Here is a 115,343-nt window from a genome sequence, read left to right on the forward strand (position 1 = left end):
CTTTGTACTCACCCTCTCGGGCTTTCCTCCGGGCGCTTCCCTTCGGTCTTGCGTTTCCGACTCTATCAGACCTTTTCTCGATCCGATTTCCTCGGTGCTTTCCAGGTTCCCGCTCTCGCGTTTCCCTTTCCGGCGGTTCCGACTCTATCAGATCCTTTCGGCCCTGATTCCCAGTCAGCGGGGTTTGTCTTCGCGGTTGTTGGGCCGTTCCGACGTCTCAAACCTTAGCGGATTCTCCCGGCCACTCATAATCGAGGTGCTGGAGCTGAATTCACGCATGCGGGCATGCCCGACTTCAGTCCCGTTGGGAGACCGTGCCAGTGGTTTGCTCTGTCGCCCGAGTGGCGGTGAATTCCACTACGGAGCCGTCTCGGCCCGAGGCAACTTGCTTATAATACGGACCTTCCTTGCGGGCGTCAAGCTTCTGCCCCAGGGGGGTTTGGACCGTGGAGCGCGCAGGTCACGCCAGGGACTTGCCGCTGCTGACAGCCAGCTCATCGGTCCGAACCGGCACGGCACGCGGCCCGCCGTACTCAGGCAACGCCGAGGAAGCGCAGTACGGCGAGCTCCCGGCGGTGGTCCGCGTCCGCCTCCGGCGGGTCGAGCTTGGCGAAGACCTCGCGATCTCGCGGGGTGAGCCGGTCCAGCGGATCGCTGTGGCGACACACCAGCAGCTGGGAGACCACCCGCGTGCCAGATTCGCGTCAGTCCGCTCAGGTTGGCTCAGGCGTTGGGACGCTTGCCGTGATTGGCCTTCTTCTTCTTACGGGCGCGTCGCTTGTTCCCTCGCTTGGCCATGGCGCATATCTCCTCAATTCGGGACTTCATATGACTTCGCCAGTCTAGATTCGGCCCGGAGTGTCCGCATCAGCGGTGCTGCGGGACGGGTGTCCGATCCCGGAACCCCGAGCGGCTTTGGCTGTGCACCGCTCTCAGTCCGTGGCGCCGGCCTTCCTGTCACGTGAAGGCCAGCGCCGTACTGGCCGAGCTTCCAGGCCGCCAGGCGGGCGATCGAGGCCGGCGCGCTGTTGGAGGCGCTGGTGGAGGTGTAGTCACCGAGCACCGCGATGCCCGCGGCCTCCCGGTTCCAGCCGTACGTGTGGGCGCCGAGCACCGGCAGGCCGACCCCGCCCTTGCGGCCCTCGAAGATGGTGCCGCACTTGTCGGCGAGGAAGTTGTAGCCGATGTCCTTCCAGCCCTCGATCTGCACGTGGTGCGCGTAGATGCTCCGGACGACGGACGCCGAGTCGGCGCAGGAGTAGTCGTTGGCCCCGTCGGTGTGGTGGACGAACACGGCCTTGACGTCCGCTTTGTACTCGGGCGCGGCGGGGCTGATCGACTCGTCGGCACCCCAGTCGGCGCGCGAGGTGATCGGCGGCCCGTCCGGCCAGCCGAACGGTGCCCGCCGGCGTGGGTCGGCGGGCACCGTCGGCTGCACGTGGGGCTTCAGCGCCTGTCGGCGACGATGCGGTTCAGCGGGGTGTCGAGAGCGAAGAGCCCGGCATGCCGCGACAGCCGAGCCCCGGCCGGTGGTGCCGGGCCGCGCCCGCCGGGGAACGGCTCAGTGCTTGTTGACCGCCGAGGCCCAGTCGAGGTTCACGCCCATGTCGGAGTACATCTTCGTGTAGCCGACGTAGCAGTTGAACTTCTCGACCTTGCCGTTGTGCAGGTACCAGAAGTCGGCGGTCGGTGCGTCGACCTTCGCGCCCGTCGGCTTGACGGTGCCCGCCGGCGTCTGCAGCGGCCCCTCGAACGTGCCCTGGATCGACAGCTCGATGCTGACCACGTCGCCGTTCACGGTGATGCGCTTGAGGTCACGGTGAACATCGGGGAAGAGGTTGGCCATGTAGGGCAGAACGTCACCAAGCGCCTTACCCCGGTAGGACTGGCCCGCGACCACGTCGTTGAAGACGCCGTCCTTGGCGAAGCTGTTGACGAAGGCGTCCACGTCCATGCTGCCGCCCTCCGCCACGTGGTACGCGTTCAGCACGACCGCGAGATTGGCTATCTCGTGCCGGGTCAGGTGGCGGTTCGTGAGCGGCAGCGCCGACAGTTCGCGAGGACTCAGGGCCGCGTGGGCCTCCGAACTGCCAGCGGTGTGGACGTGTGCGCTGCTGACGGCAGGGCTTGCGGCCTGTGTCGGTGCGGCGGCAATGGCGAGACCAGCCAGGCTCGTGACCGCGGCCGTGGTGATGATCGTCTTCCATCCGAGCGACTTCATGTCGTGTGCCTCCGTGCTGGGTCTCGGGATCCGAGAACCGTCGAAATGGGTTCGCGCCGAGTGCGGCGCTTTTCAAATCAAACGCTCGCTTGACTATATGGACGGTGCTGCAAACACGTCAAGCGAATGATTGATTCATGTACTGGGCGGGTGTCGCGCTACGAGGGCGGGCGTCGGCCCGGCGTTCTGCGGTCCCCGGTGAACCGGTTGGCGGGCGATCGGCTGCTTGACAGCAAAATCAAGCAGCTGTTTGAATTCTGTTCATGGCGACAGAACGGACAGATCAACGCCGCGAGGCCGGCCAGCGGACGCGGGACGGCCTGCTGGTCGCCGCACAGGAGTTGCTCGCGCGAAGCGGCCAGGAGGGTGTGACCCTCCGAGAGATCACGGATCGCGCGGGAGCCAACGTCTCCGCGGTGAGCTACCACTTCGGGTCGCTGAAGGCGCTGTGCGATTCGGCGATCGAGAACGCGCTGGAGCGGTATCTGGACGCGCAGATCGACGAGGTCGCTTCGCTCGACGCCGCATCCAGCGTCGAGGATCTCGCCGCGGCGTTCGCCGGGCCGATGACGCGTGCACTGACGGCCGGCGGACGGGATCTGGCGGTCATGCGGACGGTGGCTCGCGTCGGGATCGACCCCCCTGAGGGCTGGGGCCGGCTGACAGCGAAGTTCCAGCAGTCCCGGCGGGACATCGTCCGGCAGCTCTCGGCGAAGATTCCCGGAGTCGACGAGCGGGAGTGGGACTTCCGCATCCGGTGTGCGGCCGGCCTGCTGAACTGGCTCGTGTTGGCGCCCATAGGTACCGAACTGGCCGCCGAGCCCCCTGAGCAGATCGAGCGGTGGCTGGTCACCGTGTTGGCCGGGGCGTTCCGCGGCTCCCCGAACGTCGGCTGAACCGGGCTGACACCGCCGGCCCGGACGTGAGATTCGGGAGAATGTGGCACGCCGTCGAGGTGTGCATTCGCGACGACGCCGCTCGGTGGACATGCGAGCCGAGGTCACCCGTGACCGGGAGGGGGCTACCCGGTTGCCGCCGACTCCGTGCTACGGCGCCGTGCCCGCGGTGTGCCCTTGAGAGCGGTGGCGCAGGAGGCGTGTGGTGACCGACGGAGAGATCAGGGCGTCGCCCGTGCGGGCGGCCCGGACGGCCTCGACGAGCAGCACGGGCCCGGCGTCCTTGAGGATGAAGCCGACCGCCCCCGCGCGCAGGGCGCCGTAGACGAATTCGTCGAGGTCGAAGGTGGTGACGATGACCACCCGGAGCGGGTCGGCGACGTCGGGTCCGGCAAGGGCCCGGGTGACCTCGATGCCGTCGAGGGGAGGCATCCGGATGTCGACCAGGCAGACCTCGGGCCGCAGTCGGCGGGCCAGGGCGACGGCGTCGGCGCCGTCGGCCGCCTCGCCGACCACGGTGATGTCGGGCTGGTCCTCGAGGATGAGGCGCAGGCCCCCGCGGATCATCGCCTGGTCGTCGGCGATCAGTACGTTGATGGTCAACGGCTGCCTCCGGGAGGTACGGGGAGGGTGGCCGAGACCGACCAGCCGCTGCCGGGCCGGGGGCCGGCGTGGAGGGTGCCGCCGAGGGCTTCGATGCGCTCACGCATCCCGATGAGGCCGTACCCGCCGCCCAGCCTGGGCCGGGCGGCACCGGGCGGTGCGTCGTCGGTGATCTCCACCTTGATGATCCGCGGCCTGACGATGATCGGCCGGCACGGTGACGTCGACGGGCTGACGATCCCGGGTGGGCCATGGGTGGTGTCGGCCGGCCCGCTGCTCGACACCGACGGCAGGGCGGTCGGCCACACGTCGTGGTACCAGAACTGCCTGGCCAAGTCGCTGGACGAGATGCCGGTCTGCCTCGCCGAGGGCGACATCCATGTCCGGGTGACGTTGCAACCGGCCGAGCGCTACTGGAGTTTCCAGTGGACCGAAACCGGCGTCTTCGCAGGTCTGGCCGCCGCCCTGGCGTCCCTGTGCTTCCGGCGCGTCCGGGGCCGGTTCGCCTGATCGGCGCCGTTGTTTTCCAGCGACTTGATCCGCCGGACAGGCCCTGGTTCCGGCGGCCGCCCACCTCGGTGCGCGGCCGCCCTTCTTCTACGACTACGACGGTGACAACGGCCTCAGCCGATGGCGTACGCCCGGTACACCGTCTCCACCGAGCGGTCCCCGGCGGAGTCGGTCACCTCGGAGCGCAGGGCGACGGCACCGGAGGCCGGGTTGTGGACCGACGCCTGCCAGGTCGAGCCGGAGTGCTTGACGGTCGCCGCCTTCCAGGTCTTGCCGCCGTCGGCGGACGACCAGACCCGGACGGACTTGGCGGTCACCTTGGTGAACTTCAGGTCGGGGCCCTGGGCGCCGCGCCCGGCACTCACGTCGACCGTCGTGGTGCTGTTCGGTGCGGCCTGGTTGTGGCTGTTGAGCCCGGTGGGCAGGAAGCGGGTCAGGAAGACGGGCGCGACCATCGACTTGGCCGGGTCGGCCTTGAAGTACCAGTCGAGGGTGGCGCGCGACGACAGCATGCCGGCGGGGAAGGTGATGCCCGGACGGTAGCGATGGGCGTCGACGGTCAGGCGGTACCGGCCGGCCGAACGGATACGGGCGGAGAACTCGTCGTCACTGTTGCCCCAGTTGGTCAGGGTCTTCTTCTTGATGGTGGTGCGCCCCTTGGACAGCACCACCGTCTCCTTGGTCGGGTCGGCCCCGCTGGTGCCGACGTCGGGGTCGCCGATCAGGGCTTCCGGAATGAAGCTGACGGACTTCCGCTCGACCATCGGCAGGTAGTGCAGCGGACTCCACACGGCCCGGCCGAAGGACTGGGTGACACTCTGCCCCGCCTTCAGCGTCCTGAGCTTCGGGAAACCGCCGCCGACGTCGTCGCCGTTGCTCGCGAAGATGTCGTCGCGCGGCTGCCAGGTCCCTGGAGTCACGTGGACGGCGGCGCCGTACGGTGCGTTGTCGTCGCGGACCTCGGCCATGAGGTCGGTCGTGCAGTCGTCGACCTTCGGCCGCGCCTGGAGAGCGGTGTCGTTCTGACGGGCCATCTGCGTGCCGCCGCGTACCGAGAAGCGCATCGTCGCCAGCTTCGACCGCTTGAACGACCCACCGGGCGCGGCCGGGATGCCTGTGGTGTTCTTCACGGCGACGTAGCTGTCGTCGCCCGACCACTGTGCCAGGTACCCGAACTGCAGCAGCCTGGAGGAGTTCGGGATGGCGTAGAGGGATCCCTCGTCGTTCCAGCCGTTCACGCTGAAGGCGTCGGGCATGTCGCTGACGGCGGCGGCGCACACCTGCGCACTGATCCGCGGCGGGGCGGTCACGTCGGCGGGCGTGTCGAGCGACACCTTGACGGCCTTGCCCTTGCGCGCGTCGAGCGTCACCGACTTGCGGCCCGACACCTGTACGACCTGCGCGCCGATGGTGTCGGTGCCCAGACCGTTCGTCGCGCTCTCGTAGATGTCGGTCATCGCTATGTAGCGCCCCGACGGCAGGCTGATCCGCTTGCCGGACTTGACGCTGTACGTCTCACCGGACGGTACGGCGACGACGGTGACCGTCGTCGAGACCTTGCCGCCGTGCCGTCCCAGCGTGGTGACGGCCAGTGAGCTCGACGCCGCCTGCGCGGAAGCGGCGGAGGCGACGGAAGCGACCAGCGGTACCAGCGCGGCCACACCTACGAAAGCGAGCGATCTTCGTCGCACCATCTTCAACTCCCCCTCAAAACCCCGAAGTCGGCCAATCCTAGCCATGTCAAGGACATGGCAGATCAAGGCGAGGGGGTGCGCCTGATCAAGCTGTGACAAAGAAAGATCTCGCGTTCTCCGCTCTCACTCGGTGGTGTGAACTTCCTCCCGTATACCCGCAGTGGCGTGCAATGCGGTGTTTTTGGGATGTTGTGTCCGGCCTAGACTCCGCGCTCATGTCGCTATGGCTGCTCAACCACTTCAGCACCTTCACGCTGGCCGTCGTCACCGTCGGCGGAGCTGTTCTCCTGGCCGTTGCCGGCAGTGTGCTGATGCGCCGCAGGTACCCGTCGCTGGCCCGCGGAGAGCACAACGACATGGTCGGTGTGACGCTGGGGATGTTCGGCGCCATCTACGGCATCATCCTCGCCTTCGTGATCGTCACCCTGTGGACGCAGCTGGAGAGCACCCAGACCATCGTTGCTTCCGAGGCCACCGACGCGGCGCTCATCACCCGTGACGCCGCCGCGTTCCCGGCGTCGGTGCGTGCCCGTCTCGACTCCGCTCTGAGTGGCTACGTCCACGCGGTCGTCGAGGACCAGTGGCCCCGGATGCGCGCGGGGCACCCCAGCTACGGGGCCACGGAAGCCCATCTCCAGGCCGCCTTCCACGCGCTCCAGACGTACGACCCGAAAAGCGAGCGGGAGCAGGTCTTCTACCAGCAGGCCGTCGGCCACCTCGACGACGTCGCCTCCCAGCGTCGCGCACGCATCACCATGGCACGGCAGGAACTTCCCGTGCTGCTGCAGGCTTTGGCCTTCGGCGGCGCCCTTGTCCTGGTCCCGCTCACGTTCCTCTACGGCATGCGCAAACTGAGGGTCCAGATTCTGTTCGTCGCCTCGGTCGCCGGGCTCGTCGGCTTCAGCCTGCTCCTGGTCTTCGTCCTGGACCGCCCCTTCGCCGGCGACCTCAGCGTCAGCCCCGCCCCTTACCGAGAAGGAGCCCTTGCCCGGTACTGGACCCGTTGAGCGGGCGGCCGGCCCGCGCCGGTCAGGTGGTGAGTCCTGCGTCGCGAGCCAGGAGGGCGGCTTGGACGCGGTTGGTGACTTCGAGCGCGGTCAGGATGCGGCTGACATGGGCCTTGACAGTGCTTTCACGCATGACGAGGTGGGTGGCGATGTCGGCGTTGGTGTCGCCTCGGGCGAGGAGGGCGAGTACGTCGCGTTCGCGGGGGGTGAGCCGGTCGAGCCGGGCCCGGGCTTCCGTGGCCTTGGGCTGGTTGGTCGCGTGGTAACGGTCGATCAGACGACGGGCAGCGGCGGGGTGGAGCATCGCCGAGCCGGCGGCGACCAGGTGGACGGCGCGGAGGATCTCGGCCGGGTCGGTGTCCTTGAGCAGGAACCCGTCGGCTCCGGCGGCGAGGGCGCTGTAGACGTACTGGTCGAGGTCGAAGGTGGTCAGGGTGATCACCTTCGGCGGGTGGGGAAGGGCCCGCAGCCGGGTGGTGGCGGTGATGCCGTCCATGCGGGGCATGCGCACGTCGACGAGGGCGACATCGATGCGGTGCGCGGTGGCCTGTTCGACGGCCGGCCCGACTCCTCAGGACACGCCGAGGAAACGCAGTACGGCGAGCACCCGGCGGTGGTCCGCGTCCGCCTTCGGCAGGTCGAGCTTGGCGAAGATGCTGTTGATGTGTTTCGCCACCGCGCTCTCGCTGACCACGAGTTGTCCGGCTATTCCGGCGTTGGACCGGCCGCCCGCCATCAACTCCAGGACCTCGCGTTCCCGAGGGGTGAGCCGGTCCAGCGGATCGCTGTGGCGGCGCACCAGCAGCTGGGAGACCACCTGCGGGTCCAGTGCGGTGCCGCCCGCTGCCACCCGCCGCAGCGCTTCGGTGAACTCCTCCACGTCCGCGACCCGTTGCTTGAGCAGATAGCCGATCCCCGACGTGTGGGCGGACAGCAGATCGGCCGCGTACCGCTCCTCCACGTACTGCGAGAGGAGCAGGACCGCCGTCCTCGGCCACTGCTGCTTGACGACCAGGGCGGCCCGCACCCCCTCGTCCGTGAAACCGGGAGGCATACGGACGTCCACCACCGCGATGTCCGGCCGGTGCTCCTCCACCACCGACAACAGCGTCTCGGCGTCACCTGCTTCGGCGACCACCTCGAACCCGGCCATCTCCAGGACCTTGACCACGCCGATCCGGAGCAGCACGGAATCCTCGGCGATCACGGCACGCACGGCAGCTCCACGGTCATCATGGTCGGCCCCCCGACGGGACTGTCGACCGACAGGGTGCCATCCACCGATGCGACCCGCTTGGCCAGCCCCGCCAGCCCCGTGCCACCGGTGGGGTCGGCGCCGCCCACGCCGTCGTCGCTGACGACGACCAGCAGGGTCGACCCGAAACGCTCCACGATGACCTCGGCCATGGACGCCTCGGCGTGCTTCACCACGTTCGTCAGCGCTTCGGAGACGACGAAGTAGGCGACGGCCTCGATCGTGGGCGACGGCCGCGACGGCAGGTCCACCTTCACCCGTACCGGAACAGGGGCCCTGGCCGCGGCACCCGAGATCGCGGCGTCGAGGCCGCGGTCCTCCAGAACGGCCGGGTGCAGCCCGCGCACCAGACCGCTCAGCTCCTCTATCGCCTCCTTCGCCTCCCGGTGCGCCTCGTCGAGCACGCGGCGGGCGTCCTCAGGCAGGTCGCCGAGCGTTGCCCTGGCCAGTCCGAGGTTGACCGCCAGGGAGACCAGCCGCTGCTGGGCGCCGTCGTGCAGGTCCCGCTCGATGCGCCGCCGTTCGGCGTCCACGGCGTCCACCAGGCCCGCCCTGCTCTCGGTCAGGTCGTCGACCCGGCGCGCCAGCTGCTCCTCACGGCTGGGCCCGAGCAGGACGGTCGCGACGCGCGTGTCGAGCCGGGTAAGGGCGCCGGACAGCCACGCCGCCGCGTAGAGCAGAGCGATGCCGGCAGCGGTGACGTAGGCCGCCCAGGTGGCGTACCCGGGGTGATCGACGCGCCAGTCGAGGGGCACCAGCCAGAGCCACGCGTAGACCGAGACGGCCGCGCCTGCCGCGGCCCACATCAGGAGGACGAGGGCCGCCGCGAGGGCCAGGAGCGGCCCGTCCAGCAGGTGGTACGTGAGCTGCCTCCGTCCGGCCGGGGTCCGCAGCCACTCGGGCGGCCCGGGACGCCGCCCCGCGTAGGGCGAGGGGATGTCCACGCCGAGCCGGGTACGGAAGCGGCCGTGCTGCGCACGTCGCCGGCCGGCGTCCGCTTCAGGCCTGCCGTGTTCGCTGAACGCGCCGTGTGCTCCGGCGGCGGCTCTACGCCCGGCAGCCGTTGACCGTGGCGGCGAGGCCGTCCAGGGCGTCCTTGGTGTCGCCCGGGGCAGCTGTGGAGCCGTTCTCGATGAAGGAGAAGATCTTCCAGCGCCCGTCCTTGGCCTTCGTCAGTCCGCTGAGCCCGATGGCGCCGGTGAGGGTGCCCGTCTTGGCCTTGACCTTTCCGACGGCACACCGTGAGTCCGCGGTGTCGAAGCGGCCGAATTCGGGCCCGAGGGTGCTGCCCGCCTCGCCCGCCACGGGCAGTCCGTCCACGACGTACTTCAGGGTCTTGCTGTGGCGCGGGTCGGCGGCCACGTCGAGGATGTCGGCGAGGGTCCGCGCCGGGATGCGGTTGGCGCGCGAGAGACCGCTGCCGTCGTGGATCACGAAGTTGTGCAGGGACACGCCGTAGTGGGTGAGCACCTCACGTACGACCGCGGTGCCGCCCGCGAAGGTGGCCGGGCGGCCGGCGGCGAGCGCGGTCGTCCTCAGCAGTGTCTCGGCGATATCGTTGTCGCTCGCCTTGAGCATGTGCTTCACGATGGCGGACAACTTGCCGGACTGATGTTGGGCCACGGGAACGTCTCCGGTGCCGGCGGCGCCGCGGGTGACCTCCTCGGTGACGGTGACGCCCTGTCCGGTGAGGAGCTGCGCGAAGGACTGTCCGGCGTCCAGGGCGGTGTCCGTGACATGGTGGCCGTCCACCACCAGGGCCCGCACCGGGGCCACGGTGTCCGGGTAGTAGCCGCTGGTCCAGCCGCTGGCGGGCGTGGGGTCGGGGAAGAGGCTGTCGTCGACCCGGACCTTCACCGAGGTGAGACCCGCGTTGTGCAGTCCCGCGACCGCCGTCTTGGCGAGCGCGGCGAGGTCGTCGGTGGTCAGGGTGCGATCCCCGCCCCCTATCAGGGTGAGGGTGCCGTCACCGTAGACGACCTTCGTGGTGAACCGGTGGTCGGGACCGAGGACCGTCAACGCGGCGGTGGCGGTGGCGAGTTTGGTGTTGGACGCGGGCATCAGAGCGGTGGACGCGTCGTGACCCCAGACGGTCTTGCCCGAGTCGGCGTCGATGACGACACCGCTGAGCGTGCTGCCCAGCCGGGTGTCCCGAGCGCGCGTGTTCAGGTTCTTCGCGATCTTCTGCTCGGCGGAGTCGAGTGCGGCGGTCTTGGCCACGGGCTTGCCCGCGGCGAACGCCGACGGGGCGGCCAGGATCGTCCCGGCGACGGGGGCCGTCAGTGCGACAAGTGCCGCTCGGCGGAGCGACGGACTGGGCGTTCTGGTCTTGCGGTGCCGTCCGCTCGCACGGGTGGCGGAGAGAGATCTGGGCATGCGAGAGCCTCTGTACGCGGTGCGGGAACGGGGACGTCTGCTGCGAATCTTGAAAACGACAGTAACGATCAGGTTTTAGTTTGTGATGGCTGTTCGGCAAAGAAACCACCCAGGATTTCTGTCAGGGCCATGAAAGATGGCACTACCCCCTGTCCGGCCGGCAAGGCCCGCGCGACTTCTAGCCGGAGGCCAGTTTCCGCAGCACCAAGGAGGAGACCGGCGTGGGCAGGGCCCGCAGCGTGCGGACCAACGCCGCTGTGGGCCACGGGAAGTAGGCCTGCGCCGGTTCCTTCTCCAGGGCTCGTACGACGTACCGGGCCGCCCGCTCCTGGCTGATCTGGAAGGGCTTGGGCAGGCCGTCCCCGCCGATGCGTTCGGTGGCGACGAATCCTGGGTGGATGCTGGTGAACCGGACGCCCTGGGGGGCCAGTTCGACGCGCGCGGTGTCGATGAGGGTGCGTGCGGCCGCCTTCGCCGCCGAGTACGGTCCCTGACGTGGGATGCCCATCAGCCCCGCCAGGGAATTGGTGTGGGCGATCAGGCCTCCGCCGGACTGACCGCGCATCTGCTTGATCAGCGGGACCAGGTAGTTGACCACCACGTCGTAGTTCAGCGCCATGATCCGTGAGACGTCCGCGACGCTCACCTGGTCCATGGACATGTCCGGTCCCTGACCGGCGTTGAGGAGCGCGACGTCGACGGAGCCGTACTCCGTGACGGCGGCCGCCACCACGTCGGCGGCCGCCTGCGCGTTCAGGGCATCCGCCGGGATGGCGAGGCAGACGCTGCCCGCGGCTCGTATCTCCTCGGCCACGGCGGCGAGTTCGGCGGCGCGACGTGCCGTGATGACGAACCGGTTGGCGCCGTGGGCGAGTCGGCGTGCCACCTCCGCGCCGATACCCGACGAGGCACCGACGATCAGAACCGTCCGGTCGGTGATGCGTGCCATGGTGCCCCTTCGCTCGGAGAACGGGTGCTCACAGGAAGCGTGGATCCCGGCCGCGGTCAGTGCGTCATGATGTGCGGCCCGGCCACCAGGCAGAGGACTCCCACGATCCCGAAGTAGATCCGCATGGTGGTGAGGCTCCTCCAGGGCGTGCCGTACGAGGTGCGCCGCCTGACCACCACGCAGGCCCAGTCCCAGACCCACACGTCGACACCGCGGTAGCCGCAGGCCACCGCCGTGAAGGCGCCGCCCGCGAACAGTGCGAGCACCCCACGAAAGATCAACGCCGCTTCCTTCCCGACCCCACGACCGGCGTCGCACCGCGGCATTGTTGCAGGAGACGCCGCCGGCGAGTGGGCGCCCTCGTGTCGAGGGCGCCCCTTGTGAGGGGGAGTCAGGCCGGCGTCCTGACCGCCGCGCCCGTCCGGGCCGGCTCCTGTACGACGCGGCGGGGCCGGGTCGGCATCCCGAGCATCGGGTTGGCGACGCCCCAGGCCGCGCCCTTGCAGACCAGCTCCTTGTAGACGGCGGCGAACCGTCCGGTCAGGGCCGCCCGCACGGCGCGGTCGTCGGCGGTGACGTACTGGATCAGGCCTTCCCTGCGGCCCAACGAGATGCACTGGTTGAAGTAGCGGATCGGCACCTTCGGGAGCTTTCCGCCGGTCAGGCGTGCCGCGATGGCGTCGGCGGCCTGCCAGGCCATGGGGGTGCCCGTGGCGCAGGACATGCGGAGCGGCTTGTCGCCGGGGCCCATCGCCATGGCCGCGTCGCCGATGGCGTACACGTCCGGGTGCGAAACCGAGCGCATGGTCCGGTCGACCACGATCTGGCCGGTGCCGGTGACTTCCAGGGTGGTCGCCCTCGCGATCGGGTGGACGGCGAAGCCGGTGGTCCACACGGTGACCGCGGCGGGAATCGTCGCGCCTTCGGCGGTGGTGACGCGGTCCGTCCCGACGCCGGTGACGTCGGCGTGCTCGTGCACGGTGATGCCGAGCTTGTCGACGACCTTCCGCAGGTGCCTGCGGCCCTTGGGCGAGAGCCAGTCGCCGAGGCCGCCGCGGGCGGTGAGCGCGACGTCGAGGTCCGGGCGGGCCTCGGCGATCTCGGTCGCGGCCTCCAGGCCGGTGAGGCCGCCGCCGACCACGAGGACGGGCTGCCCGGCGTCCAGGCGGGCCAGGCGTTCGCGCAGCCGCAGCGCTCCGGGGCGACCGGCGATCTGGTGGGCGTGCTCGGCGGTGCCGGGGACGCCCTGGTCGTTCCAGCCGCTGCCGAGGGCGTACACGAGGGTGTCGTACTCCACCGCTTCCCCGGCGCCGTTCGCATCGAGGACGGGGACCGTCCTGCGGTCGACGTCCACCGCGGTGACCTTCGCGAGCTTCAGTTCGACGCCGGTGCCCTCGAACATCTCGCTGAACGGCCGGGGTTTGAGGTCCTGGCCGGCCGCGAGCTGGTGCATCCGGACGCGCTCGACGAAGTCGGGCTCGGCGTTGACGAGAGTGATGGCGACGTCTTCGCGGCGCAGCCGCCTGGCGAGGCGCCCGGCGGCGATCGCTCCGGTGTATCCGGCCCCGAGGACGACGATGCGGTGCTGCATGTCCTTACTCCTGTCTTCGAGCTCTTCAGCGGATTCGCCCCTTGAACCGGGCAGCCCGCCGTTTCCTGACAGGAATGAGGTGTGAAGCAGCTCACACCGGAGCCACATCGGGGTCACATCGGGGTCAGAAGGCCTTGAGCAGGGGTTCGCCGTGGTCGGTGGCCGCCCATCGCCGGGTCGCGCGTTCGAGCTTGTCGGGGTTGACCTGGTTGCGGAACGCGGCGATGCCCTCGGCGGTGATCTCCAGGCACATGACGCCGATGACCCGGCCGTCGACGACCGCCACGACGGCGTGGTCGCCGTTGGCGGTCGTGACGTGGAGCTCGGGCGAGCCGCCGGTCAGGTCGCGCTTGGCCTTGCCCGGTTTGAACAGGCCCCGCATGAACTTCGCGACCGCGAGGGCGCCTTCGACCGCCCTGGCGCGGGCCGGGATCTTCCCGCCGCCGTCGCCGATCGAGACGGCGTCCTGGGTGAGCAGCCGTACGAGCGGCTCGGTCCGGCCGCTGGTGGCGGCCGCCAGGAACTCGTCGATGATCCGCCGGGCGGCGGCCTCGTCGACCTCGCTCCGGGCCTTGCCGTCCGCGACGTGCCGCTTCGCCCGATGGAAGGTCTGCTGGCTGGCGGCCTCGGTGATGTCGAGGATCTCGGCGATCTCCCGGTGCGGATAGTCGAAGGCCTCCCGCAGCACGTACACCGCACGCTCGCCCGGCGAGAGGCGCTCCAGCAGGACCAGGACCGCGTACGAGACCGACTCGCGCTGCTCGGCGGTGTCGGCCGGGCCGAGCATCGGGTCCCCGGCGAGCAGTGGCTCGGGGAGCCACTGGCCTACATAGGTCTCACGCCGCGCGCGTGCCGAGGTGAGCTGGTTGAGGCACAGGTTGGTGAGCACCTTCGTCAGCCACGCCTCGGGGACCTCGATGTGGTCCACCTCGGCGGCCTGCCAGCGCAGGAACGTTTCCTGCACGGCGTCCTCGGCCTCGCTCGCGGAGCCGAGGAGGCGATAGGCGATGGCCTCCAGACGGGGTCTGGAGGCTTCGAACCGGTCCACCTCGTCCAGGGTCAGGGCCATGGCCCTGATCCTAGGGCCTGCCCTGACCCGCGCGGCTCCCGACGGCCGCAAGGTTCATGATGCGGTGCCGGTGACCGAGAGGACGCCGCCGGTCTTCACGTCGTCGTAGAACCACTTGGCGTCGGCCTGGTCCAGAGCGATCCAGCCCCCGCTGGTGTCGTACTTGCCGATGCCCTTCACGTTGTAGGCGAAGGCCGTGCCGACGTAGACCGGCTCGTTGCCGGCGTCGCGCAGTTCGACCGCGTACGAGATCACCGCGTTGTAACGGGTCCCGTTGGTCTGGTTGGTCACGGTCAGAGTGGTTTTACCGGGCTTCTTGTACACGGTCATCGGCCCCCTGAGCGTGGGGTTCTTGTCGAAGCCCGAGCCCATCGGCATGACCTTGCCCCCGACGGTCAGGGTGCGCCGGCCGCGGTCGATAGTGCCGACGACGAGCACGGGCGTGGCAGTGGGCGACGGGACGGCGGAGGTGGTGGGGGAAGGGGAGGGGGAAGGGTGGGCAGAGACCGCGGGTGGGGCAGCCGGAACCTGACGCTGTTTCCCGTCCCCCGCGAGGTCCAGGTTCCACGCGAAGGCCACCAGGGCGAGGGCCGCCGCACCCGCGCCCAGCATGCCTGCCACGCGGCGGCGCGCCCGGCGCACGGCACGGCGGCGGATCTCGGCACCGCCGACGACCGCAGGAGTCTCGTGCTCCGCGGCGAACTCACGGAGCGCGGAGGAGAGTTCATCAGACACGGCCGTCCTCCTTCCGAGCCGCCCCGCCCGCTGCCTCGTCCACGGCCAGATGCTTCGCAAGCGCCGCCCGCCCCCGGGACAACCTGGCCTTGACCGTCCCCACCGGCGCACCCGTCTCGGAGGCTACCTGCTCGACGCTCAGGTCACACAGATGGTGCAGGACGATCGCCATCCGCTGAGCCTTGGGCAGTTGGCGCAGCGCGGCGACAAGTGCCGTGCGGTCGGGGCCGGGTCCCGGCGTGGACTCGGGCGGCGGCGTACGGCGCACCAGTTCCAGCCAGCGCCTGGCCCGGCGCCAGCGGCTGACCGCCAACCGCATGGCCACCGTGCGTATCCACGCCTCGGGCGCCTCGTCCGCGAGGAAGTCCTTGCGCCGGTTCCAGGCCCGTACGAACGCTTCCTGGACCACGTCCTGCGCCTCACCGTGGTCCCCGGTGAACGCGGAGAGCTGGCCGGTCAAGCGGGGAAACGTGGCCGTGTAGAAAGCGTCGAACTCGTCCTCGGTCATGCCCCCACCGGAGTCTTGGAATTCCCGTGCAACCTGGCCGCCCCCGCCGTGCGTACAGGTCCCGTAGGTCGCGTACATCGAAGCACAACCCACGGGAAAGACGATGAACACGAGTTCCAGGATCCACCGGCCCGCTCGTCCAGCGCCGTGAAAGCCCGCCCCCCGCACCCGCAGCCGTACCGGAGGACCGCCGAAGTGCCGCACCGCCACGACGACTTCGCCGCCTACGCGCATGCGGGCTGGCCCCGGCTGCTCACCACCGCGCAGCTGCTCTGCGGCGACCCCCGCGAGGCGACGGAACTGGTGCGGAACACGCTGGTGGACGTGTGTGCGCGGTGGCGGCGGATACCTCGGGACGACGTGGACTTCTATGTACGGCGGTCCCTCGTCAGGGGTCATCTGCGCCGGGCGCGCCGGGCGCGCCGCCGGAAAGCCCTGCCCCAGGAGGCGTTGGGGGCCCTGTCCGCACGGCAGCGGGTGGTGCTCGTGATGCTGCACCGGGACGGCCTGAGCGATGTGGAGATCGCCCAGATGCTCGGTTGCTCGGTCGGCGCGGTCAGGAGCCATGCCCAGCGTGGACTGGCGGTCTGCGGGGGCGGCACCGAGCGGCTTCGCGGGCTCTTCGCCGCTGCCGTCGAGGGCGCCGAAGGCGCCCCGGGCGTCGTCCCGTCCGCCGTGCCGCTCGGGACCATCGAACGGCGGGGCCGGGCCCTGCGCCGCCGCCGGACCGGCGCGGTCGCGGTCGCCTGCGCGCTGCTGCTCGCCCCGTCGGCCGTCTTCGCGGCCGGCCGGATCGGGGGCACCGGCGGTGCGGACGGGCCGGGCGCCAGGGTGGCCGACGTGGCGTCGAGCTCCGTACGGATCGTCACGCCCGGCGAGCGGGTGGAGGTCGTGCGGGGTGTGCAGGTCTGGCTGACCGCCGACGGCAAGCACTGGTCGACGCCACTGAGGTCCAACCAGTTCCGCGGCCTGTCCGAGGACACCGCCGAGGACACCGCCGAGGACACCGACGACGACGGCGCCGGCAGCGGCGCCGGGAGCGGGAAGCCGGGTGTCTCGGCGCAGGTGGAGCCGGTGAACAGCACGTACTTCCTGTCGGGCATCTACCACGGCCTGTCCACCGACCCGAGTCGTGTCGAGGCCGCCGTCGGCGGCACCAGGGTCACCGGCACGGTCCTCACGCTGGCCGGCAGCCCGGGCTGGGGCGTCTGGTACGCGCGGGCACCGCTGTCGGTGACGGAGCTGAAGGCGAGCCTCGTCGAGGGCGGTCCGACCGTCACGGTGTACGACGCGGCCGGCAAGGCCGTCGCGCGGTCCGGCGCCGGTGGGTGAAGCGCCCGATGCCCACGAATCGCCCTCCGCTCGCGGCGCCCGGCTCCTCCGAAAGGCCTCCCGTGCACGAATCACCCACGGCTCAGGACATGCCCGCTCAGGACATGTCCGCTCAGGACATGTCTGCTCAGGACATGTCTGCTCAGGACATGTCTGCTGAGGAGACGTCTGCTGAGGAAACGTTCGCTCAGGAAACGTCCGCCCCTCAGGACGAGTCGCCCGTCACGAACCGGCCGCATCCGAGTCGGCGGGCGCGGCGTTCGAAGCGCGCGGCGGGCTCGCACCGCGCCCGCCTGCACATCCCGCTGCGTCTCCGTCTCCGCCGCACCCGGGGCCGTCGGCTGCGCCGGCTGATCATCGCCTTCCTGGTGCTGATCGCGACGCTGTGCACGGCGGCGGTCGTCGCGTACCAGCTGACGGACATCCCCGAGCCGCACCCGGAGACCGTCACGCAAAGCACGGTCTTCACCGACGCCAAGGGCTCCTATCTGGGCCGGCGCGGTCCCGTCGACCGCCAGGAGGTGCCTCTGTCGCAGGTCCCGCGGTACGTCCAGGACGCGGTGATCGCGGCCGAGAACCGCACCTTCCGCACGGACAGCGGGGTCTCGCCGCGCGCCATCGCCCGCGCGGTGCTGGCCTCGCTGACCGGCGGCGAGCGGCAGGGCGGGTCCACCATCACCCAGCAGTACGTGAAGAACGCGCTGCTGAGCCCGGAGCAGTCGTTGTCGCGCAAGGCACGCGAGGCGCTGATCGCGATCAAACTCGATCGCACCCGCTCCAAGGACGAGATCCTGGAGGGCTATCTCAATACGGTGTACTTCGGCCGGGGCTCCGCCGGCATCCAGGCCGCCGCGCGCAACTACTTCGGCGTGGACACCCGGAACCTGACCGTCTCCCAGGGCGCGGCGCTGGCCTCGATCGTCAACATCCCCTCGTACTACGAGAAGGCGGGCTCCGACCCGAAGGTGACCGCGAAGCTCAGGGACCGCTGGGAGTGGGTGCTCGACGCCATGGCGGCGAGCGGCAGCATCACGGCGAAGCAGCGCGCCGAGGCCGCCTTCCCGCCGTTCCGCTTCTATCCGCCGGGCACGACCGAGGGACAGCGGCAGTACATGATCGACGTGGCCGCGAAGGAGGCCGCCGACCGGCTCGGTATCGCCGAGGACCAGTTGGCGCGCGGCGGCTACACCGTGCAGACCACCTTCGACCTGGCGCTCCAGGACGCCACCACCGAGTCGGTGAAGGACCTCAAGGGCCGCAAGGGCACCCGGCTGCACACCGCCGTCGTGGCGATCGAGCCCGGCGACGGAGCGGTGCGGCTGCTGTACGGGGGGTCGGACTACGCCCGCCAGCCGTTCAACGACGCGGTGGACGGCGCGGTGGAGGCGGGGACGGCGCTGGATCCCTTCGACAAGGTCCGCTTCGGCGCCTCGCTGACCGCGCTGCGGAGGACCGCGGCGCCCACTCCGCTGAAGCTGGCCTCGGCGTACGCGACCGTGGCGGCGAACGGTGTGTACGCGGCCCCGTACACGGTCACGAAGATCACCCGTGGCGGGCGGACGGTCTACACCGCGCGCCCCGACACACGACGCGCGCTGGACGAGAAGGATGCGTCGGCGGTGAACGCGGCCATGTACGCATGGCCGGTCCCCGGGGCCACCGTCGCCCCGAGCGCTTCGCGGGCCTTCACGGCCGGGGCGGGCGGCGGGATCACCCGCCGGACCGTGTGGTCCACGGAGCTGGACTCCCGGCTCGCCCTGACGGTCGTCCTCTTCGCCGACCGGCCCGGAGAGAAGAAGAACACGACCGTGCCCGCTCAGCTGCCGAACAGGCCGGCGCCGACCGAGACCGCGGAGGAGACCGCGGCGCAGATCTGGCGGCTGGCCACCGCGGAAGCGAAGGAGTCCCCCACACCGGTGCCCGCGGCCGAAGCGGGCGAGGCCGCTCGTCCCCGGACCCGGGTCCCGCGGCGTTGAGGCGAGCGTGCCGGCCATGACGTGATCCGCCCATGACGTGATCCGCCCCCGGTGCGCGGCTGAGGAGCCGTGCCCCGGGGGCGGATGGCGGTGGAGTGAGGCGGTCAGTTCACGGTGATCTTCACCGAGGAGCTGTGCGCGGCGGCGAAGCCGGTCGTCGCCGTGGTGAGCAGCCGGTAGGTGAAGGTGCCCCTGGTCTTCTCGGCGACGGTGAAGGTGACTTGGCCCGTGCTGGACTGGGCCTTGGAGGCGACGGTCGTCCAGGCACCGCTGCGGTACACCTGCAGCTTCACCGTGGCGCCGGTCTCCTGCGAGGAGACGCTGCCGCTGAACTTGACCGTGGCGCCGCGCTTGACCGTGGTGGCGGACGCCTTCAGGGTCACCTTCGGCGACACCGACACCTTGAGGGCGGCCGAGACGGGTTTGGTCCCGGCGGCGGCGACCAGGCGCAGGCTCTCGTTCCGGGCCGGCTTGGTGGCCAGCGCGATCAGGCCGCTGCCGTCCGTCGAGCCGGTGGCCACCGTCTTCCAGGTGGTGGTGCCGGCCGGGCGGGCCTGGAGCGAGACCGAACGGAACGGCAGCGGCCTGTCGGTGCCGGTGGACAGCAGGCCGGACACCTTCACGGACTTGCCGAGCACCACGCTGCCCGGGGCGGTCGCGGTCAGCTTGTCCGCGGTCACGACCGCCTGGACGGAGGCCGTGCCGACCGCCCCCGTGCTGTCGGTGACCGTCACCGTGACGGTGTGCGTGCCGACCTTCCAGGCCGAGGTGTCGAGGCCGTCGCCCCAGCTGGTGCTCGTGTAGTGGCCCTCGCTCCGCAGCTGGAGCGGGGAGAACGGGTTGTCGCCGTCGGCGTAGGAGCGCACGGTCGTGCCGTCGGCCGTGACCTCCTCCTTGGTCAGCCACACCTCGTTGGGGTAGGACCGGTTCCAGCCGTACGGCACAGCGGCCGTCCACTCGATGTCCATCGAGTCCGCGCCGCCGTAGGCGAGCCGCGGAGAGACCGTGGTGGCGGTCACGGTCGGGCCGGGGGTGGCCGTGACCGAAATCGACATCGGGGCCGAGCGGTAGCCGTCCTTGTCGACGGCGACGGCCTGGACGTACGGGCGGTAGGCCATGACCGAATAGGTGCTGGTGTAGGTGTACGGAGCAGTGTCGTCCGTCGCGCGGGGCTTGTTGTTCTTCGTGAACAGGGCCGTCTCGTAGAAGTCGACGTGGTCGATCGCGGAGCCGCCGGTCGCCGGCTGGGCGTCCACCGTGTAGGTGGTGGCCCCCCATACGAGGGCGTGCGCCTGCGGGGAGGTGAACACCGCGGACGGGTTGGCGACGGTGAGGCCGACGGTGCCGCTGACGGTCTGGGCCGTGGCCCCGGAGCCGGTGTCGTCCGGGGTTTCGGTGACCGTGACGTCCAGGGTGTTCCGGCCGTCCGGCAGGTTCCGCGTGTCCAGCTTGAAGTAGCCCGCGCCGGCGGAGCCGACCGTCACCGAGCGGTAGCTGCCCGATCCGTCGCGCGTGGTGTACGCCGCCTTGCCCGTACCGGCCTCGAAGTGGAAGCCGGCGTCGGCCACCAGCGCGAAGCGGACGAGGACATCGCCGCGGTAGGCGCCCGCGGCGTCCTGGGTCTCCTGGGCACCGGTGACCGAATCCGGCTGTTCGGCGACGCTCACGTCCCCGACCGCACCGGTGCCGGCGGGGTTGTCGTCGGCCAGGGCGATGCCCGCCGCGGAGGCGGAGCAGAACAGGACCACGCCCAAGGCGGTGGCCGCACGCAGGGAAGACCGCACGGTGGCGACTCCGTAGGAAGAGGGAGCGGATTCAGCCACTCCGGATCACTGAGGAAGCCACACCGTACATACGTTCCCTGAGCCCATGGATACCGGGGCCCGTGCCATGCCCGCCGGGCGGATTCAGTTCCCGGGCGTTGCCCGGTCGGAGAGCCGCCGCCATGGTCAACGGCACTTGTGGTGGTGGCACCTGTAGCGGGTTTCCGGGGCGTCCGTGCTGGTCGTCCTTCTGCGGTGCTTGTCGCCCTGCCCGTCCTGGTGCTCGGACCGGGTCGGCGAGGGCGAGGGAGCGCCGGGCTCGTCGGCGCCGTGGCCGAGGGGGGCGGGCGTGGGGAAGGGGATGTCGGGCAGGCCGGTGAGGGCGCCGCCCATGTACCGGGTCCAGATCTCGGTGGGGATGTCACCGCCGAACACCTTCTGCAGCCCGCCGACGCCCACCAGGGACTGGAGCTGCGGGTGCTTCGGGTCCTCTTTGAAGAGGACGACGGAGGTGGAGAGTTGCCGGGTGTAACCGATGAACCAGGCCGACCGGAAGTCGTCGGTGGTTCCGGTCTTGCCCGCCGCGGTCCTGCCGAGAGCCTGGGCCTTGGTGCCGGTGCCCCGGACGATGACGCCCCGCAGGACGTCGGTCACGTTGTCGGCGACCGCCGCCGGCAGGGCCTGTACGGGGGCGGGGGCGGTGAAGCCGGGCAGTGCCCTGCCATTGTGGGTCACCTTGGTCACCGAGTACGGGTCGGCCTGCATACCGGAGGCGGCGAAGGTCGCGTACACCCCCGCCATGCGGATGGCGCTCGGCGTGGAGGTGCCGATGTAGAAGCCGGCGCTGGAGGCGGCGAGGCTTGTCGGGCGCAGGCCGAGGGTTTTCGCCGTCGCCGCCACGTTCTCGTAGCCGACGTCCTCTCCGAGCTGCACGTACGGCGTGTTGACCGACTGCTCCATCGCCTCGCGCAGAGGGATGCGACCCCAGCGCTGGGGGGTGTCGTTGTGCTGGTGGAGGAGGCCGGTGGGGTCCTTGTCGTCGGTGACGTAGTTGCCCTGCTGGTCCTTGATCTTGATGCCGTCGTCACCGTTGAACTTGCTGGCCGGGGTGATCGGCTGCGGGGCCTTGCCGGGTTGCAGTACGGCTCCGTGCTGGAGCGCGGCGGCGAGGACGACGGGTTTGAAGGTCGATCCCACCGGGACGCCGGAGGTGTCGGCATTGTCGGAGTAGTGGGCGTGCTCGAAGCCGGGGCCGCCGTAGACGGCGAGGATCCTGCCGGTGCCCGGATCCACCGAGGCGGCTCCCACCTGGACGTCACGGTCGGCCGACCGGTGGGCGGGGTCGAGGCGTTGCTTGCGTACCGCGGCGACGGCCTTGGCCAGTTCCGCCGTCCTCTTCCGGTCGAAGGTGGTGTGGATCTGGTAGCCGCCCCTGCTCAGACTGCTGTCGGTGATGGTCCGGTCGTGCGCCTCGGCATACGACCTGGCGAGCTGGACCAGGTAGCCGGTCTCGCCCGTGAACCCCGTTCCCGGGGTCCATTTCCTGGGCGCCGGGAATCCGGCGGCCGCGTACCGTGCCCGCTGCCCGGGCGTCAGCTTGCCGGTCGCCACCATCCGGTCGAGCACCCAGGACCAGCGTGCTTTCGCCTTCGCCCTGGCCGCGGGATCGGAGTCCGCGTACTGGAAGAGGCTCGGCTCGTTGACCGCCGCGGCCAGGAAGGCTCCCCGGCTCGCGTCGAGCTTCTCCACCGGAAGGTCGTAGTACATGCGGGCCGCGGCCTGGATGCCGTTGGCCTGACGGCCGAAGTAGCAGGTGTTCAGGTATCCCTGGAGGATCTGCTCCTTGGTCATGGAGGCGCCGATCTTGGTGGAGATCAGCAGTTCCCTGAACTTGCGTGAGACCGTCTGCGACTGGTCCAGGTAGGTGTTCTTGACGAACTGCTGGGTGATCGTCGACCCGGACTGCACGGAGCCGCCCTCGGCCATGTCGACGACGGCGCGGAGGATTCCCTGCGGGTCGATGCCCGGGTCGGTGTAGAAGGAGGCGTTCTCCGCGGCGATGAAGTCCCACCGCACATCGGCGGGCACCTGCGAGAGCGTCACGTTCTGCCGGTTGACGCTGCCGTCGGTCGCCAGGACCGTGCCGTCCGACCAGTAGTAGACGTTGTTCTGCAGCAGCGTCCGCGGATTGGGGTCCGGAATGGTGACCGTGGCGTAGGCATAGCCGACGGCCGCCGCCGTGCCGCCGAAGAAGAGCAGGAAGAACGCCAGCAGCTGGCGCACCGACGGCAGCCAGCGGCGCGGGCCCGTCCGGCCTCGGCGCGGGTAGTCGATCCAACGTTTCTGCTGTGGCGCCCTTCTCCGGGCGCGGCGTGACAGGTCCTGTCGGGGGGCCTCGTCACGACGTACGGCCCGGCGGCCCGTGGTCCGGTCGCTCCCGGCACGCGTGCCGCCGACGGAGCGCTGCGGCGGTCGGCGCCGGTGTCCGCTCATGGGCTGTGCTCACTGTCCTCTCAGTACCGCTGCGGTGCTTCGTACGGTCCGGGCTGCCGGAGACCCGGATGGGGCGGGGGCTGTGGACGGCCGTCGTACGGTGCCGGCTGGTAACGGGGGTCGTACGGTGCCGGCCGGTGGAGCGGGTCGTACGGCGCCTGCTGCGGATAGCCGTCGTACCGAACCGGCTCCGGAATGCCGTCGTACGGCGCCGATTGCGGAAAGCCGGGGTCCTGCGGAGGCAGGTCGTCACCGGGCGCCTCCGCGCCCACCGGGACCTGGAGGCTGCCGTACCGCTCCATGCGCTGCCATCTCAGCCGGGAGCCCGACACGGCGGTGAAGACGGACTGGATCACCACCAGGTACATCAGCTGCCGGTAGACGAACTGCTGCAGCGGCAGGCTCCACAGCGGGCCGGGCCGCTCTCCGTCCAGGCGGAACGCGTACACGCCCATCATGAGTTGCAGCAGCAGGAAGGCCAGCCACAGCCCGACGATCCGGACCGGGTCGAGGAAGAGCAGCCCGTACAGGGCGAAGATGTCCACGACGGGTGCGAGCAGCGGCAGCAGTACCTGGAAGAGCAGCAGATAGCCCAGGCCCCGGCGGCCCAGTTTTCCGGCCGCACCCCGCTGCACCAGCGCGCCGCGGTGCTTCCACATCGCCTGCAGGGTGCCGTAGCACCAGCGGTACCGCTGGCGCCACAGGGCGTTCAGTGACGCGGGGGCCTCCGTCCAGGCCTTCGCGCCCTCCTCGTACACCACACGCCAGCCGACGCGGCACAGCGCCATGGTGAGGTCGGTGTCCTCGGCGAGGGTGACGTCACTGACGCCGCCGAGGTCCAGCAGCGCCCGGCGGCGGAACGCGCCGACCGCTCCGGGGACGGTCGGCATGCATTCGGCGAGATCGAACAGGCGGCGGTCGAGGTTGAACCCGACCACGTACTCGATGTGCTGCCAGCGGCCGAGGAGGCCGCCGCGATTGACGACCTTCGCGTTGCCCGAGACGGCGCCCACCCGGGGGTCGGCGAAGGGCTGCACGATCGTGCGGACGGTGTCGGGTTCGAAGACCGTGTCGCCGTCGACCATGACCACCAGGTCGTAGGTGGCGGCGGCGAGTCCGGTGTTGAGGGCGGCGGGCTTGCCCGCGTTCCGCTGCCGGATCACCCGCACCGGCAGGCCAAGCGACTCCACCAGGTCGGCGGTGCCGTCGGTCGAACCGTCGTCCACCACGATGATCTCCACCGGATGGTCCGAGGCGAGCAGTGAGCGTACGGCCGCCTCGATCCCGGCGCTCTCGTTGTACGCGGGCACGATGACACTGACCGGTTCGGTCACCGGCGGCCCCCAGGACGGGCCCCGGTGGCTCGTCCGCAGCCGCCGGTGCCGGTGGGCCGCGACCAGCACGACGGCCGCGCGCAGCACGCTGACCGCTCCGGCCGCGTACATCAACAGCTCCAGCAGCCACACGACCCGGTCGCCGACCTGCAGCACGTTGATGAGGGCCATCCCCTGCAGCCGGTCGCCCAGCCCGGCGGGCTGGACGGGGCCGGCCATGCCGACCGAGGCGCCGACCGTCGCGAACCGGAAGCCGTGTGCCTTGAGCCGCGGGATCAGGGCGCTCAGCGCGGCGACGGTCTGCGACCGGTCACCGCCGGCGTCGTGCATCAGCAGGATCTGCCCGGCGTGGCCGTGGGGTGTCGCGTTCGCGAGGATGCGCTCCACACCGGGACGCTGCCAGTCCTGGGCGTCCTGGGTGGAGAGCACCGTGACGTAGCCCGCCGCGTCGGCCTGCTTCAGGACGGACCAGTCGGCGTCGTCCAGCGCGTCGTTCTTCGAGGAGTACGGCGGCCTCAGCAGTGCGGTCGTGACCCCGGCGGCGCCGGCCACCGCCAGCTGCGTCTCCCGCAGCTCCAGTGAACGCTGCCATGGGGCGAGGCGGGCCAGGTCGGGATGGGTGAAGGTGTGGATGCCGATCTGGTGGCCCTCGGCCACGATCCGGCGGACCAGTTCCGGGTGGTCCACGACCTGGGTTCCGACGACGAAGAAGGTCGCGTGCACATGGTCGCGGCGCAGCACGTCCAGGATGCGCGGCGTCCAGACGGGGTCAGGGCCGTCGTCGAAGGTGAGGGCGATGGTGCGGGCCTTCACCTGGGCGGTGTGGGGGGAGCTGGAGGCGTTCGCGATCACCGGGCCGCCCTGGGTCACCCGGCTGGGCACCGCCTGGTTCGGGCCACGGGCATCGGTCACGGCGTCCGATGTGATTCCGAACATGTGGTGGGTGTAACCCTGCAGCAGGAGGGCGGTCGACAGGGTCACCACGAGCACGCTCAGCAGCAGCCAGTGGGCGCGGGGTGTGATCTGGCGGGTGCGGCTGAGCAGGCGAGCAGGGACGTTGCGGCGTCGGCGATCGGTCACGTCGGGGCCTTGGATCACTTCACGGGCTTGTGGGACGAGCCGAGGGCGCGCCCCTTGGAGCCGGGGGTGGCGGTCGAGGTCGGGGAGGTGGTCCTGGTGGGCGCGGCGGTGGGCCCGGACGTGGCCGCGGGGGCGGTGGCGGCTGCCGTCCGGGCGGTGGGGACCGTGGGGCCGGGGGTCTGCCGGGACGCGGGGCGGGAGTTCTTCTGTCCCGCGGTCGCGCTCCCTGCGGAGTGGCCGGTGCCGGACGAGGAGTCGGGTGCGGTCGCCCGGGACGTGGTCGGGTGCGCGGAGTCCGGCTGCGGCACGAACGGAGAGCTGACGGTGGGGCCGCCCAGCACGGCGCTGATCAGCAGGGCGACGTAGCCGCCGGCGGGGATCAGCAGCAGCCGGGCGGCGCGGAGCACGCGGCGCTGGCGTCGCCCCGAGGAATCGACGAAGACCGGCCGCACCGACGCACTCGCCGGTGTGTCCGGTCCCGCTACGGGAAGGCCGGGTGTGTCGAGCTCCAGAGGCGGCACGGTGAGGACGTCACTGCGGGGAGCGTCCCACGCCGTCGCGTCGGGGTACGGCCCGGCCGCGTAGCGAGGCATCCCGGTGACGTGGGGGTACGTTCCCATCGCCTGGGTGTGACCTGCCGGGTACGCGAGTTGCACCGGGTCCCGGGACAGCGTGGCCGTGTCGGGGGCGGTGCTGCCGCTGTACTCGTTGCCGTAGGCGTACGCATACCCGGCGCCGACGTACGGATCCTCGCCGTACGATCTGCCGCTTTCGTCCGTTCGCTGCACGGTTCATGCCCCTTTGTTCCGGCCGACCGGCACGGTCGTCCGTAGGGAAAGAGCGAACACGACCGAATGTGTTACACCTTGACCCCACAGAACGGGCGAAGTGGGGGCAAACCTGCCGTTGGCGTGCCTCAGGCCGGCAGCTGCTTCACCACCGCGTCCCCGTGGTCGGCCGTCCGCGCGTAGAACTCCCTCAGCTCCTGGTGCGCCGCCGCGAACGCACCCCACGTCCGGGGCTCCGCGGTCACCCCGCCGTAGCGCGGCAGCAGCTCGTCGCGGGCGAAGGCCCACAGCGCGTCGAAGTCGGCCGTCGCCAGGAACCCGGCCACCCGGCGGGCCTGGGCCGCCGTCAGCACCAGGAACGGCGGCTTGCGCCGGTCGGGGCGGAACACCGGCCGGCCACCGAGCACCACCTGGGCCTGGGGCCGGCCCTCGGCACGATGCGGGCGTGCGCCGGCGTAGATGCGTTCCTGGTCCAGATAACGATCGTCCAGCACCTCCTCATGGTGCGGGCCGACCCGGTGCCGTACGGCCTCCGAGTCGTCCTCGAACAGTCGTTCAAGCCAGGTCGCGCTGTTGCGCAGTGCCGGGGGCGGAACCGCTCGCAGACGGAGGTACGCGCTCATGCCAGAAGGAGCGCACCGGGGCGCCGATGCGTCACGCGGCCCGACGGACCCGTACCGGGAATCCCCCGGAGCGGGTGACGGATCGGCCGACGGCCTCGCTTGTCCGTATGTGACGAGTGTGACGACAGAGCAGGAGACGAGACCCCGTGCCGCGGCCAGGCCGGCACGGTGGGCCGCGGACACGGTGGTGACGATGCGGGAGGGCGCACGGCTGCGCCTCGACTACTCGGCGTCGAGCCTGTGGTGCGTCGACCGGATGATCGACGACCTGCGCCGGGAGGGCACGCCCCGCGCCGCCGTGGAAAGCGTGCTGCGCGGCTTCGGGGCGTACGCCGGTGAGGTGATCGTCCGCCAGGCGGGCGCCGAGTGGTGGACGGCGGACGGTGAACACCGGATCCGCACGGCCGACGGACAGCTGTGGGATCCCATCGACGAGGCCCACCGCCGCTTCGCCGGAGACGGCTCGTTGCGGCTGCTGTGCCGCGACGCGACGGCGGGCACGCCCTGACACCGGGACCGTCGGCCGCGGTGAGGTCCGTGATCCGCGTCCGGCCGTCCGCCGCCCGGTCCGACACGTGCCTGGGGTGGCCGGGACCTCGGGGGGAGTGTGGTCCCAGCCACCCCATCCCTCTCCGTGCCGCTCGCCGGGGGGAGACAAGAGCGGCAGGGAGAGAGTTCCGGGGGGCACGTTGCGGTGCCGGTGGACCCGGCACTCCTCCAGCGCGTGGCCGGCGCGAAACGTCACCCGGCCGGGAGTCCGCCGGTCGCGCGCATGGAGGGGCTCCTGATGCGTTGTGACACTTCTGTGAGGACAAACGCTGGTCACCATGGGCCGTCGGTGCGCCTGGAGCGCGGCGGACCGCATGGACCCGCCATGACCACGGTGCGAACGAGGACAGTCTTGGGCCAGGTACGGCAAACCCGGCGTGTACAGCTGTACGACGCGGAATTGGGCGCGGCGGTCGCGCGTGCCCAGGACGGCGACGAGGCCGCCTTCGCGGTCGCCTACCGGATCGTGCAGCCGGGCCTGCTCGGCTTTCTGCGCGGGCTCGTCGGCGACGACGCGGAGGACGTGGCGTCCGACGCCTGGCTGGAGATCTCCCGCGACCTCGGACGTTTCCGGGGGGACGGGGCCGGGTTCCGGGGCTGGACCGCGACCATCGCCCGGCACCGGGCACTGGACCATCTGCGCCGCCAGCGGGTGCGGCCCCGGGCGGGCGGGACCGAGCAGGACGTGCTGGACCTGCCCGGCTCGTACAGCACCCATGAGCAGGCCCTGGAGTCCCTCTCCACGGAGCGGGCCCTGGAACTGGTCCGCGGGCTGCCGCGGGACCAGGCCGAGGCCGTGCTCCTGCGGGTCGTCATCGGCCTGGACGGCCCCGCCACCGCACGCGTCCTCGGCAAGCGCCCGGGAGCGGTGCGCACCGCCGCCCACCGGGGCCTGAAGCGCCTCGCCCGCCAGCTGGGCATCGGCGGCGAAGCGGACGCGGATGTGACAGATGAGGCTTCCCGAACGCTGGGAAGTCGAAATGAACAACAACAGCGACAGCGGGCCGACCGAAAGGCACCAGCCACGGACGTCGAGCGAATCGAATCTGTCGGACAGGAACGGAAGCGGACATGGGTGAACGGCTGAGCGGCGAGCGAATTCCGGGCCGCCGCCGTGCGCACCATGGCGGCGCCATGCCAGACCCTTGGGACATGCATGACACCGCCGCGCTGGAATCGGTGCTGGCCGCCGCCATGCGCGCAGGCGATCTCGATCCCCAGGCCGAGCAGCGGGCGGTGGCCGCCTTCCGGGCCGCCCACAGCGCGGGCGCACACCGGGCGCGCACCCGGCGCCGGGACAACTGGCGGCCGGCGGCGGAGCGGCGTGCCCGGCGCCCTGTGAAGCTGACGTTCGGCGTGGTGTTCGCCAGCCTCGCCCTGGGTGGTGTCGCGGTCGCGGCCATCGGTTCCGCCGGGCCGTCCACGGACGGTTCCGGTACCGGCCGGGGGACCGCGCACCCGTCGGCGGTCGCCCCGGACCGACCGGGTGGTGCGGCCTCTTCGGCGTCCTCCGGCGGCCCCGCGTCGAGGAACGGCTCGGCCCGCGCCAAGGACACCGAGGCCCACTGCCGCGCCTACGAGCAGATCAAGGGCCACGGCAAGGCGCTCGACGCGACGGCCTGGCAGCGGCTCGTCGCGGCCGCCGGCGGAAAGGACAAGGTCGCCGCGTACTGCTCCGAGCAACTGGCGCGGGCGACCGGGCACACCGGTTCCTCCGGCAACGACTCCGGCGACAATGGTTCCTCCGGCAACGGCACGTCCGGCAACGGCACGTCCGGCAACGGCTCCGGCGGCACGTCCAGCAACGGCAACGGCACGTCCGGCAACGGCTCCGGCGGCACGGACAACGCAACCGGAAACGGTGGGACAGGCGCCGAGAAGAGCGGCGGCAGCAGCGGGAAGCACAAGTAGCGGCCGCTCGCCATGGTGACCTGACGTTCCGTCAGGCGGCCGGTGAAGCAAAGAACCCCTCGAATTTGCCGTCGACCCGGGGTTCTTTGCCGCACGGACGCGTCAGCCGGCCTGGGACGGCGTCTGCTTGATGCCGTCGACGATGGCGCGGTTCAAGACGGCACTGGTGAAGGTGACAGTGCCGGGCTCGATCACCGCAGCGTCTCCGCTGCTCCTCCGGACCTGGACGCTGCGCTCGCCGAGGAAGACATGGGTCTTCTTGTCGAAGATCCATTCCTCGCGCAGACCGCCGGCCTCGTCGAGCCGGGCCACCGCCACCCCGTGCCGGCCCACCGCGTCCACCGCGTCCTGCACGACGACGACGCCGGGGATCTTCGCGGCGGCCTTGAACAGCGCCGAGTAGAGCTTTGCGGGCGGGTAGCTCTGGCCGACCAGGTCCCCGATGGTGGTGAACGCCTCCTGGTCGGGGGAGGTGCCGTGCCCCTCGGTCTCCTTGTAGATCTTGGCCAGCAGCTTGTCGGGGTCGGTGGGGAGTTTGGCCAGGGAGTCGTACGACGGGGCGTTCAGGGTCGCCTCCGGGGTGTTGCCCTGCTCGTCGGGGAGGCTCAGGGTCTCGCCCTCGGGGCTGTCGTCGACCGTGGGGTCGATCAGCCAGCCCTTGGTGCCGTCCGGGGACTGCCACACCTGGCGGCGGTGCAGCGCGTGACTGCCCAGGCTGACCTTGCCGTTGACGGACTTGATGAAGCTATCGGCCATCTTGGACTCGATGTAGACGTACTGGCCGGGCTCGACGGCCGGGTGGGACGCGTCGGCCGCCGCCAGCGAGATCTGGTCGAGCAGCTGGGGCACGCCCTTGGTGGTGGCGGCGCCGATCTTGGTGGTCAGGACCGGTCCGGTGGCGACGCCTCCGTCCCTGACCCCGCCACCGCCGGACATCGTGTTCCCGGCGACGACCGCGGCCGCCACGGCCGCCGCCAGGGCGGGCAGCACGATCGCCGGGCGCGGCAGCCGGAACCGCCGGGCCTTCTCGGGGGCCGCCGTCGCCGTGCGCTCTGCCTGCTGCATGTCGTGGATCTGGGCCATCAGACGCTCCCTGTGGAACTGGTGACGGCCCGTCGGCAGGTCACGCGCCGTCCGGGAGAAGAGCTGTGCGCTCTCGTCCCACTCGGCCGGGTTCTGCCGGGGCGTGTCCGCGTTCATCGGTTTCCTTCCTGCGCGGGCCGGATCGCGTTTGTGCGTTCACCTCTTGTCTGTCGGCCGAGAAGGCCGCCTTCCCGTTTCCCGCGCACTTTCTTTCGCGCGGTTTCGGCTGCGGGGCGTACCGGCTCGGCCTCGGCCCGCGCGCGCAGCTTCTTGCGGGCCCGGGAGAGCCGGGAGGCGACCGTGCCGACGGGAATCCCGAGTGCTTCCGCCGCGGCCTCGTAGTCCAGGCCCTCCCCCAGGCAGAGCGCGATGACCTCGCGCTCCGGTCTGCGCAGCGTGGCGAGCGCGGTGAGGGCCGTCGCGAGTCGCCGCCGGTCGTCGACCCGGTCGGCCACCTCGTCGGCGTGGTCGGGCACCGACAGCTCGGCCGCGGCGGCCGCGTTGGCCGCCGCCCGGTACCGCCGATTGCTCCGGTACTGGTTGCGCGCCGTGTTGGTGGCGATGCCCAGCAGCCAGGGCCGCAGGGAGCCGCCCTCGGGCTCGACCTGGTCGCGCAGCCGCCACGCCTCCATGAAGGTCGCCGCCATCACGTCCTCGGCCGTCGACCAGTCGGCGGTCAGCCGGAAGGCATGGTTGTAGACCGCGCGGGCACAGCTGTCGAAGAGCTCGGCGAACGCGCTCGATTCCCCGGCCCGTACCCGGGTACGCATATGAGTGCTCACTTCAATGAGCTGTCCGGCACCCCACACCGACTTCCCGTGATGTGCGCCACATTGTGTCCGCTGCCGGTGCGGGCCGGTTCCTCACCGAGCCGACGGACGGGGTTCCTTGGCCTGCGCCACAGCTCACGACTCCTCGCGTGGGCCTTTCCGAGCCACGGCGAGATCCGCGTAGAGCCCAGAACGCGACATTCCGAGGCGCTCGGCGACACGCGGCACCGCGTTGCGCACCTTGAAGACCCCGCGCTCTTCGAGGGAGCCGATCACATCGAGCCGCTCGGCGCGGGTGAGCGCCGGGAACGGTTTGCCCAGGGCCAGTTCCTGGCCGCGGACCACGGCGTCGACCACGTCGTCGAAGTCATTGGTGAAGGTCGTCGCGGCCGGCTCCACCGGACCGGCTCCGGCCAGCGCGGACAGGATGTCGCCGGCCTGGCGGAGCGCGGTCACGTCGATGTTGACGCACAGCGCCCCGAACAACTCGCCCCGGCCGTCGCGCAGGGGCATCGTCGACGACTTGATGACGCGGCCGTCGGGGGTCCGGGTGACGTAGTTCAGATCGTTGACCGCCTCCGCTCCCTTGCGGAGCATGGACAGCCCGATCTCGCTCAGCGCCCCGCCCACGCGCCGCCCGGTCACCTGCCCGGCCACGGCGACCACCGACTGCTCGCCCAGCCGGTAGTCGTGCAGGACGACCTCGCAGGACGGGCCGAACGTGGCGGCCAGGCCGTCGAGGACCGGTACCAGGGCCGCCAGGATCGCGTCCTGTGACGGGTCGTGCATCCGTGCCTCCGGAACGAAGTCCAGCGTCTGGAGTTTTCATCTAAGCAGAGCCCGAGCGGGGGCAGGGCGGGGTCTGAGCGGAGTCCGAGCGGAGTCTGAACGGCAAGGGGCCGGACGTCGGGTTCAGTTCCCGATCGCGTCGGCGATGAGCGCCTGGAGCTGTTCCGCCGTGTCGTCGAGGGGCTGGATGCTGCGCTTGGCGCGGCACATGGCCACGGTGCCCTCGACGGCCGCGACGACGAGCGTCGCGAGCCGGGCGGCCCGCCCGGCTTCGGCACCGTGCTCCCGCAGGGAGGCCGCGAGCAGGCTCTCCCACTGGTCGAAGACCTCGGCCGCGGCCGCCAGGGCGGGCGGGACCTCGTCGGCCAAAGGCTCCTCGATGGAGACCGCCAGGACCGGGCAGCCGGCATGGAAGTCGCTCTCGACGACGACCCCGCGCCACAGGGCGAGGAAGGCACGCAGTCCGGCGGCCGGGCCGGCCTCCAGCTCCTTGCGCAGGCCGCGCGCGACCCACTCGCCGGTGTAGCGGACCGCCTCCGTGGCCAGCTGCTGCTTGCCCTCGGGGAAGTAGTGGTACGTCGAGCCCAGCGGCGCCTTGGCGTGCTTGGCCATCTCCCGGATGCTCGTGGCACTGAGCCCCCGCCGGCTGATCATGTCGGCCGCACCGGCCACGATCCGCTCGCGCGACGGCGCGTCGCTGCTCTTGGGCACCTGTGCACTCCCTCTTGGCTATAACGACCGTCATAGTCTAGCGTGCCCCTCGTCTATAACGATCGTCATAACGCGACGTCGTCACCGACCCGAGGAGCCACCGTGCCGATGATCCGGCTGACCGTCCCCGCAGGTGCCCTGACCGAGGAGGGCCGTACGACCGTCCGGCGCGAGCTCGCCGCCGTACTGCTGCGCTGGGAGGGAGCGCCCGACACCCCCTTCTTCCGCGCCCAGGCGTGGAGCTACCTCGTCGAACTGCCCGAGGGGGCACAGACCACCGCCGAGGACGACGCGCCGCGCTTCCTCGTGGAGGTCACCGTGCCCGAGGGCGCGCTGTCCGAGCGCCGCAGGGCGGGACTGGTGGGGGACGCGACCGCTGCCGTACTGGCGGCCGCGGGACTGGGCCAGGGCGACTCCCTGCGCGTCTGGGTGCTGGTGCACGAACAGCCCGACGGCACCTGGGGCGCGGGCGGCTCCGTCATCCGCTACACCGACCTCGCGGCCCTGGCGAAGGAGCAGCAGGCCGATGCGTGAACTCACCTACGTCGCCCGGAACACCGTCGAGTGGCGCGAGGCGCCCGATCCGAAGGTGCGGTCCGGCCAGGAGGCGATCGTCGCGCCGGTGGCCGCGACCACCTGCGACGTCGATTCCGCGATCTTGGCGGGACATGGCTTTGTCGAGCCGCCCTTCGCCATCGGCCACGAGTGCGTGGCCCGGGTCGTCGAGACCGGCGACGCGGTGACCTCGGTGGCCCCCGGGGACCTGGTCGTCGTCCCCTGGTCCGTCAACTGCGGCACCTGCGACAACTGCCGCTCCGGACTGACCGCGCACTGCACGTCCGTACCGCACATGGCCATGTACGGCGCGCCCATCGGCGGCAGTTGGGGCGGCCTCTTCTCCGACCTGGTCCGCGTGCCGTACGCGGACGCCATGCTGGTCCCGCTGCCCGAGGGCCTGGACCCCGTCGCCATGGCGTCGGCGAGCGACAACTGGTCCCTGTCCTGGCGCCTGGTCGCGCCGCACCTGAAGAACAGGCCCGGCGCCCGTGTCCTGGTCGTCGCGCGGGGCAGCATCGGCCTGTACGTGTGCGCCATCGCCCGCGCGCTGGGCGCCTCCGACGTGCTGTACGTCGACCCCGACCCGGAGCACCGCAGGCTCGCCGAGGGCTACGGGGCGCGCACGGCCGAGGCGATCGAGCCCGTCCGGCACGGCTTCGACCTCGCCGTCGAGGCCACCGGACGCGTCGACCAGCTCGCCCTCGCCGTCAACTGCCTTGCGCCAGAAGGTTTCTGCGAGTCGGCGGGCAACCACTTCCGGCCCGGCGAACTCCCCCTGCTCGACATGTACCTCACCGGCGTCACCCTCCGCATCGCCCGCGACAACGTGCGCGGTCACATCCCCGACGCCCTCGAACTCGCCGGCTCCGGGAAGGTCGCGCCCGAGCGCGTCGTGTCCCACGTCCTCGACTGGGAGGACCTCCCCGACGCGCTGCCGGAGAAGCACCTCAAGCCCGTCTTCGTGACCCGTCCGGCGTGACGGACGGGCAGGCGGCGGCCGGTCACCCCATGTCGTCCGGGTCCAGGTCCGGGCCGACGACGAGGGTGACCTGGCCCGCCGCCGCGTCCTGTGCCGCGTGGGCGCCGGGCAGCCGTGAGGCGAGGACCCGGGCCTGCTTCTGGAGGGCGTCCGGGTAGGTGACCGTCGTGCGGGTCACCGTTCCCGGCGAGTTGCCCGTCCCGTCGACGGTGAAGCCGGCCTCCCTCAGCCTCTCGGCGACGACCCCGGCACGCCCCTGCGTCCCGGTGCCGTTGAGGACCCGGACGTGCACGGAGGAGGCGTACACGACGTCCTCGGCCGCCTTCCGCAGCTGCTCCTTGCCGACCTCCCGGTCCTTGGCCAGGTCGGTGAACAGGTCGGCGGCCTGCGGGTACTGCCAGACGACGTTGGCCTTGTCGGCGGGTACGTCCGCCACGCGCCCGTAGTTGGGCACGGTGACGAAGGCCAGCCGGTCGGCGGGGATGCCCTTGAGCTCCGAGGCGAGGCCGTACAGCGGTCTGATGCCGGCCAGGCCAGGGTCCGTGGTCAGGGACCCGGTGGCGGACTTCAGGAAGCCGTACATCGCTTTCGGGCTGGTCAGCTCGGCCTTCGCCTTCTTCACCAGGGCGTCCATGAACTCCTGCTGGCGGCCGATGCGTCCGATGTCGGAGCCGTCGCCGACGCCGTAGCGGGCGCGTACGTAGCCGAGCGCCTTCTCTCCCTGCACGTTCTGGCAGCCGGCCGGCAGGTCCAGGTGGGCCTTCTCGTCGTGGATGGGCGCCTTGGGGCAGACCTCGATGCCGCCCAGGGCGCCGACCATGCCCTTGAAGCCCTGGAAGTCGATGGACATGAAGTGGTCGATGCGCAGACCCGTGCGGGCTTCGAGGGTCTTGATCGTGCAGGCGGCGGCGCCGGCGACGTCACCGCCGCTGCCGCCGATCGCGAACGCCTCGTTGATCTTGAAGTGGTGCGGGGAGGACATGCTGCCGTCGCCCTGGGCACAGGCCGGTATCCGCACCCAGGAGTCACGGGGGAAGGACACCACGGTGGCCCACTTCCGGTTCGCGGGCACGTGCACCAGCATCAGGGTGTCCGACTGCATGGTGGTCAGATGCCTGCCGTACTTCGCGTTGGCGCCGGCCCGGCTGTCGGAGCCGACGACCAGGATGTTCTTCGAGCCCGGGCTGAGGTTGACGGGACGGTCTCCGCCGATCTTGTCGTCCACGTCGGCCGACTTGATGTTGCCGTTGAGGTCCTCGTAGATCCAGGCGCCGACCCCGGCGACACCGAGGACGACCAGCGATACCACCCCCGCGGTCCACAGCAGGACCCGCCTGCGCCGCGTCGGACCGGGCTTCTCCGCGCCGCCGGGCGTACGTCGACGCCTCCTCGTTCCGCTCACCGGCACTTCCTCTCCGCCTCGGCCAGCCCATGGGTCTCACCCTGCAGACCACCGACTCCGCCGGATCCGTTGCCCGGACAGGCCCCCTAGTGGCGCGGCAGCAGCGCCGCCGCCGCGAGGCCGCCGAGGCCGAACACCCCCAGGGTGATCATCGCGGCGGCGTAGGCGCCGCTGGTGAGCCCGGAGACGAGGATCGTGCCGGCGATGGCCGTGCCGAAGGAGGAGCCCAGGTTGGAGATGCTGCGGGACAGGCCGGAGATCTCGCCCTGCCGCTCCTCGGGGAAGCTCGACTGGACGACATTGACCGACGGGGTCAGCATCACGCCCAGGCCGAGGCCGATCAGGAGGAGCCCGGGGGCGTAGGCCCAGGCGGTGGCGTAGCCGCCGGCCAGGGTGACCAGTACGGCGATGCCGACGACGCAGACCACGAAGCCGGTCATGATGAGCGTCCGCTGGGGGCGCCGCTTCGCCAGCCGCTCGGCGCACAGCGACGAGACCAGCAGCCCGAGGGTGGCCGCCGTGAAGACGACCCCGGTCTGGATGGCGTCGTAGCCGCGCACGACCTGGAGGTAGGCGGCCACCGTGAACGACGTGCCCATGAGCAGCAGCCACTGGACGTTCTGGGTGACGAGCCCGAGATTGGAGGTGCGGTCGCGGAACAGGGACAGTGACAGCAACGGCTCCTCGCCCGCCGCCTCCTTGGCCCGTACGGAGCGGAAGAACCACCAGAGCACGAGCGCGCCGAGGCCCAGCAGGCCGAGCATCAGCCACACGTTGTTGTCCGCGGCCAGGATGCCCATGACGATCAGGACGAGGCCGACGGCGGACAGGACCGCCCCACCGGTGTCGAAGGGGCGGGTCGGATCGGGCGGCAGCGGGTCCTCGATCCGGCGGCTGAGGACGACGATCACCACGATGACCAGGGCCTGGAACACGAAGGCCGCCCGCCAGCTGATCGCCGTGGTGATCAGCCCGCCGATCAGCGGGCCCGCGGCGGCCCCGATGCCGCCCAGCGCCATGATCATGCCGAACGCGCGGGCGCGGGAGGTCAGGTCCGGGAACAGGAGGGTCGTGAGGATGTAGACGGGCGGGATCAGCAGCGCGGTGCCGACGCCCTCCAGGATCGAGTTGCCGAGGATCAGGACGCCCAGCCCCGGCGCGGCCGCGCTCAGCAGCGCGCCGACGCCGTACACGACGAGGCCCACCAGGAGGCAGCGCTTGCGCCCGTAACGGTCGGTCAGTTTGCCGCCGGGGATCATCAGTGCCGCCATGACCAGCAGGAAGATCGTGATGGCCACCTGCACGCCCTGCACGGTGGTGCCCAGGTCCTTGCTGATGTCGTTGATCATCACGTTCATGTTGGAGCCGGCGAAACTGCAGATGAACTGGGCCAGGGCCAGCGGGGCGAGAATCCGCTGCCCTTGCGAGGCCCGCTTCGCCCGGTCCGTCTCAACCACCTGCCTCACCTCCGCCCGCGGGCGGCACCGGCACCGCGAAGCCCTGGGCCACCGGGAGGTCGTCGCCGCTTCCCGGTCGCGTCTGCGCCTCGCTCAGTTGCTCGTCCAGCGCCATGGCGGCGGTGACCAGCGCGAGGTGGGTGAACGCCTGCGGGAAGTTGCCGAGTTGTTCGCCCGAGGGGCCGATCTCCTCGGCGAACAGGCCGACATGGTTGGCATAGGTGAGCATCTTGTCGAAGGCGTACCGGGCCTGGGCGAGCCGGCCGGCGCGGGCCAGGGCCTCGACGTAGAAGAAGCTGCACAGGTTGAAGGTCCCCTCGGAGCCTCGCAGCCCGTCGGGCGAGGCGGCGGGGTTGTAGCGGTAGACCAGGCTGTCGCTCACCAGTTCCTCGCCCATGGCGTCGAGGGTGGTGAGCCAGGCCGGATCCTGCGGGGAGATGAAGCCGACCCGGGGCATGAGCAGCAGCGAGGCGTCCAGCACGTCCGTGTCGTAGTGCTGCACGAAGGCCTGCCGCTTCTCGTGCCAGCCGCGTTCGACGATCTGCTCGAAGACCCTGTCGCGGGCCTCGGTCCAGCGGGCGAGGTCGGCCGGACGGGAGTGGGCGACGGCCGCGTGGATGCAGCGGTCGAACGCGACCCAGGTCATCAGCCGGCTGTAGGTGAAGTTCTGCCGGCCGCCGCGGGTTTCCCAGATGCCCTCGTCGGGCCGGTCCCAGTTGGCGGCGAGCCAGTCCGCCACACGGCTGATGGCCCGCCAGCCGCGTATCGCCCCCATGTCCCGGCCGGCCACCAGGGCGTCGGAGACCTCGCCGTAGATGTCGAGCTGCAACTGGTCGGCCGCCGCGTTGCCCACCCGCACCGGCCGGGAGCCCATGTAGCCCTCCAGGTGGTCCAGCGTCTCCTCGGTCAGGTGGGGGTCGCCGTCGACCCGGTACATGATCTGCAGGGGATCGCCGGAGGCGGTGTCCGGGGCCTCGACACGGTCGCGCAGCCAGCGGCGGAAGGCATGCGCCTCGTTCTCGAAGCCGAGGTCGATCAGGGACCGGACGGAGAGCGACGCGTCGCGGACCCAGGTGTAGCGGTAGTCCCAGTTGCGTTCACCGCCGACCTGCTCGGGCAGGCCCATGGTGGCCGCCGCGATGGGCGCCCCGGTGGGCGCGTACGTGAGCAGTTTGAGCGTGATCGCCGAGCGGTTCACCATGTCCCGCCAGCGTCCGCGGTACGTGCACGTCCGCAGCCATGACAGCCAGAAGGCCCGGCACGCCTCCACCGTGTCGACGACACCGGCAAGCGACGGCCGGGGCGGCACGGCGCCCCCGCTCGCGGTGCTGGTCAGCACGACGGCGGCCGCCTCGCCGGCGGACAGGGTGAAGCGGGCGGTGATGTCGTCGCCGTCGGCCCGGAGGGCGACCCCGGTGGTGGACTGCAGATGCAGGTCGGTTCCCGGGCCGCGGAAGACCGCGGAGCGGTCGTCGTCCAGCGTGAGCGTGTGCGAGGCACGTCCGTAGTCGAAGCGCGGGCGGCAGGTGAAGCCGAAGGGCAGGCTGCCGCGGACGACTCGGGCGACCCTGAGCAGAGTGTGCCGGTCCGTCGGTGCCGTGGAGTCGACCGGCGTCATCAGGTCGGCCACCTCGCCGACGCCGCCGGGTGCCATGAACCGGGTGACCAGGATCGCCGTGTCGGGCAGGTAGAGCTGTCGCACCGTCAGACCGTTCCCCTCCGGGAGGTCGACGGCGAGACGGCAGTGGCCGCCGCGCTCACTGTCCAGGAGCGAGGCGAAGACACTGGGCGAGTCGAAGCGCGGGGCACACCACCAGTCGACGGTTCCGCCGGACGACACCAGGGCCGCCGTCTGGAGATCGCCGACCATCCCGTGCTCCGCGATGGGCGGGTACCGGTCCACGAGGCCTCCTCCGTCGAGCCGTCGCGTCCGGGCAGGCATCGTCCCGACCGCTCCCGTCCATCGTTCGACCGCCGCGGCGCCCCGGCCTCACCCGCCGCGGGTGAGCGGCCCGGCGGGGCCGCACGCGCGCGTGCGAGAGGGGCCGTGCCTGCTTATCGTCGGACTGGCAGACCGTGAAAAACCGCCCATATCGACTGGGGGTGGAGCGAGCCGGTACGTGTGGCGGCCCGCCCCCGGGCCCGCGCCACGACGAAGGGGTCAGAGCATGTCTGCGTCCACCACCTCCCACAACGGCCCGCTCCGCGCCGCGCAGGTCGCCACGCCCGACGGCACACCGGCGCTGGTCGAGGTCGCCCGGCGGGAACCGGGGCCGGAGTCCGTGCGGATCACCGTCGAGGCGTGCGGTGTGTGCCACTCCGACCTGCTCATCAGCTCGGGCATGCTGCCCGGGACCACGTTCCCGGTGACACCCGGTCATGAGATCGCCGGGCGGATCGACACCGTCGGCGAGAACGTGACCGGCTGGCACGTCGGCGACCGGGTCGCGGTCGGCTGGTACGGCGGCAGCTGCGGCCACTGCGACGCCTGCCGCGACGGCGACGCCGTCCTGTGCCCGGAGCTGTCCGTCCCGGGCGTCGCCTACTCCGGCGGCTACGCCGACTCCGTCGTCGTGCCCGCCGTCGCCCTCGCGAAGATCCCGGACCAGCTGACCGCGGTCGAGGCCGCGCCGCTGGCCTGCGCGGGGGTGACGGTCTACAACTCGCTGCGCAACACGGGCGCCCGCCCCGGCGACACCGTCGCGGTCCTGGGCCTCGGCGGTCTCGGTCACCTGGGCGTCCAGTTCGCCCAGAAGATGGGCTTCGACACGGCCGCCATCGCCCGCGGCCAGGAGAAGCGGGACCTGGCGCACAAGCTGGGCGCCGCCCACTACATCGACAGCACGGCCGGTGACGTCGCCCAGGCGCTGCAGGCGCTCGGCGGGGCCAAGGTGGTCCTGGCCACCGTCACCAACTCCGACGCGATGAACGCGACCGTCGACGGGCTCGGCCGCCGCGGCGAACTCGTCGTCCTGGGCGTCTCGCCCGACCAGATCAAGGTCACCCCCTTCCAGCTGATCACCAACGCCCGGAAGGTCTACGGGCACGCCTCCGGTTCCGCCGTCGACATCCAGGACACCCTGCGCTTCGCCGCCCAGACCGGCGTCCGGGCGTGGGTCGAGGAGATGCCGCTGGAGGAGACCGCGGCCGCGGTGGCCAAGATGGCCGAGGGAAGGGCCCGCTTCCGGATGGTCCTCACCACGGGCCGCTGAGCACTCCGCCGGAAGAAGTCCGGTGTGTCGTCCGCGGGTCCGTCGTGGCTGGTCGCTCCCCCAAGTTCTCGGCTTCGCTCGAACAGGGGGAACCCTGCCCAGCCCGGGGGCCGACCGGTGCTCACCAGCCGCCGTCGGCCCCTCCCCTGCGGTGTGGCAGTGACTGCTCGGTCCAGATGATCTTTCCGTCGGTGGTGTAACGGGTCCCCCAGCGTTCGGTGAGGCGGGCGACCAGGAACAGGCCGCGGCCGCCCTCGTCCTCGCTCCGGGGGCGGCGCATCCGGGGGGAGGTGGCGCTGCCGTCGGAGACCTCGCAGATCAGGGCGCGGTCGCGGAGCAGACGCAGCCGGACGGGGCCGGTCGCGTGCCGGATGGCGTTGGTGACCAGTTCGCTGGCGACGAGCTCGGTGGTGAAGGCGAGTTCGTCCAGGCCCCAGGCGGCCAGCTGGTCGGTGACCGCCGCGCGGCCTCGGGAGACGACCGCCGGGTCGCTGGGCAGGTCCCACTGGGCGACCCGGTCGGGCCCCAGGGCGTGGGTGCGGGCGACGAGCAGGGCGACGTCGTCGCTCGGCCGGGCCGGGAGCAGCGCGTCGAGCACCGCCTCGCAGGTGTCCTCCGGCGCCCGGCCGGCGCAGGCCAGGACGGTCCGGAGCTGGTCCAGGCCGGTGTCGACGTCCCGCTGCCGGTCCTCGACCAGTCCGTCGGTGTAGAGCACCAGCTGGCTGCCCTCGGCCAGTTCCAGCTCGGCCGTCTCGAAGGGGTTCCCGCCCAGCCCGAGGGGAAGTCCCGGCGGCAGGTCGACGAAGTCCACGGTGCCGTCGGGTCCAACGACCGCGGGGACCGGGTGCCCGGCGCGGGTGAGGGTGCACCGCCGGGACACCGGGTCGTACACGGCGAACAGACAGGTCGCGCCGGCCATCCCGGGGTCCGGGGCGCTCTCCTCCGTTCCCGTTCCCCAGCCCTCTCCCCGGTCCAGTCCCCCGACCAGGTCGTCGAGGTGGGTGAGCAGGTCCTCGGGCGGCAGGTCCAGGGAGCAGAAGTTGTGTACGGCGGTGCGCAGCCGGCCCATGGTGGCGGCGGCGTGCAGACCGTGGCCGACCACGTCACCGACCACTAGCGCCACCCGGGCGCCGGACAGCGGGATGACGTCGAACCAGTCGCCGCCCACTCCGGCCTGCGCGGGCAGATAGCGGTAGGCGACGTCGACGGCGCTCTGCTCGGGCCGGCCCCGTGGCAGCAGACTGCGCTGGAGGGCGAGCGCGGTGGTGTGCTCGCGGGTGTAGCGGCGGGCGTTGTCGATGCAGATCGCCGCGCGGGCGGCCAGTTCCTGGGCCAGGGACAGGTCGTCGTCCTCGAAGGGGGCGGGCCGCTCGGAGCGGTAGAAGCTCACCACGCCGAGGGTCGTGCCGCGGGCCCGCAGCGGAACGGTGATCAGCGAGTGGATGCCCGCCGCGAGCGTCTTCTCCAGCCGGGCCGGGTCCTGGGCGAGCCAGCCGCCGGCCTCGGCCAGCACGGGTTCGAGTACGGACTGCCGGGTCTCCAGGCTGCGGGCCTGCGGCGTGGTCGGGACGTACCGCACCGCGTCGCCGACGCCGTACAGATGGGACTCCTCGTGTACGGCGCCCATCGCGACCCGGCGCAGCGGGGCGTCCGCGCCGAGGGGGCCCGGCTCGTCGCCGCGCAGGACGGAGTCGGGCAGGTCGACGGAGGTGAAGTCGGCGAAGCGGGGGACGGCCACCTCCGCGAGTTCCTCCGCGGTGCGGGTGACGTTCAGCGTGGTGCCGATCCGGATGCCCGCGTCGTGCAGCAGCTCCAGGCGCCGACGGGCCAGGACGGCGAGCCGTCCGACGCCGGGCTCGCCGAGGAGCAGCAGCCAGCCGTCGGTGCCGGCATCGGTGCCGGCCTCGTCCGCAGCGGGCCGGGTCGGTGAGGGCGGTGGGGGCAGTGGCGCCGGTGGGGCGACGGCGTGCACGGCCGGGTGGGCCGGGACCGCCAGGAGTGCCGGTGCCGGTGGCGGTGGCGGTGGCGGTGGCGGTGGCGTGGGTGCCAGGTGGCGCAGTCGGGGGCCGCCGAGCACACGGGCCTCGACGACCACGCCCGTCTCACCGGTCGCTCCCTTGACCTGGCGGCGCAGCAGGGTGGCGGTCCGGCCGTCGGAGAGGGCGACCTCCTCGACCGTGTGCAGCGGGGAGGCGATGAGTTCCTCGGCCTTCTCCCGCAGCACGGCCAGGTCGATCCGGCCGATGTCGCCGCCGTTGCGGCCCGGCCCCCGCGCCGGGGGTGCGGGCTCGGCCTGCGGGGGCCATCCGCCCGGGCCGGCCTGCCGGTACGCGGCGAGCAGGGCCCGTTCCCGTTCCGCGGCCTGGCCCAGCAGGCGTGCCTCGATGTCGCGGGCGGCCTCCCGCACCAGCCGCAGCATGGCGGGGTCGCCGTCACCGCGCAGGCAGGTGAGGTCGAGGACGGCCTCGATACGGCCGCTGAGCGGGTTCCTGACGGGCGCGCCCGCGCAGGCGAACGGCTGCAGGCAGTCGGCGAAGTGCTCACGTCCGGCGACATAGACCGGGCCGCGCTCCGCCAGCGCGGTGCCGACGCCGTTGGTGCCCGCGGCATGCTCGGAGGCGTCGAACCCGGGGGCGAAGTGCACCGCGTCGAGGCGGTCGCGCAGCCCCCGGTCACCGCCGTACCGCCGGATCAGGCGGGCCTGGGCGTCGCAGAGCACGACCGTCATGTTCACCTCGGCGAACGACGCGGCAAGGGCCTTCAGCACCGGGTCGGCCGCCTGAAGGAACCGGTCGTCCAACGCCAGACCGGGTGAGTAGGGGATCAGCAGCCGGTGCGGTTCGAGCCCATCGAACCTGCACCGCTTCCAGGAGTCCAGCACCGGACCGCGCACGTCCGACTCGACTGAAGAACCGGCCAGAAAACGCTCGTGAGCATCGACAAGGCCGCCGATGTCGTCCCAGGCGACGGGCAACGGAATCACTTCCTTCACCTCCCAGCCTAGTTCAAGCCCTAGTTCAAGTGTGGATTGCATCACACGCAGGGCATGCTGGTGTGCGTACGAGCGGGCCGGGAGGTGCGGCATGCGGTGGTGGGCCGGGGGATGGCTGGTCGCCGGGGCGGTGGTCCTGACGGCCTGCGGCGGCTCGGCGGGCGACGGACCGGCCGCGACGCCGTCCGGAACCGGCACGACGGGGTCCGGCACGACGGGGTCCGGCACGACGGGGTCCGGCACGACGGGGTCCGGCACGACGGGGTCCGGCACGGCCGGATCCAGCACGACGGGGTCCGGCACGGCCGGATCCAGCACGACGGGGTCCGGCACGGCCGGATCCAGCACGACGGGACCCGGCACGACCGGATCCAGCACGACCGGATCCGGGAGCGGCTCGACGTCGCCGCCCTCCGCTTCGGCGGACGGCTGTGCCGCCGGGCACACGGAGGTCGCCGTCGCCCCCGGCGCCCCGGCGAGGCGGCGGCTGTGCGTACGGCCCGGGACCGTGGTGTCCCTCGTCCTGGAGCCCCGTACGGACGACCGGCGGTGGACGGGCGTGCACAGCTCCGCACCGGTCTTCGTGCTGCCGTCCGGATGGCGTGTGGACCCGGACGGCACCGCCCGCGCCTCACTGCGCTGTGCGGGCACCCGGGGCGGTACGGCCGAGGTGACCGCCTCGGCGAAGGCGCCGGACGTGGCGGGCGCGGCGGGCGTCGCCTTCACGCTGGACGTGAGCGTGGTGCCGTACCCGCGGGAGGGGTGACCCCGGCCGCCCCCGGAAACCGGGATGCGGCCGGGACCACCCCTGTCCGGCTCGGTCTCGCGTCAGTCGCAGTCGCGGACCTTGACGGTGTAGATGCCACGGCCGTGGGTGGCCGCGTACAGCGTGCCGCCGTCCGGGCTCAGCTTCAGCTGGAGCACGGCGACGGCCGGGAGCCGGCCCACGCGCTGCCACGTCGTACGGCCCGGCGCACGGTAGACGACACCGAGGTCGGTGGCGACGGCGAGGCCGCCGTTCGGCGTGACGACCGCGGAGTTGGCCGGCACGTCGGGCAGGTTCGCCGAGATGTCCGTCCAGGTGGTGCCGCCGTCCTTGGACTCGAAGACATGGCCGACGCCCGCGCCGGGTCCTTCGGTCCAGTGCCGGGAGAAGCCGTTGACCGCGAGGTAGACGTGGTCGGCGTTCTTCGGGTCGACGGCGAAGCCGCTGAGGTAGCGGTTGGGTACGGTCCCGTCCGCCGGCAGGGTGATGTCGTGCCAGCCGGTGCCGTCCTCGTTGCCGACGGCGATGCCACGGGCGAAGCCCTGGTTGTTGCAGGGGCCGCACCAGGCCACGTACACCTTGCCGCCCGAGGCCGCGACGGCGGTCGCGGTGCGCCCGGCGCCGAGGTCGTGCAGGCTGGTCCACTCCGAGCCGCTGCGGATGGCGTAGCCGTGGGTCTGCACCCACACATGGCGGCCGCCCGCGATCCAGGTCGAGCTGTTCTTCATGTCGGCCGCGAGCGGGGCGATGAAGCGGGCCTCGCTGGTGGCGCTGTCGGCCGGAGCGACGTTGTACGACGTGACCTTGCTCGGGTCGGTGGTCCAACTGCCGTCGTTCACGGCGCAGTTCTGGGTGATCTGGACCGCGAGGTAGACGTACTCCTCGGCGATGTTGCAGCCGTTGGCGGGGTCGGTGAGGGTGTCGGCGCCGTCGCCGCCGAAGTTGGAGCCCATCACGGTGTCGTTGCCGCGCAGGACGGACTGGCCGTTGTCCTGGAGTCCGCCGGTGACCGAGACTCCGCCGTAGGTCAGGTCCTTGCCGATGCCCACCGAGTAGTACTGGAGGGTGTCGATGGTGCCGTCGTTGAGCGAGGTCCAGTCGGTGGCGTGGCCCGAGGAGTCCTGGGCGCCGTCGACCGGTCGCTTGTAGACGCCGCCGTCGTTGCCGACGTACACGTAGCTCTTGCCGTGGTAGCGGCCGATCGCGACGCCGTGCTGGTCGGGGTGGGTGGTCTGGTTGCAGTCACCGGTCTGCTTGGCGGGGTCGATGCTCCAGCAGGAGAAGCCGAAGTTCCAGTACGGCCCGACCGCCGACCAGGTGCTGCCGCCGTCCTTGGTCTCGTGGACCTCCTCCAGTCCCGCGTACACGTGCTGCGGGTCGCTCGGGTCGACGGTGAGGAACTGGTTGTACCAGGCCTGGATGCCGGGCATGTAGCCGCTGGTGGTGAGCGCCGAGCCGTCGGCCGCGAGGCCCTTGTAGTCGGCGATCTTCGTCCAAGGGCCGGCCGGGGAGCCGGACTTGGAGACGAAGATGCCCTCGAGGCCGCTGTCCGGGTTGGTGTTCAGCTGCTCCGGCGACTGGTCGATGGCGTAGTAGCGGGAGCCGTCGGCGGAGCGGGCGAAGGTGACGTTGCCGACGCCGTCCGCGTCGGCCGGCAGATCGCCGAGGCCGCTGGTGATCCGCGTCCAGGTGCCGTTCACCCGGGTATAGAAGCCGTTGTAGTCGTCACCGCTGCGCCAGCCGACCGCCAGGACCACCTTGGCGGGGTCCTTCGGGTCGATCGCGATGTCGTTGGCGATGTTCTTGTACGCGGCGGAGGGGTCGCTAGCCTTCGAACCGCCCGGCAGATAGTCGGGGTTGGGCGCGAACTCCTGCTTCCAGGCGCCGGTGAGCTTCTTCGTGGAGTGGCTCCACACGCCCTCGCTGGTCGCCGCCCACACCTTGCCGCCGCCGAAGCGCAGCTGGTGGATGGTGGTGCTCTCCAGTTCGTCGCCGCCGACGCGGCTGCGCATGGAGAAGTTCCCGTGGTGCGGGCGGGTCAGGACGTAGACGCCGCTGCCGAGGTAGGCGTCCGCGTTGGTGGTCGCCTCGCCGGTGCCCAGCCACAGCCGCCCGGCCCCGTCGAGCGCGAGCGCGCCGGTGGACTGCGCGGACAGCCGGTCGCTGATGGGCTGCCAGTGCCCGCCGCCGCTCCGCGACCGCCAGACCCCGCCGCCGGCGCTGCCCGCGTACACGTATCCGTCGTCGTCGGCGGCCATCGCGGCCATCCGGCCGGTGACATTTCCGGCGCCGCCGCTGGAGTTGGAGTCGTAGTCGCGGTAGCGCGGGTCGTCCGAGTTGTACGGCAGGTCGGTGACGTTCCGCCAACTGGCCTTCGTGCTGGGCAGGTTGCTCAGGCTGCTCCAGGCGGCGCCGTACGCGCCCGGCGCGACGATGCCGGGCGAGGTGCGGGCCTCCGCGTACTGGTCCGCACCCTCGGCGATCTCGTCGGCCTCGTTGCCGTCGTCCTCGTCCTCGGCTTTCGCCTTGGGGGTGACGCCGCCCGCGGCATGCGTTCGCTCTGCGGCGAGCCGGGCGAGGGTACGGGCGCCGAAGGGGGTGCTGTCGTGACCGGGGGCGGCGCCGGCGGGTACGGACACGAGTGCGGCGGAGGCGGTGATGGCGCTGATCGTGAGCCATCGTCTCTTACGGGTGAGTGGTGGCAACGGATCCTCCCGAACGGGCGTTGATTCAGCCGTCGCAGGAGACCCGACCACGTAAATGAGAGAACGTCCGGCACTTTGGCCAGACTTTGACCAGAACCTGTCACTAGAAACCGATCTTGACAGCGCGCCTCATGACCGATCGGATTCGGCCATATGTTCACCAAGCAGCGACTGATCGCCGCCGGGGCGACGGCGATCCTCATGGTCGCCCTCGCCGCGTGCGGCGGCGCGGGGGCCGACGACCAGATGCCGGACGACTCCGTCGGCTACAGCAGCGACACTGCCGCCCAGGACACCGAACCGCCGGCGGAGGCGGACACCGTCTCCGGGCTCCGGGACGACGTCCGCCACGTCTCCCGGCGGACGGTCGGGGACACCCGCCCGCACCTGGTCAAGGAGTGCACGTCCACCACCAGACGGGTCAGGCACACGTCCACCACGGGAACGGGCACCAGGCGCAGCACCCGCACCTGGTACACCACGCAGCAGTCCCGGACCTGCAAGCAGGTCCGCAGCGGCACGGAGACGTACCGGCGCGTCGTACGTCCCGAACGGTGGTGTGTGGAGCTGGACGACGTCAACGGCGTCACCACCGAGGACGACGTCTGGTACCGGGTCGACGCCACGACCTACGACCAGGCCGTCGGCACGGATGAGAACACCCGCATGGAGTTCACCCCGGTCGGCACCGGCTGCTGACCCGCACAGCACCGGCGGGGGGGCGGCCGGCCGTACCGGTCGCCCCCCGCGGGGTGCCGTCACTCCTCGTCGATGGTCGGGCGTGTCCGGCCGGGCTCCGGAAGTTCGCCCAGCTGGGCGCGGGCGTGCAGGACGTCTCCGATGAACAGGTCGTACACCAGGACACCGATCGTGCCGCCGACCAGCGGCCCGACGATCGGGATCCAGAAGTAGTTGCTGAACCACGCGCCGTCCCCCGGGAAGGCATAACCGTCCCATCCGGCGAACCAGGTGAGCAGGCGCGGTCCGAAGTCACGCGCCGGGTTGATGGCGTAGCCGGCGTTCGCGCCGTAGGACATGCCGATGGCGGCGACGGCGAAGCCGATCACCAGCGGGCCGAGATTCGCCTGCACCGCCGTGTTGCGCAGGTCGACGACCGCCACGACGAACATGACCAGGAAGGCGGTGCCGACGATCTGGTCGAACAGCGGTCCCCAGACACCACCGTTGAAGTACGGCGCCGGGAAGGTGGCGAAGATCGAGAACGTGGCGAGCGTCTTCCCGCCCACATGCGGGTCCTTCGAGACCGCGTCGTACGCGTTGATCGCGTCGTGGTAGACGCCGAAGACCAGCGCCGCCCCGGTCAGGGCGCCGAGGACCTGCGACAGCCAGTACGGGAGCACCTTGATCCAGTCGAACTTGCGGCGCACGGCGAACGCCAGCGTCACCGCCGGGTTGAGGTGCGCTCCGCTGACACCGCCGGCCACGTAGATGCCGAAGACCACGGCCAGTCCCCAGCCCCAGGTGATCAGCAGCCAGTCGCCCGCGGCCAGGAAGATCGTCGTGGGCGTCGCGGCACGGCCCGATCCGGGCAGCGCCGCGACCGCCGTCGCCACGACACCGCATCCGAACGAAATGAGGACGAACGTCCCCAGGAACTCTGCCAGGCACTCGCCCAACAGGCCTCCGCGGCGCCTGAGCCGCGAGGGCTTTATCAGGGGAGGGATCTCCACAGCCATCTCGACCCCCTTCCGAGGGTGCGTTCCGGTGCATTTCGGTCGTAACACCATCGTTGCGCACGAATCGATTTCCGACACTGCGGACGACCTCGCCCGGGATCCGACCGGTCCGCCCGGCTCCCCCTGCGGTCACACCCCCTCGGCCGACCCGCCCGGACGGGCGGGTCGGCCGCGGCGCCGCCCTACCCCGCGCGCTCCTCCTGCGCCGCGGTCACGGCACGTACGACGAACACGGCGGCCACGGCCGCGCCCACCATCGCCGCGTCCGACGCCAGCAGCGGCCACACCCCGGTGTAGGCCCGTTCGATGATCTCGTCCTTCGAGTCGGTGTACAGCAGCCCGACTCCGCTCGCCATGCCGATGACCCACAGGACCCACCACACGTTCAGCACCATCGGCGGCCGCTTCCCGCCGGTGCTCGCCCCGTAGGCGTCCGCGATCAGACCGCGGGGCACCCAGAGGTTCGCGACGGGCAGGAACCAGCCCAGGTAGACCCAGATGCCGGCGTAGCGCGGCGGCTGCCCCGAGAGGGTCCGCGCGTTCTCCCGGACGCGCTGCAGCCACATGAGGAACACGAGGACGCAGAGCAGTACGGCGACGCCGCCCGCGGACGTGACGATGTGGTACGAGTCCTCCAGCGCCGTCAGCGGCCGGTGACGGCCGTCCCCCTGGTCCGGCGGCCCGGAGGCGGGCTCCCCCGCCACGGCGAGGCGGATCTCCCACACCGCGCGGACCGTCCAGGCGGCACCGGCGAGCAGAAGAGCGGCGACCGCCCACCGAGCGATCCCCCGGACCGGCGGCAGGGCGGGGACTTGCGGGTACTGAGCTATGTGATCGTTCACCCGGGCATCGTGCCGCACCCGCGGGACCGTGCCCAGGCGCCGTGCTGACGACCCGCGAAGCCGTGGCACGACCGGTACACGGTGCTGACACCTGCCGCTACACGGTGCTGACATCTGCCGTCGGCGGCCGCCCGCCCCGGCAACCGGTACGGCTCCTAACCACCCGCCGCGGGTGAGGCCTCCCGCCGCCCGGCGGAGGGACGCTTCCGGTACGCGGCTGCCCGGGACGGCGCGCCGGAAGGGACGGTGGACGATGGCCGACGACAGAGCCGAGCGCATCGCGGACTTCATCGACCCCCTGCGGGTCGTGCCCGGCACCGAGGTGCATCTGGCGAAGGACTTCGACCCCGGGTACACGGCGGGCCTCCGTAAGAAGGACGGCGTCGAGATGCTCCGCAGCGGCATCGAACTGCTCGCCGACTATCAGCAGCGGCTGGCCGCCCAGGACACCTACGGGGTGCTCATGTGCCTGCAGGCACTGGACGCCGGCGGCAAGGACGGGACGATCCGCCATGTGATGAGCGGCGTCAATCCGCAGGGCGTACGCGTGACCGGATTCAAGGTGCCCTCGGCCGAGGAACTCGACCACGACTACCTGTGGCGGTACGCCCTCCATCTGCCGGCGCGCGGCGAGATCGGCATCTTCAACCGGTCCCACTACGAGGAGGTCCTGGTGGTGCGGGTGCACCCCGACAACCTCCGTCGGCAGAAGCTCCCGGCGGCCGCCCGGAAGGGAGACGTGTGGGAGCGGCGGTACCGGGAGATCAACGACTGGGAGCGCTACCTGACCGACAACGGCTTCAGGATCGTGAAGATCTTCCTGAACCTGTCGAAGGAGGAGCAGCGCATCCGCTTCCTCAAGCGCATCGACGTCCCCGAGCGCAATTGGAAGTTCTCGACGGCCGACGTCCGGGAGCGGGCCCGCTGGGACGACTACCAGTGGGCGTTCTCGCAGATGCTGTCGGCCACCAGCACACACTGGGCGCCCTGGTACGTCATACCGGCCGACCACAAGTGGTTCGCGCGCATCTGCGCCGCCGCGGTGCTGGCGCACACCCTGATCGGCATCGACCCCCACTACCCGCACGTCAGCGACGAGACCCGGCGCGAGCTGGCCGAGGTGAAGCGGGAACTGGAGCGTGAGGCACCCAAGGGCGCCGCCGCCGACCCGTACGCCGCCTCGCGGGAGAAGGACGACGCGGAAGACGACGCGGAAGGCGACGAGGAAGACGACGCGGAAGGCGACGCGAAAGACGACGAGCAGGGCGGCAGGAAAGGCGGCAAGAAGGCCGGCAGGAAGGGCAAGCACTCCGGCGGAAAAAGCTGAGGGGAGGCCGCCATGACCGCGCAGACAGACGCGCCGCACGAGCGGGCGCCGGACGGCGGGACCTGGTACGCGCGTCCTGCGCAGGACGTCGCCGCGGCGTTCGGAGTGGATCCGGCCCTGGGGCTGTCCTCGGCGCGCGCGGCGGAGCTCCTGCGGACGCACGGCCCGAACGCGCTGCCGGAGGAGAAGCCCCTGCCGGGCTGGCGCCGCTATCTGGCCCAGTACCGCAGCTATATGCAGCTGGTCCTGGTGGCCGCCGCCGTGGTGTCCTTCCTGATCGCGGAGTGGAACACCGGGATACTCCTGATGGTGCTGACGGTCCTCAACGCGGTCGTCGGCATGCGCCAGGAGGGCAAGGCCGAGAGCGCCATGAACGCGCTCAAGTCGATGCTGAAGGTGACCGCCCGGGTGCGCAGGGACGGGACGGAGTCCGAGATCCCGGCCGAGGAGGTCGTCGTCGGCGATGTCGTGCTCCTCACCGCGGGCGACGAGGTCCCCGCCGACGGCCGGATCATCGCGGCCAGCGCCCTGCAGATCGACGAGTCGGCGCTGACGGGCGAGAGCGTGCCCGCCGCCAAGGACCCCACGACCCTGCCCGACGGCGACCTGGGGCCCGGGGACCGGACGAACATGGCGTTCATGAACACGCCGGTCACGCACGGCAGCGCGACGGTGATCGTCACGGCCACGGGGGCCGCCACCGAACTCGGCCGCATCGCCGGGATGCTGTCGGCGACGCCCCGCGAGGCCTCCCCGCTGGACCTTGAGCTCAACCGGCTCACCCTGTGGATCACGGGGGCGGCCGGACTGACGATGATCGTGATGTTCGCCCTGGGCCGCAGCCGCGGCACGGCGTGGGACGCGCTGTTCGTGAGCGCGGTCTCGCTGGCCATCGCCGCCATCCCCGAGGCCCTGCCCACGGTGACCCAGACCATCCTGTCGATCGGCGGGGTGGACCTGGCCCGGCGCCACGCGATCGTGAAGGACCTGCCGTCGGTGCAGTCGCTGGGGTTCACCTCGGCGATCAACTCCGACAAGACCGGCACGCTCACGATGAACCAGATGACCGTCGTGGAGGTGCTCGATCCCGGCGACCGCTACACCATCTCCGGCACGGGATACGAACTGGCGGGCAAGGTCCACCACGCCATCGGCAGCACGCCCGGCATAGAGGACGCGATCCTGCCGTACGTGCTGGCCAGCGACGCCGGGCTGGTGGACGGCACGGTGGTCGGCGACCCCACCGAGGGCGCCCTGCTGGTCCTCGGCCACAAGGCCGGGCTGGACATCGACGCCTCCCGGGAGCGGCTGCCCCGGCTGGCCACGCTGCCCTTCGACCCCTCGTACAAGCTGATGGCCACCTTCCACTCGGCCACGGACGCGGCGGGCCGCCCGGTCGTGCGGTGCTTCGTGAAGGGGGCAGCGCCCGCGGTCATGGCCCGCGCCACGACCGCGCTGCGCGACGGTACGGCCGTCCCGTGGGACGCGGAGCTGCGGCAGCGGGCCCAGACGCATGTCGAGCGGATGGGCGGCGAGGGGCTGCGGGTGATGGCCGCCGCGCGCCGCGACCTCGACCCCGCCGTCTTCGATCCCGACGGGGACCTGCTCGCGCACGTCACCGAACTGGAGATGACGAGCCTGGTCGGGATGGTCGACCCGCCCCGTGTGGAGTCGCGGGCCGCGGTGGCCGACGCGCAGGCGGCGCACATCCGGGTGCGGATGGTGACCGGGGACGACGTCGTCACGGGCGCCGCCATCGCCCGGCAGCTCGGCATCGAGGGCGAGGCCATGCTGGGCGCCGACTTCGCCGCCCTGCCGGAGAGCGAGCGGCTCAGCCGGATCGACAGCATCGGGGTGGTCGGCCGGGTCGCCCCCGAGCACAAGGTGCTGCTGGCCGACACGCTCAAGAAGAAGGGAGACGTGGTGGCCATGACCGGGGACGGCGTCAACGACGCCCCGGCCATCAAGGCGGCCGACATCGGCATCGCCATGGGCTCCGGCACCGAGGTCGCCAAGAACGCCGGGCGCATGGTGCTGGCGGACGACAACTTCGCCACGATCGTCTTCGCGGTGGAGCAGGGCCGCAAGATCTACGACAACCTCACCAAGTACATCCGCTTCGTCCTCGTACTCCTCGTCGTGTTCGTGCTGACGTTCCTCGGCGCGACCCTGTTCGACATCGCCGCCGGTGAGCCCTTCACCCCGCCCCAGGTGCTGTGGATCCACTTCTTCGTCAACGCCGCCTTCGGCTTCGCGCTCGGCTTCGACCGGCAGAGTCCCGGGCTGATGGAGCGCAGACCGCGGCCGCGCGGCGAGCCCGTGCTGACCAGGGGCGTGATGATCACGGTCGGACTGTCCGGGCTGGTGATCACGGTCGGGCTGCTCGCCCTCATCAAGCTGGGCGAGTCGCACTACGGCAGCACCGCCGTCGGCCAGTCGATCGCGTTCACCTCCTTCGCGCTCTGTCTGATCGTGGCCGCGCTCGAATGCCGCAGCGAGACGGGGACCGTCCTGACCACGGCCAGCTTCGACAGCAAGCAGATGAACTGGGCGATGCTCGTGGAGTTCGCGCTCGCGGTGCTGGTCACCCAGATGGACGGGTTCCAGCGGCTGCTGGGCACGACCCAGATCACCGCGCGCCAGTTCGGCTGGGCGCTGCTGCCGCCGATCGCGCTGCTGGTGCTGTGGGAGCTCGGCAAGCTCGTGGCCAGGCACACCGGAAGGACGACCGGACCGGCGGCCCCTGTGGCGTGAGGAGCTCACGCCACAGGGGCCGCCGGTCACGTCATTTCATCTCGGGGTGCTGCTGCTGGTCAGCACCTGTTCCTTCGCCCGGCGGAACTCGTCGTCCGTGATGTCACCGTGGTTGCGCAGCTCGGACAGTCTGGCGAGCTCCTGCGCGCTGCTGGGACGGCTCTGGGCAGTGGCCGCCGTCTCCCGGACGTAGGAGTCGAAGGCCGCCTGCCGCTCGCGCGCCTCCGCCATCTCACGCTGCCCCATGCCCTTGCCGCGGGCGACGACGTAGACGAAGACGCCGAGGAAGGGCAGCGCGATGGCGAACACCAGCCAGCCGGCCTTCGCCCAGCCGCTCAGGGAGTCGTCGCGGAACACGTCCACGATGACCTTGAAGAGCAGCACGAACCACATCACCAGCAGGACGAACCACAGCATCGTCCAGAACGCGCTCAGCAGCGGATAGTCGTACGCGAGGTACTCCGGTGTGTCCATGCCCTCAGCCTGCGCACAACGGGAAGCACCCGTCCTCACCCGGTGCGGGTGAGGACGGGCCGTGTTGACGTGCCGTGTTACGGCGTACGGATGACGTCGACATGCGGGCGCACGGCTCGGGATCTTGACTGGGAGGACGACTGGACGACCGGACGACCGGGCGATCGGGCCCGCTGGAGGCGAACGTGATGGCTGGGTACCGGACGGGTGCGGCGCTGGCGCTGACGGTGGCGGTGGGCGCGGGACTGAGCGGCTGCTCCGACAACGGCAACGCGTCGTCGACCGCCAGCAAGGCCGCGTCGGCCGCAGTCAGCAAGGCGGCGTCGGCCGCCTCGTCCCTGGCCTCGAAGGGCGCGGACGTGGTCGCGTCGGCCAGCGCGGAGGCGCGACGGCGGCTCGACGAGGTGAAGAACGGCGTCGAGGCCAAGGACGAGGTGAAGCTCGGAACGCCGGCCACGGCCTCCGACGGCCGCACCACGGTGGAGGTCACGGCCACCAACACGGCCGACTCGGCCAAGTCCTTCGCCGTCCAGGTCAGTTTCAAGGACTCCGGCGGCAATCTCCTCGACACGGTCGTCGTCACCGTCGACGACGTGGCGGCGGGCAAGTCCGCCGCGGCCACGGCCCGGAGCACGCACAAACTGTCGGGCACGGTGAAGGCGGAGGTGACGAGGGCTCTGCGCCACTGAGCCCTCGCTGAAGCCTCGCTGAACCCGCCGCCCCGCTCAGGCCATCCAGAAGAAGACGGCCGTCATCCGCTTCTCCTCCAGCGTCCTGCCGAAGTAGCCGGTGGCGCTGTGGACGAGGTTGGCGTTGTAGAGGAGGAGGCGGTTGTACTTGTGGGGGACGCGCACGTCCTCCTCGAAGGCGTCGGGCGCCACGAACCGCGTTCCCAGGGCCTCGACGAGATTGTTGTGCGGGGCCTGGACGACGTTGCCGCCGAGGCGGCCGCCGGGCAGCGACTGCCGGTAGAAACTGGTCCCGCAGTCCTTGGGGACCCCGGGGTTGAGGTACAGCACGGCGGCATACCGGCACAGCGCACGCGAGTCGGTGTGCGGCCGGGGCTCGCTCTCCCCTTCCCCCACCACCTGCACGCAGTTGTGGTTGAGGGTTCCGCCGCCGGGCGCCTGCTGCACCCACAGTTCCCTGGCCCCGGTGGCCTGCCTCACCAGCCGTTCGACCCGGCCCAGTTCGGATGGTTCGAGGCCGGGCATGGCGCGCAGTCCCGGCCAGGTCTCCGAGGTGTAGGGATACCCCTTGGCCCAGTCGTCCTTGGCGAGACACCGCTCCCGCACGGCGTCCACGTCGGGCAGGACGTCGTCCAGTACCCAGTAGTCGCGGCCCTTGGTGGGCTTGCGATAGGGGAGGACGGGGAGCGCGGCGGGAACCCTGGGGGGAGGCTGTGGGGGCATGCGGCGAATCTAGGGCGGGGTTTCGTCAGGACTCTCCCGCCAAGTGGTCAACAATCCGGTCCGATGGTCAATGTTTTCACCAACCGACGCCCGGCGCCCGCCCGTTCGGTACCCGGTGTGCGCCCGTTCGGTACCCGGCGCCCGCCCGTTCGGTACTCGGTGTGCGCCCGTCGCGCCACAACCCGCCTCACCGGAACCTCATAACTTTTTACCAAAGGCATAGAGTCCTACCCCTGTTTTCATCCGTACTGCTGGGTGGCCGAACCGCCTGCAGGCGGGATCCACGACCGGCAGGAGACACGGTGCGCTTTTCGCGGAACGCGACGGGAACTCTCTTCGTGGGCGGTGCCCTGAGCCTGACTCTCGCGGCACTCGCCTATCCGAGCATGCTCGGTGTGAACACGGTCTCCAGTTCGCCGGACCGTGTCATCGCCCAGACCCAGTGGGGTCCCCTGACCGAGGGCGACCGGGACTTCGTGGTGAAGGTGCGGGCGGCCGGTCTGTGGGAGTACCCGGTCGGTCAGATAGGCCTGCAGAAGGGCACCACGAAGGCGGTCCTCACCGCGAGTCAGCACCTGGTCGACGGGCACGCCGCGCTGGACACCACCTGCCGCAAGATCGCACCCATGCTGAACATCACGCTGCCCAACATCGCGAGCCCGCAGCAGGAGGGCTTCGTCAACACCCTGAAGGCGGACAGTGGCAAGAAGTTCGACACCGACTTCGCCAACATCCTGCGCATGACGCACGGTTCGATCTTCAACACGGTGGCGAAGATCCGGTCCACCACCAAGAACACGCTCGTGCGCGCCCTGGCCGACCAGGCCAACAACACCGTGCTCGACCACATCACGGTGATGGAGAAGACCGGTCTGGTCGACTTCGACCAGACCCTCTTCCAGCAGACCACCCCGCCGAAGCTGCCCGCCTCCGACGTGACCCCGCCGCCTCCGCCCGCCGGGCAGCCGGAGGTCGTGCTCACCCCGCCGCCGAACGCCACCTCCACCCCGGTGGACATCGACGGCATCGCCGGCGGCAGCGGCGGGACCGGCGCCGGCGCGGCCACCCCCAACCCCAGCCCGACAGCGGGCTAGCCGAGCCAGACGGTCGTGTCCGGGTCCAGTCGGCCGTCCCGTAGGGGCCCGCTGCTCAGGAGCACCTCGCCCGGTGGCAGCGGGACCGGTTCGCCGGACAGGTTGGCGACGCAGCGCCAGGCGTCCGTGCGGGTGAAGTGCAGGACTCCGGCGGGGGCTCCGGGCACCCAGGTCAGCGTCTCGCCCTCCTGCAGCTTGCGGCGCAGGCGCAGGGCCGTGCGGTAGAGCTCCAGGGTGGAGCCCTCCGTCGCGGCCTGCGCCTGAACGGCGTACGCGGAGAAGTACGGCGGCTGCGGCAGCCAGGCGGCGCCCGGCCCGAAGCCGTACGACGGGCCGGTCCTCGTCCACGGCAGCGGCACCCGGCAGCCGTCCCTGCCCTTGCGGACATGGCCCGTCTGTTCCCAGACCGGGTCCTGGAGCACGGACACGGGCAGGTCGGCCACCTCGGGCAGGCCCAGTTCCTCACCCTGGTAGAGGTACGCGGATCCGGGCAGGGCCAGCATGAGGAGGGTGGCCGCCCGGGCCCGGCGCAGCCCCGCAGGCGCGTCGACCTCGGGTGCGTGGCCGCCGGAGAGCAGCCAGGCGTTCTCGTCCGTGCCGGGAGCGAGCATCAGGCGTGAGGCATGACGTACGACGTCGTGGTTGGACAGCACCCAGGTGGCGGAGGCCCCGACGGTGTGGGCCGTGGCCAGCGAGGCCGTGATCACCTCGCGAAGCCGGTCCGCGTCCCAGCCCGTCTGCAGATACTCGAAGTTGAAGGCCTGGCCCAGTTCGTCGGGGCGGGCGTACAGCGCGCGGCGGGCGTCCGGGACCCAGGCCTCGGCCACCGCCGTGCGGGGCGGTGAGTAGGCGTCGAAGACCTTGCGCCAGTCCCGGTAGATCTCGTGGACCTCGTCGCGGTCCCAGTACGGGTGGGTGCCGGGCGCCAGCCGCTCCAGGGCCTCCTCACCCGTCGCGCCCAGGTCGCCGACGTCCCGCAGCGGTTCGGTGAGGTCCTTCGCCAGGCCGTGGGCCACGTCGATGCGGAAGCCGTCGACGCCTCGGTCGGACCAGAAGCGCAGGGTGGTGCGGAGGTCGGCGCGGACCTGCTCGTTGTCCCAGTTGAGGTCGGGCTGTTCGGGGGCGAAGAGATGGAGGTACCAGTCGCCGTCGGGGACGCGGCGCCAGGCGCTGCCGCCGAAGACCGACTGCCAGTCGGTGGGCGGGAGTTCGCCGTCCGTTCCGCGGCCGGGGCGGAAGACGTAGCGGTCGCGCGCCGGGGATCCGGGGCCCGCGCTCAAGGCCTCCCGGAACCAGGGGTGCCGGTGCGAGGTGTGGTTGGGGACGATGTCGACGATCACCTTCAGGCCCAGGCGGTGGGCCTCGGCGGCCATGGCGTCGAAGTCGTCCAGGGTGCCGAGGCGCGGGTCCACGTCCCGGTGGTCGGCGACGTCGTAGCCGCCGTCGGCGAGTTCGGAGGGGTAGAAGGGGCTGAGCCACAGGGCGTCGACGCCGAGCGCGGCCAGGTGGTTCAGGCGATCGGTGAGTCCCTTGAGGTCGCCCAGTCCGTCGCCGTCGGCGTCGGCGAAACTGCGCGGATAGACCTGGTAGATGACGGCCTGCCGCCACCAGTCGGGGTTCCTGGAGGAATGGTCGGTCACACGGGCTCCCTTGGGAAGGACCGCAGAGGAACGGCAGTACAGACACTGTCCACATTGCCGGGAAAGCGAACCTTCGCACTCTGCGGAGCGGAACACTCCTTGTGTGACGGAGTTGTGATGATCTCCGAACTCCCCTTACGTCACCGTAAGTTGACAGGGTTCAACAACGGGACCCACCATGTGACCACGCTGTGCCGCATGTGACCGATGGGGCCAGTGTTCTCCCGCCTTTCTTGTGCCTTTCCTCCGCTCTCTCTGAGCTCCTGAGATGGGATAGCCATGTCCATAGCCAGACGTGTCACCGTGCGCCGCCTGCTGGGGACGGGCGCCGCGTCGCTCGCCCTCTGCGCGGCCTCCGTCGCCGCCGCCTCCGGCGCCTGGGCCGAGGACGCTCCCGGCGGCGACGGCTGGAAGTCCGGCGGCACCTACAAGCCCGGCACCGGCGCGGGCACGGAGACCGGCACCGACCGCTGCCAGTTCTCGCTCGACGGCAACTCCTTCTACGACTCGGTCAAGGTCGACGACCAGAACCTGAAGCCCACCGACGACGGCAAGGTCCACATCAAGGTCCGCGCCGCCGGTGACGCCACCACCTGCACCGCCTCCCTGGCCTCCTACATCGCCCACGGCCCGTCCTTCGCCACCTCCGGCGAGCAGGTCTTCGTCGACTTCGACTCCGTGACGGTCAAGCAGGGCCAGACCGACTCCCTCGACATCGCGGTGCCGGACGCGGGCTGCTTCGCCCAGGTCGACCTCTACCGCGGCGCGGTGAAGTTCGACGGCCGGACGGACGCGAACGACGGCTTCGAGCACGGCGACCTGCCCAAGGGCCCGGACCACCCGGTCATCAAGGACAAGCTGATCGCGGCGTGGAACGGCGGCACGAAGGACTGCTCGACGACGACCGGGTCGCAACCCCCGGCCACCCCGACGCCGTCCACGCCGGAGTCCGCACAGCCGTCGACCCCGGCCGAGGAGACGACCCCGCCGGCGTCGGAGACCCCGTCGACCTCCACCCCGACCCCGAGCGCCTCCGAGTCGACCTCCGCCCCGGCCCCCACGCCGAACGGCGGCGGCGGTGGCCTCGCGGAGACCGGTGGCGGCAGCGGCAGCGGCATCATCGCGGGAGGCGCCGCGGTCCTCCTCGCGGGCGGCGCGGCGATCGTCTTCGCGACGAAGCGCCGCCGTACGGCCCGCTCCTGAACCAACCCCCCGATACGAACGCCCCGGAGACCCCCGCTCCGGGGCGTTCGTCATTCCGCACCCGGGCGTTCGGGCGCGACCGTCTCCAGGTACAGCTTCACGTAACGCTCCACGTCCACGTCCAACGCCACGTCCACCAGGGCCTGTTCGCGGACGCCGTGGTGGATCTCCGACTCCCCGGGGCGCGGTCGGCGGTCGACGACCGTCTGGCCCCGGGTCGGGCCGGGGGCGAGGGAGACCTCGACGGGCAGCGGGCGGGTGGTGATGCCGGCCGGGTCGGCGACCGCGCACACGGCACCCGCGTCGCCGAGGCCGCCCGCCGGGTCGTCACCGTCGGAGTCGGGGGCGGACGGGCGGTGCGCCAGCAGCTCACCGGCCAGCCGTGCCCCGGGCTCGACGCTCGCGCGCAGCCGCCGTACCTCCGCCCCCGGGACGAGGACCCGGGTGAAGACGTCGAGCCCGTACATGGTGATCGGCACCCCGGCGGTGAGCAGGATCGCGGCCGCCTCCGGGTCGTGCCAGACGTTGAACTCGGCGACCGGAGTGGCGTTCCCGGTGGCCACCGCGCCGCCCATGAACACGATCCGCTCGATGTTGCGGGTCACCTCCGGGTGGGTGCGCAGCAGCAGGGCGATGTTGGTGAGCGGGGCCGTCGGGATCAGGGTGACCGGGCGCGGCGAGGCGAGGATCTCGCGGCGCAGCAGGGTCACCGCGTCCACGTCGACCGGGGAGCGGGTGGGCGCGGGCAGCCCGATGTCGCCCATGCCGTCCCGCCCGTGCACGTGCCGGGCCGAGCGGGCGGGTTCGATCAGCGGCCGCTCGGCCCCGCGGGCGACCGGGATCTCCGGGGCGCCCGCCCGCTCCAGCACCTTCAGGGTGTTGCGGACCACCCCGTCCACGTCCGTGTTCCCGGCGACACAGGTGACCGCGCGCAGGTCCAGGGCCGGGTGGCGTACGGCGAACAGCAGGGCCAGGGCGTCGTCGACGCCGGTGTCGCAGTCGATGATCACGGGGATGGTCGTCGTCCGGTCGGCCACGGCGGGCTCCTTCCCTGGTTCCTCGGGACCCTCGGGGCCCCGTCCCGACCTTATGCGTCGCTCAGTCCCAGAGGGCGGTTCCGCGGGCTCCGACCCTGGCGGTGATCCGGTTCAGGAGCTCGTCGACGGGCACGTTCCCCGGGCGGCGGCCGTCCCGCAGCCGTACGGCCGCCTCGTCGCCGTCCGCCTCGCGCGCGCCGATCACGGCCTGGTACGGCACCAGACGCGCCGCCCGGATCCGCGCGCCGAGGCTGCCCTCCCCGGGACCGGCGAGCTCGGCCCGCAGCCCCCGGGCGACGGCCTCGCGCAGCACGGCCTCCGCACGCGCGTACTGCTCGTCCGCGACGGGCAGCACGACGAGCTGCACCGGCGCCAGCCAGGCCGGGAAGGCCCCGCCGTGCTCCTCGACGAGATGCGCGACAGCGCGCTCCACGCTCCCGATGATGCTGCGGTGCACCATCACCGGCCGGTGCCTGGCCCCGTCGGCGCCGATGTAGTGCAGGTCGAAGCGCTCGGGCTGGTGGAAGTCGATCTGGACGGTGGACAGGGTGGACTCGCGGCCGGCGGGGTCCGCGATCTGGACGTCGATCTTGGGGCCGTAGAAGGCGGCCTCGCCCTCCGCCTCCTCGTACTCCACGCCGGACTCGGCCAGGACCTCCTTCAGCAGCGCGGTGGCCCGCCGCCACAGCTCCGGGTCGGCGACGTACTTGCCGCCCTCGCCGGGCAGAGAGAGCCGGTAGCGGGCGGCGCGGATACCGAGGTCGGCGTAGGCGCGGCCGATCAGCTCCAGGGCGGCGCGGGCCTCCTCGACCGCCTGGTCCAGGGTGCAGAAGATGTGCGCGTCGTTGAGCTGGATGGCCCGGACGCGAGTGAGCCCGCCGAGCACCCCGGACAGCTCGGCACGGTACATGCCGCCCAGTTCCGCGATGCGCAGCGGCAGTTCACGGTAGCTGTGGGAGCGGGAGCGGTAGATCAGGGCGTGGTGGGGGCAGAGGCTGGGGCGCAGGACGACCTGTTCGGAGCCCAGCTCCATCGGCGGGAACATGTCCTCGCTGTAGTGGTCCCAGTGCCCGGAGATCTCGTACAGCTCGCGTTTGCCGAGCACGGGCGAGTACACGTGCCGGTACCCGGCCGCGCGTTCCGCGTCCCGGACGTACTCCTCCAGGGTGTGCCGTACGACGGCGCCGTCGGGCAGCCAGTACGGCAGCCCGGCGCCCATCAGCGGGTCGGTGTCGAACAGGTCGAGCTCGCGGCCGAGCCGGCGGTGGTCGTGCACGGTGGTCTCCTCGGTGAGGGAGGCGAACACCCCGTGACACGACGAAGCCCCGGGGCACTCGCCCCGGGGCTTCGGACTGGGTCAGCTGTCAGCGCGCCGGGACACTCTCCGGCGTCGTCGTGCGGAAGGGGTACGACTCGGCTCGCTGCATGGGCCGAGGGTAACGGGAGCCCGGACGCCCGGTCGACCGGTTTTCCGTCCGACCGCTCCGACCGCTCCGACCGCTCCGGACGCTCCGGACACCTCCGCCCCTGACGCTCCCTCACCCGGACGGCTCGTCGCGCTGGTGGCCTGGGCGCGGGGGTGGTGCCGTGAGAACACGCACCCGGTCAACGCACCCGGTCACCGGCACGCTCAGGAGGCCCCGTCATGTCAGTCCGCCCGGCCCGCCGCACCGCCGCCTGCCTGTTCACCGTCGGCGCGCTGGTCATGGCCTCCGGCTGCCTGGGAAGCAGCTTGGGGAGGAGGGCCCGCCCGGCGTCCCCCGCCTCCGCCGCCGGGCAGCTCTCCCCGTCGGCCGCCGCCCTCACGGAGGCCCAGGCCCGGTCCGCTCTGATCACCCAGGCGGACATGGGCGGGCCGTGGGGGCCGACCGCGGGGGCCGCGACCTGGCGGGACGGGTGGCTGAAGGCGACCACCCAGACTCCCGAATGCCAGCGGCTGCTCGACGCCCTGTACGCCGACGAGCTGCTCGGGCAGCCGTCGGGGACGCACGCCGTGACCGCGCTCGACGACGGCGACGACCAGGCCCAGCTGCGCTACCAGGTCGTCGGCGGGCGGCGGGCGGACCTGGACCGCACGCTGGACTGGCTGAAGGCGCTGCCTCAGACGTGCGGGCAGTTCACGGCGGCCACCACCAGCGCGGGCCTGCAGGCCGTCCAGGTCCTCGGGGCCGAGCTGCCGCCGGTCGGGGACGCCCGGCAGGGCCTGCGGGTCACCCTGACCGGTCAGGCCACCACCAACGACGGCCAGGCCGCCGTCCTCACGCTGGACGTAGCCGTCGTGCGCGTCGGCGACGACGCGATCGTCCTCACCGACGGCGCCCTCGGCACCCCGCCCGCGAGCACCGTCCGCCAGGCCCTCGAACTCGGTGCCCAGCGCCTGACGCAGGTCCACGAGCAGGCGCGGGCCCAGGCCTGACACGGACCGGGCCCGCGGACCTCACAGGCGGCCGAGGGCCGTGGTGCCCGAGTCCCCTCCGGTACGCGTCCAGCACGGCCTCCACCCGCCGGTGCGCAGGCGCGGACCGGCGCCACCGTGCGCGGGCCCGCGGACCTCACAGAGGCGGCTGGGCGGGCGCGGGTCCGAGGGTCGTGGTGCCCGGGGCCGTACGGTGCCCGAGCCCCGTCCGGTACGCGTCCAGCGCGGCCTCCACCCGCCCGGTCCGGCGCAGCAGGTCGCCGAGCAGCCGGCACAGGTCGGCGAGGTCGCCGGCGGCGCCCGCCCGCTCCAGCAGGCTCAGGGCGCGTACGTAGTGTTCCTCGGCCGCCTCCGTGTCCCGGGCGTCCTCGGCGATGATGCCGAGCAGCCGGTGCGCGCCGGCGGAGTGCACGGCACCGCGCTCGGAGGACAGGTCCCCCAGCACCCCGTGCAGCAGTTCGGCGGCCTCCTCCGACTTGCCGCGCCGGCGCAGCACGTCGGCGAGCTCGACGGCGGCCTGACTGCTGTAGAGGGCGGCGCGGGTGGCCGAGAGCATCGCCATGGCCTCCCGCAACTCGTGCTCGGCGCGCTCCAGTTCGCCGTCCTGCGCGTACACGTATCCGCGCATCCAGTGGCAGTTGGCGAGTTCGGTGCGCAGCTGCAGCTGGCGGTACAGCTCGGCCGCCTTGGCCAGCGAGGCGTCGGCCTCGGCGACCCGGCCCTCGGCGAGCAGGGTGCGGGCGACGGAGCGGTGCATACGGGCGATCAGGGCGGGGTCGGCCACCTGCGGGGCGAGGGCCAGCGCGAACTCGGCGGCCTGGGCGGCACGGGCGTGGGCGCCCATGTCCATGTAGGGCCCGATGACGCTGGCGTAGAGGAGCAGAAGGGCATCCGGGTCGTGCAGCCCGCCGCGGTTCAGCTCGTCGAGCGCGGACTCCAGCAGGTAGACGGCGTAACGGAGTTCACCCGCGAGGTAGTGCGAGACGGCCCGGCCGCGCAGCGCGGGCACCCGGACCGGCAGCGGTTCTCCGGCCATCCGCTCCTCGGCCCGCTCGAAGTACTGCCGGGCCTCGGCCAGATCACCGGTGTCCAGGGCGCACTCGCCGAGCCCGAGCAGCGCGGTGGCCTGCTCAAGAACCAGCCCGTGCGCCTCCGCCTCCGCGAACAGGGCGGCGTACTGCGCCGCCGCCTCCTCCGCCTCCCCGGTGGCCAGGGTGCGCTGCGCCCCGGTGAGCCGCAGCCGCAGATCGGTGGCGAGGTGCGCGGGCCGTCCGCTGGCCAGCTCCTCGAAGGTGACGCCGAGCCGCCCGGCGATGTGCCGCAGCGCGTCGTCGGAGGCACGTACCCGACCCGCCTCCAGGGTCGAGATGTAGGCGGGCGTGTAGGCAGGCTCCGCCAACTGTCGCTGGGTCAGCCCCCGTTCCGTGCGCAGCTGCTGCACCCGCCGCCCGATGACCTCCGGGTCGTCCCGCTCCTGCATCCGTGAACCTCCCCCAACTCCCCCAGCACCCCTTGCCGTTAGGCTCCGTCAGCCTCTAGGTTAAACGGCGCATTAAGCATGCTTAATACGTCGCTGTTGTTGCGAGGTTGCCGTGCTCGGACGCACATCCGCACGCTACGGACGCCCCACCGCACGGTACGCCAGGGGCCTGACCGCTGCCGTGATCGCCGTGGCCGCCCTGGTGACGGCGGCCAACGCGGGCCCGGCCCGAGCGGCCCAGGAGAGACCGGCACCCCATGCGTCCCACCACCCGCAACGCGGCTGAGGAACCGCACCGCACGTGTCCACAGCTGTGGACGAAACCGGCCGACGGCGGGCGCTCGGATCCGGTCAGCCGGGGTCACCGGGGTCAGCCGGGGTCAGCCGGTGCGGACAACCTCCCTGTACAGCCGCTCGAGTTCGGCGACCTTCACGGAGCCGCGCTCGGTTTCGCTGATCAGCTTCCGGTTGGCCAGCCGGTCGCCGGCGCTCAGCGGCCCGGCGCTCGACAGCGCGTCGGCCAGCGTCCTGACCAGCGGACCGGGGAGCAGGTCCGCCAGCAGGCCGTCCGCCACCAGTTCCCGGTAGGGCGCGATGTCGGACAGCAGCAGCCGGCAGCCGGCGGCCGCGGCTTCCAGCACCGATGAGCTTCGCTGGTCGGTCCGGGGAACCGAGATCGCCAGATCGCTCGCCCGCATCAGGCTGAACATCTCGGCCTGGCTGAGCGGCTGATCGATGACGACGGACCGGCCCGCCAGATCGTGCGCCCGGGCGCACAGCAGCCCGAGGTATTCCCGCTGTGCGCGTCTGGCGGCGGCGTGGGCCGGCTGGTGACCGGCCGGCAGTACGAGGAACAAGTCGGCCCGGTCCCGTGCGGCCCGGGTGAAGGCGTCGAGGATCTCGTGCGTCCGGTAGGTCTGCGACGTGCTGCGGACCGACAGCACCACCGTGGCACCGGCCGGAATGCCGTACCGCACGCGCGTCGAACGGTGATCCGTGTCGTCCCCGGCGTCGAGCAGCGCGTCCGGTACCCCCCAGGAAAGGACCGTGATCCGTGACCGGAGGACCCCGTATCGGCCCGCGACCCGCTCCGCCACCTCCCGCGAGGTCGGCACCGACCGGGCGGCCCGGCGGAGCGCCAGCCGGGCGACCAGCGCCCGGCCGGGATGCCGGTCCGCCGCCCGCAGTTCGGAACCCCAGGGGGTGATCACGACCGGTGCCGTCGTGCGGGCCGGCAGCAGAAGGGAGAGCGCCCCGTGCACGCCGAGCGAATGGACGTGGATGACGTCCGGCCGCGCCCGGCGCACCTCGCGGCGCAGCCAGCCCCCCGCGCGCATCGCCCGCGTCGGCCACCACGCGCCGGCGGGGACGGACGCGGCTCGCCAGCCGGCCGGGCTCGGGCCCGCCTCGTGCCAGCTGCAGACGGTGACCTGATGACCGCGCTCGGCCAGGTCGTCCGCCCAGCGCCGGGTGTGAAACGAGGTGGCCGGAGCGAGCAGGAGGACGCGCAGCGGCGCGGCCGACGCATCGCCGACGCCCAGCCGTCGCGGGTCGTCCCGGTCATGATCGGGCATAGCGCTCCCTCAGTACGAAACGGCCCTTGCCCGCCGCTGCCCGCAGCCGTCCGGCCGGGCTCCGCGCGTAGCGGTCCCAGGCGCGCGCCACCGCCGGCCATCGTGGGTCGTCCAGTACTCTTCCGGCCGCGGTCAGCAACGCGGTGTGCAGACAGTGGTACGCGAAGCTGGCGGGCGCGCGGTACCGCAGGTCGTACCTGGTCCAGTACCCCAGGTCGAATGCGGCCAGGGAGTCGCGGAGCCGGTCCGCGACCGGCTGGTGGGCTGCCCCGCCCTGATGCAGGCTCAGCTCCCGGAGACCGAAGAGGGCGAAGACGGCACCGTTGAGAATGTGGCTGACCGGGTCCGACGGGCACTCCTCGAGAAAGGGGCGGCCCCGGTGGTCGTAGTGCGAGCACCCGCCTGCGGCCAGCGGCCGGAGCATCAGTTCCACCGCGCCCTCGCTGGCGTCGAGGAACGACCGCTCGCCGGTCGTGGCGTACCCGCGCAGCATCACGGATGCCGCCAGGCCCTGGGCCATCGCCGAGTACCAGCCCGGGCGCACCCCGTATCGGGGCACCGGTACCGGATAACGCCAGCCGCCGTTGCCGTCCTGACTGGCACGCAGCCAGTTCGCCTGGGTCAGGAGCGCCTGGACGCCCGGCGGCCGGTCGGCCGGGACGTCGGGATGCCGGCCGGCGGCGAGCGCGCCGGTGTGCTGTGCGAGCGCGTACAGGCTGACCGAGACCGGGTTGCGGTAGGTCTCGCCGGTCGCGGCACGGGTGACCACCAGTCCCTCGTGGTCGAGGACGCTCCCGGCGGTCATCGGCCGCAGGTCGAGCGGGTACCTGCCCGGCGGGCCTGCGGGCATCTGGCCGGGCGGCGTCGTGGCGTCGACCGGGAAGCTCGGCCGTCGCAGATCGCGCACCGCCTTCCCGGCCATGCCGAGCAGCGCCGTCCCGGCGCTCATCGTGTCCTTCACGCGGGATTCTCCCGACGGCGTCGCGTACGACCTCGCAACGAGGTCAGTGCCTGGTGGTACAGATCGTTCACCTGGCCCGCTGTCGCGGTGATGTCGAACTGGCGAAGCGCGAGTTCACGACCGCGGCCGGCCATGCGCAGACGCGCCGCGGGATCCGCGAGCAGCGCGTTCACGGCCTGTCCCAGTGCCTCCGGATCGGCGGGCGGAATCAGCAGGCCGGTACGGCCGTTCTGCACGGTGTCCGGCAGGCCGCCGACGTCGGTCGCCACCACCCCCTTGCGCATGAGCAGTGCCTCCACCACGGTGTAGCAGGCGGACTCCTCCATCGACGGGTTCACCAGCACGTCGAGCCCGGCCATGACCGAGCTGATGTCGGACCGGAATCCGGTGAACGTGATCCGGTCGGCAACGCCGAGCCCGGCGGCGCGGCGTTCCAGCTCCCGCCGGTACGCCCCGTCACCGACCAGTTCGTCGCCGACCACGAAGAACCGGGCGCCGGGGTGCTCGCGCAGGATCAACGGGGCGGCGTCGATGAAGACTTCATGTCCCTTGACACCGACCTGGCGGAACTCCCGCACCTTGCTCGGATACATGTACGCGACCATGCCGATGGCCGGCGTGGCGCCGCTGAGCCCGAACTCACGGCGGAACGGCTCCGGCGGGGTCGCCGGATCGAACCTGTGCACATCGCAGCCGTAGTAGCTGACCGCCACCGACCGCGCCCCCATGGCCCGGTAACGGTGCGCGATCGCCCGGCACGAGCCGATCACCAGATCGTCCCGGCGCAGCGTGAGGCGCTCCAGGATCCGGAAGGGCGCGATCCGTAGATGCACCACTCCTGGGACCTGCGACACGACCAGTGCCGGCCGGTAGGCGGTCGACGCCACTCGAGCCGCGAGCCTCGCGGTGATCAGATGCGAATGGATGACGTCCGGCCGGTATGCCCGGACGAACCTCATCAGCCGCCACAGCCCGGCCACCGATTCCGGCAGCTGCTCGATCCGTCTGGGAAGTCCGAACGAAATGATTTCCACCCGGACGCCGCGGATCCCGCGCAGCCGGTCGGCGAGCGGGCCCTCTCGGGGCAGCACCGCGCACACCTCGTTGCCCAGCTCGGCAAGGCCCCGTACCTGGTCGTGGAACCAGCTCCCGCCGACGGCCGCCGAGCTGATCTGAAGGATGCGCAGCGGCCGCCGCGGCCTGCCGTTCGGCGACGTGCTCATCGCGCCACCACCGCCACACCCGCCACCGGTGCCGATTCCGGTGCTGCCGCTGCCGGTGCGGGTGCGGGTGCCGATGACGGTGCGCCGGCCGGTGTCGCCCTCGCGGCCAGCATGATCAGCATCAGACCGGCCAGCAGCGGCGGTTCCAGGAGGACCTCGCCGAACAGCGAGCAGACCCCGGCACCGAACAGCGCCAGCAGTGCCGCCTCACCGGCGAAATGACCGCGGCGAACCGCGCACCGCGCCCGGCGGACGCCGCACACGACGAGCGCGCCGATCCCGGCCGCACCCATCAGGCCGGTCTGCGAGAGCACTGTCAGGTAGGTGTTGTGCGCGAAGTGCAGGAGCGGGAACTGTAGGAGCATGACCTGGTAATCACCGGTGGCTCGGTAGTAGGCGGACAACTGGCCGGCGAAGTTCAGATAACCGACGCCGAAGAACGGGTGCGCCTCGAACATCCGCAGTGCGCTGTTCCAGAGGTCGATCCGTACGGCGGAGTCGGCGTCCAGAGTGCCGCCGAGCATCGAGCCGAACCGGACCCCGATCACGGCGGGCAGCAGCGGTACCAGGCAGGCCGCACCGACGCCCAGGGCCAGGAGGCCGCGCAGAGACCTGCGGAAGGCGTAGAGCGCGACCACCGCGATCCCGCCCAGGTACGCCGCGCGGCTCAGTGAGTACGCGACCCCCACGGCGAGCACGACGACCCCGACGCCGGTCGCCAGCCGCGGCAGAGGCTCCCGGACGGCCGGACAGCGGCTGAGCAGGACCGCGGCCGCCATGACGAACAGGGCACCCACGGCGTTGTGGTTGGCACCCCCCTCCTGGGTGATGGCCAGAACGGCGGCGTCGGCAGGCGTCAGATCCGACTTCTCGGTGAAGGTGGAACCGGCCTGGACGATCTCGGTCACGGCCAGGATCACGCTGCCGCAGCAGAACACGACAAGCGCCCGGTCGAGAGCCGGTCCGGGTTCGGCGACCAGTGGCAGCAGCACCAACGGCGCCCACATCAGCAGCAGGTACGGCCAGGTGCCGGTGACCGGCAGCTCGGAGTCGCCGAGGAGGGCGCCGGCGGCCAGCATGTAGACGACCGTGCCCATGGCGAGCAGCGCGACGGCCGGCTTCGGCCGCACGATCCCCCGGCCGGTGACGACACGGCCCAGCAGGCAGATGAGCATCAGGGCGAGCAACGGGCTCGGTGTGATCAGCGAAGCGCCGATGTCGGACTGTGAGAAGGGGATCGCGGCCGCGAGCACATACAGACCCGCGTTCGGGATCAGCAGACAGGGCAGTACGACCGCCGTGAGCCCGGCGGCGCCGGCAATGCTGATGAAGGGGCTGAGCACTGTCGCGAGAAAGCCGGCGCCCGCCGCCATCACGAGCGCCGCCGCGACCATGGGCGCTCTGCCGGCCAGGACGGACCCCGCCTGCATCAGGTACGCGCCCGGCCGGCGGTCCCCGGCCGTCTCGACCGTGGCCCGCCGATCCGGCCCGCGCGCGGGGCCCGCCCCTGCCTCGGTGGCGGGATCGGCTTTCTCGGTGGCGGGCTCGGCTTCCTCGGTGGCGGGCTCGGCCGGAAGACACCGGCGGGCGCGGGAGCCCAGCCGCACGCCACGGCCGAGCAGCACCGCGAACACCAGGTACCCGGCCGAGTCGGCGACGCCGGCACCGACCGCGCCATAGTGGGGCGTCAGCGCTCCCAGCAGTGCGATGTTGACCATCGCGCCGATGACGGTGGCCGTGATCACCGGCCGGAGCAGGCCGGCGGCCGCCAGGTACGGCTGGATCGAACGGCCCGCGCTGAACAGCACGAGACCGGGGAGCAGCGCCCAGATCACCGGCACGGCACCGGAGTACTGCCGCCCGTAGACCGCCGGGATCAGGACGGGCGCCGCTGCCGCCGCCAGCACGGCGCACAAGGCCGCGGCGGCGAACACGGTCCGGGCGATCCTGGCCGCCGCCCGCGCGTCGACGGCACCCGACGTGACCGCGGGAAACATCACCAGCGCGACCGTCGTCGACAGCAGGAACAACCCCTCGGCCAGGGGCAGCGCCACCGCGTACACGGCGACGGCCGTCGCCCCGGCCAGCATCTGGATCACCGGCACATCCAGGCGCAGCATGCCGTAGTGGACGAGATTGGGGAGATAGGCCCTGATGGCGAAGCTGCCGAAGGTGCGGGCGGACACCGGTTCACCGTCGGCGTGGACGCGGGTGGTGGCCGCGATCAGCAGCATCCCGGCGCAGACCAGCTGCCCGGCCAGCACCGACAGGAAGCAACTGGTGGGGGTCAGTGATCCCGCGGCGAGAAGGCCGCAGACTCCGGCGAGGTAGCCGGCCGCGGGGACGGTACTCATGAGGTTGTACGCAGCGACCCGGCCGCGGCCGACCTCGGCCATGCCCAGCAGCGTGGACAGCAAGGTCACCGGGCACATGGCGGCCGCGATCACCGCGAGCCGCAGCGGCAGGCCGAGCAGCACGACCGGCCAGAGATGACCGAGCAGCAGCCACAGCCCCGCCAGTGCGGTGCCCGGAACCAGGGAGAACACCAGGCTCCACCGGACGATCTGCCGGAACGCGGTGTGCGAGGTTCCGGCGAACCGGGCGTTGGCGTTGTCCATGCCCAGGACCGTGACGACGCTGAGCACGGCGGGGACCGCGATCATGACCGCGAACGTGGCCCTGCCTCGCATCCCCAGACCCCGCGCGGCGATGACGCCCGCCGCGAAGCTCATCGCCGTGGCCAGCACTCGCGTGGCCAGCGTGCCCCCGATCGCCGCGGGACTCACCCCCGGCAGCCGGACGCGGAGACTTTTCATGATCGACTGCACCAGAAAACGGCCTCCGGAGTCGGGATCGGTACTACGGCGGTACTGGGGGCGGCACGGCAGGGGCGGCGGATGTGCTCGCCGCATCGGCACGCAGGCACAATGTAGTGGCGCGAGCACACATAGTGGCCATTTGGCCACGCAGAGTAGTAGCGTTTCTCGGCGCCGGGCCGGCCACCGCCGGCCTGCCGGACGCATGACAGGGGAACCAGGCCGTGAAGGTGCTCAGCGTGGTCGGCGCACGTCCACAGTTCGTCAAGCTGGCACCGGTCGCGTGGCAGCTGGCCCTCGGCGGCGACGAGCACCTGATCGTGCACACCGGACAGCACTATGACCACCTGCTGTCCCGGTCCTTCTTCGACGAGCTCGGCATCCCGCTTCCCGACGTGAACCTGGAAGCCGGCTCGGCCGGCCAGGCCGCGCAGACGTCCCGGATGCTCGCGGCGCTCGATCCGGTACTCGCGCGAGAGCGCCCGGACTGGGTGCTGACCTACGGCGACACCAACTCGACCCTCGCCGCCACGCTCGCCGCGGCGGCACAGGAACTGCCGATCGCGCACCTGGAGGCGGGCCTGCGGTCCTTCGACCGGACGATGCCCGAGGAACGCAACCGGCTCGTGGCCGATCACCTGGCCGACCTGCTGCTCGCGCCGACCGCGGTGGCCATGACCCAGCTGGCCGCCGAGGGCCTGGCCGCTCGCTCGCTGCTGGTCGGCGATCTGATGGTGGACACGCTGCGGACCATCCGGGACCGGACGGCGCAGCCGGGCGAGGAGCGGCTCCCGCCGTTCCTCGCCCGGCATCCGGGGCCGTATCTGCTCGCCACGGTGCACCGGCAGGCCACCACCGACGATCCGGACCGGCTGGCCGCGGTGGTGGCCGCGCTCGCCGCCTGCCCGAAGCCGGTCTGGCTGCTGGTGCACCCGCGGCTCGCCGCACGATGCCGGCAGTTCGGCATCGGCCTGTCGGGAGGCTCGCTACGGGCGGCCGACCCGCTGCCCTACCGCAGCATGATCGCTGCGCTGGCCGGAGCCGACGGGCTGATCACCGACTCCGGCGGTCTGCAGAAGGAGGCGTTGATCCTCGGCGTCCCGTGCAGCACCCTGCGCGCCGGGACGGAGTGGCCGGAGACGCTGCACGACGGCTGGAACGTCCTGGTGCCCGATCCGCGGGAGCTGCCGGGAGCGGTGGCCAGACCGCGGCCGGCCGGCGAGCCGCCGACGCCCTTCGGTGACGGTGCGGCCGCCGCCAGGATCGTCACCGAGCTGGCGGCACGGACCGACGCCGGGCCCGTGACGTCGGGTGCGGCGGGGCGGACGGTGACGGCATGAGGATCTGGATCTTCAACCACTACGCGGCACCGCCCGACTGCGCCGCCGGCACCCGGCATTACGAGCTGGGCCGGGTGCTGGCGGCGGCCGGACACGAAGTCACCGTCTTCGCCAGCGGCTTCAGCCATTTCAGCAGGCGCGAGGAACGGCTCGCGCCCGGCGAGAAGGTGACCACCAGGACGATCGACGGCGTCCGCTTCGTCTGGGTCCGCACGCTGCCCTACACCAGCAACGGATACCGCCGTGCGCTGAACATGGCCCAGTACGCGGCCCGGGTGCTCACCGCGCAGCGCCGCCTGAACCGGCCGGACGTGATCGTCGGCTCATCGGTGCACCTGGCCGCGGTGCTCGCCGCCTGGCTCGCCGCCCGCCGCCGCCGGGCCCGCTTCGTCGTCGAGGTGCGCGATCTGTGGCCGCAGACACTGATCGACATGGGGGCGCTGCGCGCGAACGGGCTGCCTGCCCGGCTGCTGCGGCTGGTCGAGTCGTTCTGCTACCGGCGCGCATCCGCAGTGGTCTGCCTGTTGCCCGGCGCCGCCGGCTATCTGACGGCCCACGGCGTCCCGGCCGACAAGATCCATTACGTGCCGAACGGGATCAGCGACTTCCCCCGGCCGGAAGGTCCGGGCCGGACGACCGGCCCGGACGTTCCGGACCGCGCGGACCCCGCGGACCGGGCCGCGGACCTGATCGACCGGATCAGGCGCTTTCGCAAGGACGGTTGTCTCGTCGCCGGCTACGTGGGCTCCCACGGTCCGGCCAACGGGCTGGCGACCGTCGTCGAGGCCGCGGCCGAGCTGCGGGCCGCCGGCCGTCCGCGCGTCGCCGTGGTGCTGGTCGGCGACGGCCAGGAGAAGGCCGCGTGCCAACGCCTCGCGGACCGGCACGGCCTGGACGACGTGCTGTTCTGGCCGCCGGTGCCGAAGCAGGCGGTGCCGGCCGTGCTGGCCGAGCTGGATGTGACGCTGTTCTGCCTGCGCGATGTCGCGGTCTTCAAGTACGGCCTGAGCAGCAACAAGCTGTTCGACTACCTGGCGTGCGGCAAGCCGGTGCTGTTCGCGAGCAACGCGCCCGGCGGCCCGGTGCGCGAGTCCGGCGGCGGCCTGTGCGTCCCCGCCGAGTCACCGGCGGACATGGCGGACGCGCTGGCCGCGCTGGCCGCGATGAGCGAGACGGAACGGGAGCGGATGGGCGAGCGCGGCCGCCGCTGGGTCTACCGGCATCACGGCATGACCGCGTTGGCGGACGCGTTCCTCACCGCGGTGTCGGAACCGCGGACGGAGGAGCGGCGGTGACGCTGCACATCGTGGGCGCGGGCGGCTTCGGCCGGGAGACGCTGGACGCGGTGCGGGCGACAGCCACGGCGTCCAAGGTCGTCTTCGTGGACGAGCACCCGGCCGCCGCGACGGTGGACGGCTGTCCGGTGCTGCTGCCCGGACAGGTGGCCGCGACGGACGGGCAGCGGAACGATTTCGTGGTCGCGATCGCCGACGCCGGCGTGCGCCGCAGGCTGGCCCGGCGGTTCGAAGAGCGCGGCCTGCGAGCGGCGACCGTGATCGACCCGCGTGCGGTTGTCTCCCCCGGCGCCAGGATCGGGCCCGGCTGTGTCGTCCTCGGTCAGTCGTTCATCTCCACCGGGACCGTCCTCGGCGCCCATGTCCAGGTCAACTACCAGGCCAGCATCGGTCACGACACGGTGCTCGAGGACTTCGTGACGATCCTGCCGGGGGCCAACATCGCCGGCAGCGTGACCGTCGGCGCCGGGTCCACGGTGGGCAGCAACGCCGCCGTACTGCAGGGCCGGCGGATCGGACCGTCCGTCATGGTCGGCGCCGCGGCACTCGTGACCCGCGACGTCACCGCCGGTCAACTCGTCGTCGGCATCCCCGCCAAACCCCGCTGACCGACCGGACCACCGGATCGGCCACCGGTCTGCCGGCCCCGCACCGCAGGACCGGCCGGATCGATCACCGATCTGCCGACCCTGTACCGCAGGACCGGCAGACCGTCCCTCATGGACGGCGCCGCGGCACTCGTGACCCGCGACCTCACCACCGGTCAACTCGTCGCCGGCATCCCCGCCGAGGAGGCCCGCTGACCGACCGAACACCCGGATCGGCCACCGATCCGCCGGCCCCGTACCGCAAGGCCGACAGACCGGACCGTCCCTCATGGACGGCGCCGCGGCACTCGCGCCCCGCGACCTCACCACCGGTCAACTCGTCGCCGGCATCCCCGCCGAGGAGGCCCGCTGACCGACCGAACACCCGGATCGGCCACCGATCCGCCGGCCCCGTACCGCAAGGCCGACAGACCGGACCGTCCCTCATGGACGGCGCCGCGGCACTCGCGCCCCGCGACCTCACCACCGGTCAACTCGTCGCCGGCATCCCCGCCGAGGAGGCCCGCTGACCGACCAGGCCACCAACACCGGCATCGGCACCGGCACCAACAACCTGCCCCGGTCGGCCGGCGCCGATGGCCAGCCGGGGTACACCGGACCAGAGCGCCGGATCCGTCACCGATCTGCCGTCCAGCAGCGCGGTGATCCCCGGCAGGTCGGCCGGGGAGATCCGGGCGTACTCCCGATGGTCGGCCTGCACGATCGCGACGTCGCACGGTTCGCCGAGGTGGTAGGGCCGAAGGCCGAGCGCGGCCAGCTCCGCGTCGTCGTACAGCGGGTCGTGCGCCAGTGGGACGGCGCCGTGCTCGGCCAGTGCGCGGGCGACGGGCAGCGCACCGGTGAACGCCGTCTCCTTCACCCCTCCGCGATAGGCGACGCCCAGCACCACCGCTCGCTTGCCGCGCAGGTCGCCGGCCAGCTCGGCAAGCATCCGGACCGCCCTGGCGGGCATCGCGTCGTTGATCTCACGGGCCAGCACCGGCAGCCTGGCCTCCGGGTCACCGGCCGCGTACAGCCACGGGTAGACGGGGATGCAGTGGCCGCCGACCGCGATTCCCGGCCGGTGCAGATGGCTGAACGGCTGGCTGTTCGCGGCCTCGATGATCGGCAGCAGGTCCAGCCCGGCGCTCTGCGCGAAACCGGCGAACTCATTGGCGAGCGCGATATTGACGTCGCGGTAGGTGGTTTCGGCCAGCTTGGCCAGCTCGGCGGCCTCCGCCGAGCCGAGATCCCAGACCCCGTTCGGCCGTGGCAGGTCGGGCCGCTCGGTGAAGGACAGCACGGAGGCGTAGAACTCGGCCGCGCGCTCACCGCTGGCCCGGTCGATGCCGCCGACCAGTTTCGGGTACCGGGCGAGGTCGGCGAAGACGGTGCCGCTGGAGACCCGTTCCGGACTGTGGCAGACGCCGAAGTCGGTGCCCGGGCGCAGCCCTGACGCGGCCGCGAGCCGCGCCGCGATCCGCCGCCGGGTGGTGTGCACGGGGAGCGTGGTCTCGACGATCACCAGGGATCCGGGGGACAGTCCCGCGCCGACCGCGTCGGTGGCCGCGTCCAGCGCGCGGTGGTCCGGCCGCCGGTCGGAGCCGATGACCAGCGGGACCACGATGACGACCACCTCGCTGCCGGCCGCCGCGGCGGTGGTGTCCGTGGTGGCCCGCAGCACGCCCCTGCCCGTCACCTCGGCGAGCCGCACGTCCAGCTCGGGTTCGCCGGGGAACGGCGGCACTCCGGCCGACACCCTGGCCACCACCTCGGGATTGATGTCGGCGCCGGTCACCTGGTGCCCCGCGGCGGCGATGGTCACCGCGAGGGGCAGCCCGATCTTGCCCAGGCCGACGACCGTTACCGCGGCCATCAGAAGAACCTCCGTGAGCCAGGGGCCAGCACATAGCCCGCGACCAGCACCGGCAGCACTCCGTCCGGCCCGGCCGGGGGACCGGCCGGCGCCGCCGCGGACGGCGGTCTCTGCCGGGGAGTCTTCGGGGCCGCGGTGCGGTCGGTGTTCGGCTGGGCCGGGACCACGGTGGCCGCCGGCCCCGTGCCGGGCCGGACCGGGTTCGCCGTCCTGTCGGTGGCCGGCACCTCGACGCCGGCCCACGGCGCGGCCAGGATGGCACTGGTCACCTCCACCACCTCCGCACCGGCCCGCATGGTCACGATGCCGTCGTCGTTGCCGCGTACGGCGTCCACCAGGCCTTCGAGCTGGATCCGCAGCGGCTCTTCGGTGCCCACCTCGCACGGCGTCGCCCGGTCGTCGGCCGGTGACGTGGCGGAGCCCTGGTCGCAGCGGTACAGCCGGAGCGTCCGGTCCAGCAGGTCGCCCCGCAGGCAGCCGAGTTCGCCGGTCACCGTCACCAGTCGTTCCTTGACCGGGGACAGCCAGTTGACCAGGTGATTGACCACCGTGCCGTCTTCCAGCACGCCGGCCACCGCCGCCATGTCCTCGTGGCCGCTGCCGTCCAGCACCTGACTGGTCACCGCCGACACCTTCAGATACGGCGACCTCGCGATCCACCGGGTCAGGTCGATGTCGTGGCTGGCCAGATCCAGGATCACGCCGACGTCGCGGATCCGCTGCGGGTACGGTCCCTGGCGGCTGGTGGTGATCTGCCGCACCGCGCCGATCTCACCGCGCCCGATCCGCTCCCGCATGGCGCGGACCACCGGGTTGAACCGCTCGATGTGCCCGACGCAGCCGACCAGACCCGCCCGCTCGAACGCCGCCGCCAGCGTCCGGGCTTCCTCGGCGCTGGCCGCGAGCGGCTTCTCGATCAACGTGTGCACACCCGCCTCGGCCAGCCGTGCGCCGATCTCGGCATGCGCCATCGTCGGCGCGGCCACCACGCAGATGTCCAGGTCCAGCGCGAGCATCTGGTCCAGGTCCGGCAGCACACGCAGGCTGGGCGCCGCCGCGCCGGCAGACCTGTCCGGATCGCAGGCCGCGACCAGGTGTACGCCGGGCATCGCGGCCAGGACCCGGGCGTGGTGCCGACCCATCGTGCCGAGGCCGCAGACCCCGGCGCGCAGCGGGGTCACCGGTCACCCGCCGGCATCAGCTGGGCCATGGCATCCGGCGCCGCCGTGGCCCGGCCGACCGCGGCGATCACCGCGTCGGCGATCTCGGCCACCTCGCCCTCGGTCAGCCGGTGGTGTGCCGGCAGCGAGAGCATCTCCTGGGCGACGGCCTCGGTCACCGGCAGTGCGGCGGCGAGCCCGGTGCCGTGGTCCCGCCCGGCAAAGAGGGGCTGCCGGTGTACCGGCGGGAAGTAGATCCGTGCCTCGATGCCCTGCGCCAGCAGGTCGGCGAGCACCTGGTCGCGGATGCCGGGAAGCAGGCAGGTGTAGAGCAGCCAGGTGCCCTGGGCATCGGGTGCCTGATGCGGCGTGGTCAGGCCGGGCAGCCCGGTCAGCCGCCGGGTCAGCGATCCCGCGATCATCTGTTTGCGCCCCAGGATGCCGTCCAGCTTGCGCAGCTGCACCCGGCCGATCGCGGCCTGCATCTCGGTCAGCCGCCAGTTGTAGCCAAGGCTCTGATGCCGGTACAGCCCCGTCTGACCGTGGTTGCGGAGCAGTTTCAGCCGCTCCGCGACGCCCGGGTCGTCGGTCAGCACGATGCCGCCCTCGCCGGTGGTGATGTTCTTGGTCGGGGTGAAGCTGAACATCGCGGACCGGCCGAAGGTGCCGACCGGCCTGCCCCGGTACTCGGCGCCGGCCGCCTGCGCGGCGTCCTCCAGCAGCGGCACGCCGGCCGCGGCGCACACCCGCGCCAGTCCGTCCAGGTCGCCGGGCTGCCCGGCGTAGTGCACGGTCATGACCGCCCGGGTGGCCGGGGTGATCCGGGCCGCGACGGACACCGGGTCGAGGTTGAACGTCCGGGGGTCGATGTCGGCGAACACCGGGGTGGCCCCGACGTGGCACACCGACGTCGCCGTGGCGACGAAGGTCATCGACGGGACGATCACCTCGTCGCCCGGACCGATGCCCTCGGCGAGCAGCATCGCGTCCAGCGCGGCCGTGCCGGTGCAGAACGTCACACCGAACCGCGCCTGATGCCGGTCGGCGAACTCCTGCGCGAAGGCCTCGTTCTCCGCGCCGTTGGTGAGAACGCCGCTGCGCAGGACCCGGCGTACCGCCTCCCCTTCCTCCTCACCGAGGTCGGGACTGGCAAGCCGGATCCGGACGTTGCTGTCAGGCACCTGTGGGCATCCTTTCTGGTTTGCGGGCGATCGGATCGCCGTCGTGGTCGGCGGTGGCTCCGCCCCGGGCCAGGACCGTCCACACGGTGAGGCACAAGATGGCGAGGTCGAGCCAGAAGCTCTGGTGGAACACGTAGCGCAGGTCCCACTCGATGCGCTCCGGCCAGCTCAGCTGCTGGCGCCCGTGCACCTGTGCCAGGCCGGTCAGTCCGGGGGTGGCCCGCAGCCGCTGCTGCTGGCGGTCGGTGTACCGGCGTACCTGGTACGGCAGCGTCGGCCGCGGCCCGACCAGGCTCATCTCTCCGCGCAGCACATTGACCAGCTGGGGCAGCTCATCGAGGGACGTCCGGCGCAGCACCCGGCCGACCGCGGTCACCCGGGCGGCGTCCGCGCCGCTCGGTGTCGCCGAGCCGCCCGGGACATTGCGCATGGTGCGCAGTTTCAGCAGAACGAACAGGCGGCCGTCCCGGCCCACCCGCTGCTGCCGGAACAGGACCGGCCTGCCGTGCGCGAGCAGGTGGGCCAGCGCCGCGAGCAGGAAGAGCAGCGCGGCCGGGACGAGGACCAGACCGACCACGACCAGGTCCAGTACTCGCTTGCCGCGGTACGACACGCGGTGCGGCACCCGGTTGCCGGGCCGGGCGGCTCCGGGAAGCGTGGCGGCTTCCGGATTCGCCGAGCCCGACCGGTACTGGCCCGGTACGAGCGGGGCGGTCACCTGCTGGCCTCCGCTCTTCCGGGCTGGCCGGGCAGCACGGCCTGGCCCGACCGCACGGGGCCGGGTGCGGCGACGAGCTTCTCCAGGGTCGCGCGTACCTCGTCGGGATCGGTGAGGTGACCGATGCCGGTGATGTCATCGGGGTCGAGCGCCGGCACCGGTACCTGTCTGACCAGCGGATGTCTCGGCCGGTGGTCCGGTTCCCCGGCGCCCAGCAGGTCCTCGGTCAGCTTCTCGCCGGGCCGCAGCCCGGTGAAGACGATCTCGACCCGCCGCGATGCCGCGCCGGCCATCCGCCGCGCGAGGTCGACGATGCGGACCTGCTCTCCCATGTCCAGGACGAGAACCTCGCCGCTCTGCCCGACGGCCACGGCCTGCAGCACCAGTTGGACGGCCTCGGTGGCCGTCATGAAGTACCGGGCGACCTGCGGGTGGGTCACCGTGACCGGGCCGCCCGCCGCGATCTGCGCGGACAGCGAACCGAGCAACGAGCCCCGGCTGCCCAGAACGTTGCCGAACCTGACGGACACCCAGGTACCGGGGAACTGGCCGGCCATGTGGGCGGTGAGCCGCTCGGTGAGCCGCTTGGAGGTGCCGAGGACGCTCACCGGGTCGGCGGCCTTGTCGGTGGAGACGTTCACGAACGACCGCACACCGCAGTCCGCCGCTGCTTGCAGCACGTTCAGCGTGCCGGCCACGTTCGTCTTCAGGGCCTCGGCCGGATAGCGCTCCAGCAGCGGCAGATGCTTCACCGCCGCCGTGTGGAACACGATCTCCGGGCGGTAGTGCGCGAAGACCTCGCGGATACGGGAGACGTCTCTGATGTCGGCGAGCACGATCTCGTCGGAATCGAGCAGCGCACGTCCGTGCAGGGCGAGCTGGATCGCGTGCAGCGCCGATTCGTCCCGGTCGAGCATCACCAGCGAAGCCGGACGCAGCTGTTGCAGCTGGCGGCACAGCTCCGAACCGATCGACCCGCCCGCGCCGGTGACCAGGATCCGACGTCCGGTGAAGTCTCCGGCAGCCGACCTCAGGTCCAGCCGGACCGGCTCGCGGCCCAGCAGATAGGTGATCCGCGGGTCCCGGACGTCGTCGATCCGCGCCGATCCGGCGACCAGTTCGTGCACGGGCGGGATGACCTTCGTGATCAGGCCCGCCGATTCGGCCAGCGTCGACAGTTCACGGATCACCCGGCCGTCGCGGCAGCCCCCGGCGATCGCGATCACCATGACCGTCGCCCTGGTCTCCGCGGCGACCTCGGCGAGCCGCTCCCGCCCGCCGCGCACGCGGATGCCGCAGATCCTCAGCCGGCGTTTGCGGGGGTCGTCGTCCAACAGGGCCACCGGTTGGTACTGCGCGCCGGGCTGGCCGATCAGCCGCTGCACCAGTTGGGTTCCCGCACTGCCCGCGCCGAACACGATCATTTTGACGGCGGTCGGCGCGGGCCGTCTCGGCCTGCGCCGGACGGCCGCGACCGCGGCCCGCACGATGATCATCCCCAGCACGGCGACCACGGCGGCGATGCCGGCGACGGCCGGCCTGTCGCCCACCAGGGGGACCCGGACCAGGCAGAATCCCTCCAGGCACAGGCCGGTCAGCCCCCCGGAGAGCAGCACCGCGGTCAACTCGGCGCCGCCTCCAGCCTGATAGCGCCCGGAGTAGAGCCCACACGCCGCCCCGGCCAGTACCGCAGCGGCCCATGTGACGGCACAGACCACGACCAGATCGCCGGGTCCGGCCGACGGGCCGGAAGCGCTACCGGTGGCCAGACGGGCAATTAACAGGCCGCATGTCCAGGCGATCGCATCGGCGGCGGCCCGCGCCACCGGCCCGCGACACCTGACAGCGACGCCGGACCAGCCGCCCGTCCGGGCGCGGCCCCCCGATGCGGTGTCGAACGCCACCGGACGGACCGCTGTCAGCTCGTCGTCACCGACACAATCCCCATGCAAGGTGAACCCCGATCAGACGGATGTCATTTGCCGGAGGTCTATTCGGGCATTTCGCCGACAGCATGTCCACGGACATTGCCGCGTCTTTCTGGGTGGCCGTCAAAATTCTTTTATCGCCGCGGAGTCGATTCTCCCGAAAATAGGATTTCGCACCCCCCGGGTGGACGAATACCGCCACGCCTTTCTTGAGTATGCGCGGGATTCGCCGACATATTGAGGAGCGCCGCACACTTTCAGTAGTCGCCTGATTACTGATGGTAGTCTCTGCGGGCCGCACGGCTCCGACTGTGCACGGGTGAACCCAAGCTAGGAGGGCGAGACGGGTATGACGCTGCGGAGTTTCCTCGGACTGGTCAGAGATCGCTGGAAGCTCATCGTCGTGGTGACCCTGCTCGCGGGCGCGGTCAGCGTCGGCCTGACCAAACGGACCGCCCCGGTGTACTCCTCCAGCGTCACCTTCGTCGTGTCCGCGCCGGATGACTTGTCCAACGTGATCCAGGCGTACCAGGCCAATCTGCTGTCGCAGCAGAAGGTCGAGATGTACGCCAACCTGCTGACCAGCCCGATGCTGGCCAAATCGGTCGTCGAGGAGGCCAGGCTGCCGATCCCGGCGAGCGTGGTGCAGGCCGGCATCTCCGCGCATGTGGTCCCGCAGACGGTTCTTCTGCGAGCGACCGTGACCAGCGACTCGGCGGCGCGGGCGCATCGGATCGCACGCACGATCTCGGTCATCTTCCCGCGGCAGATCGGCGAGTTGGAACGCCCGGCCAAAGACGCGACCCCGCCGGTGTCGATCCGCGTGGTCGGGCAGCCGAGCTACTCCTCCGTGCCGGTGTCGCCGAAGCCCGTGCGCAACCTGTTCGCCGGGCTCGGGCTCGGGCTGCTCGCCGGTCTGACGCTGGCCTGTGCCGCGCGCTCGCTGGACACCTCGTTGAAGACCATCGACCAGCTCGGCAAGTCGCTCGGCGGCAAGCCGGTCCTGGGCGTCATCCCGTACGACCGGGAAGCCCGAAGCCACCCGGTGCCGATGGGTGCCCAGCTGGGCGGCGTGCGGATGGAGGCGTTCCGCAAGCTCCGGGTCAATTTCGAGTTCATGCAGGTGGACAGGTCCCGCAAGGTGTTCATGTTCACCAGTGCGCTGCCGGACGACGGGAAGAGCACCACCGTGTGCAATCTCGCGGTCGCGCTCAGCCCGGGTGGCACCCGGGTCATCATCGTCGAATGCGACATGCGGCGACCGCAGGCCGGCAGGTACCTCGGGCTGCCCGGCGGCGCCGGCCTGACGGACGCGCTGCTCGGCCGGGCCGAGCTGGACGACCTCATCCGGACCGGGGCCGCTGACGCGGTCGACATCCTGACCAGCGGCACGCTGCCACCCGACCCCGCCGACCTGCTCGGCTCCCGCAGGATGGCGGAGCTGATCGAGGAACTGCGTTCGCGTTACGACGTCGTACTGCTGGACATGCCACCGACGCTGGCGTTCGCGGACGCCACCGCGGTGGGCCGGTACTGCGACGGCGCGATCGTCGTCGCCCGGTACGGCAAGACCCGGGCCGAGCAGGTGCGCCAGGTCACCGAATCGCTGACGTCCGTCGGCACTCCGGTGCTGGCCGGGGTCTTCTCCATGGCGCCGCCCCGACTGGTCGCCGGCAGCGGCAACTACTACGCCTACCAGCGCCGCCGTTTCGGCCTCCGGATCGGCAGAGCGCCTCTCCTGCCAAGGGCGAGAGCCGGTGCGCAGGCCCTGAGCGGCGGCGCCCCGGCCGGAAAGGGACCACGATCATGACGACCGTAACGCCGCTCGGCCAGGCCAAGACCGATCCGGGATCAGCCGCCGCGGCACCGGCCGTGCCGCCCGCACCGCCGCTGGTGCACCCGACCGCCGAGGTGGAGCCGGGTGCGGTGGTCGGCACGGGAACCCGCGTCTGGCATCACTGCCAGGTCCGTACGGGCGCACTCATCGGCCGGGAATGCGTGCTCGGCAAGAACGTCTTCGTGGACGGCGGCGTGACCGTCGGCGACCGGGTGAAGATCCAGAACAATGTCTCGCTGTACCGCGGCGTCCGGCTGGCGGACGAGGTCTTCGTCGGCCCCGCCGCGGTCTTCACCAATGATCTGCGGCCACGGTCGGCCGGCGAGTGGCAGGCGCTGAACACCACGGTTCACGACGGGGCCTCGATCGGGGCAGGCGCCACCATCGTGTGCGGCACCGAGATCGGCGCTCGGGCGATGGTCGGCGCCGGCGCGGTGGTCACCCGTTCGGTGCTCCCCCATCAGCTGGTCACCGGCAACCCCGCCCGGCCGCGGGGCTGGGTGTGCCGCTGCGGGACCGTGGTCTCCCGGGCCGCCACGCCGCCACCGGACCTCGACTGCGGCGCGTGCGCCGACGATCCTTCCGGTGCCGGCCTCGCCGACGGCGGAGCGGTCCGGTCCGACGAAAGCCGGCACCGGGTCCGGATCAGCGCGCCGATGCTGGGGGCCGATGAGGAAGCGGCGGTGATCGCCGTGCTGCGGTCCGGCAGGCTGGCCGCGGGCCCCCGGGTGGCGGAGTTCGAGAGGGCGTTCGCGGCCGCGCACGGATCCGCGCACGCGATCGCGGTCAGCAGCGGGACGACAGCGCTGATCGCGGCCCTGCGCGCGTACGACATCGGCCCGGGCGACGAGGTGATCACCGCGCCACTGACCTTCGGTGCGACGCTGAGCGCGCTGCTGGAGGTGGGCGCCACCGCCCGGTTCGCCGATGTCGGCGACGACTTCCTGCTGGATCCGGCTGCCGTCGCCGAGGCGATCACGCCGCAGACCCGGGCGATCATGCCGGTCCACCTGTACGGCCTCCCGGCGGACATGCCGGAGCTCACCCTGCTGGCCGAACGGCACGGGCTCGCCGTGATCGCGGACGCCGCGCAGGCACACGGCGCGCTGGTGGCCGGGCAGTCCGTCGGTGCCGCCTCGACGGCGACCTTCTCCCTGTACGGCAGCAAGAACATCACCTGCGGCGAGGGCGGCGTGGTCACCACCGAGGACGACCGCATCGCCGACCGGCTACGACTGATCCGCAATCACGGCATGCGCGATGCCTACGAACACGTGATGCCAGGGTCGAACTACCGGCTCACCGAGATGCAGGCCGCGATCGCCTCCGTCCAGCTGGGCAGGCTCCCCGAGATCAACCGTCGCCGGGCCGCTCATGCGGCCCGGCTCACCGCCGGCCTGGCAGGCATCCCCGGGCTCGTCACCCCCCGGCAGCCGGACGGCCGGCTGCACGTCTGGCACCAGTACACGATCCGGCTCACCAGCCACGCGCCGGCCGACCGCCAGACTCTGATCAAGGCCCTGGACCAGGAGAACGTCGAGGCCCGGGTGTTCTATCCGCGGCTGGTCTTCGACTACGACTGTTACCGCGACCATCCCCGGATCATCCGCGGCGACACTCCCCGTGCCGATCTGATGACCGGCGAGGTGCTGTCCCTGCCGGTTCACCCCGGACTGACCGACGCCGATCTCGACCATGTGGTGACGACCGTGAGGCAGGCCCTGGGCGTCTGACTACCTGGCGCACGGCCTGCCGGACACCTTGGTGACCTGCGGCCTCACCAACGGCTGTACGGGCACCGTCGGGGGGCGGTCCGACGCCGGTTCCAGCAGACGGATGACCAACTCACGGGTCTGACCGGGCATGAGCTCCAGCTGGGTGCCGAGTACCGGGTGACCGCGCTCCTCGGTGGACGACAGCATGAGCTGCCGCCCGTCCAGGGTCCCACCGGTGAACTGCGCACCCGAACTGGCATACAGCGAGAGCCAGATCCGTGTGGACCCGTGCGGATGCGGGTGCTTGGGATCATCGGACCGGTAGGTGACGTAGGCGGGCAGGCCCGCGGTGGGGGCCGCGTTGGTCAGCCTGATCCGCACCTCGCTGGGACGGGTACCGTCCTGGCAGGGACCGAGTTCGTACGTCAGTGACCGGCCCAGGTAGTAGTCCAGCTTGTTTCCCGCGGTGTTGTTGACCACGAGGTAGGCGAGCGGGCCCTTTCTCTCGGAGATGTCGCCCGCCAGCCCGCCTTCCTCCAGCGCCGCCTCGGTGGAGGCGTCATCGCTCCATACCCGCAGCCGGCCTTCCTCGGCGTTCTGCCGCAGCGCCTGGAGGAGGGCCACCGGATCGTGGTCGCGATGCAGCAGGGCAGCGGCGACCGACTGCGCGACGTGCACCAGGAAACGCTTGCGTTCGGTCTTGTCGTCGTACAAGGCGTAGGAGGTGCTCTCGGTGAGCTCCACGGTGTTCGCCGCCGTCAGCTCTTTTCCGTCCGGAAGCCGAACCGGCCCGGTTGCCCGGAGTACACGGGCAAGCCCCACCGGGTCGGTCGCGATGGCCCCGTCGAGCCGCCGGCCCGTGTGTCGCTGCCACAGGCCGACCCAGATCCGCGCCGCATAGGGAAAATGGGCGGAGAGATTGGAATTGGCCACGCCCTGCGCGCTTTCGGCGGCGCCGTAACGACGGTCGAACTCCGGCCCGAAACGCGCCACGGGGGTGTCGGTATAGGGCAGCACGTCATTCGACGCGAAGTCGTGCAGGGTGATGCGGCCGCGGTCGACGGTCACGATGCCGAAGGACCCCACGAGCCCACCGGTGCCCCGGGCCTCGGCATTGGTCTGGAAGGCGAGGAAGTAGGAACGCGGCCCGGAGGCACCCAGGAACGGCACCAGCAGTCGCGTCGTCGCCCCCGCCCTGGAGACCGAGCCGGACAGGCGCGTCACCCCGTCGGACAGCTGCTGCCGTGCCGTGTCGAGACGGTGGACCCCGGTCGAGCGGGGCAGGCCGCCCAAGTCCGCCCGGACGTCGGTCAGCCGGCCTTGCACACCCTCCAGCAGGCGCGCGACGGCCGAGAGCCGCCGCAGATCGACAGCGTCGTCGTGCACGATCTGCCCGGACTCGAACATCCGCTGCAGCCGCACCGCCTCCGGCAGCACTCCGGTGGCCATCTCATCGGCCGCGACACCGAGTCCCCGGGCGGTACGCAGCGGCGGGCCCAGCAGCGGGAGCTTCTCGGCCACGTGCCACACCGGCGCGGCGGTCGCCTCCCGGGCGGCCGCCGTGTGTTCCCGGACGGAGCGCAGAGCCTCGTCCGAGGGCCGGCGATGCCCGACCGTCTCGGCAAGCAGTCGCCGGCCCGCCGCCTGAGCCGCGGCCAGATTGCTCTGGACCGTGCGGACCTCCCACAGCAGCCAGCCGGCGAACACGGCTGACACCAGACCGGCAGCCCCGGCGCCCCGGAGGATCCACCGGCCGAGCGGACGCCTCCTGACCCGAGGAAAGACAGCCAGGCCCGGCAGGCGGGCCCGCCAGGAAAACGGCTTCACTTCGCACCTCGCCCTTGCCTCGAAGGAGATCTTCCGCCACCGGCCGCGGCATTCGGGCCACCTCGGTTCACCTCAGTAATGACGGTCACCAGAAGGCGTTGCAATGCTCACCGCGTCGGATTGCCGAATTCGACCCGAACGGCCCAGTGAACGGGTCAGGTTCTCGATCATGCAGCGCGGCAGCTTGATCTACGTCCCGTTTGTCGGCCTTAGATAGATGGCGAAACGGCTGCCGCTGGGGAGTGCGGCCCTGAACCGAATTCGAAAGGAGAGTGATCGAAGATGACGGCATCACAGAGATGGCAGGTTTCGCTGGCTTCAGCGGTATCGGCTGCCGCGCTTGTGGCGGCACCGCTGGTGGGGGCGCAAGCCGCCTCCGCACAGCCATACCCGCCAACGGGGGAGCCGCCGATGACCCTGAGCCTCAGCACATATGTGGTGCCCCAGGGAGGCAGTTTCACCTTCACCGCGACGGGTTTCACCGCCCGGCAGAGCATCTCCGCGCGGCTGGACCGGTCCGTGGTGCCCCGGTCCGTGCCGGCTCCGGGAGCGCATTTCGTCCTCGGCCGGTACCGGGCCGATGCCGACGGGAAGGTGACCGGGACCGTGACCGTCCCGAGGAGAACGCCCATCGGCGGGTACGACTTCAGCCTCGTCGGAAAGAATCCCGACCGCAGCTGCTCCGCCAAGGTGACGGTGGTACGCAGGTCCAGCCGGCCCGGCAGGCCCAACCAGCCCCGCCCCCAGGGCGGACACGGCCAACCGGTCCGACTCGACGGACACGCCCCGCAGCACCGCAACGACGGCCGGGGCCACTCGGACCACGGTGTGCTGGCAGCCACCGGCGACAAGCGCGCCCTGGCTCTGGGCGGCGCCGCGGCGGCCCTGATCACGGCAGGCGGCGGCACCATGCTGGCCGTACGCCGTCGCCGCAGCTCAGGACAGAGCTGACGCCCCCTCACAGTGGCACAACGCAACAGCGGCACAACGCAATAGCGGCACATCAGCGCAGCGGCCGACCGGTGAGACCGGACCCCGTGTCCCACCGTGGCCGCCTACGCTGACCCCGTGACCTCTCCCGCCGCCCGTACCGCGCTGGATCTCACCGCCGACCTCCCGGTCCCGGACCTGGAGGACTTCTACCGGGACCTGCACCGCCACCCCGAGCTGTCCCTGCGCGAGCACCGCACCGCCGGAAAGCTCGCCGGGCGGCTGCGGGCGGCCGGGTTCGAGACGGCCGAGGGGATCGGCGGAACCGGTGTCGCCGGTCTGCTGCGCAACGGGGACGGTCCTGTCGTGCTGCTGCGCGCCGACATGGACGCGCTGCCGGTGCGCGAGGAGACCGGGCTGCCGTACGCCTCGCGGACGGACGGCGTGATGCACGCCTGCGGGCACGACCTGCACGTCACCTGGCTGGCCGGGGCGGCCGCCGCGCTGGCCGCCGGGCGGGAGACCTGGTCGGGGACGCTGCTGCTGGTCGGGCAGCCCGCCGAGGAGACCGGGCAGGGCGCGGCCCACATGGTCGCGGACGGGCTGTACGAGCGGTTCCCGCGCCCGGACGTGCTGCTGGGGCAGCACGCGACCCCGGGACCCGCCGGCCTTTACCCGCACGCGCCGGGGCTGATCATGTCCGCCGCGACGGACGTCGACATCGTCGTGCACGGGCGCGGCGGGCATGGTTCGCGGCCCGAGTCGACCGTGGACCCGGTGGTGACGGCCGCGTTCCTCGTCACCCGGCTGCAGACCGTCGTCTCCCGCGAGCTCGCCGCCGGCGAGTCCGCCGTCCTGACCGTCGGCCGCATCGAGGCGGGCACCCGGCACAACATCATCCCCTCCGAGGCGCGCATCGCCCTGAATCTGCGCACCCAGTCCGACGAGGTGCGGGAGCGGATGCTCGCCGCGATCCGGCGCATCGCGCGCGGCGAGTGCCTGTCGGCCGGCTGCCCGCGCGAGCCGGAGGTGACGGTCGGCCACACCTTCCCGGTGACGGTCAACGATGCGGACACCGACCGCCGGGTGGCCGGTGTGCACGGCGAGGTCTTCGGCGAGGGAACCGTCTTCGACCCGGGCCCGGCGATGGGCAGCGAGGACTTCCCGCAGCTGGCGGCGGGCTCGATCCCGTACTCCTACTGGTTCGTGACGACCACTCCGGCCGAGGTGTGGGACCAGGCCCCCGGCGACGGTCTCACCGAGAAGTTCCGGGCGGTGCCGAGCAACCACAGCCCGCACTTCGCGCCCGACCTGTCCACGGTCGCCCCGGGTGTGCGGACCCTCGTCTCGGGCGCGCTCGCTCTTTTGTCAGTGGCATGACCTAGTGTTCGCGACCTAGGCTTCACCCAACTGCCACACGGCTCACAGGGGACACACAACAGCCGTGCCCGTGGCACCCACTTTTCTTCATTCGTTCCGGGGGGTTCGAATCAGCGTGCGCAAGCGCACCCTTACGGCTGCCACCACCCTGGCGGTCCTCATCAGCTCGGCGGCCCTCACCGCCACTCCGGCGTTCGCCGACACCACCACCGCCCTGCCGGTCAAGTCGGTCGGTGACGTCGTGGTGGACGGCGAGCACCAGCGGGTCTTCATCAGCGACCCGGACAACGGCAAGATCGTCGTCACCGACTACAACGGCCAGGTCATCAAGCAGCTGACCTCGCTGCAGGGGGTCACCGACCTCGAACTGTCGGCCGACTCCGACACCCTCTACGCGGCCGTCTACGCGGGCGGCCCGCCGGCCGTCGTCGAGATCGCCACGGCCTCCGCGACCCAGGTCGGGCACGTCGACCTGCCGTACAGCCCGAAGTACCTGGCCGAGGCGAACGGCAAGCTGTGGTTCGGCTACGCGCCCGGCGCGAACCAGGGCGGCATCGGCTCGATCGACCTGGCCGCCGCGGGACAGCCCGCGTCCTTCTTCCCCGACGAGGACTGGACCGCCGCCCCGATGGTGGACGCCGCCGGGAACACCCTGGTCGCGGGGCAGCCGGGCCGGAGCCCGCAGCACCTGGCCGCCTACGACGTCTCCTCGGGCACGCCCACCCGGACCGCACTGCGGGACGCGGACGGCGGCGGCATGAAGGAGCTGACCCTCACGCCCGACGGCAACGACGTCGTGCTGGCCAGCCCGGGACCCAACCACCACACCGTCTACCGGACCTCCGACCTGGCACCGGACGGGGAGTACCCCTCCGACAACTACGCCAACGCGGTGGACATCGCTCCGGACGGCTCCGTCGCGGCGGGCATCGACGGCCCGTACGAGCCGGACATCTACGTCTTCAAGCCGGGTGCGCACACCTCGGTACGGGAGTACGACTTCCGGACCACCGACCGGCTCGCCGACGGCGCCCTCGCCTGGGCGCCCGACGCCTCCCGCCTGTTCGCCGTGTCGTACAACAGCGACGGCGCCTACTCCCTGCGCGTCCTCGCCGGCCCCACCAAGGCGGTCACCACCGTCACGGTGAGCGCCCCGTCGTCCGCGGCCCGCGCCAAGAAGCTCACCGTCACGGGCAAGGTGACCTCCAAGGTCGCGCTCCCGGCGGGGGTCAAGCTGGCCGTCACCCGCACCGATCTGGACTCCCCGAACGGCAAGTCCCTCGCCACGGTGACGGCCAAGGCCGACGGCACGTACTCCTTCACGGACACCCCGCCGGCCGGCGGCAAGGTGAAGTACACGGTGCGGTACGCCGGTGACGCCGACCACGCGGCGGGCTCCGCCGCCGACACCGTCGACGTCTCGCGCGCCAAGCCGTCGCTGTCGGTCAGCAACAACGGCAAGGTGTACGCGTACGGCGCCGACGTGAAGTTCACGGCGCACCTCGGGTCGACCTACAAGAACCGCACGGTGGAGATCTGGGCCGACCCGTTCGGCTCGGACAAGCCCAACAAGCTGGTGAAGAAGGGCACGGTCAACTCCAGCGGCAACCTCTCCGTCACCCTGGACCTGAAGCGGGACACCAAGGTCACGGCGAAGTTCGCGGGCGACGCCCGCTACCAGCCCCGGTCCGTGTCCAGCACGGTCGGCGCCAAGGTGAAGGTGTCCACGTCGGTCAGCAGGCAGTACAAGACGAAGAGCACGTGGGGCCACACGTACTACTTCTTCCACAAGTCGAAGAACCCGCTGTTCACGACCACGATGACGTACTACCCGGGCCGTCAGCAGCGCCTGCAGTTCGAGGTGTACTACCAGGGCACCTGGTACGACGGCGGCTCGCAGTACTTCCCGGTGGGCTCCGACGGTGTCTCCCGGGTGGAGCTGGGCGGCGACCACGGCCAGGACGTCGGCTGGCGCTTCCGGGCCCGCTCCTCGTACCTCAACAGCAGCTCCGGTGACACCGTGAACTCCACGACGCACGGCGCCTGGAAGTACTTCACCTTCACCAGCTGAGCCACCGGCCGGGGTCTCACTGGGTCTGGAGCTGACGCAGGTGCTGTTGGACATGGTCCAGCGCACCCTCCTTCCGCCCCGGCACCCTGAGCCTCAACTCCGCCAGCGTGGGCCCGAGTTCACGGGCCCGCGCCGTGTCTTTGATGCACCCCCACTGGTGGTGGGCCCGGTCCGCGGCCGCCTCCACGGCGGGCGCGTCCGCCGCCTGCCCGGCGGCCAGCCGGGCGGAGGCGACCGTCAGCCAGGTACGGCAGCTGCGCACCGGGTCCCCCGCGAACATCGCCAGATCCGCGCGGACTTCGGCCCAGTGCAGCGCGTCCTCGGAGCCGGGGCCGTGCGCCCGCGCCGCGGCCTGCTCCCACCCCGCGGCGAGCCCGTCGGCCTCCGCGTGCCGCCCGGCCTCGACGGCGGCGGCGATGGCCGCGTGCGGGTCACCGCTTTGCGGCGTCGCGGCGGTCAGCAGGACATTCGTGGCGGCCTCCGCCGCCAGCCGCGTGACCACCTGCTGGTGCAACTGCTCCAGCGGCGGCCGATGCCCGCTGCGCAGGATCGTCGCCGCCGCCTTCATGTACGACGGCCGGCCGACGCCACGGCGGGGCGGCGGCGGTGCGATGCGGCCGTAAACGGCGTTGTTGCGACCGGAGTCGAGCGGGTTGGCGGCCAGATGTTCCCAGGTCTCGGCGTCCGCGTGCAGGTCGACGACGAGGGTCGTCGCACCGGTCGGGCGCAGGCGCAGCTCCTCGCGGATCCAGTGCCAGGGGAAGGCCGTGTAGCGGACGGTCGCGGCGGTGGTGCGGGCCAGTGCCAGATGGGGCAGGCGCTGGCGGCGGTCCAGCTGGAGCTGGCCGGTGACGAAGACCGTCAGCGGGCCGGGAGCGGCCGCGGCGGCGCGCAGGCGGGTGAGGACGGCCTGCGGTTCCAGGGGGTCGGCGAACTCGACCACGTTGGCGGTGTCCGTGCCGGAGAGCACGGCGGGGGCCACGGCCGCCAGGACGGGGAGCACGGAGGCCGCGTCCACCAGTTGCCCCCGGCCCATCGGCGAGGCCGCGAGCAGCAGCACGGTTCCGGGCATCGTCCCCCCTGTCGTCGGTCCCGCTGTCGTCGATCCCGGTGTCGTCGATCCCGCTGTCGTCGATCCCGGTGATCGGTCAGGGCAGCACCGTAACCGCTGCGGCTGCAAACAGAGGTGTCAGAGCCACAAACCTCCCTCCAACGCGACCCCTTGGGGACGGCGGACCGCGAAGATCGTGGTGTCGTCGCCCAGGAGACCGCCGCTGTGGCGCAGGACGCCGTCGCGGACGACCTCGACCATGCGCCCCGGTTCGGCGACGCCCGGGTCGGCGGCCACGGCACGGGAGACCTGCTCGTCGAGCGGGTAGAAGGAGCCGCGGCCGTCCCGGGCCTCGGTCACGCCGTCCGTGGTGAGCAGGAGCGTCTCGTCGGGGGCGACGGGAACACGGACCGTGACCGGCGGTCCGGCGCCGGGGAGGAGGTCGGCCAGGCCCAGGGGGAGGCGGTCGCCGGGCGGGAGCCGGCGCACTCCGTGCGGGCCGGCCGCGAGCGGCGGTTCATGGCCGAAGTTGACGATCTCGACCGTGCCGGCGTCGGCGTCCGAGTAGCCGAGCAGGACGGCGGTGGCGAAGCGGTCGCCGTCGTCCCGGCCGAGGGCGGAGGTGTGGAGGCGGTGGCGCAGCATGCGGGTCTCCAGGCGGGCGGCAACGGTCGCGAGGTCCGGTTCGTGGTACGCGGCCTCCCGGAAGGTGCCGAGCAGCGCGGCCGCCGCCTCCACCGCGCCCAGCCCCTTGCCCTGCACGTCCCCGATGAGGACGCGCGCGCCGTACGGACCGGGCTGGATGTCGTAGAAGTCGCCGCCCATGCGGGCTTCGGTGTCCGCGGCGAGGTAGGCCTCCGCGTGCTCCAGCCCCGCCCAGCGCGGCGGCAGCGGCCGCAGCACGATACGGCGGGTGGTCTCGACGATGGCCCGCATGCGCAGCAGGCGCCGCTCGCCGCGCACCCGGACCGCGCAGGCCAGCGTGGCCATCACACCGCCGAGGGCGACCAGGATGAAGTCGGGCATGCCCGCCTGGAACTCGTTGGGCCAGGTGCTGTCCAGCACGATGTACATGGCGATCGAGAGCAGCGCGAACCCGGCCGTGGTCCACACCCCGCAGATCGCGGCGGCGGTACCGGGCACGAGGACGGTCCAGGAGATGATCCGGAACCGCTCGGTGGTGTTGTAGTCGATCACCCCGATCCCGACGAGCAGCAGCAGCGGCGCCACCCAGGCGACACTCCGCCCACGGATCCGCAGCGGCTGCTGCCGCCGCAGGTCCTCGTCGTCGGTCACGCACCTCAGCCAAACACGGGAGGGTGCGGGCCGCATCCGGTCGACTTGCCAGGCACCCGCCCCAGGTGTGCTCTGGAAGGCGGGGGCGAGGAGAGAGGAGTGCTCTCATGGCTCATGCGGCACCCGCGTCCCGGGCGGTGACCCGGCGAGTCGGTCCGCCCGACGTGTTCAGCGAGCGGGCCCATGCGATCGCCAGGTGGGCGTGGCCCGTGACACTGGGGCTCGTCTACGGGTACTGGGCCGCGGCCAACGTCCGCTACGGCGGGCCCATCACCGGCTGGAACCTGCTGTTCGGCTTCGTGACCGCGATCGTGTTCGCCGCCGTGTACATGGGGATCCAGGCCCTGGCCCCGCGGCTGCCACGCGAAGTGCACGCGGTGCTGTGGGGAGCCTTCACGGCCATCGCGGTCGGGTTCCTGTACAGCCTGAGCGGCCACGGCCACACCGTGCTGGAATCCACGATCCTGGGCGTGGTCATCGGCGCGGCGGTGTTCTGCACGCTGTTCTACCGCTACTACACGCACGAGGACGCGGAGGGACACCGGATCCGCTGACCCGGAAGCCGGCCCTGAAGTCGGCCCTGAAGCCGCCCCGGAAGCCGACCCGGAAGAAGGCACGCGTGGACCCCGGCCCGACGGCCGGGGCCCGCGCGCTCCCCTGTTCCCACCTCACCCGCTCCTTCCCGTCCCGGTCGGAGACGTTCCGGTTCCAGGAAACACCCGTTCGGGTCAACCCTCCACCGGAGCGCGGAGTCCCGGACCCGCCGAGGGGACCGTCGGTGCGACGCCCGTTCGGCTGGACCTTGTGCTCCGAATGCCCCTGAATACCCCTGACTGCCCCTTGAATACGCCCGAATGCAGTCGCACCGCTCGCGCGCCCCGCCTCCGGGCCCTTGCCTGAAAGCGTGCCCCCACGCCTCAGGAGCGCCCTGTCGGCGGCGCTGATCGCCCTGTCCTGCCTGCTGGTGCCGTTCGGCGCGCTGGCGGCCTGGGCGGCGTACGGGCTCGCCGACACCGGCCGGTACGTCACGACGATGGCGCCGCTCGCCACCGACCCGGACGTGTGCAACGCCGTCGCGGACACCGTCGGCGCCGGAATCATGCGCGAGGTCGACAACCGGTTCGACGTCCGCCGGTTGCGGGGCGAGGTCGGGCCCTTCGTGCACGAGGCGGTGCGTTCCTTCACCCAGACCCCGGCCTTCCGTCTGGCCTGGGACGAGGGCAACCGGGCCACGCACGACGCCGTCCTGCGCGCGCTCCGCGCCGGGGACGACGAGCCCGAAGACGCCGTGACCGTCGATCTCGCCCCCCTCACCGCGCAGGTCAAGCAGCAACTCGCCCACGACCACGTACCGCTCGCGGCCCGCATCCCGGTCGAGCACACCGCGGTCGCCGTGCTCCCGGCGGGCCGACTGGCTCCCCTCCGGAAGGGTTTCCACATGCTCGAAGTCGCCGGCTTCTGGCTTCCCGTCGCGGCCGTCGTCTTCGCCGTCGCCGGGATCGCCCTCGCCGTCCACCGCCGCCGCGCGGTCGTCTCCGTCGCGCTCGGCACGGCCCTGGGCGGCGCCCTGCTCGGCGCCGCCCTCGCCGTCGGCCGTCGGCTCACCCTCGCCGACCTGCCCGCCGACGTGTCCCACCCGGCCGTGGGCGCCGTCTACGACGCCCTGACCGCCACCCTGCGCACGGTCTCCTGGCTGCTGGTGGGCCTCGGCCTGGCGGTGGCGATGACGGTGTGGCTGACCCGGTACGTCCGGGTTCTGTACGCTCGTACGCGTGACCTACCAGCCCGTCCGGGGTTCGGGAACGAGACCGTTCGAGCCGAACGGGGAGCCGGGGGCCGGTAGCCCCCGGCGGGCCGGACGAAGACTCGGCGCCTGGTGTGCGGCGCTGCTGCTCGCCGTTGTGAGCGCGGTCGTCGGCTGCCGTACGGCCGACACCGACGGTGTCACCCCCGTACCGCAGCTGCTGGCCTTCCTGCCCTGGCTGCTGGTCCCCACGGCCGTGGCACTGCTGTGCGCGTTCCGGACGCGATGGTGGCCGGGGCTGGTGTGGGGGGTGGCCGTCCTCGGACTGCTGGCGTGGTTCATCGAGCCGTACGGCAGGGTCACCGAGCCCACCGGCGCGCCCGTGGCCCAGCTGCGGGTACTGACCTCGAACGTGGAGTTCGGGCGCGGGACCGGCTCCCTCGTCCCCGAGATCCGGCGCCTGCGTCCCGACCTGGTGTTCGTCGAGGAGTGCGAGTACACCTGCCAGGCCGCCCTGGAACGGGACTTCGCGACCGCCTACCCGTACCGGCAGGCGGTCGAGGCGGGCGGCTCCGCGGGTTCGCTCGTCCTCAGCCGCTTCCCGCTCCACGGCACCGACGGCGTCCCCGGCACCATGGGCATGCCCGGCGCAGTCGCCGACGTACGCGGACACGACGTCCGCCTCCAACTCGCCCACCCCATGCCCCCGCTGCCCGGTCAGCTCGGCGTCTGGCGCCGCGAGCTGGGCCGGCTGCGCGACTTCGCCGCGGCCGGCGGACGGACCCCGACCATCCTGGCCGGCGACTTCAACGCCTCCCAGGACCACGCCGCCTTCCGCCGCATCCTCGACACCGGCCTGTACGACGCCGCCCGCCTCGCCGGCCACGACCGCACCCCCAGCTGGCCCGCCCGGACGTCCGCGGTGATCGGCGCCCAGATCGACCACGTCCTGGTGTCCCGGGACTTCTCCGCGACCGACGCCCGCTTCCTGCGCCTGGCGCACACCGACCACCGTGCACTGCTCGTCGACATCACACTCCACCAGCGGAAATGACCCGAAGCCGCTGCGGTGGGGCGGTGGTGAGCGGCGATAATGGCCGCATGTCCCGCGAGTTCCCCATCGGCCTCACCCCTCCCGACTGGCTGGTCCGGAACCTCCAACCCCAGCAGGCCCCCCTCAACTGGGCCGCCATGGCCCGCGCGGCCGTCGCCATGGCGCTGCCCCTCGCCATCGGGCTCGCGGCGGAAGAGCCCGCCTACGGCGCCCTCGCCTCCATGGGCGCCCTGTCCGGCGTCATCAGCGACACCGCCGACGCCTACCGCATACGGATCCTCAACATCGCGATTCCCCAGCTCTTCGGCGCCGTCGGCATCACCCTCGGCGCGCTCTTCCACGGTCAGGGCTGGCTCACGGTCGCCGTCGTCACCGGCGTCGCGCTGATCTCCGGGATGATCTCGACGATCGGCGCGGTGGCCTCCGTGTCCGGCCTGGTCCTCCTGCTCAACGCCGTGATCGGCGCGGGACTTCCGCTCCCCGGCGCATGGTGGCTGGCCCCGGCGCTGATGACCGCCGGCGGCCTGCTCGTCCTCCTGTTCGCCCTGCTCGCCTGGCCACTACGGTCCGGGGTGCCGGAACGGGCGGCGGTCGCCGACACCTACCGGACCGTGGCCACCCTGCTGACCGCCTGCGGCACCGAACCGGGGGCCGCGGGGGAGTACGACGTGGCCCGGCACGCCGTCACCCAGTCCCTGAACCAGTCGTACGACCTCATCCTCGCCCGCCGCGCCCGGCACCACGGCCGCAGCCCCGAACTGACCCGGCTGCTCGCACAGTTGAACGCGATCACCCCGATCGTCGAGGCGGCCCCCGCCGTCCGCCTCGCGGGCAAGAGCCTCGCGCCGCAGGTCCCGGAGGCGGTCCGCAACCTCGCCCAGGCGGTGGAGGCCGGCTACAACGGGCCGATAGCCCTCGATCTCCCCACTCCCACCACCGAGACGTCCCGGGCCGTCGACCACGCCCTGCGGCACGCGGCCGACGTCGTCGCCACCCCCGACGCGGACCCACGCGGCATCGACGACCGCCTCGGCCGCCCGGCAACTCTCGGCATCCGCACCGCCCGAACCGCCCGCAACGTCACCCTCTCCGCCAACTCCTGGCGCTACGGCCTGCGCCTGGCCCTGTGCATCGGAATCGCCCAGGCCCTGGTCTCGATCTTCCCGGTCCCCCGCTCCTACTGGGTCGCCCTCACCGTCACCTTCGTCCTCAAGCCCGACTTCGGCTCGGTCTTCTCCCGGGCACTGCTGCGCGCGCTGGGCACGGTGGCCGGGCTGGTGGTGGCGGCCGTGGTCCTCTCCCAGGTGCCGAGGGGCTGGTGGGACGTACCGGTGATGATGGTCCTGGCGCCCCTGATCCCGGCGTTCACCCCCCGCGGCTACGGCTACCAGACGGCCGCGATCACCCCGGTGATCCTGCTCCTGTCGGACATCCTGAACCACCTGGGAACGGCACTCCTGCTGCCCCGCCTGATGGACTCGCTCCTGGGCTGCGCCATCGCCCTGATCGCCGGCTACCTGCTCTGGCCGGAGAGCTGGCACACCCGGGTCGGCGACCGCCTGGCGGACGCCGTCGCAGACACGGCACGCTACGTTGAATCGGCCTTCGGAAAGGACACGGACCCCGCGGCCCGCGCCCGTATGCGCCGCCGCCTCTACCGCGACCTCTCCGTCATCCGGACGGAGTTCCAGCGCGCCCTCACCGAACCTCCGCCCACCGGCCGCCGCGCCGCCGCCTGGTGGCCCCTGGTCGTCGCCGTGGAGCGCATCGTCGACGCGACGACGGCGGCCCGGGTCCGGGTACGGCACGGCGCGCCTCCCCCGTCCCCGGCCGAGATCAACCAGGTCGCTCTGCAGCTCAGGGAGTTGTCGGACGGTGTCCGCGAGGCGGAGACCCTGGTCGCGGTCCGGACGGACCTCACGGGCCCGTCGGGAAGCGTCCTGGAACCGCTGCGGCAGGAGGTGGCGGCGGCCAGGGCGATCGCGTCACCGCGCTGAATCCGCCACTGCCGCCCCTCCTCAAGATCACGCTGTTTGGCCGCTAACCTTACGTGTCCGTCCTGGCCAGGGATTGACGGGAACAACTCACGCGAAGGGTTGCGCACATGGGCATTCTCACTCTCCTGCGGAACGCATTCGGCCGGTCACGCAAGGGTCGTACCGCCGAGGCAGAGGGTGCGGAACTAGTTCCTTCGCAGGAGCAGGAGCCGACCTCCACCCCCACCTCGATCCCCTCTCCGGCCCCCGAGCCGGAGCCCACCACCACCGCCCACGTCCCCGAGCCCCGCTCGTCCTCCTCGGCGGAGCACGAGCTGGTATCGGCGGCCTTCAACAACGTCACGGTCCCCAAGCCGACGACGGAACCCACTCCGACGACAGAGCCGGCCACCGAGCCGAAGCCGGTGACCAAGGCCGAGCCAGAGCCTGTCGCCGAGGCAAAGCCGGTGACCGAAACCGAGCCGGAGCCGACCGCCGAGGCCGAGGTGGAGCCCGCCGCTGACCCCGAGGCGCAGCCGGAGGCTGTGGCCGAGGTGGAGCCGGAGCCCGTCGCCGAGACCGAGCCGACGGCTGTGGCCGAGGCGCAGGCAGAACCGGTGGCCGAACCGGAGCCGGAGCCGACCGCCGAGACCGAGCCCGTCGCCGAGGCCGAGGCGCAGCCGGAGGCTGTGGCCGAGACCGAGCCAGCGGTTGAGCCGGAGCCGGTGGCTGTGGTCGAGGCGGAGCCGACCGCCGAGACCGAGGCCGCCGCTGAGGCGGAGCTGGAGACCACCGCTGAGCCCGAGCCGGAGGCTGTGGCCGAGGCGCAGGCAGAGCCGGTGGCCGAGCAGGAGCCGACCGCCGAGGTCGAGGTGGAGCCCGCCGCTGAGCCCGAGCCGCAGCCGGTGGCTGTGGCCGAGGCAGAGCCCGCCGCCGAGGCGGAGCCGGAGGCTGAGGCCGAACCGGAGCCGACCGCCGAGGCGGAGCTGGAACCCGTCGCCGAGACCGAGCCGGCGGCTGAGGCCGAGGCACAGGCAGAGCCGGTGGCCGAACCGGAGCCGACCGTCGAGGCCGAGGTCGAGGTCGAGCCCGTCGCCGAGGCCGAGCCGGTGGTGGAGACCGAGCCGGAGCCGGTGACTGTGGTCGAGGCGGAGCCGACCGTCGAGGCCGAGGCCGAGGTGGAGGCCGCCGCCGACATCGAGCCGGAGACCGAGGCCGAGCCGCTGGTGGAGCCCACCGAGCCGGAGGCCGAGATCGCCTCCGACCCTGAGCCGGCCGCCGAAGCCGAGGTGGAGCCGGTGGCAGAGCCTGAGCCCGTCGCCGAGACCGAGCCCGAGCCCGTCGCCGAGGCGGAGCCGACGGCGGAAGCCACTCCCGAGCCCGAGGCGGAGGCGGAGCCTGCGGCTGCCCAGACGGCCGACGAACCGGAGGCCGCCGACGGCGAGGACGCCCCGCAGGAGCCACTCGCAGCCGACAACGAGACCCGCACGGGTGGTGCGGGTGGGAACGAAAAGGCCGAAGGCGAAGCCGAGGCCAACGCCGCCGAGCCCCCGCAGGGACTCGTCACCGCCTACGACGCCGCCGCAGCCGCCCTCGACAAGGCCGACCTCACCGGCACCCGAGCCAAGGTCTACCTCGTCCTCGACCGCTCCGCCTCCATGCGCCCGTACTACAAGGACGGCTCCGCCCAGGCCCTCGGCGAGCAGACCCTCGCCCTCGCCGCGCACCTCGACCCCGAGGCCACGGTCCACGTCGTCTTCTTCTCCACGGAGGTCGACGGCACCGCCGACCTCACCCTCACCGCCCACGAGAACAAGATCGACGAGGCTCACGCCGGCCTCGGCCGCATGGGCCGCACCAGCTACCACGCCGCCGTGGAGGCGGTCCTCGCCCACCGCGACAAGTCGGACGACCCCACCGCCCCCGCCCTCGTCGTCTTCCAGACGGACGGCGCCCCGGACGCCAAGACCCCCGCCACCCAGTCCCTCACGGACGCCGCGAAGAACCACCGCACCGTCTTCTTCTCCTTCGTCGCCTTCGGTGAGCACGACAACAAGGCCTTCGACTACCTCCGCAAACTGAAGACCGACAACACGTCCTTCTTCCACGCGGGCCCGACCCCCCGCGAGCTCACGGACACGGAGCTCTACGAGGGCGTACTGGCGAACTGGCGCCCGTAACCTCCCCTAACCCCCCGTGGCTCTCCCCCCACCCCGATGCCGCCCGCTTCTCACCCCGTAAAACGGGAAGCGGGCGGCATACACATGTCGGCTACGATTTCAAGGTTCGCAATAGCAGCAACAGACCGACCTGGGAGCAGCCCCCGATGGCTCGACACCTCATCACCAGCGCCCTTCCGTACATCAACGGGATCAAGCACCTGGGCAACATGGTGGGGTCCATGCTCCCGGCGGACGTGTACTCCCGGTACCTCCGCCAGCGCGGCCACGACGTCCTCTACATCTGCGCGACGGACGAGCACGGCACCCCCGCCGAGCTGGCCGCGAAGGAGGCGGGCCTCTCGGTCGCCGAGTTCTGCGCCCAGGCGCACGACGCCCAGAAGGCGGTCTACGACGGCTTCGCACTGTCCTTCGACTACTTCGGCCGCAGCTCGTCCTCCGAGAACGTCGAGATCACCCAGCACTTCGCCCGCCGCCTCAACGAGAACGGCTTCATCGAAGAGCGCGCGATCCGCCAGGTCTACTCGCCCGCCGACGGCCGCTTCCTCCCGGACCGCTACGTCGAGGGCACCTGCCCCCACTGCGGCTACGACAAGGCCCGCGGCGACCAGTGCGAGAACTGCACGCGGGTCCTCGACCCCACCGACCTGATCAACCCGCGCTCCGCGATCTCCGGCTCCACCGACCTGGAGGTCCGCGAGACCAAGCACCTCTTCCTCCTCCAGTCGAAGCTCCAGCACGAGGTCGAGGAGTGGGTCTCCCGCCACGAGAAGGACTGGCCGCACCTGGCCTCCTCCATCGCCCGCAAGTGGCTGACCGAGGGCCTGCACGACCGCGCGATCACCCGCGACCTGGACTGGGGCGTCCCGGTCCCGGCCGACACCTGGCCGGAGCTGGCGGCCGAGGGCAAGGTCTTCTACGTCTGGTTCGACGCGCCGATCGAGTACATCGGCGCGACGAAGGAGTGGGCGGACGCCACCGGCGGCGACTGGAAGTCCTGGTGGTACGACGTCGACACGGACGTCCGCTACACGGAGTTCATGGCGAAGGACAACGTCCCCTTCCACACGGTGATGTTCCCGGCCACCGAGCTGGGCGTGCGTGAGCCGTGGAAGAAGGTCGACTTCGTCAAGGCCTTCAACTGGCTGACGTACTACGGCGGAAAGTTCTCCACCTCCCAGAAGCGCGGTGTCTTCACCGACCAGGCGCTGGAGATCCTCCCGGCCGACTACTGGCGCTACTTCCTCATCGCCAACGCCCCGGAGTCCGACGACTCGTCCTTCACGTGGGAGCACTTCACCGCCACGGTCAACAAGGACCTCGCCGACACGCTCGGCAACTTCATCAACCGCGTCCTGTCCTTCTCCCGTAAGCGCTTCGGCGACGACGTCCCCGCGGGCGGCGAGCCGGGCGAGGCGGAGGCGCGGCTCGGCGAGGAGATCGCCCGGCTTCTCGCCGAGTACGAGGAGCACATGGAGGCGCTCCAGTTCCGCAAGGCGGCCGCCGCCCTGCGTGCCCTGTGGTCGGCGGGCAACTCCTACCTGGAGGAGAAGGCCCCCTGGCTGGAGATCAAGACCGACAAGGACGGCGCGGCCCTCACCCTGCGCACGGCGATGAACCTGATCCACCTGTACGCGGTGGTCTCGGAGCCCCTCATCCCGAGCACGGCGGCGACGATGCGCGCGGCCTTCGACCTGACGGAAGACACAGCCGTGTGGGTCACGGCGGACGAGGCGAAGTCCCTCTCCTCCGTCCCCGCCGGCACCCCCTTCACGGTCCCGCCGGTCCTGTTCGCCAAGCTCACGGACGAGGACCTGGAGACGTACAAGGAGCGCTTCGGCGGTCAGGAAGGATGACACCGTGACGACCCCGAACCCGTCGTCCGACCCGTCGTCCGACCCGTCGTCCGACGGGTCGTCGTACTACGTCACGACCCCCATCTACTACGTCAACGACGCACCGCATCTGGGCCACGCCTACACCACGGTCGCGGCGGACGTGCTCGCCCGCTGGCACCGCGGGCGCGGCGAGCGCGTCTGGTTCCTCACCGGCACCGACGAGCACGGGCAGAAGATCCTGCGTACGGCCGAGGCGAACGGCGTCACCCCGCAGGAGTGGGCGGACCGGCTGGTCACGGAGGCGTGGCGGCCTCTCTGGGAGCACCTGGAGATCGCCAACGACGACTTCATCCGCACCACGCAGAAGCGCCACAAGGACCGCGTCCAGGAGTTCGTGCAGGACCTGCACGACAAGGGCGAGATCTACAAGGGCGGCTACGAGGGCCCGTACTGCGTCGGCTGCGAGGAGTACAAGCTGCCGGGCGAACTCCTCGACGGCGAGGGCGAGTTCGCGGGCCAGAAGCTGTGCCCGATCCACAGGAAGCCGGTGGAGCTCCTCCGGGAGGAGAACTACTTCTTCAAGCTGAGCGAGTACGCCGACAAGCTGCTCGCCCACTACGAGGCCAACCCCGGCTTCATCCAGCCCGAGTCCGCGCGCAACGAGGTCGTGAACTTCGTACGGCAGGGCCTTCAGGACCTGTCCATCTCCCGCTCGACCTTCGACTGGGGCGTCCCGGTCCCCTGGGACGACAAGCACGTGATCTACGTGTGGGTCGACGCTCTGCTGAACTACGCCACGGCGGTCGGCTACAACGAGAACCAGGAGAAGTTCGAGTCCACCTTCCCTGCCGACGTGCACCTGGTCGGCAAGGACATCCTCCGCTTCCACGCGGTCATCTGGCCGGCGATGCTGATGGCGCAGGGCCTGCCCCTGCCCGGCAGGGTCGCCGCGAACGGCTGGCTGATGGTCGGCGGCGAGAAGATGTCGAAGTCCAACCTGACCGGCATCAAGCCGCAGGACCTGACCTCCCACTTCGGGGTGGACGCGTACCGCTGGTACTTCCTGCGCGCCATCGCCTTCGGCCAGGACGGCTCCTTCTCCTGGGAGGACTTCACCGCCCGGTACACGAGCGAGCTGGCGAACGACTACGGCAACCTCGCCTCCCGGGTCGCCGCGATGGTCGGCAAGTACTTCGGCGGCGCGCTGCCCGAGGCGACGGCCGCCGGCGAGGCGGAGGCGGCGATCCACGAGGGCCTCGCCCGCGCCGCCGCCGAGTCCGACCGCCGCATCGGGGACGAGCTGGACTTCCAGGGCGGCATCCTGGCCGTGTTCGACTTCGTCAAGCAGGTGAACGGCTACCTCACCGAGCAGGAGCCGTGGAAGGTCGCCAAGGACGACTCGCCCGAGGGCAAGGCCCGCCTGGCGACGATCCTGTACACAGCGGCGGAGTCGCTCCGCGCGGTGGCCGTCCTGCTGAACCCGGTCATGCCGGAGACCTCCCAGAAGCTCTGGGACTCCCTCGGCGCCGAGGCGTCCCTCGGCGCCCTGGCCGGCCAGCGGATCCAGGAGGCCGGCGAGTGGGGCAGGCTCCCGGCCGGCTCGACGGTGACCAAGGGCGCGGTCCTCTTCCCGCGCCTGGAGGAGAAGCCGGGCGCCTGACACCGGCGGCGGACGCGCCCGCCCTCAGGCCGCGTGGCCGAGGGCGAGCGCACCGATCACCGGGGCGGCGTAGACGAGCGGGAACGGGATGTGGGAGTACCACCGCGCCCGCGCCACGGTCACGGCGGCCCCGGCGAAGTAGAGCACCAGCCCCGCCCCGGCAACCACCCCGACGAACGGCACGAACAGCCCGGCCACCAGCCCCACGGCTCCGGCGGCCTTGGCCAGCCCGAGCCAGGTCCACCACGGGCGGGGCACCCGGTAGTCGTCGAGCGCCTTGACGATCCACTGGGCGCGCATGAGGAGGACGGTGCCGGAGAAGCCGGCCATCAGGGCGGCCAGGAGGGTGACGGCGACGTAGGCGATGTGCATCAGAAGCTCCTTCGGGATCAGAACCGGGCACCCAGGCACCCGGACACTCCTCTGACACCGGCGGACAGGCACGTGTGACAGGAACCCGGGGAATTTTCCTCTCACCCCGGCAGCTAGGCTCCCCGCTCATGTCGCAACTCCCTGACCTCGGACAAGCCACCATCGACGCGGTTATCGCCCATGCGAGCGGCGCGACGCTGCCGTTCCAGCGAGCCAACCACCCGGGTCCGTACGCCACCGCCTTCTGGTTCAACGATCTCGTGGCGAAGGACGGGGACGAAGAAACGGTCCGTCAGTACCTGGTGACCGCCGCCGAGCAGACCCGCATGGACCTGGCCGAGGTGACCATACGGCCGGAGCTGTGCGACCCGGCCCCCAGCGCGGAGAAGCTGCTGCTGACCTCCTTCGCCGAGGGCTGGACGCACCTCGACGGCCTGGGCGTGGCCTTGATGCCCACCGGGGGCCTGCACGCGTACGCCGACCGCAAGGGCTGGCGCTGGCGGACCGACGAGATAACCGACGGCATCGCGGCGCGCGCGGAGGACATCGCCAGGATCACCGCCGAGCCGGTCACGGCGTTCGCCCTCGCCCACGACGTGGGCGCGGAGGGGGAACGGGATCAGGCGGTGGTGGTCGGCGCCCTGGCCCGCGCCACGGACGGAACGATCCGCTGGAGCACCGAACTCCCGCAGGGCTGCGTGGGCGCCCCGGTCTTCCTCGGTCTCCGCCTGGAGGGCGACAGCTTCAAGCTGGTCTGCGCCGGCCTGGTCCTCCCACCCGACGACCACGGCTTCGGCCACCACCCGGTGGCTACGTTCGACCACATCCGCACGGCCCTCACCACCGCCACCGTCGCGGACGGCGCCCCCGCCACCCCTCGCGAGCGACGCCGCTGGTGGCGCCGCTCCTGAGAGGCTATGGGAACGGAGCACGGGTCCACCCTCCGCACCGAAGCACAGCAGGTCACGCTCCGGTGCGACCGGCGCTCTTCCCTAAAAGGACGACGGGGAGAAAGAAACCCAACCAAGCCCCACCCCTCCCGCCCGTCGCGCAAACTCACTCCCGCGAGTGAATATGCCCAACTCGGCTGGATTCGGGAGGGGTTGTCTGCCCTACGCTCAGCGCGAGCACCACAACGCAACCGCAGACATGCGACGGCCCCCGCCGGGACGCCAATCCCAATGCGAGGGCCTGACCACCGAGGAAGTAGGGCTTCCCGATGGATACCGAAAACCCTAGCGCGCGCCCGCACGCCCAGTCCCGTATCCCGGGCAAAAACCACCCTCATCGGGACCAGAAAGCGCACCCCGGCGGAGTCATCCACGACAACGTCCGCCACACCACCCGCTTCACGGTGATCGGCAACCACCTCACCCAGCACCGCGAGCTTTCCCTGCTCGCCATCGGTCTGGCCTGCCACATCCAGTCGCTCCCGACCGGCGCCGCCATCGATATCAAGACGCTCACCGCCCGCTTCCCCGAGGGCCCGACCCGTATCGCCGCCGCCCTGCGCGAACTCGAAGCCCACGGCTACCTCCACCGCACCCGTGAACGCATGCCCACCGGCCGGATCGTGACCCGCACGGTCTCCTGCAACATGCCCGGACACAGCGGCACCGCAGCCGACACCTCCAGCAGGCCCACCCGCCGCACGGCCGCCGACAGGCCCCCGCCCCGCAAGCTCCTCCCCTCCGTACCGAAACCCGCATGCGCCTCGCCCGCCCTCCTCCAGACAGCCCTCGACCTCCTCGCCGGCCTCCGCCGCGCAGACCCCCGCCTCCTCCTCTCCGCCACCGACGCCGAACACCTCGCCCCCGGCGTCGCCGCCTGGCTGGAACGCGACCTCACCCCCACCGCCGTACGCGACGCCCTGACCAGGGACCTCCCCCAGGACCCCCTGCGCCGTCCGGCCGCCCTACTGGCCCACCGCCTGGCCGCGCAGCTCCCGCCCCTGCCGCCGTTCCGCGCCCCCGAACCACCCCCGCCCGTCCGGCACCCACTCCGCAACTGCGACACCTGCGACCGCGGCTACCGAGGCCCCGACCCACGCGACTGCCAGGAATGCCGCGAACTCCGGCAACCGACGCGCACGTCCACCTGACGATTCGGCCAGGACCCGACGCCCACCGGAGATCGGCTCGCAGCCGCGTTCACCCCTTCAGGTGACCATCACCAACTGCCCTGTCCTCCTGCTTCACTCACGCGCAGAGCAGGTTGGAACACGCGGACCCCGCCACCGCTCGGGCAGCTCTGCACGAGCTGAGCGCCGTCCTGGACGAAGCCATGTGGGCAGTACGCGGCTGAACTGGAGGCTGGAAACACCGGCAGCTTCCCCCGGGTGTCACCGCTTCCCCGGCCCTGATCGCTCAGCCGACGGAGAGGACCCCGGCGCCGGTCGTGGTCGCCAGCTCCGTCGGCAGGTTCCTGGCGGACGTCTCCAGGCCGGCCGTGAGGGTCGGCGTCCAGTTCACCGTCGTCCTGATCTTCTTCGACGACGCGGCGTTGTAGGCGGCGACGAGGTCGGTCGCCGTGCCGTTGACGAGGTTGCCGCTGCCCGCGACCGAGCCGGTGCCGTCGCCGCTGAGCAGCTTGGAGAGCTTCTGGCCGGACGCGGCCTTCCAGTAGTTGTCCTCCGCGACGACCTGGGCCTTGGCGCGGGAGTTGATGCTGTACTGCAGCGCGTATCCGTTGAGGGTGGTCGTGTCGTAGTAGTTGTTGTAGATGTGCACCTGCCCGATCCGGGTCAGCGGCGCACGCTGGACGATGCCCTTCCACACGTTGTGGTGGATGGAGACGCGCAGCTTGCCGACGCTGTCGGTGTCGCTGCTGCCGATCAGCATCGTCTTGTCGTGGTTGGTGAACTGGTTGCGCTCGACGGTCACCAGGTCGGAGCCCTTGGTGATGTCGAGCTCACCATCGTGGATCTGGTACTCGCGGCCGAAGTACTTCGGATTGGCGCTGTCGAAGCGCGCCGCGTCGGTGAAGGTGTTGTGGTCGGCCCAGACGTGGGTCGCGCCGCGCAGGGTGACCGCGTCGTAGTCCGAGTTCCAGTTGCCGTCGTCGCCGTCGGTCGGGTCCCACTGCGGGAAGCAGTCCTCGGTGGCGGAGAAGGTCAGGTTGCGGACGATGACGTTGTCCACCTTCTCGATCTGGAGCATGCCGCCGGTGATCCCCGCCTTGGTGCCGGGCACGCCGACGATGCTGGTGTTGGCCGGCACCTTGAAGACGACGTTCTTGGCCTGCTTGGTCTGGGCCGCGGCGCGGGCCTTCTCCTGCGTACCCGAGGGCAGCCTGGAGCGGCCGTAGACGGCGGGGTCGTACGCCTTCAGGTAGGCGGAGAGCGAGTACCCGGTGCCCGACGCGTAGTCGGAGCAGGTCAGCTTCTTGCCCGAGTCGTCCGTGTTGGCGTCGATGGTGCCCTTGATCTTGATGATGCGCGGGGCGGTGTCGGACGCCGAGCCCAGCGCCTTCACGAGCTGCGCGCGGGTGCTGACGGTGAAGGTGTGCGCGGAGTCGGCCTTCGAGCCACCGGTCGTACCGGATCCGGAGGACGCCCAGCCGTCCTTGGCGTCCAGCGTCTGGTGGTACAGGTCGGTGCCACCGGCGTTCGCGTTCATCACGAAGAAACCGGCACCGGCACCGGCGACCACGACGGCGGCGGAGACGACGAGGGCGCGCCGCGTACGGAGGGACCGGCGGTGAGAGGCAGAGGCCACGGGGGAGTCCTTACGTGGTTGTGGTTCACGTGCTGGCGTGAAGCCCCGGTGAAGGGGCTTACGACTCCCCAGTTGCCGCCCCGCGCGAGAAGGTTGCCGCGATCGCCCGGCCTCGTCCGCGATCAGCCACCGCGCCCGACCGCTAGGGTCTGTCCCCTACGACCGCACACCTCCCGGGCCACCGAGTGAACCTCCCCGAACCCCACCAGCGCCTGCTCACCGACGTCCTGGCCGTGGCCGCCCCCTTGGCCCTGGCCGGGGGATACGCCCTCCAGGCCCACGGCCTGCTCGAACGCCCGCACGCGAACGTCGACTTCGCGACGGAAAGCCCTGAGCCGATGGTGCGGATCGCCGCCGCGCTCCACGATGCGCTCGTCTCCCGGGGCCGCGAGGTGATCCTCCAGGACACGGACCCCCTCTCCGCCCACCTGTCGGTCACGGACCCGCCGACCGGCACCGTCTCGCTCCTCGGCCTCCACAAGGAAACCTTCTGGAGCCCGCCCGTCCTGACGTCGTACGGCCCGGCGCTCTCCCTGGAGGACGCGGTGGGTACCAAGATCCGCGCCCTCTACGACCGGGGGCTCGCGGTCGACCTGATCGACGCGCGGGCGGCATCGTCCCGCTTCACCCTCCCCGGCCTGGAGGAACTGGCCCGCCGCCACGCCCGGGACGACTTCGACCTGCCCACCCTCCGGACCCGCCTGGAGGGCACGGACTACTACCCGGACACGGCGTTCACGGCATACGGCCTGACGGACGAGGAGATCACCGCCCTGCGGGCCTGGGCCCAGTCCTGGTCGACGGACATCGCCGAGCGGCTGCTGGAGGAGGGGGCTTCTCCGGACGACTGAGAAGCCCCCTCGGGGAACTACGAGGCCGACGCCGACGGAGACGCGGACGCGCTCGGGGGAGCGCCCTCGCCGTCGTTGGTCGCCGCCGAGTCGACGACCACGGTGATCGAGCCCCGGACGCCCTTGGCGATGTTGTCCTTGTGGTAGCGGAGATTCAGGAGGCCGCCCTTGGTGCCGCTCTGGTCGTAGATGGTGTCCTCGGAGAGCGTGGTGCGCGGGGCGGTGTTCGTGTCGTACGGGTCCACGGTCATCGTGGCGATGACCGCCTCCTCGTCGAAGTAGAACTGGCCCGTGTGGCAGGTGTGCCCGCCCTCGTAGCCCGCGTCCGTCCACGTGCCGTCCACGTGCACCTTGGTGTGGATGTGGATGGCACGGCCCCGGTACCAGCCCGGGAAGATCGTCCGGAACGTGACATGGCCGTGGCGGTCCGTGCGCCAGGTGCCGCGGAGGTAGCGCGTGTCGTCCGTGGGGTCCTGGTGGCCGCCGCCACCGCCGCCCGGGGGCGGTCCCGTCGGGGTGTCGGTCGGGGTGTCGGTCGGGGTGCCCGTCGGGGCCGGGCCGCCGCCACCCCCGCCACCGTTGCCCATGGACTCGTAGCCCGAGTACACGCCCACCGCGTCGCAGTGCCAGATGTCGACGGCCGCGTTCCGGACCGGCCTGCACGTCTCGGAGTCGATCACCTTCAGCGCGAGGAGGAGGGGGATCCCCTCGCGGTCCTCGGTGACGTCCTGGCGGAGCTTGTCGGCGTCGATGTAGTAGGGGCCCTCGACCGCCTCCGACGTCAGCACGTAGCAGTCTTCGGGCACCGGGGGTTTGTAGTGCTCGCCGCCCCTCGCGTCCGCCGCGTACGCAGCGCCGCCGAGTCCCACCGCGGCGACCGCGCCCGCGCCGACGGCAACCACCCGACGCCGCGTCAGGTCAGTTGCGTTGTCTGCCTCTTGGGGTTCCTGATCCGCTGTCATGCGCCTGGAAGTTAGATAAGAACGCTGTCAACGAGCTGAGAAAACGGACCTCTTTCGCTCCCTCGCGCGAAAGGGGCCGGAAATCGACGATGCCGAGTGTTCACGTAACGCTCTTACACTCCGCCGCGTGACGTCGGCGCACACCTGGTGCGCCCGGGGGCCGAGGGGAGTCACATCATCATGAACCGACGTGTGTCCCGGCGGAGTTGGGGATCCGCTGCCGTACTGCTCGCCGGACTGTTGAGCGCGCGCCTCTCTGCTGTCGGCCACCCCGGCCGGCGCGGTGCACGGCGCGGTCCCGGGCGACTTCAACGGCGACGGCTACCGCGACGCGGGTTCATCGGCGCGGCCGGCGAGAACAACTCCACGGGCGCCGTCTGGGTCCTCCCCGGCGGTACCTCGGGGCCGACGGCCAGGGGCAGCCGTGTGTTCACGGCCGCCTCGGTCAACCTCACCCAGAACAACGGCACGCTGCTGGGCGGCAACGGCCTGCTCTGGGTGATCTGAGCGCCGTACGCGAAAGGGGCTGGAAACCGGCATCGGTTTCCAGCCCCTCAGGTCGCGTTACTTCGGCTGCGGCTTCCGCACCGACAGGTGCAGCTCCTTCAGCCGCGCCTCCTCCAGCTCCGTCGGCGCGCCCATCATCAGGTCCTGGGCGTTGCCGTTGAGCGGGAAGGCGATGGTCTCGCGGATGTTCGGCTCGTCGGCCAGCAGCATGACGATGCGGTCGACACCGGGGGCGATGCCGCCGTGCGGCGGGGCGCCGAAACGGAAGGCGCGGAGCATGCCCGCGAACTTCTCCTCGACGGTCTCCCGGTCGTAGCCCGCGATCTCGAAGGCCTTGAGCATGATCTCCGGCTCGTGGTTCCGGATCGCGCCGGAGGACAGCTCGACGCCGTTGCAGACGATGTCGTACTGCCAGCCCAGGATGTCCAGCGGGTCCTGGGTCTCAAGGGCCTCCAGGCCGCCCTGCGGCATGGAGAAGGGGTTGTGCGAGAAGTCGATCGCGCCGGTCTCCTCGTCCTTCTCGTACATCGGGAAGTCGACGATCCAGCAGAAGCGGAAGACGCCGTCCTCGAAGTGACCGGCACGCTTGGCGGCCTCGACCCGCACCGCGCCCATGATCTTCGAGACCTCGTCGAACTCGCCCGCGCCGAAGAAGACGGCGTGACCGGCCTCCAGGCCGAGGCGTTCGGTGAGGACCTTGACGTTCTCCTCGGTCAGGAACTTCGCGATCGGGCCGGAGAGCGAGCCGTCCTCGGCGACCCGGACCCACGCGAGGCCCTTCGCGCCCAGCGTCACCGCGAAGTCACCGAGCTGGTCGAAGAACTTGCGGGGCTGGTCCTGCACGGCCGGCACCGGCAGCGCACGCACGTGCTTGCCCGCGAACGCCTTGAACTCGGAGCCCTCGAAGACGTCCGTGATGTCCGTCAGCTCCAGCTGGGCCCGCAGGTCCGGCTTGTCGGAGCCGTACTTCAGCATCGCCTCGCGGAACGGGATCCGCGGGAAGGGGGAGGTCACGTGGCGGCCGTTGCCGAACTCCTCGAAGAGCTCGGTCATCAGCTGCTCGATGGGCCGGAAGACGTCCTCCTGCTCGACGAAGCTCATCTCGACGTCGAGCTGGTAGAACTCGCCCGGCGAGCGGTCCGCGCGGGCGTCCTCGTCGCGGAAGCAGGGCGCGATCTGGAAGTACCGGTCGAAGCCGGAGATCATCAGCAGCTGCTTGAACTGCTGCGGGGCCTGCGGGAGCGCGTAGAACTTGCCCGGGTTCAGACGGGAGGGGACCACGAAGTCGCGGGCGCCCTCGGGGGAGGTGGCGGACAGGATCGGCGTCGCCATCTCGTTGAAGCCGAGCGCGGTCATCTTGTGGCGGATCGCGGAGATCACCGCCGTACGCAGCATGATGTTGCGGTGCATGCGCTCGCGGCGCAGGTCCAGGAAGCGGTACTCCAGGCGCCGCTCCTCGTTGACCCCGTCCTCGGCGTTGATCGTGAAGGGCAGCGGGGCGGCGGCGCCGAGCACCTCGACCTCGCCAACCTCGATCTCGACCTCGCCCGTCGGCAGGTCCGCGTTCACGTTCTCGGCGCCTCGCGAGACGACCTTGCCGTCGGCGCGGACCACCGTCTCCTTGGACAGCTTGTCCAGGGCCTCGTACGCGGCCGTGCCGGGACGGGCGACGAGCTGCGTGATGCCGTAGTGGTCGCGCAGATCGATGAAGAGGATGCCGCCCAGGTCGCGCCGATTGTGCAGCCAGCCACTCAGCCGGACGTCGGTACCGACGTCAGAGGCGCGGAGCTCGCCGCAGGTGTGGGACCTGTACCGATGCATCGTCGTTCATCCAGCCTTCGCGGATCGGGGTCTTTGTCTCGGGTTGTTTCACGTGAAACACGACCAGCGTACCGGGCACAAGAAGATCGCCCCCCTCATTACCGGAGCGGGGAGCAGTGGCACTTTTTGATTACATCTTCTTAAAGTGGGGCAATGCGCACTGGCGAGCCCCTGCCCGCCGTGGGGGACGTCCTCTCCTCCCTCGCGACCGGGCTGTGGCACTGGGACACCGCCACCGGGCTGGTCACGATCGACGCGGAGACCGCTCGGCTGCTCGGGTTGCCTGCCACGGAAAGCAGCCTCACTGAGGCCCAGGCACGCGCCCGCTTCCACCCCGTCGACTGGAACGAGAACACCAGCATCATGCGGCTCGCGTCCACGGAGGGGACGCTGGCCGAGGTACGGCTGCGGATCATGGACGAGCAGGGCCGCATCCTCCGTACCGTACGCAGCCGTTTCAGGCCCGTGCACGACCGCAAGGAACACGTGTACCGGGTGACGGGCACCCTCCAGGAGGTCACCGAGCCGACGCCGGGCACCGCCGCCCGCACCCCCGTCACCGGTGACTGGCGCCGCTCCCGGGAGGCCTTCCTGCTGGACGCGGGCCGGGCGCTGGCCGAGGCACGGTCCACGGCGGAGGTGCTGCGGGTCGCGGCCGGACTGTCGATGCCGGGCTTCTCGCCGGACGGACTGGCCGTCTTCGGGGTGAAGGGCGACCGGCTGACGATCATCGGCCATCACGGACAGGAGACCGGTGACGAGGCGCCCTTCGGCGAGATGCCGCTGGAGACGGACTATCCGGCCGCGGAGGTGGTACGGAGCGGCCGTGCCGTCTATCTCTCCTCCCCCGAGCAGTACAGGTCCCGCTACCCGGCCACCTGGCCGCTCGTCCAGCACTTCGGCCGCCGGTCCTGGGCGTATCTGCCCCTGACCGTGGCCGGCCGCACGATGGGCGCCTGGCTGGCGGCCTTCGCCTACCAGGTCGCCTTCACGCCGGACGAGCGGTCGGTGCTGACGACGGTGGCCCGCATGCTCGCGCAGGCCCTGTCCCGGGCCGGGACCGCCGAGTCCGAGCGGGAGCTGACCGACGGGCTGCAGCGCTCCATGCTGCCCACACTGGGCCCGGAGATCCCCGGCCTGGGCGTGGCCGCCCGCTACATTCCGACCGGCGGCGGGCTGCAGGTCGGCGGCGACTGGTACGACATGATCCCGCTGCCCTCCGGCAGGTACGCGCTGGTCATCGGGGACGTCCAGGGTCATGACGTGCGGGCCGCGGGTCTCATGGGCCAGCTGCGGATCGCCCTGCGCGCCTACGCCTCCGAGGGCCACCGCCCCGACGCGGTCCTCTCACGTGCCTCCCGGTTTCTGCACGGCATCACCGACTGCACCAGCGACGACACCGACCCGCGCTTCGCGACCTGCCTGTACGTGGAGGCCGACCCGGTGTCCGGTGTCCTGGAGATCGCCCGCGCCGGGCACCCGGACCCGGCGATCCGCATGGCCGACGGGACGGTGATGATCCGGCCGACCGCGGGCGGGCTGCCGCTGGGCATCGACCCGGACGCCGACTACCCGACGACGCGGTTCGCGCTGGAGGCCGGCGAGACCATGATGATCTGCACCGACGGTCTGATCGAGACCGGCGGCCACGACCTGGAGAGCGGCTGGCAGCGCATCCGCGCCATCCTGGAGGACCACGAAGGCGACCTGGAGTCCCTCGCGGACGCCCTGGTGCAGGCCGTGCACGGGCCGTCCTCGCACCAGACCCCCGGGCCGCTGGCCGACCGCCGCGAGGACGACATAGCGGTGCTGCTGCTGTGCCGGCCCGGGGAGAGCCGCGGCTACGACGACACGACGTTCGTACGGCCCATGGTCCGGCGCACCGTGCTGTCGGTGGCGCAGGCCGAGCCGGAGCGGATCGCCGAGGCCCGGCAGCATCTGCGCGAGCTGCTGCACGACTGGCCCTCCACCGACCAGGTGGACACCGCGGCGCTGCTGGTCTCCGAGATGCTCACCAACGTCCTGGTGCACACCGACACCGACGCGCTGCTGCTGGCCGAGGTCACCGGGGAGCCGGGCGAGCGGCGGATGCGGGTCGAGGTCACCGACGCGGGCGACGACCTCCCGCACAAGCGCCGCCCCGGGGAACTGGCCTCCTCCGGGCGCGGCCTGGTGCTGATCGAGCTGCTCGCGGACGCGTGGGGGGTGGATCCGCGGGGCGAGGGGAAGAGCATCTGGTTCGAACTGTGCGAGAAGCAGTGACCGGGCGGTGGCGTACCGGGTGTACCGGGTCCAGGCAGTGGTTGGTGTACCGGGTCTACACGGCGGCGTGCCAGGTCCAAGCGGTGGCGTACCAGGTCTACACGGCGGCGTGCCAGGTCCAAGCGGTGGCGTACCAGGTCTACGCGGTGGCGTACCGGGTCCTGAGCTCGTGGACGACCCCGAAGGCGGCCGCGGTCAGCGGTACCGCCAGCAGCATCCCGACGATGCCCGCGACGGACGCCCCGGCCGTGATCGCCAGCATCACCACCGCGGGATGCATCTGCACGGTCCGGCTCTGGATCATCGGCTGGAGCACATGCCCCTCCAGCACCTGTACGGCGGCCACGACGCCGAGCGCCCACAGCGCGATCACGAACCCCCGGTCGGCGAGCGCGACGAGCACGGCCACCGCGCCGGAGAGGAAGGCGCCGAGGTAGGGGATGTAGGCGCCGACGAAGACGAGCGCGCCCAGGCCCGGCGCGCCCGGCACCCGCAGGATGAGCAGTCCGATGGTGATGCAGGTGGCGTCGATGAGCGCGATGACGGTGGTGCCGCGCATGAACCCCTCGACGGCCTCGTAGGCCCGCCGCGCCATGGCCTCCAGGGTGTCGGCGCTGTCGCCCGGGGAGACGGACCGCAGTGCCTCGACGGCCCGGTGGGAGTCGCGCAGGAAGAAGAAGACGAGCAGCAGGGCCAGTACGGCCATGGCGATGCTCTCGGCGACCACGCTGACCCCGCTGATGACGTTCGAGGCGGCCGTCCCGCCGAACTTGCCGAGCAGGTCCTTGGAGTTCTCGGCGATGTCGTCCAGCGAGGTCCCGGCCGCCCCGAAGTGCTCGGCGACGGACCTCCCCGCGGCCTTCAGCGAGGAGACGATCTGGTCCCCGCTGTCGATCAGCGCGGCGACCACGATGTACACGGCCCCGCCGACGACGGCGACGACCGCGACACAGGTGAGCCCCGCGGCCAGCGACCGGTGCACCCCGGCCCGGACGCACCGCCGGTACAGCGGCCCGAGCAGCGCGGTCCCCAGCAGCGCGAGCAGCACCGGTGTGACGGCCGTACGGAATGTCACGCACAGCCGGATCCCGACGTACGCGACGCCGGAGACGAGCAGGATCACCGCGCACCAGGCGGCGAGGCGGCGGACGGGGGCGGGCAGCAGCTGCACACGTCCAGCCGATCACGCACGCGGCCGGGCTGTCCTGCGCGGACGGCCCGGCCGGGTGACGCGGGGTCGGCCCCCGAGGATCAGGGGCCGGCCCACCAGCATCGTGCGGTGCGGCGGAGAGCCCCGTCCGGCGCCGTTGACGGGCGGGGCTGTCATGGAGGCTCAGGCCTGCGGTCCGCCCGCGGTCATCCCGTGGACGGCCGGGACGGAGCCGAGGCGGCCCTTCTGGAAGTCCTCGAAGGCCTGCTGGAGCTCCTCGCGGGTGTTCATCACGAAGGGGCCGTAGTGGGCCATGGGCTCACGGATGGGCTGCCCGCCGAGCAGAACGACCTCCAGGTCCGGCGTGTGGGAGTCCTGCTTCTCGTCCGCGCGGACGGTCAGCGAGGAGCCCTTGCCGAAG

General features: G+C 71.6%; 90 protein-coding genes and 5 pseudogenes (1 of these 95 running past the window's edge). 38 read left to right on the plus strand and 57 right to left on the minus strand.

All coding sequences use genetic code 11. The annotated features are described in order from the left end of the window. Nucleotides 1-533 precede the first annotated feature (533 nt). The 4 genes and pseudogenes from ACIPSA_RS22595 to ACIPSA_RS22610 form a co-directional block, all read right to left on the minus strand. Nucleotides 534-689, minus strand: a pseudogene (locus tag ACIPSA_RS22595) (DNA-binding response regulator); the annotation flags it as partial. 34 nt (nucleotides 690-723) lie between these two features. Continuing rightward, complete coding sequence (locus ACIPSA_RS22600; protein WP_100661309.1) at nucleotides 724-798, minus strand: 50S ribosomal protein bL37; 75 nt, start codon at nucleotides 796-798, stop codon at nucleotides 724-726. A 172-nt stretch (nucleotides 799-970) separates the two neighbouring features. Beyond that, a pseudogene (locus ACIPSA_RS22605) lies at nucleotides 971-1,381 on the minus strand (N-acetylmuramoyl-L-alanine amidase); the annotation flags it as partial. A gap of 180 nt (nucleotides 1,382-1,561) precedes the next feature. Further along, the gene (locus ACIPSA_RS22610; RefSeq protein WP_402637737.1) at nucleotides 1,562-2,221 is read right to left on the minus strand and encodes a nuclear transport factor 2 family protein; all 660 of its coding nucleotides are present in this window, start codon (nucleotides 2,219-2,221) and stop codon (nucleotides 1,562-1,564) included. Nucleotides 2,222-2,484: 263 nt separating this feature from the next. Between ACIPSA_RS22610 and ACIPSA_RS22615 the strand changes: the two genes are divergently transcribed. Further along, nucleotides 2,485-3,117, plus strand: coding sequence for a TetR/AcrR family transcriptional regulator (locus tag ACIPSA_RS22615; protein ID WP_402637739.1), 633 nt, complete (start codon nucleotides 2,485-2,487; stop codon nucleotides 3,115-3,117). Nucleotides 3,118-3,273: 156 nt separating this feature from the next. Here the strand turns inward: ACIPSA_RS22615 and ACIPSA_RS22620 are convergent. Both ACIPSA_RS22620 and ACIPSA_RS22625 read right to left on the minus strand, forming a co-directional pair. Beyond that, nucleotides 3,274-3,684: pseudogene (locus ACIPSA_RS22620) on the minus strand (response regulator transcription factor); the annotation flags it as partial. Between the two features lie 32 nt (nucleotides 3,685-3,716). Then, a complete protein-coding gene (locus ACIPSA_RS22625; protein WP_402637743.1) occupies nucleotides 3,717-3,899 on the minus strand; it encodes a sensor histidine kinase in 183 nt (60 codons plus the stop codon). Here ACIPSA_RS22625 and ACIPSA_RS22630 point away from each other — a divergent pair. After that, nucleotides 3,889-4,230 (plus strand): hypothetical protein, encoded by a 342-nt coding sequence (locus tag ACIPSA_RS22630; RefSeq protein WP_402637744.1) that lies wholly within the window; start codon nucleotides 3,889-3,891, stop codon nucleotides 4,228-4,230. The two genes, ACIPSA_RS22625 and ACIPSA_RS22630, sit on opposite strands and share 11 nt — an antisense overlap. Nucleotides 4,231-4,343: 113 nt before the next feature. Here the strand turns inward: ACIPSA_RS22630 and ACIPSA_RS22635 are convergent, their stop codons facing one another. After that, entirely contained in the window at nucleotides 4,344-5,924 is a 1,581-nt protein-coding gene (locus tag ACIPSA_RS22635) for a hypothetical protein (protein WP_402637746.1), read from the minus strand. Nucleotides 5,925-6,139: 215 nt separating this feature from the next. On the opposite strand from ACIPSA_RS22635, the gene ACIPSA_RS22640 reads away from it, so the two are divergent. Next, entirely contained in the window at nucleotides 6,140-6,931 is a 792-nt protein-coding gene (locus ACIPSA_RS22640; protein WP_402637748.1) for a DUF4239 domain-containing protein, read from the plus strand. Between the two features lie 22 nt (nucleotides 6,932-6,953). Here ACIPSA_RS22640 and ACIPSA_RS22645 read toward each other — a convergent pair. The 10 genes and pseudogenes from ACIPSA_RS22645 to ACIPSA_RS22690 form a co-directional block, all read right to left on the minus strand. Then, a pseudogene (locus tag ACIPSA_RS22645) lies at nucleotides 6,954-7,490 on the minus strand (response regulator); the annotation flags it as partial. A gap of 12 nt (nucleotides 7,491-7,502) precedes the next feature. Next, nucleotides 7,503-8,147, minus strand: coding sequence for a response regulator (locus ACIPSA_RS22650; RefSeq protein WP_402637749.1), 645 nt, complete (start codon nucleotides 8,145-8,147; stop codon nucleotides 7,503-7,505). Next, nucleotides 8,135-9,166, minus strand: a pseudogene (locus ACIPSA_RS22655) (histidine kinase); the annotation flags it as partial. The pseudogene ACIPSA_RS22655 and the gene ACIPSA_RS22650, both read right to left, overlap by 13 nt. Nucleotides 9,167-9,233: 67 nt before the next feature. Further along, a complete protein-coding gene (gene dacB, locus ACIPSA_RS22660) occupies nucleotides 9,234-10,562 on the minus strand; it encodes a D-alanyl-D-alanine carboxypeptidase/D-alanyl-D-alanine-endopeptidase (RefSeq protein ID WP_402637751.1) in 1,329 nt (442 codons plus the stop codon). Nucleotides 10,563-10,740: 178 nt separating this feature from the next. Then, nucleotides 10,741-11,511, minus strand: coding sequence for an SDR family NAD(P)-dependent oxidoreductase (locus ACIPSA_RS22665; RefSeq protein WP_402637752.1), 771 nt, complete (start codon nucleotides 11,509-11,511; stop codon nucleotides 10,741-10,743). A 56-nt stretch (nucleotides 11,512-11,567) separates the two neighbouring features. Continuing rightward, the gene (locus ACIPSA_RS22670) at nucleotides 11,568-11,792 is read right to left on the minus strand and encodes a hypothetical protein (protein ID WP_402637754.1); all 225 of its coding nucleotides are present in this window, start codon (nucleotides 11,790-11,792) and stop codon (nucleotides 11,568-11,570) included. Nucleotides 11,793-11,902: 110 nt separating this feature from the next. Continuing rightward, entirely contained in the window at nucleotides 11,903-13,102 is a 1,200-nt protein-coding gene (locus ACIPSA_RS22675) for an NAD(P)/FAD-dependent oxidoreductase (RefSeq protein WP_402637756.1), read from the minus strand. 124 nt (nucleotides 13,103-13,226) lie between these two features. Further along, a complete protein-coding gene (locus ACIPSA_RS22680; RefSeq protein ID WP_402637757.1) occupies nucleotides 13,227-14,171 on the minus strand; it encodes an RNA polymerase sigma-70 factor in 945 nt (314 codons plus the stop codon). Between the two features lie 54 nt (nucleotides 14,172-14,225). Further along, a complete protein-coding gene (locus ACIPSA_RS22685) occupies nucleotides 14,226-14,906 on the minus strand; it encodes a L,D-transpeptidase (protein WP_402637759.1) in 681 nt (226 codons plus the stop codon). Beyond that, entirely contained in the window at nucleotides 14,899-15,414 is a 516-nt protein-coding gene (locus ACIPSA_RS22690; RefSeq protein WP_402637761.1) for a SigE family RNA polymerase sigma factor, read from the minus strand. Before ACIPSA_RS22690 ends, ACIPSA_RS22685 begins: the two co-directional genes overlap by 8 nt. Before the next feature lie 195 nt (nucleotides 15,415-15,609). Here ACIPSA_RS22690 and ACIPSA_RS22695 point away from each other — a divergent pair, with 195 nt between their 5' ends. Both ACIPSA_RS22695 and ACIPSA_RS22700 read left to right on the plus strand, forming a co-directional pair. Further along, nucleotides 15,610-16,746 (plus strand): sigma factor-like helix-turn-helix DNA-binding protein, encoded by a 1,137-nt coding sequence (locus ACIPSA_RS22695; protein ID WP_402637763.1) that lies wholly within the window; start codon nucleotides 15,610-15,612, stop codon nucleotides 16,744-16,746. A 149-nt stretch (nucleotides 16,747-16,895) separates the two neighbouring features. Beyond that, nucleotides 16,896-18,722 (plus strand): transglycosylase domain-containing protein, encoded by a 1,827-nt coding sequence (locus tag ACIPSA_RS22700; RefSeq protein WP_402637765.1) that lies wholly within the window; start codon nucleotides 16,896-16,898, stop codon nucleotides 18,720-18,722. 104 nt (nucleotides 18,723-18,826) lie between these two features. Here the strand turns inward: ACIPSA_RS22700 and ACIPSA_RS22705 are convergent, their stop codons facing one another. The 5 genes from ACIPSA_RS22705 to ACIPSA_RS22725 all read right to left on the minus strand — a co-directional run bounded on the left by ACIPSA_RS22705 (nucleotide 18,827) and on the right by ACIPSA_RS22725 (nucleotide 26,803). Then, nucleotides 18,827-20,506 carry a hypothetical protein gene (locus tag ACIPSA_RS22705; RefSeq protein ID WP_402637767.1) on the minus strand — a complete coding sequence of 560 codons (1,680 nt, stop codon included), beginning with the start codon at nucleotides 20,504-20,506 and terminating at the stop codon, nucleotides 18,827-18,829. A 165-nt stretch (nucleotides 20,507-20,671) separates the two neighbouring features. Beyond that, nucleotides 20,672-22,978: a transglycosylase domain-containing protein gene (locus tag ACIPSA_RS22710; protein ID WP_402637768.1), complete on the minus strand. Its 2,307-nt coding sequence runs from the start codon at nucleotides 22,976-22,978 to the stop codon at nucleotides 20,672-20,674. 20 nt (nucleotides 22,979-22,998) lie between these two features. Next, on the minus strand, nucleotides 22,999-25,392 hold the full coding sequence (locus ACIPSA_RS22715) for a glycosyltransferase (protein WP_402637769.1): 2,394 nt from the start codon (nucleotides 25,390-25,392) through the stop codon (nucleotides 22,999-23,001). A 14-nt stretch (nucleotides 25,393-25,406) separates the two neighbouring features. Further along, complete coding sequence (locus ACIPSA_RS22720; protein ID WP_402637770.1) at nucleotides 25,407-26,180, minus strand: hypothetical protein; 774 nt, start codon at nucleotides 26,178-26,180, stop codon at nucleotides 25,407-25,409. 128 nt (nucleotides 26,181-26,308) lie between these two features. After that, entirely contained in the window at nucleotides 26,309-26,803 is a 495-nt protein-coding gene (locus ACIPSA_RS22725; protein ID WP_402637771.1) for a DUF1877 family protein, read from the minus strand. Nucleotides 26,804-26,921: 118 nt separating this feature from the next. On the opposite strand from ACIPSA_RS22725, the gene ACIPSA_RS22730 reads away from it, so the two are divergent. The 3 genes from ACIPSA_RS22730 (at nucleotide 26,922) to ACIPSA_RS22740 (ending at nucleotide 29,263) form a co-directional block, all read left to right on the plus strand. Then, on the plus strand, nucleotides 26,922-27,311 hold the full coding sequence (locus ACIPSA_RS22730; protein WP_402637772.1) for a hypothetical protein: 390 nt from the start codon (nucleotides 26,922-26,924) through the stop codon (nucleotides 27,309-27,311). Between the two features lie 366 nt (nucleotides 27,312-27,677). Continuing rightward, a complete protein-coding gene (locus tag ACIPSA_RS22735; RefSeq protein ID WP_402637774.1) occupies nucleotides 27,678-28,439 on the plus strand; it encodes an RNA polymerase sigma factor in 762 nt (253 codons plus the stop codon). Nucleotides 28,440-28,504: 65 nt separating this feature from the next. After that, on the plus strand, nucleotides 28,505-29,263 hold the full coding sequence (locus ACIPSA_RS22740) for a hypothetical protein (protein WP_402637775.1): 759 nt from the start codon (nucleotides 28,505-28,507) through the stop codon (nucleotides 29,261-29,263). Nucleotides 29,264-29,365: 102 nt separating this feature from the next. Here ACIPSA_RS22740 and ACIPSA_RS22745 read toward each other — a convergent pair whose 3' ends face one another. From ACIPSA_RS22745 to ACIPSA_RS22760, 4 genes are all read right to left on the minus strand, one after another. After that, nucleotides 29,366-30,463: a CU044_5270 family protein gene (locus ACIPSA_RS22745; protein ID WP_402637776.1), complete on the minus strand. Its 1,098-nt coding sequence runs from the start codon at nucleotides 30,461-30,463 to the stop codon at nucleotides 29,366-29,368. Continuing rightward, nucleotides 30,460-31,116: an RNA polymerase sigma factor gene (locus tag ACIPSA_RS22750; protein WP_402637778.1), complete on the minus strand. Its 657-nt coding sequence runs from the start codon at nucleotides 31,114-31,116 to the stop codon at nucleotides 30,460-30,462. Before ACIPSA_RS22750 ends, ACIPSA_RS22745 begins: the two co-directional genes overlap by 4 nt. 135 nt (nucleotides 31,117-31,251) lie before the next feature. Continuing rightward, on the minus strand, nucleotides 31,252-31,905 hold the full coding sequence (locus ACIPSA_RS22755; protein ID WP_402637779.1) for a transcriptional regulator: 654 nt from the start codon (nucleotides 31,903-31,905) through the stop codon (nucleotides 31,252-31,254). A gap of 123 nt (nucleotides 31,906-32,028) precedes the next feature. Next, the gene (locus ACIPSA_RS22760) at nucleotides 32,029-32,616 is read right to left on the minus strand and encodes a TetR/AcrR family transcriptional regulator (RefSeq protein ID WP_402637780.1); all 588 of its coding nucleotides are present in this window, start codon (nucleotides 32,614-32,616) and stop codon (nucleotides 32,029-32,031) included. A 102-nt stretch (nucleotides 32,617-32,718) separates the two neighbouring features. On the opposite strand from ACIPSA_RS22760, the gene ACIPSA_RS22765 reads away from it, so the two are divergent. Together ACIPSA_RS22765 and ACIPSA_RS22770 are read left to right on the plus strand one after the other, a co-directional pair. Next, nucleotides 32,719-33,150 carry a 4-oxalocrotonate tautomerase gene (locus tag ACIPSA_RS22765; protein WP_402637782.1) on the plus strand — a complete coding sequence of 144 codons (432 nt, stop codon included), beginning with the start codon at nucleotides 32,719-32,721 and terminating at the stop codon, nucleotides 33,148-33,150. Next, entirely contained in the window at nucleotides 33,143-34,153 is a 1,011-nt protein-coding gene (locus tag ACIPSA_RS22770; protein ID WP_402637783.1) for a zinc-binding dehydrogenase, read from the plus strand. Before ACIPSA_RS22765 ends, ACIPSA_RS22770 begins: the two co-directional genes overlap by 8 nt. Nucleotides 34,154-34,175: 22 nt before the next feature. On the opposite strand, the gene ACIPSA_RS22775 is transcribed toward ACIPSA_RS22770, so the two are convergent. The 3 genes from ACIPSA_RS22775 to ACIPSA_RS22785 form a co-directional block, all read right to left on the minus strand. Then, nucleotides 34,176-35,555, minus strand: a complete 1,380-nt coding sequence (locus ACIPSA_RS22775) for an LCP family protein (RefSeq protein WP_402637785.1) — start codon at nucleotides 35,553-35,555, stop codon at nucleotides 34,176-34,178. 86 nt (nucleotides 35,556-35,641) lie between these two features. Further along, a complete protein-coding gene (locus ACIPSA_RS22780) occupies nucleotides 35,642-37,012 on the minus strand; it encodes an MFS transporter (protein ID WP_402637786.1) in 1,371 nt (456 codons plus the stop codon). After that, entirely contained in the window at nucleotides 37,005-38,915 is a 1,911-nt protein-coding gene (locus tag ACIPSA_RS22785) for a glycoside hydrolase family 15 protein (protein ID WP_402637787.1), read from the minus strand. Before ACIPSA_RS22785 ends, ACIPSA_RS22780 begins: the two co-directional genes overlap by 8 nt. 265 nt (nucleotides 38,916-39,180) lie before the next feature. Between ACIPSA_RS22785 and ACIPSA_RS22790 the strand changes: the two genes are divergently transcribed. Further along, entirely contained in the window at nucleotides 39,181-40,224 is a 1,044-nt protein-coding gene (locus ACIPSA_RS22790) for an alcohol dehydrogenase catalytic domain-containing protein (RefSeq protein WP_402637788.1), read from the plus strand. 121 nt (nucleotides 40,225-40,345) lie between these two features. Here the strand turns inward: ACIPSA_RS22790 and ACIPSA_RS22795 are convergent, their stop codons facing one another. Beyond that, nucleotides 40,346-43,258 carry a SpoIIE family protein phosphatase gene (locus tag ACIPSA_RS22795; protein ID WP_402638126.1) on the minus strand — a complete coding sequence of 971 codons (2,913 nt, stop codon included), beginning with the start codon at nucleotides 43,256-43,258 and terminating at the stop codon, nucleotides 40,346-40,348. 786 nt (nucleotides 43,259-44,044) lie between these two features. After that, the gene (locus ACIPSA_RS22800) at nucleotides 44,045-46,687 is read right to left on the minus strand and encodes a glycosyl hydrolase (protein WP_402637790.1); all 2,643 of its coding nucleotides are present in this window, start codon (nucleotides 46,685-46,687) and stop codon (nucleotides 44,045-44,047) included. Nucleotides 46,688-46,840: 153 nt separating this feature from the next. Between ACIPSA_RS22800 and ACIPSA_RS22805 the strand changes: the two genes are divergently transcribed. Then, entirely contained in the window at nucleotides 46,841-47,386 is a 546-nt protein-coding gene (locus ACIPSA_RS22805) for a hypothetical protein (protein WP_402637792.1), read from the plus strand. A gap of 59 nt (nucleotides 47,387-47,445) precedes the next feature. Here the strand turns inward: ACIPSA_RS22805 and ACIPSA_RS22810 are convergent, their stop codons facing one another. Continuing rightward, nucleotides 47,446-48,384: an MIP/aquaporin family protein gene (locus ACIPSA_RS22810; protein WP_402637794.1), complete on the minus strand. Its 939-nt coding sequence runs from the start codon at nucleotides 48,382-48,384 to the stop codon at nucleotides 47,446-47,448. Between the two features lie 182 nt (nucleotides 48,385-48,566). Continuing rightward, complete coding sequence (locus ACIPSA_RS22815; RefSeq protein ID WP_402637796.1) at nucleotides 48,567-49,226, minus strand: DUF4328 domain-containing protein; 660 nt, start codon at nucleotides 49,224-49,226, stop codon at nucleotides 48,567-48,569. A gap of 253 nt (nucleotides 49,227-49,479) precedes the next feature. On the opposite strand from ACIPSA_RS22815, the gene ACIPSA_RS22820 reads away from it, so the two are divergent. Both ACIPSA_RS22820 and ACIPSA_RS22825 read left to right on the plus strand, forming a co-directional pair. Then, the gene (locus ACIPSA_RS22820; RefSeq protein ID WP_402637797.1) at nucleotides 49,480-50,553 is read left to right on the plus strand and encodes a polyphosphate kinase 2 family protein; all 1,074 of its coding nucleotides are present in this window, start codon (nucleotides 49,480-49,482) and stop codon (nucleotides 50,551-50,553) included. Between the two features lie 12 nt (nucleotides 50,554-50,565). Next, complete coding sequence (locus ACIPSA_RS22825; protein WP_402637798.1) at nucleotides 50,566-53,307, plus strand: cation-translocating P-type ATPase; 2,742 nt, start codon at nucleotides 50,566-50,568, stop codon at nucleotides 53,305-53,307. Nucleotides 53,308-53,343: 36 nt separating this feature from the next. On the opposite strand, the gene ACIPSA_RS22830 is transcribed toward ACIPSA_RS22825, so the two are convergent. Then, a complete protein-coding gene (locus ACIPSA_RS22830) occupies nucleotides 53,344-53,781 on the minus strand; it encodes an SHOCT domain-containing protein (protein WP_402637799.1) in 438 nt (145 codons plus the stop codon). A 188-nt stretch (nucleotides 53,782-53,969) separates the two neighbouring features. On the opposite strand from ACIPSA_RS22830, the gene ACIPSA_RS22835 reads away from it, so the two are divergent. Further along, complete coding sequence (locus tag ACIPSA_RS22835; RefSeq protein ID WP_402637801.1) at nucleotides 53,970-54,470, plus strand: FxLYD domain-containing protein; 501 nt, start codon at nucleotides 53,970-53,972, stop codon at nucleotides 54,468-54,470. Between the two features lie 36 nt (nucleotides 54,471-54,506). Here the strand turns inward: ACIPSA_RS22835 and ACIPSA_RS22840 are convergent, their stop codons facing one another. Then, nucleotides 54,507-55,193: a DUF6445 family protein gene (locus tag ACIPSA_RS22840; protein ID WP_402637802.1), complete on the minus strand. Its 687-nt coding sequence runs from the start codon at nucleotides 55,191-55,193 to the stop codon at nucleotides 54,507-54,509. 338 nt (nucleotides 55,194-55,531) lie between these two features. Here ACIPSA_RS22840 and ACIPSA_RS22845 point away from each other — a divergent pair, with 338 nt between their 5' ends. After that, the gene (locus tag ACIPSA_RS22845) at nucleotides 55,532-56,287 is read left to right on the plus strand and encodes a DUF4142 domain-containing protein (protein WP_402638127.1); all 756 of its coding nucleotides are present in this window, start codon (nucleotides 55,532-55,534) and stop codon (nucleotides 56,285-56,287) included. On the opposite strand, the gene ACIPSA_RS22850 is transcribed toward ACIPSA_RS22845, so the two are convergent. Continuing rightward, complete coding sequence (locus ACIPSA_RS22850) at nucleotides 56,284-57,927, minus strand: glycoside hydrolase family 13 protein (RefSeq protein WP_402637803.1); 1,644 nt, start codon at nucleotides 57,925-57,927, stop codon at nucleotides 56,284-56,286. The genes ACIPSA_RS22845 and ACIPSA_RS22850 overlap by 4 nt on opposite strands. Nucleotides 57,928-58,206: 279 nt before the next feature. On the opposite strand from ACIPSA_RS22850, the gene ACIPSA_RS22855 reads away from it, so the two are divergent. Next, nucleotides 58,207-59,130, plus strand: a complete 924-nt coding sequence (locus tag ACIPSA_RS22855) for an LAETG motif-containing sortase-dependent surface protein (RefSeq protein WP_402637805.1) — start codon at nucleotides 58,207-58,209, stop codon at nucleotides 59,128-59,130. Nucleotides 59,131-59,180: 50 nt separating this feature from the next. On the opposite strand, the gene ACIPSA_RS22860 is transcribed toward ACIPSA_RS22855, so the two are convergent. Both ACIPSA_RS22860 and thrS read right to left on the minus strand, forming a co-directional pair. Next, on the minus strand, nucleotides 59,181-60,167 hold the full coding sequence (locus ACIPSA_RS22860) for a nucleoside hydrolase (protein WP_402637807.1): 987 nt from the start codon (nucleotides 60,165-60,167) through the stop codon (nucleotides 59,181-59,183). A gap of 61 nt (nucleotides 60,168-60,228) precedes the next feature. Further along, nucleotides 60,229-61,473: a threonine--tRNA ligase gene (gene thrS, locus ACIPSA_RS22865; RefSeq protein ID WP_402637809.1), complete on the minus strand. Its 1,245-nt coding sequence runs from the start codon at nucleotides 61,471-61,473 to the stop codon at nucleotides 60,229-60,231. A 339-nt stretch (nucleotides 61,474-61,812) separates the two neighbouring features. Here thrS and ACIPSA_RS22870 point away from each other — a divergent pair, with 339 nt between their 5' ends. Beyond that, complete coding sequence (locus ACIPSA_RS22870) at nucleotides 61,813-62,583, plus strand: hypothetical protein (protein WP_402637811.1); 771 nt, start codon at nucleotides 61,813-61,815, stop codon at nucleotides 62,581-62,583. Nucleotides 62,584-62,719: 136 nt separating this feature from the next. Here ACIPSA_RS22870 and ACIPSA_RS22875 read toward each other — a convergent pair whose 3' ends face one another. From ACIPSA_RS22875 to ACIPSA_RS22895, 5 genes are all read right to left on the minus strand, one after another. Then, on the minus strand, nucleotides 62,720-64,063 hold the full coding sequence (locus tag ACIPSA_RS22875) for a tetratricopeptide repeat protein (RefSeq protein ID WP_402637813.1): 1,344 nt from the start codon (nucleotides 64,061-64,063) through the stop codon (nucleotides 62,720-62,722). Nucleotides 64,064-64,443: 380 nt separating this feature from the next. Continuing rightward, nucleotides 64,444-65,637, minus strand: coding sequence for a glycosyltransferase family 4 protein (locus ACIPSA_RS22880; protein ID WP_402637815.1), 1,194 nt, complete (start codon nucleotides 65,635-65,637; stop codon nucleotides 64,444-64,446). Continuing rightward, complete coding sequence (locus ACIPSA_RS22885) at nucleotides 65,624-66,598, minus strand: D-glucuronyl C5-epimerase family protein (protein WP_402637816.1); 975 nt, start codon at nucleotides 66,596-66,598, stop codon at nucleotides 65,624-65,626. The genes ACIPSA_RS22880 and ACIPSA_RS22885 overlap by 14 nt, the downstream gene beginning before the upstream one ends. Continuing rightward, a complete protein-coding gene (locus ACIPSA_RS22890; RefSeq protein ID WP_402637818.1) occupies nucleotides 66,595-67,821 on the minus strand; it encodes a glycosyltransferase family 4 protein in 1,227 nt (408 codons plus the stop codon). Before ACIPSA_RS22890 ends, ACIPSA_RS22885 begins: the two co-directional genes overlap by 4 nt. Continuing rightward, nucleotides 67,818-70,637 (minus strand): O-antigen ligase family protein, encoded by a 2,820-nt coding sequence (locus ACIPSA_RS22895; protein ID WP_402637819.1) that lies wholly within the window; start codon nucleotides 70,635-70,637, stop codon nucleotides 67,818-67,820. Before ACIPSA_RS22895 ends, ACIPSA_RS22890 begins: the two co-directional genes overlap by 4 nt. 224 nt (nucleotides 70,638-70,861) lie before the next feature. Here ACIPSA_RS22895 and wecB point away from each other — a divergent pair, with 224 nt between their 5' ends. From wecB to ACIPSA_RS22910, 3 genes are read left to right on the plus strand one after another with little or no spacing between them, the layout of a single operon-like run. Then, nucleotides 70,862-71,977 carry a non-hydrolyzing UDP-N-acetylglucosamine 2-epimerase gene (gene wecB / locus ACIPSA_RS22900; RefSeq protein ID WP_402637821.1) on the plus strand — a complete coding sequence of 372 codons (1,116 nt, stop codon included), beginning with the start codon at nucleotides 70,862-70,864 and terminating at the stop codon, nucleotides 71,975-71,977. Next, entirely contained in the window at nucleotides 71,974-73,272 is a 1,299-nt protein-coding gene (locus tag ACIPSA_RS22905; RefSeq protein WP_402637823.1) for a glycosyltransferase family 4 protein, read from the plus strand. The genes wecB and ACIPSA_RS22905 overlap by 4 nt, the downstream gene beginning before the upstream one ends. Further along, complete coding sequence (locus ACIPSA_RS22910; RefSeq protein WP_402637824.1) at nucleotides 73,269-73,880, plus strand: acetyltransferase; 612 nt, start codon at nucleotides 73,269-73,271, stop codon at nucleotides 73,878-73,880. The genes ACIPSA_RS22905 and ACIPSA_RS22910 overlap by 4 nt, the downstream gene beginning before the upstream one ends. 469 nt (nucleotides 73,881-74,349) lie before the next feature. Here the strand turns inward: ACIPSA_RS22910 and ACIPSA_RS22915 are convergent, their stop codons facing one another. Genes ACIPSA_RS22915 through ACIPSA_RS22935 form a run of 5 tightly spaced genes read right to left on the minus strand, consistent with a single transcriptional unit; the run spans nucleotide 74,350 to nucleotide 80,620 of the window. Beyond that, a complete protein-coding gene (locus ACIPSA_RS22915; protein WP_402637825.1) occupies nucleotides 74,350-75,735 on the minus strand; it encodes a nucleotide sugar dehydrogenase in 1,386 nt (461 codons plus the stop codon). Further along, entirely contained in the window at nucleotides 75,735-76,916 is a 1,182-nt protein-coding gene (locus ACIPSA_RS22920) for a Gfo/Idh/MocA family oxidoreductase (protein WP_402637826.1), read from the minus strand. Before ACIPSA_RS22920 ends, ACIPSA_RS22915 begins: the two co-directional genes overlap by 1 nt. After that, nucleotides 76,913-78,076: a DegT/DnrJ/EryC1/StrS family aminotransferase gene (locus ACIPSA_RS22925; protein ID WP_402637827.1), complete on the minus strand. Its 1,164-nt coding sequence runs from the start codon at nucleotides 78,074-78,076 to the stop codon at nucleotides 76,913-76,915. The genes ACIPSA_RS22920 and ACIPSA_RS22925 overlap by 4 nt, the downstream gene beginning before the upstream one ends. Then, nucleotides 78,069-78,794 carry a sugar transferase gene (locus ACIPSA_RS22930; protein ID WP_402637828.1) on the minus strand — a complete coding sequence of 242 codons (726 nt, stop codon included), beginning with the start codon at nucleotides 78,792-78,794 and terminating at the stop codon, nucleotides 78,069-78,071. The genes ACIPSA_RS22925 and ACIPSA_RS22930 overlap by 8 nt, the downstream gene beginning before the upstream one ends. Then, the gene (locus ACIPSA_RS22935) at nucleotides 78,791-80,620 is read right to left on the minus strand and encodes a polysaccharide biosynthesis protein (RefSeq protein ID WP_402637829.1); all 1,830 of its coding nucleotides are present in this window, start codon (nucleotides 80,618-80,620) and stop codon (nucleotides 78,791-78,793) included. The genes ACIPSA_RS22930 and ACIPSA_RS22935 overlap by 4 nt, the downstream gene beginning before the upstream one ends. A 451-nt stretch (nucleotides 80,621-81,071) precedes the next feature. Between ACIPSA_RS22935 and ACIPSA_RS22940 the strand changes: the two genes are divergently transcribed. Continuing rightward, on the plus strand, nucleotides 81,072-82,532 hold the full coding sequence (locus ACIPSA_RS22940) for a polysaccharide biosynthesis tyrosine autokinase (protein ID WP_402637830.1): 1,461 nt from the start codon (nucleotides 81,072-81,074) through the stop codon (nucleotides 82,530-82,532). Then, a complete protein-coding gene (locus ACIPSA_RS22945; RefSeq protein ID WP_402637831.1) occupies nucleotides 82,529-84,292 on the plus strand; it encodes an aminotransferase class V-fold PLP-dependent enzyme in 1,764 nt (587 codons plus the stop codon). Before ACIPSA_RS22940 ends, ACIPSA_RS22945 begins: the two co-directional genes overlap by 4 nt. Here ACIPSA_RS22945 and ACIPSA_RS22950 read toward each other — a convergent pair whose 3' ends face one another. Next, the gene (locus ACIPSA_RS22950) at nucleotides 84,293-85,981 is read right to left on the minus strand and encodes a DUF4012 domain-containing protein (RefSeq protein ID WP_402637832.1); all 1,689 of its coding nucleotides are present in this window, start codon (nucleotides 85,979-85,981) and stop codon (nucleotides 84,293-84,295) included. It abuts the gene before it with no gap. Between the two features lie 531 nt (nucleotides 85,982-86,512). On the opposite strand from ACIPSA_RS22950, the gene ACIPSA_RS22955 reads away from it, so the two are divergent. The 3 genes from ACIPSA_RS22955 to ACIPSA_RS22965 all read left to right on the plus strand — a co-directional run bounded on the left by ACIPSA_RS22955 (nucleotide 86,513) and on the right by ACIPSA_RS22965 (nucleotide 90,482). After that, nucleotides 86,513-87,052: a hypothetical protein gene (locus ACIPSA_RS22955; protein ID WP_402637833.1), complete on the plus strand. Its 540-nt coding sequence runs from the start codon at nucleotides 86,513-86,515 to the stop codon at nucleotides 87,050-87,052. 117 nt (nucleotides 87,053-87,169) lie between these two features. Beyond that, complete coding sequence (locus ACIPSA_RS22960) at nucleotides 87,170-88,411, plus strand: amidohydrolase (RefSeq protein WP_402637834.1); 1,242 nt, start codon at nucleotides 87,170-87,172, stop codon at nucleotides 88,409-88,411. A 115-nt stretch (nucleotides 88,412-88,526) separates the two neighbouring features. Beyond that, the gene (locus ACIPSA_RS22965; protein WP_402637835.1) at nucleotides 88,527-90,482 is read left to right on the plus strand and encodes an Ig-like domain repeat protein; all 1,956 of its coding nucleotides are present in this window, start codon (nucleotides 88,527-88,529) and stop codon (nucleotides 90,480-90,482) included. A gap of 16 nt (nucleotides 90,483-90,498) precedes the next feature. Here the strand turns inward: ACIPSA_RS22965 and ACIPSA_RS22970 are convergent, their stop codons facing one another. Continuing rightward, entirely contained in the window at nucleotides 90,499-91,554 is a 1,056-nt protein-coding gene (locus tag ACIPSA_RS22970; protein ID WP_402637836.1) for a hypothetical protein, read from the minus strand. A gap of 117 nt (nucleotides 91,555-91,671) precedes the next feature. Then, the gene (locus ACIPSA_RS22975) at nucleotides 91,672-92,865 is read right to left on the minus strand and encodes a PP2C family protein-serine/threonine phosphatase (RefSeq protein ID WP_402637837.1); all 1,194 of its coding nucleotides are present in this window, start codon (nucleotides 92,863-92,865) and stop codon (nucleotides 91,672-91,674) included. A gap of 71 nt (nucleotides 92,866-92,936) precedes the next feature. On the opposite strand from ACIPSA_RS22975, the gene ACIPSA_RS22980 reads away from it, so the two are divergent. The 7 genes from ACIPSA_RS22980 (at nucleotide 92,937) to metG (ACIPSA_RS23010) (ending at nucleotide 103,281) form a co-directional block, all read left to right on the plus strand. After that, complete coding sequence (locus tag ACIPSA_RS22980; protein ID WP_402637838.1) at nucleotides 92,937-93,383, plus strand: hypothetical protein; 447 nt, start codon at nucleotides 92,937-92,939, stop codon at nucleotides 93,381-93,383. Between the two features lie 350 nt (nucleotides 93,384-93,733). Continuing rightward, complete coding sequence (locus ACIPSA_RS22985; RefSeq protein WP_402637839.1) at nucleotides 93,734-94,672, plus strand: hypothetical protein; 939 nt, start codon at nucleotides 93,734-93,736, stop codon at nucleotides 94,670-94,672. A gap of 43 nt (nucleotides 94,673-94,715) precedes the next feature. After that, nucleotides 94,716-95,627 carry an endonuclease/exonuclease/phosphatase family protein gene (locus ACIPSA_RS22990; RefSeq protein ID WP_402638128.1) on the plus strand — a complete coding sequence of 304 codons (912 nt, stop codon included), beginning with the start codon at nucleotides 94,716-94,718 and terminating at the stop codon, nucleotides 95,625-95,627. Between the two features lie 47 nt (nucleotides 95,628-95,674). Next, on the plus strand, nucleotides 95,675-97,624 hold the full coding sequence (locus ACIPSA_RS22995) for an FUSC family protein (protein ID WP_402637840.1): 1,950 nt from the start codon (nucleotides 95,675-95,677) through the stop codon (nucleotides 97,622-97,624). 107 nt (nucleotides 97,625-97,731) lie between these two features. Then, entirely contained in the window at nucleotides 97,732-99,783 is a 2,052-nt protein-coding gene (locus tag ACIPSA_RS23000) for a VWA domain-containing protein (protein ID WP_402637841.1), read from the plus strand. 146 nt (nucleotides 99,784-99,929) lie between these two features. Continuing rightward, nucleotides 99,930-101,639, plus strand: coding sequence for a methionine--tRNA ligase (gene metG, locus ACIPSA_RS23005; RefSeq protein WP_402637842.1), 1,710 nt, complete (start codon nucleotides 99,930-99,932; stop codon nucleotides 101,637-101,639). Between the two features lie 4 nt (nucleotides 101,640-101,643). Next, nucleotides 101,644-103,281, plus strand: a complete 1,638-nt coding sequence (metG, locus tag ACIPSA_RS23010; protein WP_402637843.1) for a methionine--tRNA ligase — start codon at nucleotides 101,644-101,646, stop codon at nucleotides 103,279-103,281. A 24-nt stretch (nucleotides 103,282-103,305) separates the two neighbouring features. On the opposite strand, the gene ACIPSA_RS23015 is transcribed toward metG (ACIPSA_RS23010), so the two are convergent. Beyond that, nucleotides 103,306-103,653 carry a DoxX family protein gene (locus ACIPSA_RS23015; RefSeq protein ID WP_402637844.1) on the minus strand — a complete coding sequence of 116 codons (348 nt, stop codon included), beginning with the start codon at nucleotides 103,651-103,653 and terminating at the stop codon, nucleotides 103,306-103,308. Between the two features lie 128 nt (nucleotides 103,654-103,781). Here ACIPSA_RS23015 and ACIPSA_RS23020 point away from each other — a divergent pair, with 128 nt between their 5' ends. Together ACIPSA_RS23020 and ACIPSA_RS23025 are read left to right on the plus strand one after the other, a co-directional pair. After that, nucleotides 103,782-104,564: a hypothetical protein gene (locus ACIPSA_RS23020; RefSeq protein ID WP_402637845.1), complete on the plus strand. Its 783-nt coding sequence runs from the start codon at nucleotides 103,782-103,784 to the stop codon at nucleotides 104,562-104,564. A 308-nt stretch (nucleotides 104,565-104,872) separates the two neighbouring features. Continuing rightward, nucleotides 104,873-105,754 carry a helix-turn-helix domain-containing protein gene (locus tag ACIPSA_RS23025; protein WP_402637846.1) on the plus strand — a complete coding sequence of 294 codons (882 nt, stop codon included), beginning with the start codon at nucleotides 104,873-104,875 and terminating at the stop codon, nucleotides 105,752-105,754. Between the two features lie 265 nt (nucleotides 105,755-106,019). Here ACIPSA_RS23025 and ACIPSA_RS23030 read toward each other — a convergent pair whose 3' ends face one another. Then, on the minus strand, nucleotides 106,020-107,369 hold the full coding sequence (locus tag ACIPSA_RS23030) for a polysaccharide lyase family 1 protein (protein WP_402637847.1): 1,350 nt from the start codon (nucleotides 107,367-107,369) through the stop codon (nucleotides 106,020-106,022). Between the two features lie 185 nt (nucleotides 107,370-107,554). Between ACIPSA_RS23030 and ACIPSA_RS23035 the strand changes: the two genes are divergently transcribed. Beyond that, on the plus strand, nucleotides 107,555-108,220 hold the full coding sequence (locus ACIPSA_RS23035) for a hypothetical protein (protein WP_402637848.1): 666 nt from the start codon (nucleotides 107,555-107,557) through the stop codon (nucleotides 108,218-108,220). A gap of 17 nt (nucleotides 108,221-108,237) precedes the next feature. On the opposite strand, the gene ACIPSA_RS23040 is transcribed toward ACIPSA_RS23035, so the two are convergent. Next, the gene (locus ACIPSA_RS23040; RefSeq protein ID WP_402637849.1) at nucleotides 108,238-109,182 is read right to left on the minus strand and encodes an intradiol ring-cleavage dioxygenase; all 945 of its coding nucleotides are present in this window, start codon (nucleotides 109,180-109,182) and stop codon (nucleotides 108,238-108,240) included. Between the two features lie 180 nt (nucleotides 109,183-109,362). On the opposite strand from ACIPSA_RS23040, the gene ACIPSA_RS23045 reads away from it, so the two are divergent. After that, nucleotides 109,363-109,689: a hypothetical protein gene (locus ACIPSA_RS23045; protein WP_402637850.1), complete on the plus strand. Its 327-nt coding sequence runs from the start codon at nucleotides 109,363-109,365 to the stop codon at nucleotides 109,687-109,689. A gap of 57 nt (nucleotides 109,690-109,746) precedes the next feature. Here ACIPSA_RS23045 and aspS read toward each other — a convergent pair whose 3' ends face one another. Continuing rightward, nucleotides 109,747-111,510, minus strand: coding sequence for an aspartate--tRNA ligase (aspS, locus tag ACIPSA_RS23050; protein WP_402637851.1), 1,764 nt, complete (start codon nucleotides 111,508-111,510; stop codon nucleotides 109,747-109,749). Between the two features lie 153 nt (nucleotides 111,511-111,663). On the opposite strand from aspS, the gene ACIPSA_RS23055 reads away from it, so the two are divergent. Continuing rightward, entirely contained in the window at nucleotides 111,664-113,772 is a 2,109-nt protein-coding gene (locus ACIPSA_RS23055; RefSeq protein ID WP_402637852.1) for a SpoIIE family protein phosphatase, read from the plus strand. A gap of 139 nt (nucleotides 113,773-113,911) precedes the next feature. Here ACIPSA_RS23055 and ACIPSA_RS23060 read toward each other — a convergent pair whose 3' ends face one another. Together ACIPSA_RS23060 and ACIPSA_RS23065 are read right to left on the minus strand one after the other, a co-directional pair. Beyond that, entirely contained in the window at nucleotides 113,912-114,943 is a 1,032-nt protein-coding gene (locus tag ACIPSA_RS23060; protein ID WP_402637853.1) for an AI-2E family transporter, read from the minus strand. Between the two features lie 162 nt (nucleotides 114,944-115,105). After that, nucleotides 115,106-115,343: the end of a pirin family protein gene (locus ACIPSA_RS23065; protein WP_402637854.1), read on the minus strand. It continues 740 nt past the right edge of the window; 238 of the gene's 978 nt are visible here — the last part of the coding sequence; the start codon falls outside the window, past its right edge; it ends in the stop codon at nucleotides 115,106-115,108.

Source organism: Streptomyces sp. NPDC086549 (assembly GCF_044746205.1).
GTDB lineage: Bacteria > Actinomycetota > Actinomycetes > Streptomycetales > Streptomycetaceae > Streptomyces.

Bases quoted from the DNA above. Each gene is read 5' to 3' on its own strand.
- ACIPSA_RS22610 (WP_402637737.1), bottom strand. From the start codon at position 2,221: ATGAAGTCGCTCGGATGGAAGACGATCATCACCACGGCCGCGGTCACG.
- ACIPSA_RS22615 (WP_402637739.1), top strand. From the start codon at position 2,485: ATGGCGACAGAACGGACAGATCAACGCCGCGAGGCCGGCCAGCGGACG.
- ACIPSA_RS22635 (WP_402637746.1), bottom strand. From the start codon at position 5,924: ATGGTGCGACGAAGATCGCTCGCTTTCGTAGGTGTGGCCGCGCTGGTA.
- ACIPSA_RS22640 (WP_402637748.1), top strand. From the start codon at position 6,140: ATGTCGCTATGGCTGCTCAACCACTTCAGCACCTTCACGCTGGCCGTC.
- dacB (WP_402637751.1), bottom strand. From the start codon at position 10,562: ATGCCCAGATCTCTCTCCGCCACCCGTGCGAGCGGACGGCACCGCAAG.
- ACIPSA_RS22665 (WP_402637752.1), bottom strand. From the start codon at position 11,511: ATGGCACGCATCACCGACCGGACGGTTCTGATCGTCGGTGCCTCGTCG.
- ACIPSA_RS22675 (WP_402637756.1), bottom strand. From the start codon at position 13,102: ATGCAGCACCGCATCGTCGTCCTCGGGGCCGGATACACCGGAGCGATC.
- ACIPSA_RS22680 (WP_402637757.1), bottom strand. From the start codon at position 14,171: ATGGCCCTGACCCTGGACGAGGTGGACCGGTTCGAAGCCTCCAGACCC.
- ACIPSA_RS22690 (WP_402637761.1), bottom strand. From the start codon at position 15,414: ATGACCGAGGACGAGTTCGACGCTTTCTACACGGCCACGTTTCCCCGC.
- ACIPSA_RS22700 (WP_402637765.1), top strand. From the start codon at position 16,896: ATGTCTGCTGAGGAGACGTCTGCTGAGGAAACGTTCGCTCAGGAAACG.
- ACIPSA_RS22710 (WP_402637768.1), bottom strand. From the start codon at position 22,978: ATGAGCGGACACCGGCGCCGACCGCCGCAGCGCTCCGTCGGCGGCACG.
- ACIPSA_RS22725 (WP_402637771.1), bottom strand. From the start codon at position 26,803: ATGAGCGCGTACCTCCGTCTGCGAGCGGTTCCGCCCCCGGCACTGCGC.
- ACIPSA_RS22735 (WP_402637774.1), top strand. From the start codon at position 27,678: ATGACCACGGTGCGAACGAGGACAGTCTTGGGCCAGGTACGGCAAACC.
- ACIPSA_RS22740 (WP_402637775.1), top strand. From the start codon at position 28,505: ATGCATGACACCGCCGCGCTGGAATCGGTGCTGGCCGCCGCCATGCGC.
- ACIPSA_RS22745 (WP_402637776.1), bottom strand. From the start codon at position 30,463: ATGAACGCGGACACGCCCCGGCAGAACCCGGCCGAGTGGGACGAGAGC.
- ACIPSA_RS22750 (WP_402637778.1), bottom strand. From the start codon at position 31,116: ATGCGTACCCGGGTACGGGCCGGGGAATCGAGCGCGTTCGCCGAGCTC.
- ACIPSA_RS22755 (WP_402637779.1), bottom strand. From the start codon at position 31,905: ATGCACGACCCGTCACAGGACGCGATCCTGGCGGCCCTGGTACCGGTC.
- ACIPSA_RS22770 (WP_402637783.1), top strand. From the start codon at position 33,143: ATGCGTGAACTCACCTACGTCGCCCGGAACACCGTCGAGTGGCGCGAG.
- ACIPSA_RS22790 (WP_402637788.1), top strand. From the start codon at position 39,181: ATGTCTGCGTCCACCACCTCCCACAACGGCCCGCTCCGCGCCGCGCAG.
- ACIPSA_RS22795 (WP_402638126.1), bottom strand. From the start codon at position 43,258: ATGCAATCCACACTTGAACTAGGGCTTGAACTAGGCTGGGAGGTGAAG.
- ACIPSA_RS22805 (WP_402637792.1), top strand. From the start codon at position 46,841: ATGTTCACCAAGCAGCGACTGATCGCCGCCGGGGCGACGGCGATCCTC.
- ACIPSA_RS22810 (WP_402637794.1), bottom strand. From the start codon at position 48,384: ATGGCTGTGGAGATCCCTCCCCTGATAAAGCCCTCGCGGCTCAGGCGC.
- ACIPSA_RS22820 (WP_402637797.1), top strand. From the start codon at position 49,480: ATGGCCGACGACAGAGCCGAGCGCATCGCGGACTTCATCGACCCCCTG.
- ACIPSA_RS22825 (WP_402637798.1), top strand. From the start codon at position 50,566: ATGACCGCGCAGACAGACGCGCCGCACGAGCGGGCGCCGGACGGCGGG.
- ACIPSA_RS22830 (WP_402637799.1), bottom strand. From the start codon at position 53,781: ATGGACACACCGGAGTACCTCGCGTACGACTATCCGCTGCTGAGCGCG.
- ACIPSA_RS22835 (WP_402637801.1), top strand. From the start codon at position 53,970: ATGGCTGGGTACCGGACGGGTGCGGCGCTGGCGCTGACGGTGGCGGTG.
- ACIPSA_RS22840 (WP_402637802.1), bottom strand. From the start codon at position 55,193: ATGCCCCCACAGCCTCCCCCCAGGGTTCCCGCCGCGCTCCCCGTCCTC.
- ACIPSA_RS22855 (WP_402637805.1), top strand. From the start codon at position 58,207: ATGTCCATAGCCAGACGTGTCACCGTGCGCCGCCTGCTGGGGACGGGC.
- ACIPSA_RS22870 (WP_402637811.1), top strand. From the start codon at position 61,813: ATGTCAGTCCGCCCGGCCCGCCGCACCGCCGCCTGCCTGTTCACCGTC.
- ACIPSA_RS22875 (WP_402637813.1), bottom strand. From the start codon at position 64,063: ATGCAGGAGCGGGACGACCCGGAGGTCATCGGGCGGCGGGTGCAGCAG.
- ACIPSA_RS22880 (WP_402637815.1), bottom strand. From the start codon at position 65,637: ATGCCCGATCATGACCGGGACGACCCGCGACGGCTGGGCGTCGGCGAT.
- ACIPSA_RS22890 (WP_402637818.1), bottom strand. From the start codon at position 67,821: ATGAGCACGTCGCCGAACGGCAGGCCGCGGCGGCCGCTGCGCATCCTT.
- ACIPSA_RS22895 (WP_402637819.1), bottom strand. From the start codon at position 70,637: ATGAAAAGTCTCCGCGTCCGGCTGCCGGGGGTGAGTCCCGCGGCGATC.
- ACIPSA_RS22905 (WP_402637823.1), top strand. From the start codon at position 71,974: ATGAGGATCTGGATCTTCAACCACTACGCGGCACCGCCCGACTGCGCC.
- ACIPSA_RS22915 (WP_402637825.1), bottom strand. From the start codon at position 75,735: ATGGCCGCGGTAACGGTCGTCGGCCTGGGCAAGATCGGGCTGCCCCTC.
- ACIPSA_RS22940 (WP_402637830.1), top strand. From the start codon at position 81,072: ATGACGCTGCGGAGTTTCCTCGGACTGGTCAGAGATCGCTGGAAGCTC.
- ACIPSA_RS22945 (WP_402637831.1), top strand. From the start codon at position 82,529: ATGACGACCGTAACGCCGCTCGGCCAGGCCAAGACCGATCCGGGATCA.
- ACIPSA_RS22955 (WP_402637833.1), top strand. From the start codon at position 86,513: ATGACCCTGAGCCTCAGCACATATGTGGTGCCCCAGGGAGGCAGTTTC.
- ACIPSA_RS22970 (WP_402637836.1), bottom strand. From the start codon at position 91,554: ATGCCCGGAACCGTGCTGCTGCTCGCGGCCTCGCCGATGGGCCGGGGG.
- ACIPSA_RS22975 (WP_402637837.1), bottom strand. From the start codon at position 92,865: ATGCGGCCCGCACCCTCCCGTGTTTGGCTGAGGTGCGTGACCGACGAC.
- ACIPSA_RS22980 (WP_402637838.1), top strand. From the start codon at position 92,937: ATGGCTCATGCGGCACCCGCGTCCCGGGCGGTGACCCGGCGAGTCGGT.
- ACIPSA_RS22995 (WP_402637840.1), top strand. From the start codon at position 95,675: ATGTCCCGCGAGTTCCCCATCGGCCTCACCCCTCCCGACTGGCTGGTC.
- ACIPSA_RS23000 (WP_402637841.1), top strand. From the start codon at position 97,732: ATGGGCATTCTCACTCTCCTGCGGAACGCATTCGGCCGGTCACGCAAG.
- metG (WP_402637842.1), top strand. From the start codon at position 99,930: ATGGCTCGACACCTCATCACCAGCGCCCTTCCGTACATCAACGGGATC.
- ACIPSA_RS23015 (WP_402637844.1), bottom strand. From the start codon at position 103,653: ATGCACATCGCCTACGTCGCCGTCACCCTCCTGGCCGCCCTGATGGCC.
- ACIPSA_RS23020 (WP_402637845.1), top strand. From the start codon at position 103,782: ATGTCGCAACTCCCTGACCTCGGACAAGCCACCATCGACGCGGTTATC.
- ACIPSA_RS23025 (WP_402637846.1), top strand. From the start codon at position 104,873: ATGGATACCGAAAACCCTAGCGCGCGCCCGCACGCCCAGTCCCGTATC.
- ACIPSA_RS23040 (WP_402637849.1), bottom strand. From the start codon at position 109,182: ATGACAGCGGATCAGGAACCCCAAGAGGCAGACAACGCAACTGACCTG.
- ACIPSA_RS23045 (WP_402637850.1), top strand. From the start codon at position 109,363: ATGAACCGACGTGTGTCCCGGCGGAGTTGGGGATCCGCTGCCGTACTG.
- aspS (WP_402637851.1), bottom strand. From the start codon at position 111,510: ATGCATCGGTACAGGTCCCACACCTGCGGCGAGCTCCGCGCCTCTGAC.
- ACIPSA_RS23055 (WP_402637852.1), top strand. From the start codon at position 111,664: ATGCGCACTGGCGAGCCCCTGCCCGCCGTGGGGGACGTCCTCTCCTCC.